The organism is Ruegeria discodermiae (genome assembly GCF_030758345.1).
Classification (GTDB): Bacteria; Pseudomonadota; Alphaproteobacteria; order Rhodobacterales; family Rhodobacteraceae; genus Ruegeria_C.
On record NZ_JAVAMO010000018.1, the window covers coordinates 1 to 92,197 of the forward strand.

Annotated in this window: 96 protein-coding genes and 1 pseudogene; 56 read left to right on the forward strand and 41 right to left on the reverse strand. The window is 59.5% G+C overall.

The window, feature by feature from the left end; translation table 11 throughout:
* Positions 1–68: 68 nt before the first annotated feature.
* A complete protein-coding gene (locus Q5Y75_RS28590) occupies positions 69–236 on the reverse strand; it encodes a hypothetical protein (RefSeq protein ID WP_371933304.1) in 168 nt (55 codons plus the stop codon).
* On the opposite strand from Q5Y75_RS28590, the gene Q5Y75_RS23960 reads away from it, so the two are divergent.
* From Q5Y75_RS23960 to Q5Y75_RS23970, 3 genes are all read left to right on the forward strand, one after another.
* On the forward strand, positions 159–623 hold the full coding sequence (locus Q5Y75_RS23960; RefSeq protein WP_306202283.1) for a hypothetical protein: 465 nt from the start codon (positions 159–161) through the stop codon (positions 621–623). The genes Q5Y75_RS28590 and Q5Y75_RS23960 overlap by 78 nt on opposite strands.
* Before the next feature lie 297 nt (positions 624–920).
* Positions 921–1,457, forward strand: a complete 537-nt coding sequence (locus Q5Y75_RS23965) for a DUF6998 domain-containing protein (protein WP_306202285.1) — start codon at positions 921–923, stop codon at positions 1,455–1,457.
* Positions 1,458–1,630: 173 nt separating this feature from the next.
* Complete coding sequence (locus tag Q5Y75_RS23970; protein WP_306202286.1) at positions 1,631–3,868, forward strand: hypothetical protein; 2,238 nt, start codon at positions 1,631–1,633, stop codon at positions 3,866–3,868.
* 390 nt (positions 3,869–4,258) lie between these two features.
* On the opposite strand, the gene Q5Y75_RS23975 is transcribed toward Q5Y75_RS23970, so the two are convergent.
* The 7 genes from Q5Y75_RS23975 to Q5Y75_RS24005 form a co-directional block, all read right to left on the reverse strand.
* A complete protein-coding gene (locus tag Q5Y75_RS23975) occupies positions 4,259–4,849 on the reverse strand; it encodes a hypothetical protein (protein WP_306202287.1) in 591 nt (196 codons plus the stop codon).
* 335 nt (positions 4,850–5,184) lie between these two features.
* Complete coding sequence (locus Q5Y75_RS23980) at positions 5,185–5,592, reverse strand: hypothetical protein (RefSeq protein ID WP_306202288.1); 408 nt, start codon at positions 5,590–5,592, stop codon at positions 5,185–5,187.
* 74 nt (positions 5,593–5,666) lie between these two features.
* On the reverse strand, positions 5,667–6,854 hold the full coding sequence (locus Q5Y75_RS23985) for a site-specific integrase (RefSeq protein WP_306202290.1): 1,188 nt from the start codon (positions 6,852–6,854) through the stop codon (positions 5,667–5,669).
* Positions 6,855–8,139: 1,285 nt separating this feature from the next.
* Positions 8,140–8,802 carry a hypothetical protein gene (locus tag Q5Y75_RS23990; protein WP_306202293.1) on the reverse strand — a complete coding sequence of 221 codons (663 nt, stop codon included), beginning with the start codon at positions 8,800–8,802 and terminating at the stop codon, positions 8,140–8,142.
* A 386-nt stretch (positions 8,803–9,188) separates the two neighbouring features.
* Positions 9,189–10,445, reverse strand: coding sequence for a hypothetical protein (locus Q5Y75_RS23995; protein WP_306202295.1), 1,257 nt, complete (start codon positions 10,443–10,445; stop codon positions 9,189–9,191).
* Between the two features lie 93 nt (positions 10,446–10,538).
* Positions 10,539–10,862, reverse strand: coding sequence for a hypothetical protein (locus tag Q5Y75_RS24000; protein WP_306202297.1), 324 nt, complete (start codon positions 10,860–10,862; stop codon positions 10,539–10,541).
* Between the two features lie 196 nt (positions 10,863–11,058).
* Positions 11,059–11,379 carry an Arm DNA-binding domain-containing protein gene (locus Q5Y75_RS24005; RefSeq protein WP_306202299.1) on the reverse strand — a complete coding sequence of 107 codons (321 nt, stop codon included), beginning with the start codon at positions 11,377–11,379 and terminating at the stop codon, positions 11,059–11,061.
* Positions 11,380–11,721: 342 nt separating this feature from the next.
* On the opposite strand from Q5Y75_RS24005, the gene Q5Y75_RS24010 reads away from it, so the two are divergent.
* Positions 11,722–12,303, forward strand: a complete 582-nt coding sequence (locus Q5Y75_RS24010) for a uracil-DNA glycosylase family protein (RefSeq protein ID WP_306202301.1) — start codon at positions 11,722–11,724, stop codon at positions 12,301–12,303.
* 54 nt (positions 12,304–12,357) lie between these two features.
* Positions 12,358–13,146, forward strand: coding sequence for an SseB family protein (locus tag Q5Y75_RS24015; RefSeq protein WP_306202303.1), 789 nt, complete (start codon positions 12,358–12,360; stop codon positions 13,144–13,146).
* 53 nt (positions 13,147–13,199) lie between these two features.
* On the opposite strand, the gene yghU is transcribed toward Q5Y75_RS24015, so the two are convergent.
* On the reverse strand, positions 13,200–14,078 hold the full coding sequence (gene yghU, locus Q5Y75_RS24020; protein ID WP_306202454.1) for a glutathione-dependent disulfide-bond oxidoreductase: 879 nt from the start codon (positions 14,076–14,078) through the stop codon (positions 13,200–13,202).
* A 256-nt stretch (positions 14,079–14,334) separates the two neighbouring features.
* Between yghU and Q5Y75_RS24025 the strand changes: the two genes are divergently transcribed.
* A complete protein-coding gene (locus Q5Y75_RS24025) occupies positions 14,335–14,856 on the forward strand; it encodes a YHS domain-containing (seleno)protein (protein ID WP_306202304.1) in 522 nt (173 codons plus the stop codon).
* A gap of 214 nt (positions 14,857–15,070) precedes the next feature.
* Complete coding sequence (locus tag Q5Y75_RS24030; RefSeq protein ID WP_306202307.1) at positions 15,071–16,048, forward strand: Hint domain-containing protein; 978 nt, start codon at positions 15,071–15,073, stop codon at positions 16,046–16,048.
* 85 nt (positions 16,049–16,133) lie between these two features.
* Here the strand turns inward: Q5Y75_RS24030 and Q5Y75_RS24035 are convergent, their stop codons facing one another.
* The gene (locus Q5Y75_RS24035) at positions 16,134–16,706 is read right to left on the reverse strand and encodes a GcrA family cell cycle regulator (protein WP_306202308.1); all 573 of its coding nucleotides are present in this window, start codon (positions 16,704–16,706) and stop codon (positions 16,134–16,136) included.
* A 126-nt stretch (positions 16,707–16,832) separates the two neighbouring features.
* Between Q5Y75_RS24035 and Q5Y75_RS24040 the strand changes: the two genes are divergently transcribed.
* A complete protein-coding gene (locus tag Q5Y75_RS24040) occupies positions 16,833–17,636 on the forward strand; it encodes an ABC transporter permease (RefSeq protein ID WP_306202310.1) in 804 nt (267 codons plus the stop codon).
* 6 nt (positions 17,637–17,642) lie between these two features.
* Here Q5Y75_RS24040 and Q5Y75_RS24045 read toward each other — a convergent pair whose 3' ends face one another.
* Positions 17,643–18,527, reverse strand: a complete 885-nt coding sequence (locus Q5Y75_RS24045) for a DMT family transporter (protein WP_306202312.1) — start codon at positions 18,525–18,527, stop codon at positions 17,643–17,645.
* 48 nt (positions 18,528–18,575) lie between these two features.
* Positions 18,576–18,941, reverse strand: coding sequence for a MerR family transcriptional regulator (locus tag Q5Y75_RS24050; protein ID WP_306202314.1), 366 nt, complete (start codon positions 18,939–18,941; stop codon positions 18,576–18,578).
* Positions 18,942–19,020: 79 nt separating this feature from the next.
* Here Q5Y75_RS24050 and Q5Y75_RS24055 point away from each other — a divergent pair, with 79 nt between their 5' ends.
* The 5 genes from Q5Y75_RS24055 (at position 19,021) to Q5Y75_RS24075 (ending at position 22,679) form a co-directional block, all read left to right on the forward strand.
* Positions 19,021–19,278 (forward strand): zinc ribbon domain-containing protein, encoded by a 258-nt coding sequence (locus Q5Y75_RS24055; protein ID WP_306202316.1) that lies wholly within the window; start codon positions 19,021–19,023, stop codon positions 19,276–19,278.
* Between the two features lie 249 nt (positions 19,279–19,527).
* The gene (locus Q5Y75_RS24060) at positions 19,528–20,715 is read left to right on the forward strand and encodes an aspartate aminotransferase family protein (RefSeq protein WP_306202319.1); all 1,188 of its coding nucleotides are present in this window, start codon (positions 19,528–19,530) and stop codon (positions 20,713–20,715) included.
* A gap of 80 nt (positions 20,716–20,795) precedes the next feature.
* A complete protein-coding gene (argF, locus tag Q5Y75_RS24065) occupies positions 20,796–21,722 on the forward strand; it encodes an ornithine carbamoyltransferase (RefSeq protein WP_306202321.1) in 927 nt (308 codons plus the stop codon).
* Positions 21,723–21,801: 79 nt separating this feature from the next.
* Positions 21,802–22,152 (forward strand): hypothetical protein, encoded by a 351-nt coding sequence (locus Q5Y75_RS24070; protein ID WP_306202323.1) that lies wholly within the window; start codon positions 21,802–21,804, stop codon positions 22,150–22,152.
* Positions 22,153–22,196: 44 nt separating this feature from the next.
* Positions 22,197–22,679, forward strand: a complete 483-nt coding sequence (locus Q5Y75_RS24075; RefSeq protein WP_306202325.1) for a copper chaperone PCu(A)C — start codon at positions 22,197–22,199, stop codon at positions 22,677–22,679.
* Positions 22,680–22,752: 73 nt separating this feature from the next.
* On the opposite strand, the gene Q5Y75_RS24080 is transcribed toward Q5Y75_RS24075, so the two are convergent.
* Positions 22,753–23,451, reverse strand: coding sequence for an NAD-dependent deacylase (locus Q5Y75_RS24080; protein ID WP_306202326.1), 699 nt, complete (start codon positions 23,449–23,451; stop codon positions 22,753–22,755).
* A gap of 45 nt (positions 23,452–23,496) precedes the next feature.
* On the opposite strand from Q5Y75_RS24080, the gene Q5Y75_RS24085 reads away from it, so the two are divergent.
* Complete coding sequence (locus Q5Y75_RS24085) at positions 23,497–23,943, forward strand: low molecular weight protein-tyrosine-phosphatase (protein ID WP_306202327.1); 447 nt, start codon at positions 23,497–23,499, stop codon at positions 23,941–23,943.
* Here the strand turns inward: Q5Y75_RS24085 and Q5Y75_RS24090 are convergent.
* The 6 genes from Q5Y75_RS24090 to Q5Y75_RS24115 all read right to left on the reverse strand — a co-directional run bounded on the left by Q5Y75_RS24090 (position 23,940) and on the right by Q5Y75_RS24115 (position 27,611).
* A complete protein-coding gene (locus tag Q5Y75_RS24090) occupies positions 23,940–24,563 on the reverse strand; it encodes a class I SAM-dependent methyltransferase (RefSeq protein WP_306202329.1) in 624 nt (207 codons plus the stop codon). The genes Q5Y75_RS24085 and Q5Y75_RS24090 overlap by 4 nt on opposite strands.
* Positions 24,560–25,525, reverse strand: a complete 966-nt coding sequence (locus Q5Y75_RS24095; protein ID WP_306202330.1) for a LysR family transcriptional regulator — start codon at positions 25,523–25,525, stop codon at positions 24,560–24,562. The genes Q5Y75_RS24090 and Q5Y75_RS24095 overlap by 4 nt, the downstream gene beginning before the upstream one ends.
* Before the next feature lie 162 nt (positions 25,526–25,687).
* Positions 25,688–25,999: a hypothetical protein gene (locus tag Q5Y75_RS24100; protein WP_306202331.1), complete on the reverse strand. Its 312-nt coding sequence runs from the start codon at positions 25,997–25,999 to the stop codon at positions 25,688–25,690.
* 152 nt (positions 26,000–26,151) lie between these two features.
* A complete protein-coding gene (locus tag Q5Y75_RS24105) occupies positions 26,152–26,430 on the reverse strand; it encodes an acylphosphatase (protein ID WP_306202333.1) in 279 nt (92 codons plus the stop codon).
* A gap of 133 nt (positions 26,431–26,563) precedes the next feature.
* Positions 26,564–27,376, reverse strand: a complete 813-nt coding sequence (locus Q5Y75_RS24110) for a hypothetical protein (protein WP_306202335.1) — start codon at positions 27,374–27,376, stop codon at positions 26,564–26,566.
* Entirely contained in the window at positions 27,351–27,611 is a 261-nt protein-coding gene (locus Q5Y75_RS24115) for a hypothetical protein (protein ID WP_306202337.1), read from the reverse strand. The genes Q5Y75_RS24110 and Q5Y75_RS24115 overlap by 26 nt, the downstream gene beginning before the upstream one ends.
* A gap of 93 nt (positions 27,612–27,704) precedes the next feature.
* Between Q5Y75_RS24115 and lepA the strand changes: the two genes are divergently transcribed.
* The 4 genes and pseudogenes from lepA to Q5Y75_RS24135 all read left to right on the forward strand — a co-directional run bounded on the left by lepA (position 27,705) and on the right by Q5Y75_RS24135 (position 30,783).
* A complete protein-coding gene (gene lepA, locus Q5Y75_RS24120) occupies positions 27,705–29,504 on the forward strand; it encodes a translation elongation factor 4 (protein WP_306202339.1) in 1,800 nt (599 codons plus the stop codon).
* A 6-nt stretch (positions 29,505–29,510) separates the two neighbouring features.
* A complete protein-coding gene (locus Q5Y75_RS24125; RefSeq protein WP_306202341.1) occupies positions 29,511–30,242 on the forward strand; it encodes a sulfotransferase in 732 nt (243 codons plus the stop codon).
* Positions 30,243–30,251: 9 nt separating this feature from the next.
* Positions 30,252–30,377, forward strand: a pseudogene (locus Q5Y75_RS24130) (hypothetical protein); the annotation flags it as partial.
* A gap of 97 nt (positions 30,378–30,474) precedes the next feature.
* Positions 30,475–30,783 carry a hypothetical protein gene (locus tag Q5Y75_RS24135; RefSeq protein ID WP_306202343.1) on the forward strand — a complete coding sequence of 103 codons (309 nt, stop codon included), beginning with the start codon at positions 30,475–30,477 and terminating at the stop codon, positions 30,781–30,783.
* A 10-nt stretch (positions 30,784–30,793) separates the two neighbouring features.
* On the opposite strand, the gene Q5Y75_RS24140 is transcribed toward Q5Y75_RS24135, so the two are convergent.
* On the reverse strand, positions 30,794–31,189 hold the full coding sequence (locus Q5Y75_RS24140; protein ID WP_306202345.1) for a hypothetical protein: 396 nt from the start codon (positions 31,187–31,189) through the stop codon (positions 30,794–30,796).
* Between the two features lie 136 nt (positions 31,190–31,325).
* Here Q5Y75_RS24140 and Q5Y75_RS24145 point away from each other — a divergent pair, with 136 nt between their 5' ends.
* Complete coding sequence (locus Q5Y75_RS24145; protein WP_306202347.1) at positions 31,326–31,775, forward strand: hypothetical protein; 450 nt, start codon at positions 31,326–31,328, stop codon at positions 31,773–31,775.
* A 1,090-nt stretch (positions 31,776–32,865) separates the two neighbouring features.
* On the opposite strand, the gene Q5Y75_RS24150 is transcribed toward Q5Y75_RS24145, so the two are convergent.
* Complete coding sequence (locus Q5Y75_RS24150; RefSeq protein ID WP_249708591.1) at positions 32,866–33,003, reverse strand: entericidin A/B family lipoprotein; 138 nt, start codon at positions 33,001–33,003, stop codon at positions 32,866–32,868.
* A 276-nt stretch (positions 33,004–33,279) separates the two neighbouring features.
* On the opposite strand from Q5Y75_RS24150, the gene Q5Y75_RS24155 reads away from it, so the two are divergent.
* From Q5Y75_RS24155 to Q5Y75_RS24180, 6 genes are all read left to right on the forward strand, one after another.
* Complete coding sequence (locus Q5Y75_RS24155; RefSeq protein ID WP_306202350.1) at positions 33,280–33,912, forward strand: ATP-dependent Clp protease proteolytic subunit; 633 nt, start codon at positions 33,280–33,282, stop codon at positions 33,910–33,912.
* Between the two features lie 117 nt (positions 33,913–34,029).
* Entirely contained in the window at positions 34,030–35,298 is a 1,269-nt protein-coding gene (gene clpX / locus Q5Y75_RS24160) for an ATP-dependent Clp protease ATP-binding subunit ClpX (RefSeq protein WP_306202352.1), read from the forward strand.
* Between the two features lie 65 nt (positions 35,299–35,363).
* On the forward strand, positions 35,364–35,738 hold the full coding sequence (locus Q5Y75_RS24165) for a Rid family hydrolase (RefSeq protein ID WP_306202354.1): 375 nt from the start codon (positions 35,364–35,366) through the stop codon (positions 35,736–35,738).
* A 76-nt stretch (positions 35,739–35,814) separates the two neighbouring features.
* Positions 35,815–36,198, forward strand: coding sequence for an NADH:ubiquinone oxidoreductase subunit NDUFA12 (locus Q5Y75_RS24170; RefSeq protein WP_306202356.1), 384 nt, complete (start codon positions 35,815–35,817; stop codon positions 36,196–36,198).
* A gap of 11 nt (positions 36,199–36,209) precedes the next feature.
* Positions 36,210–36,665, forward strand: a complete 456-nt coding sequence (mlaD, locus tag Q5Y75_RS24175; protein ID WP_306202358.1) for an outer membrane lipid asymmetry maintenance protein MlaD — start codon at positions 36,210–36,212, stop codon at positions 36,663–36,665.
* Positions 36,662–37,021, forward strand: a complete 360-nt coding sequence (locus Q5Y75_RS24180) for a DUF2155 domain-containing protein (protein WP_306202360.1) — start codon at positions 36,662–36,664, stop codon at positions 37,019–37,021. Before mlaD ends, Q5Y75_RS24180 begins: the two co-directional genes overlap by 4 nt.
* Here the strand turns inward: Q5Y75_RS24180 and aat are convergent.
* The 11 genes from aat to Q5Y75_RS24235 all read right to left on the reverse strand — a co-directional run bounded on the left by aat (position 36,985) and on the right by Q5Y75_RS24235 (position 48,422).
* The gene (gene aat, locus Q5Y75_RS24185; RefSeq protein ID WP_306202362.1) at positions 36,985–37,617 is read right to left on the reverse strand and encodes a leucyl/phenylalanyl-tRNA--protein transferase; all 633 of its coding nucleotides are present in this window, start codon (positions 37,615–37,617) and stop codon (positions 36,985–36,987) included. The two genes, Q5Y75_RS24180 and aat, sit on opposite strands and share 37 nt — an antisense overlap.
* A gap of 15 nt (positions 37,618–37,632) precedes the next feature.
* The gene (accC, locus tag Q5Y75_RS24190; protein ID WP_306202364.1) at positions 37,633–38,982 is read right to left on the reverse strand and encodes an acetyl-CoA carboxylase biotin carboxylase subunit; all 1,350 of its coding nucleotides are present in this window, start codon (positions 38,980–38,982) and stop codon (positions 37,633–37,635) included.
* Positions 38,983–38,991: 9 nt separating this feature from the next.
* A complete protein-coding gene (accB, locus tag Q5Y75_RS24195; protein ID WP_306202367.1) occupies positions 38,992–39,486 on the reverse strand; it encodes an acetyl-CoA carboxylase biotin carboxyl carrier protein in 495 nt (164 codons plus the stop codon).
* Between the two features lie 147 nt (positions 39,487–39,633).
* Positions 39,634–40,170: a LuxR C-terminal-related transcriptional regulator gene (locus tag Q5Y75_RS24200; protein WP_306202369.1), complete on the reverse strand. Its 537-nt coding sequence runs from the start codon at positions 40,168–40,170 to the stop codon at positions 39,634–39,636.
* A gap of 118 nt (positions 40,171–40,288) precedes the next feature.
* Complete coding sequence (locus Q5Y75_RS24205) at positions 40,289–41,968, reverse strand: GSCFA domain-containing protein (protein ID WP_306202456.1); 1,680 nt, start codon at positions 41,966–41,968, stop codon at positions 40,289–40,291.
* Positions 41,969–42,267: 299 nt separating this feature from the next.
* A complete protein-coding gene (locus tag Q5Y75_RS24210) occupies positions 42,268–43,134 on the reverse strand; it encodes a glycosyltransferase family protein (protein WP_306202371.1) in 867 nt (288 codons plus the stop codon).
* Between the two features lie 65 nt (positions 43,135–43,199).
* Positions 43,200–43,955: an ABC transporter ATP-binding protein gene (locus Q5Y75_RS24215; protein WP_306202372.1), complete on the reverse strand. Its 756-nt coding sequence runs from the start codon at positions 43,953–43,955 to the stop codon at positions 43,200–43,202.
* 12 nt (positions 43,956–43,967) lie between these two features.
* The gene (locus Q5Y75_RS24220) at positions 43,968–44,723 is read right to left on the reverse strand and encodes an ABC transporter ATP-binding protein (protein ID WP_306202374.1); all 756 of its coding nucleotides are present in this window, start codon (positions 44,721–44,723) and stop codon (positions 43,968–43,970) included.
* Between the two features lie 12 nt (positions 44,724–44,735).
* Entirely contained in the window at positions 44,736–45,935 is a 1,200-nt protein-coding gene (locus Q5Y75_RS24225; protein ID WP_306202376.1) for a branched-chain amino acid ABC transporter permease, read from the reverse strand.
* 4 nt (positions 45,936–45,939) lie between these two features.
* Positions 45,940–46,971 carry a branched-chain amino acid ABC transporter permease gene (locus Q5Y75_RS24230; RefSeq protein WP_306202378.1) on the reverse strand — a complete coding sequence of 344 codons (1,032 nt, stop codon included), beginning with the start codon at positions 46,969–46,971 and terminating at the stop codon, positions 45,940–45,942.
* 104 nt (positions 46,972–47,075) lie between these two features.
* Positions 47,076–48,422: a substrate-binding protein gene (locus tag Q5Y75_RS24235; protein ID WP_306202380.1), complete on the reverse strand. Its 1,347-nt coding sequence runs from the start codon at positions 48,420–48,422 to the stop codon at positions 47,076–47,078.
* A 228-nt stretch (positions 48,423–48,650) separates the two neighbouring features.
* Between Q5Y75_RS24235 and Q5Y75_RS24240 the strand changes: the two genes are divergently transcribed.
* From Q5Y75_RS24240 to Q5Y75_RS24260, 5 genes are all read left to right on the forward strand, one after another.
* Positions 48,651–49,952 carry a helix-turn-helix transcriptional regulator gene (locus Q5Y75_RS24240; protein ID WP_306202458.1) on the forward strand — a complete coding sequence of 434 codons (1,302 nt, stop codon included), beginning with the start codon at positions 48,651–48,653 and terminating at the stop codon, positions 49,950–49,952.
* An 86-nt stretch (positions 49,953–50,038) separates the two neighbouring features.
* The gene (locus Q5Y75_RS24245; RefSeq protein ID WP_306202382.1) at positions 50,039–50,419 is read left to right on the forward strand and encodes a response regulator transcription factor; all 381 of its coding nucleotides are present in this window, start codon (positions 50,039–50,041) and stop codon (positions 50,417–50,419) included.
* Positions 50,416–50,721 (forward strand): hypothetical protein, encoded by a 306-nt coding sequence (locus Q5Y75_RS24250; protein WP_306202384.1) that lies wholly within the window; start codon positions 50,416–50,418, stop codon positions 50,719–50,721. The genes Q5Y75_RS24245 and Q5Y75_RS24250 overlap by 4 nt, the downstream gene beginning before the upstream one ends.
* Positions 50,721–53,396, forward strand: a complete 2,676-nt coding sequence (locus Q5Y75_RS24255) for an ATP-binding protein (protein ID WP_306202385.1) — start codon at positions 50,721–50,723, stop codon at positions 53,394–53,396. Before Q5Y75_RS24250 ends, Q5Y75_RS24255 begins: the two co-directional genes overlap by 1 nt.
* A 74-nt stretch (positions 53,397–53,470) precedes the next feature.
* Entirely contained in the window at positions 53,471–54,538 is a 1,068-nt protein-coding gene (locus tag Q5Y75_RS24260) for a flagellar motor switch protein FliM (RefSeq protein ID WP_306202387.1), read from the forward strand.
* A 23-nt stretch (positions 54,539–54,561) separates the two neighbouring features.
* Here Q5Y75_RS24260 and Q5Y75_RS24265 read toward each other — a convergent pair whose 3' ends face one another.
* On the reverse strand, positions 54,562–55,002 hold the full coding sequence (locus Q5Y75_RS24265) for a protein tyrosine phosphatase family protein (RefSeq protein WP_306202389.1): 441 nt from the start codon (positions 55,000–55,002) through the stop codon (positions 54,562–54,564).
* Positions 55,003–55,346: 344 nt separating this feature from the next.
* On the opposite strand from Q5Y75_RS24265, the gene Q5Y75_RS24270 reads away from it, so the two are divergent.
* Positions 55,347–55,562 carry a hypothetical protein gene (locus Q5Y75_RS24270; protein ID WP_306202391.1) on the forward strand — a complete coding sequence of 72 codons (216 nt, stop codon included), beginning with the start codon at positions 55,347–55,349 and terminating at the stop codon, positions 55,560–55,562.
* A gap of 23 nt (positions 55,563–55,585) precedes the next feature.
* Here Q5Y75_RS24270 and Q5Y75_RS24275 read toward each other — a convergent pair whose 3' ends face one another.
* Entirely contained in the window at positions 55,586–55,804 is a 219-nt protein-coding gene (locus Q5Y75_RS24275) for a hypothetical protein (RefSeq protein ID WP_306202393.1), read from the reverse strand.
* Between the two features lie 156 nt (positions 55,805–55,960).
* Here Q5Y75_RS24275 and Q5Y75_RS24280 point away from each other — a divergent pair, with 156 nt between their 5' ends.
* Together Q5Y75_RS24280 and Q5Y75_RS24285 are read left to right on the forward strand one after the other, a co-directional pair.
* On the forward strand, positions 55,961–56,221 hold the full coding sequence (locus Q5Y75_RS24280) for a DUF2312 domain-containing protein (RefSeq protein WP_306202395.1): 261 nt from the start codon (positions 55,961–55,963) through the stop codon (positions 56,219–56,221).
* Between the two features lie 722 nt (positions 56,222–56,943).
* Positions 56,944–57,279, forward strand: a complete 336-nt coding sequence (locus Q5Y75_RS24285; RefSeq protein ID WP_306202397.1) for a hypothetical protein — start codon at positions 56,944–56,946, stop codon at positions 57,277–57,279.
* Between the two features lie 72 nt (positions 57,280–57,351).
* On the opposite strand, the gene Q5Y75_RS24290 is transcribed toward Q5Y75_RS24285, so the two are convergent.
* The gene (locus tag Q5Y75_RS24290; protein WP_306202399.1) at positions 57,352–58,545 is read right to left on the reverse strand and encodes an adenylate/guanylate cyclase domain-containing protein; all 1,194 of its coding nucleotides are present in this window, start codon (positions 58,543–58,545) and stop codon (positions 57,352–57,354) included.
* A 379-nt stretch (positions 58,546–58,924) separates the two neighbouring features.
* Between Q5Y75_RS24290 and Q5Y75_RS24295 the strand changes: the two genes are divergently transcribed.
* The 4 genes from Q5Y75_RS24295 to modC are packed head-to-tail and all read left to right on the forward strand — an operon-like array spanning position 58,925 to position 62,349.
* Positions 58,925–59,794, forward strand: a complete 870-nt coding sequence (locus tag Q5Y75_RS24295) for a hypothetical protein (RefSeq protein ID WP_306202401.1) — start codon at positions 58,925–58,927, stop codon at positions 59,792–59,794.
* A 16-nt stretch (positions 59,795–59,810) separates the two neighbouring features.
* Positions 59,811–60,569, forward strand: coding sequence for a molybdate ABC transporter substrate-binding protein (modA, locus tag Q5Y75_RS24300; protein WP_306202403.1), 759 nt, complete (start codon positions 59,811–59,813; stop codon positions 60,567–60,569).
* Entirely contained in the window at positions 60,566–61,264 is a 699-nt protein-coding gene (gene modB, locus Q5Y75_RS24305; protein WP_306202405.1) for a molybdate ABC transporter permease subunit, read from the forward strand. Before modA ends, modB begins: the two co-directional genes overlap by 4 nt.
* Complete coding sequence (gene modC, locus Q5Y75_RS24310; protein WP_306202407.1) at positions 61,261–62,349, forward strand: molybdenum ABC transporter ATP-binding protein; 1,089 nt, start codon at positions 61,261–61,263, stop codon at positions 62,347–62,349. Before modB ends, modC begins: the two co-directional genes overlap by 4 nt.
* Before the next feature lie 31 nt (positions 62,350–62,380).
* On the opposite strand, the gene Q5Y75_RS24315 is transcribed toward modC, so the two are convergent.
* Entirely contained in the window at positions 62,381–62,983 is a 603-nt protein-coding gene (locus tag Q5Y75_RS24315; RefSeq protein ID WP_306202409.1) for a helix-turn-helix domain-containing protein, read from the reverse strand.
* A 152-nt stretch (positions 62,984–63,135) separates the two neighbouring features.
* Here Q5Y75_RS24315 and glyA point away from each other — a divergent pair, with 152 nt between their 5' ends.
* From glyA to gcvP, 8 genes are all read left to right on the forward strand, one after another.
* The gene (gene glyA / locus Q5Y75_RS24320) at positions 63,136–64,389 is read left to right on the forward strand and encodes a serine hydroxymethyltransferase (protein WP_306202410.1); all 1,254 of its coding nucleotides are present in this window, start codon (positions 63,136–63,138) and stop codon (positions 64,387–64,389) included.
* 10 nt (positions 64,390–64,399) lie between these two features.
* On the forward strand, positions 64,400–65,782 hold the full coding sequence (lpdA, locus tag Q5Y75_RS24325) for a dihydrolipoyl dehydrogenase (RefSeq protein ID WP_306202411.1): 1,383 nt from the start codon (positions 64,400–64,402) through the stop codon (positions 65,780–65,782).
* A gap of 14 nt (positions 65,783–65,796) precedes the next feature.
* The gene (lipA, locus tag Q5Y75_RS24330; RefSeq protein ID WP_306202413.1) at positions 65,797–66,741 is read left to right on the forward strand and encodes a lipoyl synthase; all 945 of its coding nucleotides are present in this window, start codon (positions 65,797–65,799) and stop codon (positions 66,739–66,741) included.
* Between the two features lie 25 nt (positions 66,742–66,766).
* Entirely contained in the window at positions 66,767–68,140 is a 1,374-nt protein-coding gene (locus Q5Y75_RS24335) for an alanine/glycine:cation symporter family protein (RefSeq protein ID WP_306202415.1), read from the forward strand.
* A gap of 79 nt (positions 68,141–68,219) precedes the next feature.
* The gene (locus Q5Y75_RS24340) at positions 68,220–68,633 is read left to right on the forward strand and encodes a universal stress protein (RefSeq protein ID WP_306202417.1); all 414 of its coding nucleotides are present in this window, start codon (positions 68,220–68,222) and stop codon (positions 68,631–68,633) included.
* A gap of 29 nt (positions 68,634–68,662) precedes the next feature.
* Positions 68,663–69,760, forward strand: a complete 1,098-nt coding sequence (gene gcvT, locus Q5Y75_RS24345; protein ID WP_306202419.1) for a glycine cleavage system aminomethyltransferase GcvT — start codon at positions 68,663–68,665, stop codon at positions 69,758–69,760.
* A 17-nt stretch (positions 69,761–69,777) separates the two neighbouring features.
* On the forward strand, positions 69,778–70,143 hold the full coding sequence (gcvH, locus tag Q5Y75_RS24350) for a glycine cleavage system protein GcvH (RefSeq protein ID WP_306202422.1): 366 nt from the start codon (positions 69,778–69,780) through the stop codon (positions 70,141–70,143).
* 142 nt (positions 70,144–70,285) lie between these two features.
* On the forward strand, positions 70,286–73,141 hold the full coding sequence (gene gcvP, locus Q5Y75_RS24355; RefSeq protein ID WP_306202424.1) for an aminomethyl-transferring glycine dehydrogenase: 2,856 nt from the start codon (positions 70,286–70,288) through the stop codon (positions 73,139–73,141).
* 75 nt (positions 73,142–73,216) lie between these two features.
* Here the strand turns inward: gcvP and Q5Y75_RS24360 are convergent, their stop codons facing one another.
* Together Q5Y75_RS24360 and Q5Y75_RS24365 are read right to left on the reverse strand one after the other, a co-directional pair.
* Positions 73,217–73,510, reverse strand: a complete 294-nt coding sequence (locus Q5Y75_RS24360) for a DUF1330 domain-containing protein (RefSeq protein WP_306202425.1) — start codon at positions 73,508–73,510, stop codon at positions 73,217–73,219.
* Complete coding sequence (locus tag Q5Y75_RS24365; RefSeq protein ID WP_306202427.1) at positions 73,503–74,195, reverse strand: GntR family transcriptional regulator; 693 nt, start codon at positions 74,193–74,195, stop codon at positions 73,503–73,505. Before Q5Y75_RS24365 ends, Q5Y75_RS24360 begins: the two co-directional genes overlap by 8 nt.
* 102 nt (positions 74,196–74,297) lie before the next feature.
* Between Q5Y75_RS24365 and Q5Y75_RS24370 the strand changes: the two genes are divergently transcribed.
* From Q5Y75_RS24370 to Q5Y75_RS24390, 5 genes are read left to right on the forward strand one after another with little or no spacing between them, the layout of a single operon-like run.
* Positions 74,298–74,900: an amino acid synthesis family protein gene (locus Q5Y75_RS24370; RefSeq protein WP_306202429.1), complete on the forward strand. Its 603-nt coding sequence runs from the start codon at positions 74,298–74,300 to the stop codon at positions 74,898–74,900.
* Positions 74,872–75,699, forward strand: a complete 828-nt coding sequence (locus tag Q5Y75_RS24375; RefSeq protein WP_306202431.1) for an alpha/beta fold hydrolase — start codon at positions 74,872–74,874, stop codon at positions 75,697–75,699. The genes Q5Y75_RS24370 and Q5Y75_RS24375 overlap by 29 nt, the downstream gene beginning before the upstream one ends.
* The gene (locus Q5Y75_RS24380) at positions 75,696–76,631 is read left to right on the forward strand and encodes a flavin reductase family protein (RefSeq protein WP_306202432.1); all 936 of its coding nucleotides are present in this window, start codon (positions 75,696–75,698) and stop codon (positions 76,629–76,631) included. The genes Q5Y75_RS24375 and Q5Y75_RS24380 overlap by 4 nt, the downstream gene beginning before the upstream one ends.
* A 6-nt stretch (positions 76,632–76,637) precedes the next feature.
* Positions 76,638–77,675 (forward strand): LLM class flavin-dependent oxidoreductase, encoded by a 1,038-nt coding sequence (locus tag Q5Y75_RS24385; RefSeq protein ID WP_306202433.1) that lies wholly within the window; start codon positions 76,638–76,640, stop codon positions 77,673–77,675.
* A 14-nt stretch (positions 77,676–77,689) separates the two neighbouring features.
* A complete protein-coding gene (locus tag Q5Y75_RS24390) occupies positions 77,690–79,153 on the forward strand; it encodes an aldehyde dehydrogenase (protein ID WP_306202435.1) in 1,464 nt (487 codons plus the stop codon).
* 24 nt (positions 79,154–79,177) lie between these two features.
* Here Q5Y75_RS24390 and Q5Y75_RS24395 read toward each other — a convergent pair whose 3' ends face one another.
* Positions 79,178–81,616, reverse strand: coding sequence for a GcvT family protein (locus Q5Y75_RS24395; RefSeq protein ID WP_306202437.1), 2,439 nt, complete (start codon positions 81,614–81,616; stop codon positions 79,178–79,180).
* Between the two features lie 183 nt (positions 81,617–81,799).
* On the opposite strand from Q5Y75_RS24395, the gene Q5Y75_RS24400 reads away from it, so the two are divergent.
* Positions 81,800–83,311 carry a trimethylamine methyltransferase family protein gene (locus Q5Y75_RS24400; RefSeq protein WP_306202439.1) on the forward strand — a complete coding sequence of 504 codons (1,512 nt, stop codon included), beginning with the start codon at positions 81,800–81,802 and terminating at the stop codon, positions 83,309–83,311.
* An 11-nt stretch (positions 83,312–83,322) separates the two neighbouring features.
* Here Q5Y75_RS24400 and Q5Y75_RS24405 read toward each other — a convergent pair whose 3' ends face one another.
* Entirely contained in the window at positions 83,323–84,297 is a 975-nt protein-coding gene (locus Q5Y75_RS24405) for a LysR family transcriptional regulator (RefSeq protein WP_306202441.1), read from the reverse strand.
* A gap of 49 nt (positions 84,298–84,346) precedes the next feature.
* Positions 84,347–84,991 (reverse strand): response regulator transcription factor, encoded by a 645-nt coding sequence (locus Q5Y75_RS24410; protein ID WP_306202443.1) that lies wholly within the window; start codon positions 84,989–84,991, stop codon positions 84,347–84,349.
* A 218-nt stretch (positions 84,992–85,209) separates the two neighbouring features.
* Between Q5Y75_RS24410 and Q5Y75_RS24415 the strand changes: the two genes are divergently transcribed.
* Genes Q5Y75_RS24415 through Q5Y75_RS24435 form a run of 5 tightly spaced genes read left to right on the forward strand, consistent with a single transcriptional unit; the run spans position 85,210 to position 92,154 of the window.
* Positions 85,210–86,451, forward strand: a complete 1,242-nt coding sequence (locus Q5Y75_RS24415) for a pyridoxal-phosphate-dependent aminotransferase family protein (protein WP_306202444.1) — start codon at positions 85,210–85,212, stop codon at positions 86,449–86,451.
* A gap of 15 nt (positions 86,452–86,466) precedes the next feature.
* Positions 86,467–87,663: a malate--CoA ligase subunit beta gene (locus Q5Y75_RS24420; protein WP_306202446.1), complete on the forward strand. Its 1,197-nt coding sequence runs from the start codon at positions 86,467–86,469 to the stop codon at positions 87,661–87,663.
* Positions 87,663–88,553 carry a succinate--CoA ligase subunit alpha gene (gene sucD / locus Q5Y75_RS24425; protein ID WP_306202448.1) on the forward strand — a complete coding sequence of 297 codons (891 nt, stop codon included), beginning with the start codon at positions 87,663–87,665 and terminating at the stop codon, positions 88,551–88,553. The genes Q5Y75_RS24420 and sucD overlap by 1 nt, the downstream gene beginning before the upstream one ends.
* Positions 88,553–89,524 carry a 2-hydroxyacid dehydrogenase gene (locus Q5Y75_RS24430; protein WP_306202450.1) on the forward strand — a complete coding sequence of 324 codons (972 nt, stop codon included), beginning with the start codon at positions 88,553–88,555 and terminating at the stop codon, positions 89,522–89,524. The genes sucD and Q5Y75_RS24430 overlap by 1 nt, the downstream gene beginning before the upstream one ends.
* Positions 89,521–92,154, forward strand: coding sequence for a phosphoenolpyruvate carboxylase (locus tag Q5Y75_RS24435; RefSeq protein WP_306202452.1), 2,634 nt, complete (start codon positions 89,521–89,523; stop codon positions 92,152–92,154). The genes Q5Y75_RS24430 and Q5Y75_RS24435 overlap by 4 nt, the downstream gene beginning before the upstream one ends.
* Positions 92,155–92,197 lie beyond the last annotated feature (43 nt).

The window sequence follows — 92,197 nt, forward strand, 5'->3', positions numbered from 1 at the left end:
CAAACCTGCCACCGCTTCTAGCTGCAAGGTGTCCTGCACCCAGTAGCCAGACATGACGACCACTTATTCTACCGAAGTCTTTCCAGTCCATCCCAAGCCACCGAGATGGGTTCCCTCAAACGTGGGTCTGAGACTCCCAACTGGCGCAAGGTAAATCCATGCTTGCCGAAATTGCAAAGTGCGCAACTTACTACAACGTTCTCCGCATCACTGAGTCCTCCGTGGCTATGCGGGATAACATGATCGAATTGCAGCCAAAGGCATTGAAGACCTGCATGTTGCTTGGCTGGATCCGAATTGATCCAAGGAACGGCCTCAGGATACAATTTGGTCAGCTTTTTCCTGATGTCGGCAGACACGATTGGAATACCGCAGTAGCGGCAGCGAAATCCATCGCGTTGCAGTACTTCCTTCCTCACTGCTGCGCGAATTCTGCGGTCTGGATCGCGCTCGGATTTTGCCACTGTATGCGTATCGCCACTTGGGTGGGCCTCGACTACGTGTTGGTCAACGTCTTCCCAAGCCGGGTTCAACCAAGACCACACGACTCGACTATCTGCATCTCTCAAGAACCTGTCCGCCAGCTCCCTGTTTTCCGAAAGATGGGCGTCAGCAGCCGATGAGAGGGCTTCCCAAGCTTCGAAAATTTCCGGGATTGGTTCCTTGATCGAAAGTCGCATGACGCAGTCCAACTCATTCCTGTGCAAAATGTAGTTCGATAGTAGAGGCAATTTGGAACTTCACAATCGATCGCGGTACGTTGATCTAGCATTTCGCATGCGGGCGATCATCGGCCCACAGTTGAACCTGACACACCAACTGATACTCAAGTTTCCAAACAGAAAACGGCCATTGGTTGGCTGCGTGGTTGTAACCAAGGCACCAAAGTCAAATTGATTAGGTACTGGAGAGAAATCCAAATGCCCGACGTCGAATGGAGCAGAGTAGCAGAACTCATTGACCAGTTGTATCATTCGACTGATGCGCTCGAACGTATTTTTCCCGGGCGGAAGTTTACGTTGGATGGTCACTTGGTTGGTAGTGTCGGAGAGGTGGTCGCTTCGTATATGTTCAACCTAACTTTAAACTCGGCTTCGACCATGGGCCACGATGCACGTGCTCAGGATGGCCGAAAAGTCGAGATAAAGCTCACTCAAGGCAAAAGCGTTGCAATCCGGTATAAGCCGGAGCACCTTTTGGTTCTTAGCCGTCCCAAAGGAAAACTCATCAGAGTTGTCTACAATGGTGAAGACTTTTCGATGCGGGCCGGGGTGTGCGGGTGCGACTTGTTGCCCGGGCGGCCCGCGTTGGAAAATCTTCACCTTAGTTGCCATTCGTCGATAATACCAGATGCTGCAGCCGCAGCCTGCATTCCTGCCGTTCTTACTTCGAGCAGCAATTTCACCCCGTTACCTCACGAAGTTTTCGGCCTCCTCAAATTCCGTACTCACTTGTGAGGGAGAAAAGTGTTTTCGGTTCATCGAGTTCGCCACATAGTGGCGCCACGTGCCTGGCGCTATCAAAATAATTGAATGACCCATCGAGAGCCATACCATGCTTTGTTATCCGCATTGCCAAGCACATCGCGTGGAAGCAATGCACTTTCAAGAAAATATAGTCTGGGAAACCGATGACCAAGGACAAAGACAGCTTTCAAGCCTACCTACATGGTTACGATTTCAAAGAGTTCGATGACATCGAGGAACACTATGGTCTGACAGAAGAAATCGAGCCAAGTGATTGGACCAAAGAGTTTGAGAAACAGTGCGATTTATTTCATCTCGTCCTGACTTTGCGCGACCCATACAGTGTATTAGCCCGTTCAGCGTCGCAAAGCTTGGTTGAAAATACTGGTTCAAAAACAGGAGTGCCCGTTGTTCAGCTACCCACCGTAGAGTTGTTGCAAGCCTCGTTGCTTATGAACGATCCTACCCGGACTAGAGTTGCACCATCTCCCGGAACTTTCGTGAGGCTTTGGAAGAACGGCGACCGAATGCTCCGTGCATTTGTCAAGAAACAAACTGCTGGCAGCGCCGGGGATGAGGATGTTTTTCGAGAGCTTGCCCATAGGTCCAAAGTGCAAACGCTGCACTACCGGTTCAATTTTGATCGAGCAGCATGTTTGCTTATGGTCAGTAAGATTGCTTCGATATTTGACGAAAAGACAAAAAATGCCCACCGACTAAAGGTGAAGTACGGAGCACTGGTGCAGCTATTGGACCAGTGTGGCGAAAGGTTGTCTGAGCATTACCAACATGTTGACGATATCCAAAAGGCGAAATCTAAGGAGCAAGTTGAAAATTCCATAGCATTCTTCATTGATAAGTGCTCGCTCGCAGACCACCTCTGGGCGAAACTGGATAAGACAAATATCAGTTTCGAAATCTATCAGTACTTAGCTTTTCAACTCGCTGAAATAGCGCACGAGTGGATTTACACCTTTAAGCAAGAAGACCTCAGTGAAGAAGAACGAGAGATGCTTTCTGTGCTCTCTTTGAAGCCCGGGGAGCTTTCAGAGTGTAAATTTGAATACATGTTTATGAACAACCCGACATGGTCAAAGCCCTTCGTTGAGACGCCCTGTGGAAACTATTTCACAGCTATACCGCAAGCGGCTATCGCGTTCCCTTTTAGTATCATCCAATCGCTGCTCCCGGATGACAAAGTAACGCAAGAGTTGTTCTCAGCATCACGCTCAGAAGCGCTGGAAGAGATAGTCTTCGAAACTATCAAAGAGGCTATGCCGTCGGCGGATGTGTACAGTAGCGTCCTTTGGAAGGACCCAGACAGTGGCGTGACTTTCGAGAACGATGTCATCGCAATTCTGGGCAATCAGCTTTTTGTATTTGAAGCGAAGTCAGGAAAGATCGCGGAGGCAGCGAAGAGAGGTGCGAAGAAGAGCCTCAAATTATCACTCGACACGCTGTTCGTAGAACCGGCCCGACAGTCTGAGAGACTACAACGTTATCTTAACAGAAACCCTAAGAATGCGCACTTAGTCGAGAAGAAAACAGGCAAAGAAGTACGAGTTGATTTGAGTAAACCCAAGGCAGTTTATCGTTTTGGAATCACAATGGAGAGTTTGGCTTCCTTGACCGCAGGTCGCCGCTATTTCGAGGGTATCGGACTGATCGACGCGGCGACACCATGGGCACCATCACTATCGATAGGCGAACTTCGGATGCTTTCTAAGTATCTAGATAGCGAGGTTTCTTTTGGGCACTATCTAAGCAGGCGTTACTCGATTGAGGAACTCATTAGTTTCATTGGAGATGAGCAAGACCTTTTATCGATGTACCTCACCAACGGTTTCTGCGTCCTAGGTGATGATACCAAAGAAAAAGCGCTAATGTTCCTTGATTCGGACGCGATGGTACGTACCAACAAGGTTCCCAGACAAGACAGATCGAATGTAGACATTGCGGGAGTTCATCTTCCACCAAGATGGAAGCGTATTGCGGAAGAGGTTTATGCAGGGCACCCTAGCATCGATAGGCACAAGTTCGACATATTGTTCACGCTAATGAACCAGCCGCCGCCTTCGTCAATCTATCTCCAGAAGAGAGTGTCTAGATGGAGATCAGGCGCCGGTGGTAAACAGAAAACGGGAGAGCATTCAAAGTATGTAATCGGCAAGAGGCAGTATATTGTGTTGCTAAACCTGATTTCGGAAAATGAGTTCCACGATCCAGAAAGCCTAACGCACCACTGCCGTGCTATGGCACTCCATGTGTGCGAAGATTTTCATGGAACATCTGATTGCCTAGTACTTACCTTTGCCAAACGATCGAGGTCACAAAACTATGATGGCGTCTCCTTTTTTAGGCTTTTGCCGCCAAGTAGCTCGATCCGTGGCCCCATCATCTAAACCTTGTGCTCAAGCCAGTTTGCTTGCTGTTTTCCCAAGTCTATTCACAGCTTGGCTGATCAGCTTGAGGGGGACGAAAATGCTGTTCCGACAGGATTGTTAGGATTGCCAATCGTTCCCATTCCTGAAGAGGTACATTGAAATCTTGCGAACAGCAGCGGGTACATACAAATGGGCTCGGGGTCACCTTTGCGTCTCTGCAGCGGGAAATTGAGTGAGGTGTTCTAAATGTCGGCACTGCCCCCACCCCCATCGCTAGCTCGCAACTGCAGCGCACGCCTGCTTTCGCCCCCGAGGTGTAGTTGATCAGTGTCTACTTTGGGGTTGCCGACCCGCCGGATGCGCCTGCAGCACCGAATTGGTACGGCAATGAAAGGTCAGGGCTCAACTCTATCTGACTTGCATCCCAGATGCATGAAACAATTGAAGCATTCTGCCGACTTCAGTGGCTGCCAGCGTTGTGGATAGTGAGCCCTGTATATCAAGAATCATATCCTCAAACGTCAGTATACGTATGGGGTTGCCCCCCAGCGCATTCTTGAACGGAAGATAAGACTCCCAAGTCGCCCTGTCCCCGCGAACTTTCGTTACAGCGGTTATATACGTAAAGTTCCTGGTACCAGTTACGTCTTCAATCGCCTGTATGAATGCTTCAGACCACTTGGGAACGGTAAGTTCTCGGAAACTCTGCCACGCCATTCGACCGCTGACTTTTTTACCCTTTTCAATCGCGTCAATCTTAGAGGCGGGGTGAAAACCGCTTTGCCAACTCTTGCAACTCACAGCGAGAACTTTTTCAGCACCTTTAAGCTTTGGGTGGTAGCCAACAACATCAATATCACTGTGATTGGAGTCTTTTTTTGCTATGAAATCCGGATGGTCTTTTCGCGGTAAAAACTTGATATTGTGCTGAACAAAATAACCGCGATGGATTAGGAATTCTTCAACAATCTGTTCAAGAATATCTTCTTTTGTGGCCATGTGATTTGTCCCAAAGCTTTGTCGCGTAGCAAACGCATTGCACGAGCGCATTGAATAGCAGTTCGGGTATAGAGCTTCCACCACGATGTCCGTTCATAACTATTCACCATGCCATTGTGTAAGTCCGGTTAGCAGCGGGGCCCGACGAATGCAGACGCAGCGCCCAAATCATGGTGGAACGGCAGCTCAGGGGCTCATTGGGTCAAATTCTAGCAGTGTTTGAGGCTCCGCTTTTTGGAACAGACTTTGACTTTGTAAAGGTCACTATCTGCGCATCACCGCCATTGACTGTGACAGTCGCGAACGATGGCTCCATCAGGTGATCATTGTTGTTGTCAGAATAGCCTATATCTTGCTCGAACCTTGTTCAGCCGATCTTCAATCGGCGAGGCATGCTCCCTCGCAATCCGCGCCAGCGCTTCAACGTGGCGTTCCATGAAATCATCAAACTGTTCGGCAGACACGTCGGATATCGCCGCTCGCGTAACGAACAGCCCGGCGAGTTGCGCGTCGAGTTCTCGCATCTTGGCGGCGCGGTTGGCTTGGATAACATCGCAGGGCAGAACACCCGCGCAGTTTTGCATTAGATCATTGCCAATCACGGCCTCGAACTGTTGCCAAAGCTCGTGGGTAGGCCAGCGGGCGCGGTTGCTGTCTTTGATTGGCATGCAGTAACGGATACGTCTCAGCGCGTCTGTGAAGGCGTCTCCTATGGTGTCATGCACATCCTGCCAGCTGCGCATCTCGAACTTGTTGCGGAGTTGCTTGGAGCCTAGGGTTCGTGACCTCAACGAAGGTTACAAGATGTGCCGAAATGTCAGGAAACGACACGGAACTTCCGGGTATGGATTTCCGGAACACTCAATGCATTTCCGAGCATTTCCGCGTTTTTCTCTGCTGCCTGCCGAACCGGATCATCGGCGAGGTGTGCGTAACGCATCGTGGTCTGTAACTGCGTGTGTCCGAGTAAGCGGCCAACCATCTGAATGGGCATGCCGAAAGAAACCGCATTGGACGCATAGGTGTGGCGAAGGTCATGAATGCGCACATCTGATAGCCCGGCCTGTTCACGAATGCGCCGCCATGGGTGTTGTAGATCAGTGGCGTGTTTCCCCTCAAGCTTACCTTCGATCACATATGGGTTTCCCGGAGTGCGGGGCAGGGCGTCCAAAACATCACGAGCCGCCTGCGGCAGAGGAATGCGCCGCGCGCCGGTCTTGGTGTCAGGTAATTCCATGCCATGCGCGGTGATGTATTCCCATTTCAGGGTCTGGATTTCTCCCAACCGGCAGCCGGTCAGGATCAACAGGCGGAAGGCGGCAACAACAAAGGGTGTTTCCGTGCCATTGCGTTTCACTTCCGCCAAGACCTGCCCCAAGCGCTGCAATTCATGCTGGCTCAGGAACCGTTCGCGTTTCACCTCGCGGTATTTCGGCACATGGCGGCACGGGTTGGAGCCGTCAGGCCGCAGGCCCCAGATTTCCGCCAGATTGAACATCTTGGATAAGACCCCAAGTGTCCGGTTGGCCTGATAGGGTTTGTCCCGGAACTTATGGTGCAGATCGGCGATGTCTTTCCGTTCCACATCCACGGCTTTGAAGCTGCCCAAAGCCGGGTTGATAAAGAGATCGATGGCGCGGCGATACTCGCCCTGCGTAGAGGGCTTACAGCGTTCCTTGACATGGCTGTCAAAGAACCGCTCACAAAGCGCAGCAACGGTTGGCGCGCGGCGATGCTGGGCCCTCTCTTCGGCGGGGTTTTCACCCTTTGCCACGTCGCCCATGATTTCTTTTGCCAGCTTGCGTGCCTCGTCCACGGTGATCTTGCCATGCCGCCCAATTGACACCCGCCGCGTGCGCCCGCCTTTTCGATACTGCGCCTGATAGGTTCTGGCCCCCGATGGCATTACCCGCACGCCAAAACCCGCGATCTGGCTGTCCCAGACAAAGTAATCTTTTGCATCAATTGGCAGCGCCTCGACGGTGCGTTTGGTCAGTTTTGGCATAGCTCTATCCTTTCCCTTCATACGCCCCGTGGAAGCACTGTGGAAGCAACTGGAAGCAAATCATGGGGTAAGGCGTAGAAGCCAAGCGCAGTCGTCGTCAAGGAAAGATAAGCGATTCCAATAAGATAGGGTAAGTGGGCAAAATCAGGCGTAACCCGTGCGACCCCGCTTAGGCTATCTCATAACCTGAAGGTCGTAGGTTCAAATCCTACTCTCGCAACCAAAATAATCAATACAGAACAACATACTAGCGCCCCAAGGGGCGCTTCTCGCGTTTCCACCTCCAAACCCAGTGCTACAACAGTGCTACGTTTGAGGGGCTATCGCAAACGTTTTGACAAGGGAAAGCGTTAACTAGCCACCGTGTAGCACATCACCCACTCTCTGTTTCAAACCAACGCCTTGCGTCCGGTTCCTTCGGTGGCATCCACAGCCAAGTCGATGCACTTGCTAAATCAACTTTATCTGTGGCGCTAAGCTTGGCGATGTATTGTTCGTACAGGAGGTTCGAAAAATTGAACGCATCTCGATAATTATCGTAGCCACTTGAGCCACTACAAAGAGCGCATGAAGAATCAAACACTTGGTCAAAGTAGTCATGAGCGTTCGCAAAAAGAAACTTGGCGTTCGACGGTGAGGAACCGCTATGGATGATCCTATTCCGAGCTCGATAAATTCTGTTGATCTGCCATCTTACCCGTCTTTCATGTTCCGTAAGTAACCTAGATGCGGAGCTCGCTGATTGAAACTTTCGGTTCAAAGTAAAAATGCGATACCGAAGTAATTCGAAGTTGCCGAGATCCGAAAGAAGCCCAGAAAGGGATTTCTCGTTCTCTGATAGAGTGACAAGACAAAAGCCCTTTTTCACAAGGTCACTCTCTGATGGGAGTGTTGCAGTCCTCAGTGCCTTTGTCAGCAGATGCCTATTCCATCTAAGGATATCCCAAGTAAGTGATTGGAATACCTGTCTAAAATAGTTCAATGATATTATTGGAATTAACGCCGCGGACACACATGATACAATCGAAGAATTCTCACGTGAAGGAGACATGGTTTCGAGCGCGGTCCACAAATTTACAATTTGGGTTTCGACATTCTCTGACTGACTTGCTGATCCGTGAAAAGCAACAACGCGAAAAAACTTGGCTCGATCTGGGCCACCTGGCAACCGCAATACATCTGTCAACCGATCAACTTTTGTGGCGGCGTCAGATACTGTGTTGTCCAGAGTGTATTGCATTAAATTGTCTTGGAGCTTCACTTCCGACAGTTTGTCTGCACAGCATTATTGAAGCGTGAAGGCCTTTTCATCACAATAGTATTCAAGCTTGTGGTGATAGATTCCAAATATGTCATGGACACGTTGAATTTTTTGTTTCGCCTGATCTACTGCGGAAAACTTGTCGGTTGCACTGATGTTTGATGCGATCAGATAGCAATCTGCAGACTTTAGCTTTGGTACTTTCCCGACACCTTTCTTGCCTTTGAAATCCTTCGGAACCGCATTGGCGCTTTCAAGACGAAATAGTCTGAGAACACTCTCTGGCAGTGCTTCAATTGGAGTATCGTAAGTGAAAAGCACACTAAAGTTGTGATGATGTGGAAAGATCTCCCGAAAGAATGGTTTGAGCGCGGAGGTGCCGTCTACTTTCTTGGTTCTAAAAAAGGTGTTGATTACTGTTTGGCTAATTTGGCGCTGGTTAACACCATAGTTTGTTAGAGCTGTTACCATCCCGCGCGCCACAAATTCGATATCAGACTTTTGGTTTTTTCGGCAGAACCTTTCTGCAAGTTCGAAACACTTTAATGCATAGGAACGTCTAGATATCTCTCGTGCGAGCACTCGTACCTTCCGCTCAATATCTGTGAGGGAACTGCGATCGTAGTTAACATGTCTTTCTGGATCTAACCAATTTTCAATACTCCGAAATAACACCTGACACCCCATCCACGTCTTCTAAGCTCAAGTTAAGCTAGAAAGAAGGCGAACACCACTACAGGGCACACGTTGAGAGCTTGTTTGCAGCTTTCACGGTAGTCAGAAAACTCCTGCGGCGCATGACCCTTCCTGCCAGCTTTGATCAAGGACCATTCCCGTCTCGGGCTGATTACCGTTATCTATCAAGATTGAATGCAGGTGTAAGGTGCCCCGAATCGGTGTTCGACTACAGCGCTGCCGTAGGGCTACCCTACGTTCAACTTTCCTGTAATGCCCCGATCTCTCAACGCAAAATATGCGTTTAACGTCGATGTGTTACACTGGCTCAAGCCCCGGAATTTCGGTGAAGGGGGCGGAATCGAACCGCCTCTCTCCCCGGGGGAGTAGATCCCAGATCAGTTCCCTTCTAGATTAACTGTTTGATCTTCCAACGTTAATGTCAAGGTCGTTGGCTTGAGCGAGTCGCCTATATATACTGATCGGAAGTAGCTCCAAGTCTTTTTTGGGGACGAGCCGCTTTTGCCCAACGCATGAAGACGGTCATTTAGCTTCTGGTGATCTCGCGCAATGCGCCGACTAAGCGGGTCGGACCGATCTTCGAGTTTTGTCACACCTGCAGCGATGATCGAACGAAGTCGAGCAATGCCTTCATCGCTGGATTGTGCCAATTGAATGCGATGGAGCAAGTCAATAAGTCGATAGCTGACAGGTAGCTTCGATGGATTGGAGAACATGTGATTTAATGCATCTTCCAGCAGTCGCACGGCCGCACCATTGTCTTCATCAATTCGTTCCAAAGCAGCGATCTCAATCACAGTCGTAAAATCGTGCAAGCGAATTTGGCTGAAGTCTAGCTTTGATTGGTCATCTACTGGAATCAAATGTTCATCGTCCAAAACCATTCGACAGTCAGGATACCCGTCAACGAGAATTTTGGGAAAATAGATTAGCTGAGTTCCACGCTGGCCCTTGTACTGGAAGAACCTTCCACTCTGTGCAGCGATTGTTGCTTCAGAATCGGTTGGGTTGAATTCACTGGACAGTGGCTGATCAGACATCCATCTTTCAAGCAAAGGCGCCCCAAACACGGAACCCGCGAGTGCAGCTGGCACAGAGCCAATAAGACTGCGGCGCAGACGATCATGCGTTTTTGATCCGCCGCTATAGCGGGCGAGCCAAGCTATTGATAGTATGACGCAAAGCAAGAACGCAAAAACAAAGCCGATTTGGGTGAAATCTCGTTGCAGTTGTGTAAATCTGAGTAACTTTTGGGTCCGCTCGTGGTCGCCCATTAATTCCATGCCAACTAGAGTGACGTACCCTGACAGAAGAAGCCAAAATCCACCAAATAGCATTGCAAGAAGCCAGGCGAAGTACTCCGACGAGCGATTCCAACCTAGAGATAATAACAAGCGATCTTCATTGAAGTTCTGGGTCCTACCTGCCCAATTTGGCACCCAGCGAACCGGCGCAAGCCAGAAAGGCGCGCGACCGGCAAAGTCCTCTGGTGGCGGATCCTTTGGGAACTCTCGCTGCCATGCGTCGAACGCATTTGCAAGAAGTGAGAAAGCGACAACGCGTTTATGTTGTACATACAGAAACATCAGCACCAAGGTGACAAACCAGACCAAGCAGCTAAAGCTGTTGGGCACCGGGATTGAAAATCCTAATATGTCAAAACTCGTGATATTTGTGAGCCTTCGTTCGCGCTCGCCTTCGCTTGCTAGCTGTTGGCGAGCAGCGTGCTAGGCGCGTGCCTCACGATCGTCGGCATAGATAAGGATGTTCATTTTGTTTATAACAACTGGCCGACCCTTAGAATCTACCTGTTGTGCTTTTGCGAGCCGATTTTCCACCTGACGAACAACGAGAGTCTCCATTTGGCTGCCGTCAGTCACATTCAATCTTTTTAACTCAGCTACGCTGCCATCTATTGGAATAATGATACTGAGAATCAAAAGCACTAAGAATGCACTCAGTGCTCCGATTATGCTATTCACTGAGGTAATCGTACTTCGGTACAGCTCAAGGTAGTCGTCGCCAGCTTTGGTTGGATGACCAGCCGTCATTCGGTTGTTGTCCTAATTAACGAATGCGTTCAATGAATGGGTTGCTAGTGCCAATATTATCACGAAACCTGTCGCGCTCAAAACGGTTAGATGTCGTAAAGCCGTACCCCATCTTTTGGGGCACTTCCCGCAAGATGCTGCAGATCAAGTAACCGCGTTGTAGCGCCAAACCGGCAATCACCGAAGTCGCTTCTATTCACCTAGAACACCCAATTTGATCGTCAGCATCGTCAGCATCGTCAGCGCGGCGATATTCGCCCTGAGTAGAGGGCTTGCAGCGTTCCTTGGCATGGTTGTCAAAGAACCGCTCACACAGCACGGCAACGGTTGGCGCGCGTCGGTGCTGGGTGATCTCTTCGGCAGGGTTTTCGCCCTTTGCCACGTCGTCCATGATTTCTTTTGCCAGCTTGCGCGCCTCATCAACGGTGATCTTGCCATGCCGCCCAATCGAGACACGCCGCGTGTGCCCGCCTTTGCGATACTGCGCCTGACAGGTCTTGGCCCCCGATGGCTTCACCAGCCCGTCATCGTGACCGATCTGGAAAACTCCAGCTTCCGACGGTCCAAAGTTGGGGAGCAGTGCAAACGCTTACGGACTCTACACAAAATGGAGGAGATTCAGCGGCTCAGCTTACTACTACGACCTCACTTTCTTGGGGCAGAATGGGGCCGTAAGAAAATTGTAAGCAGCGGCGGTATAGGGGTGTGGATGCGACTGCTTGATCCTCTATGATCATGAGATCGGCCTCGAACGCCGGCGCGGAAATTTGCAGCCACATCTTCTTGCGGCAGCTTGGCCCGTTGGGCGAACGTCGGAATGAGGGCTCATCAACCATCGTGAGGATGCACTGCGATTTCAATGAGTGATTTTGAAACCCTGAAAACCAAGATGCGTGCCTGCGCTCTTTGTACGGATCTGCCGCTTGGACCCAACCCGCTATTTCAGTTGAGCGATAAGGCGAGGATCCTGATTGTTGGGCAGGCGCCCGGTCGTATCACACATTCCAAGGGGCGTCCGTTCGATGATCCGTCAGGTGATCGGCTCCGCAATTGGTTGGCGATCGACAAGGACAGGTTTTATTCGGACCCCAAGGTAGGTATATTCCCGATGGGTTTATGTTTCCCCGGCGGAGGGGCAGGCGGTGACAAGCCGCCCCGTAAGATTTGCGCGACGACCTGGCGCGCTCCGGTACTCAGCGCACTGCAGGATGTACGACTCACCTTGATCCTGGGCGCATATGCGATTGCATGGCATGCGCCATCGCTTAGAGGACTGTCCGTAGCAGACGCGGTACGGCGGTCAGGTGAGCGCGATGACGGGAATTTCATCCTCCCGCACCCGAGCCCGCGAAACAACCGTTGGCTCAAAAACAACCCTTGGTTTGAGGCAGACATTGTGCCGCGCATACAGCGAAGTGTGTATTCCTTATTGAGCAGCTAGGTGGAACAGATGGCCAGCTTCTGCGGGTTGGTGATCAAATACGGGGCGTGATGAATGACTGAGCAAACAGTGCTGGATGCCGCCCATGCGGCGATGGAGCAGGAGGGCGCGGATGAGGGCGCCCGATTGCGGTTTTTCGAAAGGCTGGCCGATAGCGAACTGTTCCTGCTGCTGACGCAGGAGGCGCAGGGCGATGAGATTTCGCCAGAGCTGTTTGACGTGGCGGATGGCCGTTTCGTGCTGGTGTTCGACCGCGAAGAGCGGCTGGCCCGTTTTGCCGGGCGGCCTGCGCCTTACGCGGCGCTGTCGGGCCGGGTGCTGGCCGGGATGCTGGCCGGGCAGGGGGTCGGGCTTGGCCTCAATCTGGATGTGGCGCCCTCGGCCCAGCTGATACCGGGCGAAGCGGTGGACTGGCTGCTGGACATGCTGGCTCAGCAGCCCGACCAGGTCGAGGGCCATATAGCCGAGTTGCACCCGCCTGCGGGCCTGCCGGAACGCCTGTTGACGGCGCTCGACGCGAAACTGGTAACGGTCGCAGGTCTGGCGCAGGCGGCCTATCTGGTTGGGGTGACCTACCAGGGCGGGGGGCGCGGTCATCTTCTTGCTTTCTTGGATGCCCCTGAGGGCGCGCGCGATGCGCTGGCCAAAGCGGCCTCGGAGGCGCTGACCTTTTCCGGTATCGAGGCCGGTTCAATGGATGTGGGGTTCTTTGCCGCCAGCGACCCCATGGCGGCAAAGCTGGCGCGACACGGGTTGCGCTTTGATCTGCCGCAGCCTGAGCCGCTGGCAACACCACCCGCAACGCCCGGCATGGACCCGGAAAAACCGCCAGTGCTCAAGTAGGAACTACGACCGTTTTGTAGGCGCGACCCGTTAGGGCCGCGCCGCAGGGCCGGTCACTCTGCCGCCGGTTCCAGCTTGTCCTGGGTGCGATGTTCGAAATCGCTGGCGTCGTGGCGCTCGTGCAACTGGGTATGGGGTTCGCCAAAGGCTCGGTTGACCATGCGGCCGCGCTGGACCGCCGGGCGCGCGTCGATCTTCTTGGCCCAGCGCATCACGTTTTCATAGCTGGTCACGTCCAGAAACTCTGCCGCGTCATAGAGCCGACCGAGGACCAACTGCCCATACCACGGCCAGATCGCCATATCAGCAATGGTGTATTCATCGCCCGCGATATACTCTTTCTCGGCCAATTCACGCTCCAGCACGTCAAGCTGGCGCTTGGTTTCCATTGCGAAGCGGTTGATCGGATATTCCCATTTCTCGGGCGCATAGGCGTAGAAGTGGCCAAAGCCGCCGCCCAGATAGGGTGCGCTGCCCATCTGCCAGAACACCCAGTTCATCACTTCGGTGCGCGCCGGGCCCTCTTTGGGCAGAAACTCACCGAACTTCTCGGCCAGATGAAACAGGATCGAGGCGCTCTCGAATACCCGCAGCTCGCCATCGCCTGAACGGTCCAGAAGGGCGGGGATTTTTGAATTGGGATTGGCTCCGACAAAGCCGCTGCTGAACTGGTCCCCTTCGCCGATATTGATCAGCCAGGCATTATATTCAGCGCCGGAATGTCCAAGGGCCAGCAACTCTTCCAGCATGACCGTGACCTTGACGCCATTGGGGGTTGCCAGCGAGTATAGCTGTATCGGGTGATCTCCGGTCGGCAGGTCCTTGTCATGGGTCGGGCCGGCGATGGGCCGGTTGATAGAGGCAAAGCGCCCGCCGCTTTCGGCGTCCCAGGTCCAGACTGTGGGCGGGGTGTAGGTCGATTGATCGGTCATCAGCAGGTCATCCATATCTTGCAGGGCAGCACAGGCCCGCGACCCGCAGCTAATACCGTCGCGGCCAAAGTCCAACCCCACCATGCGTATTTCGGTCCCAATTTGAAACATTTCGGCAGGCTGGGCTCACGAAATCTCCTGCCATGTCACAGCGCCGCGAGGGGGGCTTCGCAAGTGCTGCAAAGCTCCTATTGTCAGTGTCACGCTGGTAACGCGCCGGCATCTTGTTGCAACAACCCCACAGAGGACCCGATCTATGAAACGTTTTGCCTTTGCTCTTGTGACTGCCGCGACCACGGCGCTGGCGCTTCCCGCCTTTGCGGGGCCGCAATATCTTGATGATACCGGCTTTGCTGTATCGGGCTATGATGTTGTCGCTTACCGCGATCTGCCGCAGGCGGCGGTCGGCCAGTCCCAGCCCGAAGGCGTCAAGGGCAGCACCGAGTTCACCGCCGAGTACAACGGTGCCACCTTTGCCTTTGCCAACGCGGAAAACCGTGACAAATTCCAGTCCAACCCCGCCTATTATGCGCCGCAATATGACGGGCATTGCGCCTATGGCGTGTCGCGCGGTGGCAAGGTGCCGGGCAACCCGAACCTGTGGCGGATCGTCGATGACAAGCTCTATCTGAACATCACGCCAAATGTCGTCACCTTCTGGGAAGAGAACATTCCCGGCAATATCGACCTGGCGCAAGGTAACTGGCCCGGCATTGAGACAGACACAGCCTCGACCAACCCGATCCCGAATTTTGAATCTGCGGCTCCGGTCAAGTAGTCGCAACGTTACCCCCTGGTAACCAGTTTGCGCCCGGTCATTTTACCGGGCGCTTTTTGTATAGATCATCCCTCTGATGGCCCACAAAATTGCTCGCCCTATGCGTGCGCGCACAAAGGGTATAGCCTGACCGGCGAGCGGAGGGGGCTTTACGGATTCGCCATGAAGCCCCTTTACTGTGTTCGTCTATGTGCCAGTCGAAGGGGATCCGGCGATGAAAAGGTTAACGATCTATCAGCTGAATACCGATCCGCTTGGCAGCGCCGATGTCACGGTTCTGGACGCTTTTCAGGTCGATATCGTCGATACGGATGATTTTCTTGAAAACCCGGACGCGGACGGAAACCCACAATTGGACGTAAGCGGGATTCCCGGTTTCATCGGAGATTCAACATCGTTCCAGGTTTTTGAGACCTATAGCGGAACTGTCGGGACAGAGCCTGTAACCTTCACGCTTCTGCAATGGCAGGGTACGCAATACATGGTCCTGACCGCCGGATCGGTAGAGGTCGGGGAAACGATCACGGGCACCAACAACACCATCGTGAATGCGCCGCCAGCGGAATATGACACGCTGCCGGACTTTGTGTGTTTTGTTGCGGGGTCTCTGATCCTGACCCCGGACGGTGCGCGCCGGATCGAAACACTGAAACCCGGGGATGAGGTCATCACGGCAGATGGCTCCGCCAAGCGGGTCCGCTGGGTGGGCAGGCGGCGCTTGTCGGCGCATGAGTTGCGCAACAATGCGCATCTCACGCCCGTGCGAATCAAGGCGGGTGCGTTTGGGCCGGGTCGCCCGGCGCGCGATCTGCAGGTGTCACCGCAACACCGCTTGCTGGTCACCGCCGCCGAGCTTGAGGTCTGTTTCGGAGATGCGGTCATGCTGGCCCCGGCCAAGGCGTTGATAGATGGCGCGCGGATCTGTCAGGAGCCGATTGAGGCCGGTGTGGAATATGTCCACCTGCTTTTTGATCAGCATGAGCTGGTACAGGTTGAAGGGATCTGGTCGGAATCCCTCTATCCCGGAGATTGCACGGTGGAGGCGATGCCGGAACGCTCGTTGCGTGAGCTGGATGCGCTGTTTCCCGATCTCAAAGCAGGCGCCGGATCTGTGGCCTTTCCGGTCCTGAAACCGTTCGAGGCCAATATCTTCAAAGAAAAGCTGCAGCTTTGCGCGCCCCGGCTCCCGTGAGCGCTAAGCCCGATTGCGGAAATCAAAGACCCCGCGTTGGGCTGGCGCGGGGTCTTTGCACTGTTGGTGATCGGCTGAGCGCGCCTTAGCGGCGACGGTCGCGGCGGGCGCTCATCGGCTGGAATGCGACGCCCACATGCGCCTCGCAATAGGGTTTACCCTGCTGCACGGGCAGGCCGCAGAACCAGAAATCCTCGGTCGCGGGATCGCCCACAGGCCATTTGCAGGTACGCTCGGTCAGTTCCATCAGACTGATCTTCTTGGCCTTTTTCTCGACCTCGTTGACCTTGGCCAGCGCCTCGGGGCTGATTTCATTGGCCGAGGGCTGTGGTGGCAGCGGCTGCCCGGCCGGAATGATCTGTTTGCGCGGCGGCAGCGGCTTGACCTCGGTGGCGGCCGCCGGTTCGGGGGCCGGGCGCGCCGGTTCGGTCTTGGGCGCGGGCTTCGGCTTGGCCTCGGCCTTGGGGGCGGGCTTTTCCTTTGGCTCGGCCTTGGCGGGGGCGGCCCCGCCGGTACGGTTCGACAGGCCCAGACGATGCACCTTGCCGATCACGGCATTGCGCGTCACACCACCCAGTTCCTTGGCGATCTGACTGGCCGACTGACCCTCGCCCCACATTTTCTTGAGCAGTTCCACACGCTCGTCTGTCCAGGACATGGCTTGCCTTTCAAAGCGGGAAAGCGGCCCCTGACGGCGCCGCCTTCGAAATATTACCTGACGCCCTATTCTAATCACTGCCGCCTGAGTTACAAGGCAGATCGGCATCAGATTCGGAGCCAGACCATGCACGACCCTTCAGCATTGGGAGAACGCCGCTTCGGGCGGGTAAACTGGCTGGGCCTTTATACCCTGGCGCAGCGCGAAACGCGTCGCTTTCTGTCGGTCTGGACACAGACCATTCTTGCACCGCTGGTAACGGCGGGCCTGTTCATTCTGATCTTTTCGATTGCCATCGGGCCGGGGCGGCCCGACGTGATGGGCGTGCCCTTCCTGACCTTTCTGGCGCCCGGTATTCTGACCATGACGGTGATCCAGAACGCTTTTGCCAACACGTCATCTTCGGTGATGATCGCGAAGGTGCAGGGCAATATCGTCGATACGCTGATGCCGCCGCTTTCTGCGGTCGAGATCTTGCTGGGCTATCTGGCAGGTGGCGTGGCCCGGGGCGTGCTGGTGGCGCTGGCCATCACCTGCGGCATGGCGCTGGTGCTTGGGGTGGTGCCGCATCACCCGGTGCTGGCGCTGGTCTTCATCGCGCTGGGGTCGGTGTTCATGGGGGCGCTGGGGTTGGTGGCCGCGATCTTTGCAACCAAGTTCGACCAGATGGCCGCGATCACCAATTTCATCGTCACACCCTTGGCGTTTCTGTCGGGCACCTTCTATTCGGTGCAGGCGCTGCCGCCGGTGCTGAACGTGATCACCCATATCAACCCGGTCTTCTACCTGATCGATGGCGTGCGGTTCAGCGTGATCGGCGTGTCTGACAGCTCGCCTGTTTTGGGCTTCACGATCTGTTTTCTGGCAACGCTGGCAGTCTGCGCCCTTGTCTGGCGGATGCTGCAAAGCGGGTACCGCCTAAAGGTGTGAGCGCGATCAGGCCCGCGCCAGCCGCGCCTCGCGCAGGGCCAGCAGCAGCGCGCCTGCGATGATGACCGCCGCGCCGGTCAGGCTGATGGTATCGGGGATCACTCCGAATACCGCGAAATCCATCAGCGCGACAAAGACCAGCGTGGCGTAGCTGAAGGGTGCCACAAAAGAGGCATCCGCCCGCGCCATCCCGTTCACGAAGCAGAACTGCGCGCAGGCCATCAACCCGCCCAGGCTGGCAAGGGCTATCCATTGCGCACCGTTGGGCATCTGCCAGACCGGCAGCACGGCAAGTGTCGCGATGGTTAATCCGATGCTGTTATTGACCAGCAGCACCTGAATGGGGCGTTCGCGCCCTGAAAGCTGCTTGATCAGAATCAATTCCAGCCCGATCACCGCCGCTGCCGCGAGGGCAAGCAAGGCGGCGGGGTCGAAACTGGCAGCTGTCGGACGCAGTAGGATCAGCGCGCCCATGAGCGCGATGCCAGCGGCCATCCAGCGGATCGGGCCGACCCGCTCGTGCAGCAGGGGAATGGCCAGCAACATGGCGAAGACCGGGTTCAGAAATGAGATCGCCGTTGCGTCGGTGACCGGAATATAGGCCACCGCCGCAAAAGTCAGCGTGATACCGACCCAGCCGCAGCTTGTCCGGCCCAGATGCAGCCGCCAATGCACCCGGCCCAGCTTTGGTCGGGTGGCCAATACGACGGTGAGGATCAGCAGGAAGGCAAACAGAAACCGCCCATGGCTGACCTGCATCGGATGCAGCGCCGGGCCAAGTGCCTCCGTTCCCAGCGCCTTGGCCAGCAGGGTGGTCCCGGCCAGAAAGACCGAGGCCGCAACAATCAGCATTGCAGCGAGGGTCGGGTTTTGAGAGGGTGCGCGCTCCATGCGCAAGCGGTGCGGCAAGCCGTGCGCCGACGCAAGCGGAAAGTGATCTCAGGGCTCGGTTGGGGGTGTCGCCAGCACCTGTTTGGCGCGGCGCAGGCTGTCGAGAAACCGCTCGGACCGCCTGATCCGGTCTGTCACTTCGTCGATCCGCGCCTGCAGGAACGCCTCGCCATCAAAATCCTCGCTATCGGCGGCTTCAAGCTGTGACAGGAACAGGATCAGGTCGGCAATACTCATGCCAGCGGCCTGCGCATCGGCGATCTGCTCAAGCTGGATCAGTGTATCTTCGGGATAGTCGCGATAGTTGTTCGTGGCTGCCGCACCCGCGTGCGAGTGGATCAGCCCCTGCTTTTCGTAGAAGCGCAACGTATCGCGGCTGAGCCCGCTGCGTTTGGACAGCTCACCGATCCGCATCGCAAAACCATTGACTTAACTCCATGGTTTTGATCCTATGAAAACGGCCCGCCAAGGGCAAGTGAGGATGAGGGACGCCATGTCAGGTCGATGCCAAAGCTGCGGAATGCCATTATCGAAAGATCCGGAAGGTGGCGGCAGTGAGGCCGATGGCAGCCGAAGCAGCACCTATTGCTCAATCTGCTATGCCGGGGGCGCATTCCGCCATCCTGATGCTTCGCTGAGTGAGTTTCAGGCCCATTGCGTCGATGCGCTCGCCGCCAAGGGCATGCCGCGCATCCTGGCCTGGGCTTTCACTCGTGGCATGGGCAAGCTGGACCGCTGGCGCGAGGCCTGAGCCAGTTTGCGCACCCCGACATTGCGAAAGGGGTTTTCAAGATCGGCATCCTCCGTTATGCACCGCTCTCATGTTCAAACGCACACATACCCGCCTGCAGCGACGCCGACGCCTGAGCGCGTAATTCGGCCCGTTTGAACCTGTGCCCTGTTTGGCGCACCCTACCCATCAAATCAGTTGACGAACCCGGCCCCGGTGTATCACTCATGTGTTTCATTTGGGCCCAACCCAGCGAAAGAGGATGATCCGATGATCCCGTCCGTTCTGCCGACCTATAACCGCGCGCCGCTCGAATTCGTGAAGGGCGAAGGCGCCTGGCTGACCGAGGCGGATGGCCGACGTTTCCTCGATCTGGGCGCCGGGATCGCCGTGAACGCGCTGGGCCATGCCCATCCGGCACTGGTGCAGGCGCTCACCGATCAGGCAAAGAACCTGTGGCATGTCTCCAATCTCTACCAGATACCGCAACAGCAGGCGCTGGCGGACAAGCTGGTGGAACATACCTTTGCTGACACAGTGTTTTTCACCAACTCCGGCACGGAAGCCTGTGAACTGGCAGTAAAAATGGCGCGCAAGCATTTCCATGACAAAGGTCAGCCTGAAAAGGTCGAGATCATCACCTTCGACGGGTCCTTCCATGGCCGCTCCTCGGCAGGTATCGCCGCTGCAGGGTCTGAGAAGATGACCAAGGGCTTCGGCCCGCTACTGCCCGGTTTCGTGCATCTGACTTTCGGGGATTTGGACGGTGTAACTAATGCCATCAGCGATGCCACCGCTGCGATCCTGATTGAACCGGTGCAGGGCGAGGGCGGCATTCGCCCGGTGCCTGACGCGGAGCTGAAAGCCCTGCGCCGGATTTGTGACGAGAACGACCTGCTGCTGATCCTGGATGAGGTGCAATGCGGGGTCGGTCGGACCGGCAAGCTGTTCGCCCATGAATGGGCGGGCATCACGCCTGACATCATGATGGTCGCCAAGGGCATCGGCGGCGGCTTCCCGCTGGGGGCGGTGCTGGCCACGGAGGAGGCGGCCAGCGGCATGACCGCAGGCACCCATGGCTCGACCTATGGCGGCAATCCGCTAGGCTGCGCCGTGGGCTGCACCGTGATCGATCATGTGGCCGACCCGAATTTCCTTGCCGAGGTGAACCGCAAAGCGGGGCTGTTGCGCCAGAAACTGGAGGGGTTGGTCGCCGACCACCCCGAAATCTTTGAAGAGGTGCGCGGCGCTGGCCTCATGCTGGGTATCAAATGCAAGGCGACCAATATCGACGTGGTGAACGCGGGCTATGACAATCAGGTCATCACCGTCCCTGCCGCCGACAACGTGATCCGACTGCTGCCGCCGCTGACCCTGACCGAGGACGATATCGCCGAGGCGCTTACCCGTCTCGACAAGGCCGCCAGCCAGGTCGAAACCAGCCTCGCAACCGCCTGATCCATCTTCTTGCTGAAAACGTGCCGGGGTGTGGGGACTGGTCCCCAAAACCTCCGCCGCCAGCCAAAAGCGACAAAGACATGAAGCATTTTCTCGATATCCACAAAACCGACGCCTCGGACTTGCGGGCGATGATTGATCAGGCGGGCGACATGAAACAGGCCCGTCTGGGCCAGCCCAAAGCCGCGCTTGATGCGGATCAGCCGCTCAAGGACCGCATGGTTGCGCTGATCTTCGAAAAACCCTCGACCCGGACGCGGGTGTCCTTTGATGTGGGTGTGCGCCAGATGGGCGGGCAAACCATGGTGCTGTCGGGCAAGGACATGCAGTTGGGCCATGGCGAAACCATCGCCGATACCGCCCGCGTGCTGAGCCGCTACGTGGACATGATCATGATCCGCACCTTTGACGAGACCATCCTGACCGAGATGGCGGAATATGCCGATGTGCCGGTGATCAACGGGCTGACCGACCGCACCCATCCCTGCCAGATCATGGCCGATGTTCTGACATTCGAGGAACATCGCGGACCGATCAAAGGCAAGAAAGTGGTCTGGACCGGTGATGGCAACAATGTTTGCGCCTCGTTCCTGCATGCGGCGGGGCAGTTCGGGTTCGATTTCACCTTCACCGGCCCGGCGCAGTTCGACCCGGAAGAGGAATTCATGGGTTTCGCCCGCCAGAAAGGCTCGACCGTGGTGACCGAGCGTGATGCGTTCAAGGCGGTTGAGGGAGCCGATCTGGTGGTGGCCGACACCTGGGTGTCGATGCATGACGCGCAATCCGCCAAAGAGCGCCGCCACAACCTGCTGCGGCCCTATCAGGTCAATGCCGAGCTGATGGCCCATGCCAAGCCCGATGCATTGTTCATGCATTGCCTGCCCGCCCATCGCGAGGAAGAGGCGACGTCCGAGGTGATGGACGGCCCGCATTCGGTGATCTTCGATGAGGCGGAAAACCGGCTGCATGCGCAAAAGGCGATCATGCGCTGGTGTCTGGGCGTCTGAGTCGCGCGCGCGACGGTTTGATGCAGGCGCGGCTTTCCGCTTGCGCCTGCGCTGCAACGCTTCACTATCCGGGCGCAAGATGACCGCATATCTGCGCATATCCCTGGCCGTATTGGCGTCGGCGCTGCTGGCACTGACCGGTCAGGGGCTTGCCATGTCGCGGGGGGTTTCGGCCTCGGTCGGGCAGATGGTGATCTGCACCGGAACCGGGCCGGTCATGGTCCATGTCGATGAAGACGGCCAGCCCACGCGCCCTCCGCATTATTGCCCCGATTACGTGCTGTCGCTGCTGGGCGCGCTTGACGTGATCGAGATCGCGCCCGATGCGAGGCCTTCCGCTACGACCGATCAGCCGAGGCTTTCTGAAACGCAGGTGGTGCATTTCGGGGCTCGAAACACGTTGGCGCGCGCGCCCCCCATGGCTGTCTGACACCACATTCCCAGATTTCAGATTTCCAACCAAGGAGAGACGGCATGTCTTTCAAATCTCTACTCCTGTCCGTTCCGGCCTTTGTCGCCATGGCGGGTTCAGCGCTTGCAGGCGGCATCAGTGTCGAGGACGCCTATGCCCGGTCATCGGGCAAGAACGCTAAGGCCGGGGCGGCCTTTATGGTGATCGTGAATGAGACCGATCAGGATGATCGCCTGACTGGCGTTGCCGCCGATATCTCGTCGCGGACGGAACTGCATACCCATCGCGAAAGCGGCGATGGTGTGATGCAGATGATCCATGTGAAAGAGGGCTTCGAAATACCGGCAGGCGCGCGCCACGCGCTGGCGCGGGGTGGCGATCATGTCATGTTCATGGGGCTTAACCAATCGCTTGAGCATGGCGATACGGTTCCTGTCACCTTGATCTTCGAGCATGCAGGAGAGGTGCAGGTCGACATCCCTGTCGATCTGGAGCGCAAGCCTGAGCATGGCGGGATGACACACAAGTCCCATAGCGGCGGCTGAACCGGGGACGCGCGGTCTCGGGCCGCGCTGCGGCCGTCGCCCGCGCGTCGGTCCGGGGCTGTGCCCGGACCGGTCAGCGCGCCTTGGTCAGCAGACTTTCGACCCAGGCGGGGACGGTGCTGGTGGCCGGGCCGGTCAGCGCCTGATCGAACATCGAGGCGCCCTCGGAGGGGTCGAGATTGATTTCTACCGTTGCGGCACCCGCGCGCCGTGCCTCCTGCACGAAGCCTGCTGCCGGATAGACTTGGCCCGAGGTGCCGATTGCGGCGAAGAGGTCGGTGTTGTCCAGATGATCGAAAATCTCGTCCATGAAATAGGGCATCTCGCCGAACCAGACCACATCGGGCCTTCCGGCGGCGGCCCCGCAGGCAGGGCAGGGCTGGCCGGTCTGCATCTCAGGCGGAGATTGCCAGCGGTGATCGCACACCGCGCAAAGCGCGCCAGCCAGCGTGCCGTGCATGTGGATCACCCGGGCGGTGTCTGCCGCCTCGTGCAGGCCGTCTACGTTCTGGGTCACGATCACGACCTCGCCGGGCCAGTCCCGTTGTAACCTTGCCAGCGCCTCATGCGCGGCGTTTGGTCTGGCCGCCGCCGCCTGCACTCGGCGCGCGTTGTAAAAAGCATGTACGAGGTCGGGATTGCGCGCGAAGCCTTCGGGGGTCGCCACATCCTCGATCCGGTGCTGCGCCCAGAGCCCGCCTTCGTCGCGGAACGTGCCCAATCCGCTTTCTGCGGAAATGCCAGCCCCGGTGAGGATCACGATCTTTTCCATATCAGTCTTTCTGGTTTATTCCTGCGGGGCAAAGGAGCCTTGCCCATGACCCATCGTATCCTGTTTGTCTGTCTTGGAAACATCTGCCGTTCGCCCGCCGCTGAGGCGGTGTTTCGCGATCTCATGCCGGAGGCCCGGACCGATAGCGCAGGAACATCGGATTGGCATGTGGGCAAACCGCCCTTTGCACCGATGCAAACGGCGGCGCGCATGCGAGGGATCGATATGTCGGACCTGCGGGCGCGGCAGTTTTCGAGCGCGGATTTTGACCGCTTTGACCTGATCATCGGCATGGATGCAAGCAATCTTGCGGATATCGAAGCCCTGCGGCCAGCGGGAAACACACAGCCTGTGCAGTTGCTGACCGACTTCGCCCCTGACAGCGGCATGGATCACGTGCCCGACCCCTATTACACCCGTGACTTCGATCAGGCGCTCGATCTGATCGAGATGGGGGCGCAAGGCCTATATCGGCACTTGCGGGGCGACTAGTCGGCCCCTTTCCGCGCCAGCAGCAAGGTCATCCCGTAGCAATCGGGATCTTCGGGGGTGAAGGCCACCACTTGCATCCGTTCGTTGGCGAGGATGCTGCTATATTCCGATTGCGATAGGCTGGCATGATAAACCGGATCGTCACCCACCCGTCCCGCGACCTCGCCTGCCTCGGGACCGACGGTGAGCAAAAGCGCACCACGGGCGCGCAAATGCCGTGCCATGCGCGGGAGAACATCGCGCTGTTCGGCTTGTGTCAGGTGAAAAAAGCTGTTCCAGGCGATGATCCCGTCGAACCGCTCGGGCAAGGCAAGCGCCCGCATATCACCAAGCCGCCAATCTCCTTCGGGACGCCTTTGCCGCGCGATGCTGATCATGGCGTGTGAGGCATCCATGCCCACAACCCGGTGCCCCAATCCAAGGAAATAGGCCGCAATGGGATCGCCGGACCCGCAGCCGAGATCCAGAATGCGTGCGTGATTCGGAAGCAGTGAGACGAACCGGTCGAGCCAGGGTTTTTCGATCAGTGCCTGCGGGCGGGTCCGCGCGAACCAGTCGGCGTTGCGTTCATAAACCTGCTGTGTCTGGCGCGCGAGCGTGGCAAGGGGCGGGCCTTTCATACCTTGATGACCTGGAACTGATCGTTCAGCCAAGGCATCTTCGCGACTGCTGGGTCGATCACGTGGCTCTGGACCAGGCGCCGCATCATCTGCGCCACATCGCGTGGCACGGTATCGGCCCAATCCGCGCCAGCAAAAAGCGAGATGGTGCGCGCAAAAGGGGCGTTGGGCAGGGGGAAGGCCTCGATCTGATCGTGAAAGCGACCGGCACGCATGAAGCCCAGCGGCGTGGTTACCGCCCAGCCCAGGCGCCGCCCGGCCATGGCCATCAACGCCATGTGCGAGCCGATCTCGAAGCGATGTTCGAAATGCAGGTTCTGACGCGTCAGGTAGCCCTCGATCTGGTGGCAGATCAACTGCTCGTCTGTATAGCGCAGCAAGGGCAAGTCGCGCAGTTGCTCGAACACCGCTGTATTGCCCGAGATCATGCCCTTGGGCGCCACCACCATGAACGGGTCGCATACCAGCGGGTATTCTATGACGCCCTCAAGCGGTTCGCCCGGGCTGGCCGCGACCGCGATATGCAACTCCTGCGCGCGCATTGCCGCGCTGATTTCGCGGCTGGGCGCGGTGATCAGCTTGAACCGGCATTGCGTCAGGTTTTTGGCCAGCATGGTGGCAAGTCGTGGCGTCAGGTCATTGTCGAAATCGTCGATCAGCCCGATCGACAGCGTGGTCAGATGGCTGAGGTCCATCACCGTGAGTTCGCTCTGCGCCAGCCGCAACTCTCCCAGCGCTGCTTCGGCGCGCGCCAGAAATGACCGCCCTGCCGGGGTCAGGCGCATGGGGCGTTTGCCGTGATCGACCAGATCGACACCCAGCGCGGTTTCAAGGTTCCGCAGTTGTTGGCTGACGGCGGGTTGGCTCAACCCGGTGGCTTCGGCGGCCTGCGCAACCGATCCGGTTCCGGCGAGCGCCTCGAACACTTCGAGGCCGCGCAATGTTACACCTTTGGTCAGCATATCGGCCCAGCCGCAGTTTCCGGTTTTCTTAACCTCTGTGGCAGGGAGGTCAAGAAAATCATAGAAAACAGGGCGGCTCCACGCCGAGCGTATAAGTTTTGCGAAATCGGGGATGCGGCCTTAGGCTAAGCTGCGCTACATGTTACCCAGCTCAAAAGCCGCTCAGCCACAGGAATTCTGCGCCCGCGCGCCAAAGGCCTTGTAGCGCCGCCAGAGCCGTTCATCGCTGCTCCGGTCCGACATGCGTATTTCCTGCGCCTCATGCGGGTCCGAGAACCATTTAGCCACCTTGCGCCGCTCTGACGCGCTGAGCGACTGGTTGGCCACCCGCTGGATGCAATTGCACAACCGCGTATTGGCCGCAGGCCGGTCCGACGCCCGGCACGCCTTGCTGATCGCCCCCGCATCAGCAGGCAAGGGCATCATCGCGGCCAGACTGCCCGCACATAGTACAATGGTCAGAATCTTCTTCATCTCGCACCTCAAACTTCACGACGGAGTTTGCCCCCATTCGAATTAACAAAGAGTATGCCGCAAAGTGATTCGCCGATCAACGCCCTTGTCGCCGCAGGGTTTCACGTGACGACTGGTGGTGACGCCGCAACGGGCGCCCGCGCCCGTGCCAATCATCGCAAAACGACAAACCCCTGCGTCTTCGGGGCAGGTGAGGGATGAACCTCAACCAAATCAACCCGCGCCGCAGGTGGCCCCTTGTGCAAGAGCGCCACCATCTCATCGACCCGCGCCACCGTCCCGGACAGACAGGCCGCGACCGATCCATCCGCCTCATTGCGCACCCAGCCCTCCAATCCCAACCGGGTAGCTTCCTGTCGTGTCCAGCCGCGAAACCAGACGCCCTGCACGCGACCGGTGATCTTGACGGTGATGGCAGTGTTGGGGGTCATTGGCTTTGATCCATTTGACTTGGTGACAACAATAGCAGGCTACAGCTGACTGGCACCAGAAGCTCCCCAAAGTTGATGCGCCTAGCAGGCTCAACACCACTGACCGATCGTTTCGCGGTAACGCGGGTTCGTTTTACAGAAGAAACTTCAGCCACCCTTCAGCGGCCCTGATCAAGGCCTCAACCTTTTCTGGCTGGGTCACGAGATAAGCCCCACCGGATGGGATACCCCACTTGATCAATGTATCGACCGTCAGATCGACCTTTCGCCCGCACCATTTCACGATCGCCGCCAACCCGGTTTTTAAGGCCTGCAAACACGCCGCCACCCGGTCCCGGTCGGGTGCGTCACTTGCAACCTCTTCCTCGATCCCGGCGGCGGCATCCCAGATCAGGGTGATCGAAGACCCCAGCACCTGAACATCTTCTATCTCTTTGGGTGGATTGTTCCCTCCGACGCCATGCCGGTTGGTCACCGTGCTGATCAGCGCCCGGGGCAATTCCGTAAGCGCCATCTCGGTTCGGATGCGCGCGATCTCTTGCGCGACCGCTCTAGGGCCGACATCCCATACAACGTTGTCAATCAGCGCTACTCTCGTAAGCAATTCGACAGGTAATGGTTCGCCACTGGCAAGACTATCGAGCCACTCTGTCCAAAAGCTGGTAAGCTGGTACTCAGCGGCGACGGCATCGCGTAAGTGGTCAAAGCTATTGATGAACTCAGTTGACCAGTCAGACCGGATACCCAAGGGAAGAGTTGTCAGCATATAATCGCTGGCGCCGTACAGGTCACTTGCAGCGTGTTGAATTGCCTCACCCCGAGCACTGAGTTCCATGGTTTCATAGGCATCGAATTTCGAAGGTTCTGCTGAGGAAATTGCTGACGTAACCCGCGCACATTCTTCGAAGGTAATAGCTGCTCTAACCAGCTTCTTGCTGATTAACATGGGATTGGCGATTGAGAAGCCTGCGCTGAATACGGCGTGCCGTATGCTTTTTGATTGCTCTCGGCAGCAAGCTTGGGAAGACAGCAGACATCGTAGCAGTGTCAGGATAGCTGAGTTTCCCCTCTGTGCTTCGGGTGAACATTGTCCAGTTGTTTGCTTTTGAAGCACAAGCTCTCAGCACGAACGCCGTTTCAATCCGAGCGGCGCGAAGCGTTTCTGCATCAAAGTCTGACACGCAATTGGCCTCCCGATGCAAGTTCTATACCACTGTTCGAGCGTAGCTGTCGCCCATTGACCATATGCGTTTTCCTCGCCATATCCCCAACCCATGACAGACCTCGCTCATATCCGCAATTTCTCCATCGTCGCGCATATCGACCATGGCAAATCCACCCTTGCCGACCGGCTCATCCAAGAGACCGGGACGGTGCAGGATCGCGACATGAAGGAACAGCTGCTCGACAGCATGGATATCGAGCGCGAGCGGGGCATCACCATCAAGGCCAACACCGTCCGCATCGACTACACGGCGGATGACGGTGAGAAATACGTGCTGAACCTGATCGACACCCCCGGCCACGTGGACTTCGCCTATGAGGTCAGCCGCTCCATGCGCGCAGTTGAGGGCTCCCTGTTGGTCGTCGACTCCACCCAAGGGGTCGAGGCGCAGACGCTGGCCAATGTCTATCAGGCCATCGACGCCGACCATGAGATCGTGCCGGTGCTCAACAAGATCGACCTGCCCGCGTCTGACTGTGACCGCGTGGCCGAACAGATCGAGGATGTGATCGGCATCGATGCGACCGAGGCCATTCAGGTCAGCGCTAAGACCGGGCAGGGCATCCACGAGACGCTGGAAGCCATCGTGAAACAACTGCCCGCGCCACAGGGCAATATCGACGCGCCGCTCAAGGCGATGCTGGTGGACAGCTGGTACGACGCTTATCTCGGCGTCATCGTTCTGGTCCGCATCATGGACGGCACGCTGAAAAAGGGGATGCGGGTCAAGTTCATGTCGAACGGCACCCTGCACCATGTCGACCGCGTCGGCGTCTTCCGCCCCGAGATGGAGATGGTGGACTCGCTGGGCCCCGGCGAGATCGGCTTCCTCACCGCTTCGATCAAACAGGTCCGCGACACCCGCGTCGGCGACACCATCACCAATGACCGCAACGGCACCGAAGAGGCGCTGCCGGGCTTCAAACCCGCGCAGCCGGTGGTGTTCTGCGGCCTCTTCCCGGTGGACAGCTCGGAATTCGAGGACCTGCGCGATGCGATTGACAAGCTGGCGCTCAACGATGCCAGCTTCAGCTATGAGATGGAAACCTCGGCCGCCCTTGGCTTTGGCTTCCGCTGCGGCTTTCTGGGCCTCTTGCATCTTGAGGTCATCCGCGATCGGATCGAGCGCGAATATGATATCGAGCTCATCACCACCGCCCCCTCGGTGGTCTATCACATCTTCATGCGCGACGGTGCGATGACCGAGCTGCACAACCCCGCCGACATGCCCGACATGACGCTGGTGGATCATCTGGAAGAGCCGCGCATCAAGGCCACCATCCTGGTGCCGGATGACTATCTGGGCGACGTGCTGAAACTGTGTCAGGACCGGCGCGGGATTCAGGAGGACCTGACCTATGCCGGCAGCCGCGCCATGGTGGTCTATGACCTGCCGCTGAACGAGGTGGTGTTCGACTTTTACGACCGGCTGAAATCGGTGACCAAGGGCTATGCCAGCTTTGACTATCACATGACGGGGTATCGCGAGGATAATCTGGTCAAGATGTCGATCCTGGTGAATGACGAGCCGGTGGATGCGCTGTCGATGATGGTGCACCGCGACCGGGCCGAGATGCGGGGCCGCGCCATGTGCGAAAAGCTCAAGGACCTGATCCCGCGCCACATGTTCAAGATCCCGATCCAGGCCGCCATCGGCGGCAAGGTCATCGCCCGCGAGACGCTCTCGGCGCTGCGCAAGGACGTGACCGCGAAATGCTACGGAGGCGACGCCACGCGGAAACGCAAACTGCTGGACAAGCAGAAGGCCGGTAAGAAGAAGATGCGCCAGTTCGGGAAGGTCGACATCCCGCAGGAGGCGTTTATTTCGGCACTCAAAATGGACGGGTAAGGGCCCGTGACGAGGTTCCTGATTGTCGGTCAGCCGCGTAGCGGAACAACTTATGTTCAGACCTTGCTGTCGTCGCATCCCGATATTCTGTGTCGGGGCGAGATGTTCGACCCCTATCAGATCGATGACAGCGGTCGAAAAAACAAAAACCTGAAGGCGATATGGGAGCGCGACGCAAACCCGGGCACCTTTCTAGAGCGCATGTTGGCCGGCGAAGGGCTATCCTGCGCTGTCCCACCGGTGATGGGGATCAAGGTACTGCACCATCACAATCCAAGCCTGATGAAAGAGATCATCCCGGCCAATCCTGACTTGCGGCTGATCCATGTGCTCCGCGCCAATAAGCTTGCGCAATTCGCATCGGCCCGGCAAGTGCAGTTGAGCGGTCGTTGGACCGCAAGCTCCGATACCGGGGAGGCACCCCTGGTGAAGGCCGGTCCCTTTTGGGCGGCATCAGAATGCAACCGCCTTGAGAATGAGGATTTTCTGTTCTCCCAGTGGATATCGACCCTGCCCAATCCATCACTGACGCTGGAATATTCCAGAATGCATAGGCGGGATACGCTCGATCAACTGACGCGCTTCCTTGGTGTGGGGCCGTCGGAACAGATGGCCTCTCCACTGCGCAAACAGGGTCAGAACAACATCCTGGACCGCTTCGCCGATCCCGAGCCCATAGCCGCCCATTTCCGGGCGACCGGACGCGGCGCCTGGTTAGGACTCGAGCTGGATCTCTGAACCTAACGCTACGGTGGCCTCTCGCGGAAACGCAAGCTGCTGGACAAGCAGAAAGCGGGGAAGAAGAAGATGCGCCAGTTCGGGAAGGCGGACATCCCGCAGGAGGCATTCATCTCGGCGCTCAAAATGGATACGCCACCTGCTCCTGGTTGTGACCCACATCACAGCCGAACCCCGCCCTCTCTGATATGTTTGACCCAACGTAAACAGTCAGCGAGGTGCCGAGATGTCCATGATCCCTGTCATCGCCCTCGGCTCGGCTGGCCTCTACGCCCTCGCCATGATCGGCATGAAACTGTGGTGGACCGCGCCCGGCCCGGGCGTCGCCCTGCTGATCATCGCGGCGATCATGGTGGGCGCGCTGCTGGAGATGACGGCGCTGCGCAGCGAGAGGCTGGGTCTCATCTATGTCTCCATTCTGGGCGCCGAGGTGATCCTAATCGCCAGCGCCTCGCTGCTCTATTTCGGAGAAAGCTTTTCGGCCCGTGAAGTGGCGGGTATCGGCCTCGTTCTGGTGGGAACGGCGCTGGCCTGGGCCTGAGCGTCGTGCATCACGCCGGGACGTTCACCAACTCCAGGTAGCCTTCCTGATCCACCTCTTTCAATTTACGCAAGGCCTCTGCCGCGTGGTCCCGCAGCACCTCCTTGCATTCTGTCTTCACGCCCTCGACCCCGGCAATCAGCGCGTCGATCTCGGGCAGATCCACACCTGTTTCAGCCGACAACGCCTGCAGCGCCTCCAGCACTTTGCCCAGCTGCGTGCCATAACTCGCCACCTCGCGCTGCACCCGAGCCTCGATGGCGGGTATGCCACGTGTACCGATGGTGGGCTCAATCTCCTGCTGCACATTTCCGCTGAGTGGAAAGCGAAATTCCGGGGACCAGACTGAAAACGGACCAAACATCTCAAAATCTCCTGTGTCAAATGACAGCAGTTTCTGCTGCATCGCAGCATTCTGTCAAGCGGCCCGGTACGATTAAGAAAGGATGAATATACCTTCATAATGTCATGCGAAGATTGTAAACACCTGCTCCCCTCCCAACCTTGAATACCGACAGACGCCCAAAGAAGAGGAGGACACCATGACACGGATGAAAGCCATAGGCGCGGCAGCCCTTGCCGGAACGCTCGCTCTGGCCACCAGCGCCTTTGCCAGCGACACGCCCGATCTGCGCGGCACATGGAGCGGCAGCCACACGGTTGCGGCCCTGCCCAACGAGCGCAGCGACGGGGCCCCGCGATTCAACGAATCCGAATGGGTGATGGAGATTAAGGAGCAGCAGGACAACGTGTTCTGGGGCAAAAGCAAGTGGAGCCGCAAGAGCTCGGACCGATGGAATGAAGGTCAGATGACCGGCACGATCAGTCTGGATGGCTCGGGCAACATCGCCATGGTCGAGAGCAGGCCCGGCTTTGATCGCGAGGTGAACGGGTTGATCGACGCAACCTATCAGGACGGCAAGATCTATGCCGACTTCCGCAGCCTCCACAGTGGCATCACCTATAGTACGGTTCTCGAAAGAGTGAATTGATGCGTAAGACCCTGGCGGGGATGTCCCACCCGGATCTTTACCGGGGCCTCCGCCAGGGCAGCACCCAAGGGTCCCGGTTCAAACCGGGGCAGGGGCGGAGACGGCAGGCGGACCTTTTAGCGAGTATGGGGGTTAGCGTCGTGACATCCGTTTCCTTATTGTTCGGTCCGGATGTTCGACAGGTTCTCCGCAATTGACCGGCTCCGCCTCACTTTATTCCCAGCCAGAAAGTCCAGCAATGATGTGTTGCGCGGCCAAGGCAGGCGAATCCCTTTCGCTGCAAAACCAGTCTGATCACAACAGAACCGGGTGAGTCGGGTCTGAATGCCCTTTGCAGGTGCAGAAAACCGGGGAAATCGCCGGTTTTTCGCGGGTTTTGCGTTTTCCCTGCGCAAGGTGATTAGTGGTGGGCGGATTTTCGAGTTTTCCACACCTCCATCCCGGCAGATACCAACAGGTTATCCCCGTCTAATTGTCATGCTGCGGTGCTATTTTCTTGCCCGGTCAGGCGGCTTTTGTAACACTCTTATTACTGCAGCGGACCTTCGGGACCACAGCAGGGCGCAGCGGCCAGGGGGTCATGGCGGATCAGGATAGAGCTTAGGTTTTACTCTGATAGGTCATTGGCTTACCGGGAGCGAGTCAGTCGCGGAGGGTCTTAGGATCCGAGGCGGAGGGCCTGTTTTTCAAACGGTTGGTGTGCGTCGGGCAATGCCTTCGGGCGGGGTCCGGCAGCGGCGGCCTTTCGAGGCGGTCGTGACTGGTTCGGATGCGGCCCTCGGGTTGTGATGGATCAGCAAGGCGTCAGGGGCGTCCGCAAGGGCGCATGCAAGGACCGCGTCTGAGCACCTGGCGCCTTTTCCTATTTTCCGCATTTCCAAAACGAAACGAGGCTCGCCTGAAAGGTCCAGACAAGCCCCGTTGTCAGTTGATGCGTACCGCGTCTATGCACCTGTATCTGTCAGATATCGGCATGGTGCGAAAAAATCAACAATATCTTGTGTGCCAACCACCAGATTGGCGCGGATATCATTGGGCATGCCTATATGTTGCGTTCTGGTCACGGTTTCCTGAGCGCAACGGCGTCAGCTCAGAGGTTTTCCTGAACGTCAGTTGCGGTGTTCGTGATCGCGTCACCGGCCTTTTCGATATCGCGTCCGGCACCTTTGGCGGTTTCGCAGGCGGCCAGGGTCAAGGTCATCAGTCCAATCACCAATACTCGGGTCATCATCGTCTCCATATCTGCTCGATTACTATATCTTTAAGCGCTTCCGAGGTCGTGATGCAAGGCGCTCAGCGCGGGTCTTTGGCGTGGCCGTTTATGGCGGTCGTCGCGGGCAGGGTTGTGGTGGGGCATGCGATGCAAGACCCGGTCGATCTATCGAAGCGATAGACGAAGCAGATGCCCGCCACCCCTTGCAGCCCCCCCGCACCGATACTAAGACTCGGGTAACCCGGCCCCGGTATCCTTCCGGCGCACCCTTAAAGAGCAGGCAGGTCCTCCATGTTCGATCCCGTTGATACTTACGCTAATACTCTCGTGCCCATGGTGGTCGAACAGACCAGCCGGGGCGAGCGGGCCTATGACATCTTTTCGCGCCTGCTCAAGGAGCGGATCATTTTCATCAACGGCCCGATCCATGACGGGATGAGCCATCTGGTGGTGGCGCAGCTGCTGCATCTTGAGGCTGAAAACCCGACCAAGGAAATCTCGATCTATATCAATTCACCTGGTGGCGTGGTGACCAGCGGATTGTCGATCTATGACACGATGCAATATATCCGGCCGAAATGTTCGACGCTGGTGATCGGTCAGGCCGCCTCGATGGGCTCGCTGCTGCTGGTGGGTGGTGAAAAAGGGATGCGGTTCTCGCTGCCCAACAGCCGGATCATGGTACATCAGCCCTCGGGCGGGTATCAGGGTCAGGCCAGCGACATCATGATCCATGCCGCCGAAACCCAGAAGCTGAAGGATCGGCTGCACGAGATTTACGTCAAGCACACCGGCCAGACCAAGAAAGTGGTTGAAAAGGCGCTGGACCGCGACAATTTCATGAGCCCGGAAGAAGCCAAGGATTGGGGCCATATCGACGAAATCGTCGACAGCCGGGCCAAGGATAGCGACGACGAGGCATAAGGCTGCGCACGGCATGAGAAGGCCGTGAGCAGGTGCAAATTGCGATTGTGAAGGCCGGTGCGCTGGCCTAAGCTGCTGCGGAGAGTGGCGGCGATGACGGAGCCCGAAAGGTAAAGCATGGCGACGAATTCAGGCGGTGACAGCAAGAACACGCTCTATTGCAGCTTCTGCGGCAAGAGCCAGCACGAGGTGCGCAAGCTGATCGCGGGGCCGACCGTGTTCATTTGTGATGAATGTGTCGAGCTGTGCATGGACATCATCCGCGAGGAAACCAAGGCCAGCGGGCTGAAATCCAGCGACGGGGTACCGACGCCGAAAGACATCTGTGGCGTGCTTGACGATTATGTGATCGGCCAGGCTACAGCCAAGCGGGTCCTGTCGGTGGCGGTGCACAACCACTACAAGCGTCTGAACCACGCTCAGAAGGCAGGCGGCGATATCGAACTGGCCAAGTCGAACATCCTGCTGATCGGTCCGACCGGCTGCGGCAAGACTTTACTGGCGCAGACGCTGGCGCGGATTCTGGACGTACCCTTCACCATGGCCGACGCCACCACCCTGACCGAGGCCGGGTATGTGGGCGAGGACGTGGAAAACATCATCCTCAAGCTGTTGCAGGCCAGCGAATACAATGTTGAACGCGCGCAGCGCGGCATCGTCTATATCGACGAGGTCGACAAGATCACCCGCAAGTCGGAGAACCCGTCCATCACCCGCGACGTGTCGGGCGAGGGCGTGCAGCAGGCGCTGCTCAAGCTGATGGAAGGCACCGTGGCCAGCGTGCCGCCACAGGGCGGGCGCAAGCATCCACAGCAGGAATTCCTGCAAGTGGACACCACCAACATTCTGTTCATCTGCGGCGGGGCCTTTGCCGGTCTCGACAAGATCATCGCGCAGCGCGGCAAGGGCTCTGCCATGGGCTTTGGTGCCGATGTGCGTGACAATGATGATCGCGGTGTGGGCGAGATATTCCAGGACCTTGAGCCGGAAGACCTGCTGAAATTCGGGTTGATCCCGGAATTTGTCGGGCGTCTGCCGGTGCTGGCAACGCTGGAGGATCTGGATCAGGACGCGTTGGTGACCATCCTCACCCAGCCAAAGAACGCATTGGTCAAGCAGTATCAGCGCCTGTTCGAGTTGGAAGATACCGAGTTGGACTTCACCGACGACGCGCTCAAGTCGATCGCGCAGCGGGCCATCGAACGCAAGACCGGCGCGCGCGGGTTGCGGTCGATCCTCGAAGACATCCTTCTGGACACCATGTTCGATCTGCCGGGGATGGAGCATGTGACAAAAGTGGTCGTCAACGAAGAAGCGGTGACCTCGGATGCTCAACCACTGATGATCTATGCCGATGCCGACAAGGAACCGGCGACAGCGGGCTGAGCCTTCTACGATTTCAGGCAGACGGCGCGGCAGGGACCGCGCCGTTTCCAATTTTGGGAGGTATGATGAAGATCAGACGCATTTCATCAGGTGGAGAGTTTGAGGCCAAGGTTGGCTACTGTCGCGCTGTGGTGGCAAACGGTTTCGTTTTTGTCGCGGGAACCTGTGCTCAGGGTGATGACGTGCCCAAAGATATCGTTGGTCAATGCAGATCGTCCCTGGAGGCTATTGGAAAGGCTCTGGCTGAGGCGGGGTCAAGCTTCGCCAATGTGGTTCGTGTGAATTACTATTTGCCGGATATGCAGGAATTCGAGCTTTGCTGGCCCTTGCTGGTGGAAACCTTTGGTCCCAACCCGCCCGCAGCGACGGTTATCGAATGCAACCTGATAACACCCGAAGACCGCATTGAGATCGAAGTCACCGCAGTTTTGCCGGAATAGCGCGCATCACCTGCCTGACACTGGACCTTCGCGGCCCATTGGTCCATATCAGGGACAACGCAGTCCGGAGGCACGTATGGGAATCCTGAACACTCTGCTGAGCGCGGTCACCTGGTGGAACGGGTCGACGTTGAACACGCGTATCTACACGTCGCGCAAGGGCATCAAGGTGGGCGAGGATGACGAAGGCAATGTGTTCTACAAGAATGCCGATGACAGTCAGCGCTGGGTGATCTTCAATGGTGAGGCGGAGGCCAGCCGGATCGATCCGAACTGGCATGGCTGGCTGCATCGCACCTGGGATGAGCCGCCGACTGACAAACCTCTCAGCCACAAGGCCTGGGAAAAGCCGCATCAGGAGAACCTGACCGGCACGCCGCTGGCATATGCGCCAGCGGGATCGCTGCGCCGGGCGGACCCGGTCGAGCGGCGCGACTACGAGGCCTGGACCCCCGAATAGGCGGATTTTTCATGAGTACCCATACCACCACCGAGATCGTGGTCGGCGGCGCAGTATTGGCCGCAGCCATCGCATTTGGCGTCTATGCCACGCAGACCACGGGCCTGTCGAATTCCAGCGCGGGCTATGAACTGGGCGCGTCGTTTCGGTCGCTTGAAGGCGTGACTGTTGGCACCGATGTGCGTTTGGCGGGTGTCAAGATCGGCACCGTGACCGGCGTGGAGCTGAACCCCGAAAGCTATCGCGCCGACACCACATTTTCGGTCGCCAACAGCATTCAGGTGCCCGATGACAGCGCCGCTGTGATCTCCTCCGAAGGATTGCTGGGCGGCAATTTCGTCGAGATCATGCCGGGCGGTTCTCCCTTCTACTTCGAGGCAGGCGATCAGATCGAGGATACGCAGGGCGCGGTCAGCCTGATCTCGCTGCTGGTCAAATTCGTTGCCGGCGACGGGAGCGGCGGGTGATCCGCGCGGCGATCTTTGCGCTTGTCCTGATGACGCAGGGCGCGATGGCACAGGATGCCGTGACCTCGGGCACCGGTGGGGTGGTGCGCGGGCTGGACAAGGTGAATGGCCAGACCGTGGATGTGGACATTCGCAACGGCGAAACCGGCCAGATCTTCGGCCTTGATGTGGCGCTGGGGGATTGCCGGTTTCCGGTCGACAACCCCACCGGCGACGCGTTTGCCTATCTGACCATCTGGGAAACCGGCAAGGCTGAGGCGCTGTTTGATGGCTGGATGATTGCCAGTTCCCCGGCGCTGAACGCGCTTGACCATGCGCGCTACGATGTCTGGGTGATCCGCTGTATGACGCCCTGAGGGCTCTGTTCGAGTGCGGTGGTGAAATCCGCCTCGGACGCGACGGCCGGGTCCAGCAATTTGTGATAAGCCGTACGCGGGATTTCGATGGCCCCCAAAGAGGCCAGATGCGGTGTCAGGAACTGCGTGTCAAACAGTTGAAAGCCGGTCTGCACCAGTCGGTCGACCAGATAGGCCAATGCGATCTTTGAGGCGTCAGTGCAGCGCGAAAACATGCTTTCGCCAAAAAACGCCGCGCCCAGCACCACTCCGTATACGCCACCGATCAGTTGATTTTCCGTCCAGACCTCAAGCGAATGGGCGTTGCCGCGTTGATGCAGGGTCAGGTAGTGGGCGCGAAGCTCGTCGTTGATCCAGGTTTCGTTGCGATCGGCGCAGCCATCCACCACATCATCAAAGGCGCGGTTGATTGTTATCTTGTAGTCTTGCCGCCGCAGACGGCGCGCCAGCGAGCGTGAGATGTGGAACCCGTCGAGCGGGAAGACGCCGCGCAGTTTGGGGTCGACCCAGAAAATCTCCGGGTCTTCCCTGTGTTCGGCCATCGGGAATATCCCGATGGAATAGCCATGCAGCAGCAGCTCAGGCGACAGCGTCATGGCCGGTCATCCAGGTCACTCGCCCAGATTGGTCTCAAGCCAATGTTCCAGCCAGTGGATGTTGTAGTCACCGCTATGGATGTCGGGTTCCTGCAGCAGCGCGTCAAAAAGCGGCACCGTCGTATCGACACCGTCAACGATCAGCTCACCCAAAGCACGGTGCAGACGGGCCAGCGCCTCGGGCCGGTCGCGGCCCTGCACGATCAGTTTGCCGATCAGCGAATCGTAATAGGGCGGGATCGAGTATCCATTATAAAGCGCCGAATCCATCCGCACCCCCAGACCGCCCGGCGCGTGATAGGCCGTGATCTTGCCGGGGCAAGGAGCGAAATTGGGCAGCCGTTCGGCGTTGATGCGCACCTCGATGGCATGGCCGTTGATCCGCAGGTCTTCCTGCCCGAAGGACATCGGCTCGCCTGCGGCAATGCGGATCTGTTCGCGCACCAGATCGACGCCGAAAATGCCTTCGGTGACGGGGTGTTCAACCTGCAGGCGGGTGTTCATTTCGATGAAATAGAACTCGCCATTCTCGTAGAGGAACTCGATCGTGCCCGCACCGATATAGTTGATCTTGGCAACCGCGTCGGCGCAGACCTTGCCGATCTTGGCGCGTTCTTCGGGGGTGATGCAGGGGCCGGGGGCCTCTTCGAACACTTTCTGGTGGCGGCGCTGCAGCGAGCAGTCGCGCTCGCCCAGATGCACCGCTTTACCCTTGCCATCGCCAAAAACCTGAATCTCGATATGGCGCGGCGTAGTCAGGTATTTCTCGATATAGACTTCGTCATTGCCGAAAGCCGCCTTGCCCTCGGCCCGCGCGGTGCGAAACGCGGTTTCCATCTCTGCGGCGTTATGGGCGACCTTCATGCCGCGTCCGCCGCCACCGGCAGTGGCCTTGATGATGACGGGATAGCCGAATTCCTCGCCGATCTTCTTTGCCGCCTCAAGGTCCGGCACGCCGCCATCCGATCCGGGCACGCAAGGCACGCCCAGTTCCTTCATCGTGTCCTTGGCGGTGATTTTGTCGCCCATGATGCGGATATGTTCGGCGGTGGGGCCGATGAAGGTGATGTCGTGATCCTCGACGATCTGCACGAAGGCCGCGTTTTCCGACAGAAAGCCATAGCCGGGGTGGATCGCCTGCGCGCCGGTGATCTCGCAGGCCGAGATAATGGCGGGCACGGACAGGTAGCTTTGCGGGCTGGGCGCAGGGCCGATGCAGACCGACTCATCGGCCATGCGCACATGCATGGCGTCACTGTCGGCGGTGGAATGCACGGCGACCGTGGCGATCCCCATCTCTTGTGCCGCGCGGATCACGCGCAGGGCGATCTCGCCGCGATTGGCAATCAGGATCTTGTCGAACATGGGACCGCCTTACTCGATGATGACCAGAGGGGTTCCGAACTCCACCGCGGCGCCGTCCTCGACCAGGATTCGCTTGACGGTTCCGGCCTTGGGCGCGCTGATCTGGTTCATGGTCTTCATCGCTTCGACGATCAGCAACGTGTCGCCTTCGCTGACAGTGGCGCCAACGGTGATGAAGGCGGGAGCACCCGGTTCGGCCTGCATATAGACCGTGCCCACCATTGGCGAGGTCACAGCACCGGGATGGCTGGCGGGATCTTCGGCGGCGGCCGGAGCTTCGGGCGCGGCGGCGGCTGCCACTGGGGTGGCCGGTGCGGCGGTCGGAACAGCAACCTGTACAGGTGCGGCGGCAGTGGCCGGACCCATGCGGCTGACGCGGACATTCAGGCTGTCCTCTTCGCCATAGTCGCGTTTGACCTGTAATTCGGTCAGATCGTTTTCGCGCAGCAACTCGGCCAGTGCCTTGATGAATGCCACGTCCGCTTCGTGTTTATTTTCTGTCATGCGAGTCCTCGACGTTCCCCTTGGCCCTTGTTTTGCTTCGGACCTCAACTTTACGCGGCGTTATAGGCTAAGCTTTCAGCCATGAAAAGCGCCGTGTCCGCGCGCAAGGTGGGTGCTTGTACACCGAATTGTTAGGGCTAAAGGGGATCAAAGTGGCATTCCTGACAATTTTGCCACCAACTCCGGCAGCTTGCGGGCGCCGAATTTCTCCAGCAGCCGCGCGCGATGCGCCTCGATCGTGCGATAGCTCAGGCCCAGTTCCGCGCCAACCTCTTTTGCGGACAATCCGCGACAGGACAGGATCGCCACATCCCGCTCGCGCGGGGTTAGTTCAACCAGCGGGCGATCCTCGGAAATGTCGGAGAAGCTCCAGATCCCGTGGCGGAACGGGTCATCAGGGGTCAGCGATTTGCCCCGCGCCCGACACCAGAACAGGTCGCCGTCGCGGCGGCGCATAATGCGCTCGTCAGAGTAATAGCCGGTCTCGCGCATTACTGTCAGGCTGCGCGCGCCGATGCGTTCGAAATCCGCCTGGCTGGGATACAGATGCAAGAGCGGCATGTCGCGATACTCTTCCTCCTCGCCGCCAAACATCTTGGCAAAGTAGAGGTTGCAGCGCCGAATGACGCGGTTCTCCAACTCCACAAGGCCGATGGGGGCATATTCAAAGGCAGGATCGCTCATGCCCCCATGGTGACCGGTATTGCCGCCAAATTGAAGGGAAATGCGCGCCGGAGCAGGCCCGCGCGCTAGTTTAGCCTGTTTGTACTTGCGCCAGCATCCGCATGGCATCGCTGCAGGCTCAGATTTCCGGGTGATTTTGCGCGAGGAAATCCTGAATCTGCTTATACATCAGCGTGCCGTAATCTGCGTTTGCATGATGCGGGTCCCGTTTGCCGGTGAAGGTCTTTTCCAAGGAATACTCTTTCAACAAAAATCCCTGGTCATCCATTGTCCCTTCGGGTGGCGCAATAAACGGGATGCCCTGTTCGCTCAGCCAGTTGGTGAAACACTGCCGCGCGCGGCTGTCGATCGCCGAAATGATATCGAGCGGAATGCCGCTTCCGGCGATCACGCTATTGCGTCGCACCGGCGGGCAGGAAATGACAAAGAACTTGGCCTTGATCTGCTTGAGTTGCGCAAGGAAAGCTTTGATATATCTCTGATCGTCATCGATGATTGCGTCGACGACAGCCCTGGACACCGGTCGCAGATCGGGATGATCAAGGCAGGCCGGGGTCGCTTCCTTCCAGAACTCTCCTCGCAATATTCGGTTGTTGTGGGTCCCGGTGACCAAGCCCCAAACATGGGTGTCGTCGATCGACACCTCAGAGGTCGCGGTTTCAAGCCGTTCGGAATATAGGGGTTCAGTGAAGAAGATCCGGCTGTCACGTATTTCGCTGAACGGGTTCGTTTCATAAGCGCCGCTACCCAGGGCAAAGACATGCACGTCGGTCTTTTTTTCCAGACCCGATTCATACCCTGCTTGATTGCAGCAGTATGAGAGTTTCCGCAGATAAAGAGGCTCATTGGCCGAAAGTCTACAAAATGGCTTCTTTACAGAGAAGGTCGTCATTGTCGGCCTCGACGGGTGTCGCCTGACTGGGTTCTTTGATGTCACCGCTCGACTGATCGCCAATGGCGGAAAAGAACACATCCATGGCCTGCGCGACGCCCTCGGCTGCAACTTTCGCAAGTTTGGTATGTAGTACATCGCGCGCATGGGATGAGAGGCGATGAGTTCGTAAGAGGGAAAGTAATCAACAAAATCGTGCTTCTGCGAGAGCGCGCCTGCAACCGCACGCAGTACCGATTTGGAATAAAGCGTAGCAGGCAGAACATGCTGATCGGTCGCCGTCGCGGTGAGCGGCACGGGCGAGACAGTCAGCAGGAATTTCATCTGTGGGTTCTTTTCGCGCGCCAGTGCGATGAAGGCGTTCATGTCCTGCAGCGTTTCTTCGTAGTCGAAATTCTTGAAGCGATATTTGTCAGTATCGAAAGTACCACCCACTGTCCCCGGGCAGGTCGGCAATGCCACGCCGTCCTCGATACTTTCCCAGGCCTCGGTCAGGCCCAGTGTAAAGACGAACAGGTCGGTCTGATCCAGCATCGAGGCAACCTGAGACAGGAGATAGCGCCGATCTGCCTCAAGCTCGTCGATATCAGCAAAGCCGTCAGGTTCGATGGCGGGGCGGAACGGATCGCGCGCGCGCCCGTTCTCATCGACATAAGCGGTTTCAACCGGCTGCAAGCTGCCATTGGCGCGGGCCAGCATCTGGATGAGTTGCCGTGGTGTGTAGATATTGCCGTAGCGTGCCGAATAGAGGTCGTAGACAAATTCATGCCACCGTTCGCGAGACAGCGCTGGGGGCGGTGTTTCCAGATCGACATAGTTGAAGCCGCGCTTCTTGAACTGAGCCCCGATATGCTGCGCAAAGCAGCTTCCCGCGCAGGAAATGCGGCGCTTCGGCCGATTTCGAATTTGGGCTCATAAATATCGGAAACACCTAGCAGGTTTTGTTCCGAGACGCCGGATCGCCAGAACGTTTTGGGGGGCCGTGATTCATATAGATTCGAAGGCATTGGCAGGAACCTTAATGGCCAAGAAACCTGAGCCACTAAATCTCTTGGATAGGGGAAGCACAATCGCCGGTTTCAAACCATTTTTTGTCATCTGGCGGATTTGGGCCCAATGCCTTGGCGGCAATTGTTGCCGGAATGAAGGCTGACTGGTCAAGCAGGGGAAGGCACCATTAGCCGGGTATCCGAGATTTGACCGGATCACGCGGAACGGAACCAGCCGGGCAGGTCGGTGGCAAGGTTAAGCGGGACGTCGCGCACCCGGATCACGCCGATGCGGCGGTCCCGTTCCGGTTCGCCGCTGATTTGCGCATAAGCTTGCGGTTCCGCCTCGTCCCAGTTGGTCAGGGGCAGGCTGCGGACGCGCTCGGCGAACTTTCGATTGCGAAGGTCGGGTTTGAGCCAGGATTGTCCGGGCGTGCCATGCCCCGGTTCCGAGGCGACCTGCATCCTGTGTGCATCGCTTTCGGCAAGCGCGTTTGCGTTGGCATATTTGAGATGCACCAGATAGACGCCACGCGGCACCGAGAATGGGTAAGCCTCGGTATGGCGTGGCCGAATTTCTATGCCATGCCGACGCAGCCCGACGCGCTGACGCACAGCCCAGGCCTTGCTGTAATGGGCCGAAAACAACGCCCGTTGCCGGTGTTGCAACGCCAGCATGCCGGGTTTGAGTTCCGGGTCGCCCGGTAGCTCAGCCAAGTTCAGCCCCAGCGAAAACTGCGCCCTTCCCGGATGCTGTTCAAAAAGCTCAGCATAGCTCTGATAGCGGGCCGGATCGAGGCAGATCAACTCATCCACATCGGTACGGATCACCCAGTCATAACCTTCGTTCAGCCCGGCCTGGAACCCGTTTAGCAGGCGGCCTCGGAACAGGTCGAATTCCGTGAACTTATCGCGCGGGACGGTGATGATGCTTGCGCCGGGGCAAAGTTCGTGGATTTTGGGATCGGCCCCATGCGCCACCACAAACAGGTTTTGGGGCCCCAGATGTCGGCTGTAATGCGCGTACCACTGGGACAGAGCCCAGTAATCGCGATACACCATCGTCAACGCGCAGATCTTCATGGGGCCATTTACGATGGGTTTTGCGCAAGCGGCAACCGGGTGATCCGAAAAATCGCCCGGTTGTGTCAGATCGCCAGGTACTCCGCGCGCAACTCCTCGTTTTCCAGAACTTCCGTTGCGGTGCCGTCAAAGACGATGCTGCCCGTGTCCAGAATGACCGCGCGGTCCGCCAGTTCCAGTGCGCGCACCGCATTCTGTTCAACGATGATCGTGGTCATGCCCTGTTGCTTGATATGCATGAGCGTCTTTTCAATCTCGTCCACGATCACCGGGGCCAGCCCTTCGTAAGGTTCATCCAGCAGCAGGACCTTGAGATCCCGCGCCAGGGCCCGCGCGATCGCCAGCATCTGCTGCTCGCCACCTGAAAGCGTCACGCCCTCTTGCTTGCGCCGCTCTCCCAGGCGCGGGAACAACTCATAGAGTCGCTCCAGCGACCAGCCGACCGGAGGCGCGATCTGCGCTAGTTGCAGGTTTTCCTCGACCGTCAGGCCGGGGATGATCCGGCGGTCCTCGGGCACAAGGCCCAGCCCGGATGCGGCGGCCTCGTGACTGGCCATCTTGTGCAGCGGTTTGTGATCAAGCCAGATCTCGCCATGCTTGACCTCGGGGTCGCCCAACCGCGCGATAGATCTGAGCGTCGAGGTCTTGCCCGCCCCATTGCGGCCCAGCAGTGCGAGGATCTCGCCTTCGTGCACGTTGAAGGATACGCCCTGCACGATGTAGCTCTCGCCGTAATAGGAATGCATGTCCCAGACCGACAGGAAGGCGGGGGCTGTGCTGGCCTGATTGGCGTGTTTTGAGAAATCGGGTTTGGTGTTCATGGTGATTTCTCCTTACGCGCTTTCGCCCAGATAGGCTTCGCGCACCTTGGGGTTGCCGCGAATGTTTTCGGGGCTGTCTTCGACCAACGGGGTCCCTTGCGCCAGCACGGTGATCCGGTCGGCGAGGCTGAACACCACATGCATGTCATGCTCGATAATGGCGATGGTGATGTCGCGTTCGTCGCGGATCTGTTTCAGCAGGTCGATCGTGTTATTGGTATCGGCCCGCGCCATGCCCGCTGTCGGCTCGTCCAGCAGCAACAGGCGCGGCTGCTGGCTCAGGCACATGCCGATCTCAAGCCGCCTCTTGTCGCCCCGTGACAGCGACGCGGAATTCATGTCGCGTTTGTCGGCCATGTTCATTTCTTCCAGCATTTCCTCGGCCGCTTCAACGATCTGCTTTTCGTTCTGCACGGTCTCATAGGCATGCATGCGAAACGCCCCGTCGCGCTTGGCGAAGATCGGGATCATCATGTTTTCCATCACCGTGAGTTCGCCGAAAATCTCGGGCGTCTGAAACACGCGGCTGATGCCCATCTGGTTGATCTCGAACGGCGCGCGGCCCAGCACCGACTGGCCATCAAACATCACGCTGCCGGTATCGGGGATCAGCTTACCTACCAGACAGTTCAGCAGCGTGGATTTACCCGCGCCATTCGGCCCGATAATGGCATGCACCGAGTTTTCCTTGACGCTGAGGTTCACATCCCCCAGCGCCTGCAGCCCGCCGAAGCGTTTGTTGACGCCTTTGACTTCCAGAATACCCATCGCTGCGCCCCCTTATTCCGCTGGCTCGGTCTTGCCGCTGGTTTTCTTGTCCTTGCGTTTGCCGCGTACCCAGTTCAGCAGCTTCTGACCCCCTTCGACCAGACCGCCGGGCAGGAAGATCACGACCAGCATGAACAGAAGACCCAGTGTCAGGTGCCAGCCCTTGCCGATGAAGGGATGGATGATGAAGACCATGAAATCCTCCATCCCGTCAGGCAGGAAGGCGAACCAGCTATGCAGCACGTTGTCGTTGATCTTGGAGAAGATGTTCTCGAAATACTTGATGAAGCCCGCGCCAAGAACCGGCCCGATCAGGGTGCCGGTGCCGCCAAGGATGGTCATCAGCACCACTTCCCCGCTCGCCGTCCATTGCATCCGCTCGGCGCCCGCAAGCGGGTCCATGGCTGCCATCAGCCCGCCAGCCAATCCGGCATACATGCCCGAGATCACAAAGGCCGCCAGCGTATAGGGGCGTGAGTTCAGCCCGGTATAGTTCATCCGCTGCTGGTTTGATTTCACCGCCCGCAGCATCATGCCAAAGGGCGAACGGAAGATGCGGATTGCCAGGTAAAACACCACCATCATGATCACAGCGCATAGGTAGTAACCTGCGTTGAAATCAAAGCTCCAGCCGCCGACATCCATTGTATAGGTCGACCGCATCGACACACCAAAGAGATGCGGCAGGTCAGGCGCGTTGGCCCTGTGGAACCATTGCGGGTCATCAGCATAAACCTGCAGGCCGGTTTCGCCATTGGTCAGGTTGAACTTGGGGTTCGACAGCACAGAATAGGCCAGCGCAAAGCTCATCTGCGCAAAGGCCAGCGTGAGGATCGAGAAATAGATGCCCGAGCGGCGCAGACTGATGAACCCGATCAGCAGCGAAAACAGTCCCGCGACGACCACGCTGAGCAGGATAGCCGGGATCACGTTGTAGCTGATCAGCTTGAACATCCAAACGGCGGCATAAGACCCCACGCCGAGAAAGGCGGCGTGACCGAAGCTGAGATAGCCGGTCAGGCCGAAGAGGATGTTGAACCCGATGGCAAAAATCCCGAAAATCACGAAACGCTGCATCAGGTCCGGATAGCCCGCGTTGAACTGCGCCATGGCGCTGCCTTCGGGGAACGGGTTCAGGATGAAGGGCGCCAGCAGCGTCAGCACAGCCACGATCAGCAGCAGAGACGTGTCTTTTTTGTTCAGTCCCAGCATGAGCTCAGTCCTCCATCACGCCTTTGCGGCCCATCAGCCCGCGGGGGCGGGTGAGCAGCACGATGATTGCGACCAGATAGATGATGATCTGGTTGATCCCCGGGATCGTGGTGGTGGCCCAGGTGGTTGAGGCGAAGCTCTCCAGAATACCCAGCAGGAACCCGGCCAGCACCGCGCCAGGCAGCGAGCCCATGCCACCAACAACGACAACCACGAAGCTGAGCACCAGAAAATCCATGCCCATATGGTAATTGGGTGGGTTGAGCGGGCCGTACATCACGCCCGCCAATCCGGCGACTGCGGCCGCGATGCCGAACATGATGGTAAAGCGGCGGTCGATATTGATGCCCAGAAGGCCCACGGTTTCACGATCTGCCATACCGGCGCGCACGACCATGCCGAAGGTGGTGAATTGCAGGAAGGCAAAGATGCCCCCGATAATCAGCGTGGCGAAGGCGAAATATATCAGCCGCCAGATCGGGTAGATGATCGCGTTGGGGTCAAACCCAACCATCACGCCCAGGTCGATCGATCCGCTCAGCGCCTCGGGTGGTGGTGTCTGGATCGGGTTGGCGCCAAAGAAGTATTTCACGATCTCCTGCAAGACGATGGCAAGCCCGAAGGTGACGAGGATCTGATCCGCATGCGGTCGCTTGTAGAAATGCTTGATCAGCCCGCGTTCCATCACGTAGCCGACCAGCAACATGATCGGGATCGCAACCAGGATTGCCAGCGGCACGGACCAGTCTATGATCGCAGCCCCGGTTTCCGGCCCGAACCAGGCCTCGACATAAGGCGTCTTTACCTTGAGCGGATTGCCCAGAAAATCCTTCTGAGTCTCGTCCACGGTCTCGAAGCTCAGATTCAGAAGCCTTTGCAGCGTTACCGCGCAGAAGGCGCCGATCATGAACAGCGCGCCATGGGCGAAATTGACGACACCCAGCGTGCCGAAGATCAGTGTCAGTCCCAGCGCGATCAGCGCATAGGCCGAACCTTTGTCGAGCCCGTTCAGGATTTGCAGAAGAATGGCGTCCATCTGTCCCCACCTCTGGATTGGCCGGTGCGGCTTTGGCTCTTGCGCCCGCCGCTCTTATTGACCGGCCGCGATTGCCCGCGACCGGTCCCGGTTTGCGTGAGTGGTTAGGAACCGGGGTTACACTCGCCCAGGCTGCCGCCCGCGAACATCGGATGCTCGGGATCGTACTCGACCTGCGCCCGCGGCGTGATCTCGACGATTTCCAGCGTGTCATAGGCGTTGGTCGGGTTCTCGTTGCCCCGTACCACCAGCACGTCCTTGAAGCACTGATGATCTGCGCCGCGATACCAGGTCGGGCCATTGCCAAGCCCGTCGAACTCGAAATCTTCCAGCGCTTCGACAACCCCGCACGGGTTGAAGGTGCCCGCGCGTTCGACCGCATCCGCATAAAGAAGAACCTGCGCATAACAGGTCTGGGCCGAGTTGGATGGCGGCTTCTCGTACTTTTCGCCGAAGGATTTCACGAAGGCTTTGGTGCCTTCATCCTGCAGCTGCCAGTTCCAGTTCATCGACCCCAACACGCCCTTGATGTTCTCGCCCGCACCAGCGGCCATCAATTCGGAATAGAGCGGCACAACGATCTTGAAGTCTTTGCCGTTGGCCACCTTGTCGAGCAGACCGAACTGGATCGCGTTGGTCAGCGAGTTGACCATGTTGCCGCCATAATGGTTCAGAACCAGCACATCCGCGCCAGAGTTCAGAACCGGCGCGATGTAGGACGAGAAATCGGTTGAGGCGAGCGGCGTCTTGACGGTGTTGACCGTCTCCCAACCCAGCGCCTCGGTCGAGGCCACGATCGACTCTTCCTGGGTCCAGCCCCAGTTATAGTCTGCGGTCAGGTGATAAGCGCGGCGTTCCTTGCCCATTTCGGCGGCCAGCACCGGCGCCAGCGCTGCCCCCGACATATAGGCGTTGAAGAAGTGGCGGAAACCGTTGGCTTTCTTGTCCTTACCTGTGGTGTCGTTGGCATGGGTCAGACCGGCCATGAAGATCACGCCTGCTTCCTGACACAGGCCCTGAACCGCAACCGCCACGCCCGAGGACGAGCCGCCATTGATCATGACCGCGCCGTCTTTTTCGATCATCGACTTGGCTGATGCGCGGGCCGCGTCCGACTTGGTCTGGGTGTCGCCGGTGACGAACTCGACCTTCTTGCCCAGGATGCCGTTCCCCTTCAGTGCCTTTGAGGTGAAGGTGTTCAGGCAGCCGCCATCGCCTTCACCATTGAGGTGCTCGACGGCCAGTTGCTGCGCCAGCAATTCGTCATTGCCTTCTTCAGCATAGGGCCCGGTCTGTGGCACATTGAAGCCGAGGATGACATTGCTGCCGGTTGGCTCATTGGTAAACGCGCTCGCGGATTGCGCGGTGAACACCGTTGGCATTGCCAGACCAGCCCCCGCCACGGCACCCGTTTTCAGCACCCTGCGACGGGTGACATCGTTCTTGGACATTCATTCCTCCCATTTCACTTTGCGCTTGGCGGCTCCTCTTCCGCGCGGCGCGGCACTTATCTGTGCAAAGCAAGTATGGAAGGCGTAAAGAAAATTGCGCAATAAACCCTTTGAATCGAATATTTATTCTGTAAATTATTCGACAGATGTGAGGGGTATCGTGTAAATTTCCTTATGTCGCGGCGCAGAAAGCTGTTGATATGGGACGAAAAACCGGGGGGTCGGGCCATCGCACGGGACACGTTGACAGGCAGCCGCATCCGCGAACGACGGATGATCAGCGGGTTTCGGCAGGCGGACCTTGCGCGCAAAGTGGGTATTTCCGCCTCGTATCTCAACCTGATCGAGCATAACCGTCGCAGAATCGGCGGCAAGTTGCTGGTCGATATCGCGAGCGAGCTGCAGGTCGAACCCTCGATGTTGACTGAAGGGGCCGAAGCCGCGCTGATCGCGGCGCTGGGCGAGGCGGCGGCCCAGATTGGCCCGATTGCGGCGGAACTGGATCGGGTTGATGAATTTGCCGGGCGCTTTCCCGGCTGGGCCGACGTCGTCGCGCGCCAGCACCGTCGGATCACGACGCTGGAACGGACCGTTGTGACCCTATCGGACCGGCTGACGCATGACCCGCTTCTGGCCGCTTCGCTGCATGAATTGCTCTCCACTGCCGCCGCGATCCGGTCGACCGCCTCGATCTTGGCCGAGCCCGGCGATCTGGAACCGGAATGGCGCGACCGATTCCACCGCAACCTCAATCAGGATGCCGAACGGCTGGCGGAAAGTTCCAAGGCGCTGGTTGGCTATCTGGATGAAACCGACAGCAGCAGCGCCGACCGCCGCGGGATGCCGCTGGAGCAGGTTGAGGCCTTTGTCGCAGCGCGCGGCCATCACTTCCCGGAAATCGAGAGCACTGGCGAAGTACCTAGCGATGTACTGGAAGGGCTGGAGAGCGGCGCGGCACGTGCGGTTGGGGCCGGTATCCTGACGCTCTATGCCACGGACGTCCGAGCCATGCCGCTGCGCGATGTGCTGGATGCGCTGGATGAGCTGGGGCTGGATCCGCTTGGCCTCGCGCGGCGTTTCGACGTCGATCTGCCCTCGGTGTTCCGCCGCATAGCGACCTTGCCCGAGGACGCGTTGGCCCATGAGGTGGGGCTGGTGCAATGCGACGCGTCTGGCAGTATCGTCTTCCGCAAGGCAATCTCGGGCTTTGCATTGCCACGGCATGGGGAATCCTGCCCGCTCTGGCCGCTGTTCACTGCGCTCAACCGACCGCTCGTGCCGATCCGCCGCCGGGTGTCGCAACTGGGGCGTACGGCGGCAGAGTTTGATTGCCTTGCTGTCGCCTGGCCGCAGGAAGTGCCCGGTTTCGATGTGGACCCCGTTTATCATTCGATCATGCTGATCCTGCCGGTGCCGAGCGATGACGGTGGCCAAGCCGATGCGTTGCCGGTGGGCAGCAGCTGCCGGGTCTGCCCGCGCCGGGCCTGTGCGGCGCGACGTGAACCATCAATCCTGTCGGAAGAGTTTTGACAGGTCCGTTAAAGCAAGTCTAATCTGGAGCACGCATAACAGACGGGCACGGGCCCGATTGCCTTTTTTGGGGAGGAAGGGCCGGAATGAACCGACGTGTTCTTCTGATTGAAGATGAACCGAATATCACTGAGGCGATCCGCTTCCTGCTCAGCCGCGAAGGCTGGCAGGTGGATACCCACGCCGATGGCTCTGACGCGGTGGAGGTGATCACCTCTGCCGCGCCCGATCTGCTGATCCTGGATGTCATGCTGCCGGGCAAGAGCGGCATGGACATCCTCAAGGAGGTGCGCGCGTTGGATGGAATGCAGGACCTGCCAGTTCTGATGCTGACCGCGCGCGGCCAGGCCCGCGACCGGGACATGGCCGAAAAGGCCGGTGTCAGCCGCTTCATGACCAAGCCGTTTTCCAATGCCGAGGTTCTGACAGCGGTACGCGATCTGCATGCGCAGGCCAGCCGCCCATGAGCGTCGGGCCGGAGAATGAGACCGGCCCGGTCCAGGCGCCTCCGGTGTTTCTGGAAAAACAGAGCTACCGTCGCCGCCGCCTGAGCGATGCCGCGCGCCTGCTGCCGATCTTCGGCGCACTGCTCTTTGCCATTCCATTGCTCTGGCCTGATGGATCGGGAGAGGGCGGGCAGGTGCCGATGTCAGCGGCCATCACCTATATCTTCGGGGTCTGGGCGCTGCTGATCGTGGTCGGGGGACTCTTTGGCATTGCGGCGCGGAGGTGGAGCGGATCTGATCCCGGCAGTTCGGAGCGCGGCTGATGGCGTCCCTGAACGTGCTCATTCTGGTTTGTCTGGGCTACGTTGTGTTCCTGTTCGGCGTGGCCTTTGCTTCGGATCGGTTGGCTGCGACTCGGCGCATTCGCTGGCTGCGCTCGCCGCTGATCTACACCTTATCGCTTTCGATCTACTGTACCGCCTGGACGTTTTATGGGGCGGTTGGCTACGCCGCGCGCAGTGGGCTGGAATTTGTGACCATCTATTTGGGGCCAACCCTGGTGATGATCGGCTGGTGGTGGGGTCTACGCAAACTGGTGCGAGTGGGGCGCAGCCAGCGGGTAACCTCGATCGCTGACCTGATCTCCTCGCGCTTTGGCAAATCGAACCTGCTGGCGATCTGCGTAACGGTATTGGCGGTTATCGCCGTGACGCCCTATATCGCACTGCAATTGCAATCGATCACGCTGTCCTTCTCGATCTTTGCCGAGGGCGACCCTGAAAGCTTCTATCGCGAAGGCTCCAGTGCCTTCTGGGTGGCGGCGGGGCTTGCAGTCTTTGCGATCCTCTTTGGCACGCGCAATCTGGACGCCAACGAGCGCCACCACGGGGTTGTGACCGCCATCGCGATTGAGGCGGTTGTCAAACTGCTGGCCCTGCTGGCCGTCGGCGTTTTTGTCGTCTGGGGGATTGGCGGCGGGATTGATCCGATATTGCAGCGTATCGACCAATCGGAGATCGGGACTTGGACCATCGACAAAGGGCGCTGGGCGACGATCACTTTTCTTGCGGCGGCGGCCTTTGTCTGCCTGCCGCGCATGTTTCAGGTCATGGTGGTCGAAAACGATGACGAGCGCCATCTGCGCATGGCGGCCTGGGCCTTTCCGCTTTACCTGCTGCTGATGAGCCTGTTTGTCGTGCCCATCGCGGTAGTGGGGCTGGACCTGATGCCCGAGGGATCGAACCCCGATCTGTTCGTGCTGACCATTCCGCTGGCGCAGGGCGAGGGCGGGCTGGCCATGCTGGCGTTTTTGGGTGGCTTTTCTTCCGCCACCTCGATGGTGATCGTGGCGGCGATGGCGCTATCGACCATGGTATCGAACCACATCGTGATGCCGATCTGGCTCTATTCACAGGGCCGTGGGGCCTCGGTCTCGGGGGATGTGCGCAACATTGTCCTGTTTTCGCGCCGAGTGTCGATCGCTGTGATCATGGCGCTGGGCTATTTCTATTTCGTCTTCACCGGTGGCGGCGCGCTGGCCTCGATCGGGCTGATTGCTTTTGCCGGGATCGCGCAGATCCTGCCGGCGCTGGTCGGCGGTTTGTTTTGGCGCGGTGCAACCCGGACAGGGGCGCTGGTGGGACTCACCATTGGGTTCCTGCTCTGGCTCTATACGCTGCTCTTGCCCGGCATCGGCAGCGGGCTGCTGTCCGAAAGCGTAATGACAAACGGTCTCTTTGGCTGGCACTGGCTGCGGCCTGATGCGCTTTTTGGCATCACCGGGTTGGACCCGACCGTACATTCGGTGATGTGGTCGCTGTCGCTCAACACTGTGGCGTTCTGTTTGGTATCACTGTTGAGCTTTCCCAGCCCGCTCGAACGGCTGCAGGGCGCGCAATTTGTCAACGTGTTCGACCATTCCGCCGGTCCGCGCGGCTGGACCGGATCGGTGGCGCAGAGCGAAGACCTGATGATCATGTCCCAGCGTATTCTGGGTGCGCGCGAGGCGCAGGAGTTCTTTCATGCCGAAGCCCTGCAGCAAGGCGGGCGCGGCGTCCTGCCCGACCCTACACCGGCCTTTCTGGAACGGCTGGAACGCGAGCTTGGCGGCTCGGTCGGGGCGGCTGCGGCTCATGCGATGATCGGGCAGATTGTCGGTGGGTCATCGGTTTCGGTGCAGGACCTGCTGGCGGTTGCAGATGAATCGGCGCAACTGATGGAGTATTCCAGTCAGCTAGAGGCCAAATCCTCGGAACTCAGCCGCACGGCGCACAAACTGCGCGAAGCCAACGAAAAGCTGACCCAGATCTCGCTGCAAAAGGACGCGTTTCTCAGTCAGGTCAGTCATGAATTGCGCACGCCCATGACCTCGATCCGCGCCTTTTCCGAGATATTGCGCGACACGGACGGGCTGCTGCCAGAGGACAAGACCCGCTATGCCACGATCATCCATGACGAGGCGCTGCGCCTGACACGGCTGCTGGACGATCTGCTGGATCTGAGTGTTCTTGAAAGCGGTCAGGTCAGCCTGAACCTACGCGATGGGCGGCTGGATGCGGTGCTGGACCGCGCCCTTGATTCGGCGCTGGCAGGCTCCACGGGCAAGCTGGTGGTGAAGCGCCAGAAATCCACCGAGCGCATTGCGCTGCGCTCCGATCTGGATCGGCTGGGGCAGGTCTTTATCAATCTGATCTCGAATGCGCAGAAATATTGCGACGCGCGCGATCCGGTGCTGACGATCTCGGTTCACGACGTGGGAGGTCAGGTGGTTGTCGATTTCATTGATAATGGCAGCGGCATCCCGACACAGGCACAATCGATGGTGTTCGAGAAATTTGCCAGGGTAAGTTCCGAGAAAGCTGGCGGCGCGGGGCTGGGTCTGGCGATCTGCCGCGAGATCATGCAGCGGCTTGGTGGCAACGTGACCTATCTGACCGGGCAAAGCGGCGCCGCGTTTCGGGTGAGCCTGGCGACCAATCAGGAAATGGCCGCCGAATAGGGCGGGCGTAAGGGTTTGGTAAGGCGTTCTGCCTAAACCGGTGTCATGGCGCAGTCGGACAGGCAGACGATCCCGTGAACTCAGAGGCCCGCAATGTGGATTCCGCGATGGCGCGCAAGATCGCGCAGTCGGGGCAGGGTGCGGTGCAATCCACCCGCCCGCTGCTGCGGGCCCTGCGGCGCGGGCTGGCGCAGGCTTCGGCGCATGTTGCAGGCCCGGCGATGGCGGTGATCGGTGCTACCGAGAACAGGTTTCCCCGCGATCTGCTTTCCACCCATCTGGAAGAGCAGCGGTTGATGCTTGTGCTGGGGGAACCCGGTGGTCTGACAGCGGCGATTTGTGTCGACCGCCAGGCAACCGCCGCGATGATCCGCTATCAGACCATCGGCGAAGTTGGATCACAGCCGCCCGATGAGCGGCCCTTCACCGAAACGGATGCCGCGCTTCTTGCGCCGCTGGCTGAGCAGGTTCTGGTAGAAGCGGGGGCGCTGCTGGGGGAGGCCGAGGAGTGGTTGTGTTTGCAGAGATACAGGTTCGAAAGCCGACAGAAAAAGATTTCGGATCTGGTGCTGGCCATGGGGCAGGAACATTATCGGCTATGTGATCTGGTCGTTGATATCGGACATGGGGCTTGCCAGGGCCAGATCACGGTGGTTTTGCCGGACGAGGTGGAAGAGCAGGACGCCCAGCCAAGCGAGGCCGCATCACAGCCTGCGGGACTGGAGCGTAATTTCGGGCTGATGCGGACCGAGTTGCGGGCGGTGCTGACCCGGTTGCACGTGCCGCTTTCTGTTTTGTCTGGGTTGAAGCCGGGCGACACGCTGCCACTGGAGTCCTGCCCGTTGGATGAGGCGGAACTGCTGACGATCGACGGGCGGGCCCTTGCGCGGGCGCGTTTGGGCCAGTGCCGGGGCATGCGCGCGCTACGGCTGAACGAGACATCACCCGAGCCCTATAGCAACCCCACGGATGTTGAGGTTTTCGATGATTTGTCGCAGCCCGCGCAGGATGCGCCCGTGCCGACTGCCATCACGCCACCATCGACAGAACCGGTTCTACAAGAAGCAATCGGACCCGCCCGGCAGGAGGGGGTACGCCCTGGCACCGACATCGCCTCGATGCCTCAATCACCGCAAGGATGACAAGTCCGCGCCTAGCTCCGAGCTTAGCTGGTTTCAGACGCCGCTTGGCTCAGCGCCTCAAGCGTCGGTCGCAGCCCGTCAAGCTGATAGCCCGCGCTTTGGATCTGCGACAGAATCTCGTCAGGGCTGCGCGACGGGCACTGCCCCAGGGCCCAGACCACCGAACAGCGCGTGCCCGAGGCGCAATAGGCCAGAACCGGGCCGGTACTTGCCTCGGCCAGCGCCATTTGCTGCGCGACATTCTCTGGCGTCATGGTCTGGTGGGTCAGTTCCAACACCTCGAATTCCAGACCGGCGGCGTGTACGGCTTCGGCAATTGCGTCGGCTTGATGGCTGGGCGGAACCTCGATATCAGGGCGGTTGCAGATGACGCGGGTAAAGCCCGCTTCGGCGATGGCTGGCACGTCCTCGACCGAGATCTGTGGCGAGACGGCGTAGCGCGGTGTGATAGGTCGAATATCCATGGCCCGTTCCTATGCCGCAGCGACCCGTCTGTCCAGCCGATGGACATTGTGGCCCCACTCCGCGAGGAACTAGACGATCACGTCGCATCCGTTCTGCGCTCGCCTGAATTTACCTGTGCTTCATGTTTTTTAATCAGCAGGAAAACGCGGCGATTCACCTTTTTTGATCACAATCAAGGTGCGCTCCGACCAGAAATGCCAGAATACGAGGCGTGAGCACAAAAAGCTGCCGATTTCTTTGGCCATAGGGTGTGTTTTGCATAAAATGCGGCCAAAAAGCCTTCGGTTTTTCTTCACGTTGTTACAATTCTGGGTAGAATGTTGCTCATAAGGGAGGACCAAAAATGACTGCTCAAGACTTGATGTTGGAAGCGGAACGTCTCGAAAAGAAGATCGCAGGGGAATCCTTTGATGGCCGCCTGCGCCTGCAGCCCGCGCTTCATGCGGTGATCCGTCGGCTTGCCGAGGAGGGTGCCAGTGTGCCGAAGCGCCTGCGCCGCCTCGACGCGCATCTGTGCGATGAACTGATCGAATCCCGTTTCGACAATATGCCCATCTGACCAGATCGGCCCCAGCCAGGCAATCAGCCCAGCGAGATGCCGACGATAACCGCCATCAGACCAAAGACCGACAGAAACAGCGCGCCAAGGTTCCAGGGCAATACCGCCTGAACTGCGGCGCGTAATTCGTCGTCGCTCAGCCCCGACCGGCGGGCCTTATGCACGCGCAGGATACACCAGACGAGGCCAGCCAACCCGGCCAGCGAAAGAGCTGTTCCTGCCCAAACGATGATATCGAACATGGATGCCTCGCGCCTGTCGTTTCTGGCCGCAGGGGTTAGCGGATCAATGCGCCGGGTGCAACCGTCCGCGCAGGCACCAAAGGGTGCTTGCGGCAGATGCGGTGGCGCGCTATCCCGCCCCTCGCACCTCAATTGCATCCCGATGGAGAGATACTGATGGACGAGTCCCAGGCCGAAGCCAACTACCGCGTAACCGCAGGCGAACTGCGCCAGTTCATCGAACGGTTCGAGCGGCTGGAGGCCGAGAAAAAGGACATCGCCGAGCAGCAGAAAGAGGTCATGGCCGAAGCCAAGGCGCGGGGCTATGACACCAAGGTGATGCGTAAGGTAATCGCGCTGCGCAAGCGCGACAAGGATGACATCGCCGAAGAAGAAGCGGTGTTGGAGATGTACAAAGAAGCGCTGGGCATGACCTGAAGCCCCTTCATAGACGAGGTGCCATCGAAATGGCGCGATAGTCTGTTAAATGGTGGAGTGCAGTAACGTGAGCCAAGAATTGAGACGCAGAGCGGCCAGCTTGAGCTAGGTTTTCACATATCGCAGCCCTGGCTGGTCGAGCGGGTGTTTTGGGCCCGATCCTTGATGGGGTGCACATGTATTGGCATCAATCGATCTCGACGGCCTCCCAGCGACTCGCCCCGCTTGGCTCGGATACTTCTGCAATTTAGCTAAAGTCGTAGCCGAAGGCGCTCAAGATTTGCGCAATCCAGCACTATGAGCCGTCGTTAGCGCGCTAAATCATGAGTTTTACCAACATTAGGGTAGAAACAGCGTCAAGCTCTCGACACCTTTCCAACAAGGCCGCACGCTTTTTGGTTTTTCTTGCTGCCCCTCCCCGGTGGGCCCTTTTTTGATTTCCGTGCGGCCTTACGACGCCCAAAAACCAAGACGCTCTTCAAACTCTCGCTGCGTTTGTTTCCCACCTTTGCGCGCCTGCAGTCGTCACCCGACAAATCCAATCTAGTTCAAACTGATATCGCGCGGGACCCCGCAAAGGAGAGCGGGCACCAAATGCCCTGTGGCGAAGGTTAACGAAAGTTACTCCAACGGACATCGCCACAACAACTCTCATGTCCATTTTGAAGGGCATCGATAGCCACTAGCACCAGCTAGTCGCGCAGAGCAGGAGAACGAGCGAAATGTCGAAGGGCCTCGAACAGATTGATCGATTGGAAGACCTCTATGCACGGGCATGGAATGATGCCGAATTTGCGGAGCGTCTAAAGTCCGATCCCAATAGCGCGCTTTCAGAATACCTCGGAGCTGTTCCAGAAAACGTTAGCATTCGTGTGCTTCAGGATACTGAAGACACAAGGTATATTTGCATCCCCAGCGCGCCGACCGAGTGCGAGGTCTCAGAAGGCGACTTGCTTGATGTGCAGGGCGGAACGAGCCCAATCTGTTTTGGGGCCGCAGTCTCGGTATTTATGACCGTGGTTATCTCGGTCGGAGCAACGACCGAAGACCGTTCCTAAACGTCGCGTGCCTCGCGTGGCAGACGAAAGCGAATAGTCGACCGCCACATTTGGTCTATTGCGGCTAGCGGCCTACCCAAAGCCCAGATCGCGCGCGACCTCTCGCTCGACGAGAGAAAACAGCTCGATTGGACGCGCAAGGCCACGTACGTCATGAAACCCGCAGGGAGAGAACAGATCAGGCGCGGCACTTGCGACGGCCGATGTCGCCAACACTCTTTGGCCAATGGATTTGGTCAAACCCTCAATCCGGCTTGCGACATTCACCGCGCCACCCAGAACAGTGAAATCAAGTCGCCCGGGGCTGCCGATGTTACCATAACTGACTTGCCCAAGGTTGATCCCTATTCCAACGTCCAACGGCGGCTTTTGAGCCTCACCGCGGCTGTGATTGAGGGCGGTTAAACCGGTTAACACAGTTTGTGCGGCCTGAGCAGCCTCGCGACATCGCGCGGGGCGATCTGCCTCAGTCGCGATGGCGAAGATCGACAGAATACCGTCGCCCATGAATTTGAGGATATCGCCTCCATTCTCTTCCACAGACTGAACAACCAGATCGAAGTATCCGCTCAGCGCGTCAAAAACGTCTTCTTCGGGTGCGCTCTCTGAAAGAGCCGTGAAACCTCGCAGATCGGAAATCATAACGACCGCATCAAGGGTCGCGCGTTCCCCGCGCTTGATCCGCCCGTTCCAAACAGCATCGGAAGGCCCATCACCAAGATATGTTCGCAAAAGGCCTTTGGACGATTTGCGCATCGTGACAGGTTCCAGAGCGGATGAAAGCGCAGGTAGCGCATTCTCGATCAACTCCAGATGCCGCTGCGAGAAACCTTCTGGTGCCTGCGTGGCAAATGTGCAGCCGTGCAGCGATCCATCGCCGTAGTAAAGCAGAGTGGCATAATAATCGGTGCCACCTGCCTCAGCGAATTCAATATACGATGAATGCTCAGTTTTTGGGTCCAGTTGCCGGAGGCTTTTGTGAAGTGGCTTTCTGTGCTCCAGAATATATTCAAATGAGCTGCCAACATACCCGTCCGTCAACATCGTCTCATGCGTTACGTCGTAGCTCTCGGTCCCATCAGGTGTCCAAATGACCCCCCATGCTATGAGCAACGGATTGGCGAAGCGCTGACCGATATTGACCCGCCAGAGCGGGACACCGGCCTCGATCAAAGATGCGCAGAAATATGACACCACTTTCACGGGATCGCCTGAGCGGCGCCCTTCGGTAATCATCCAGTTGGTGAGCTGGGCTGTCGAGTCCATTGCCTTAAACTAGTCTCTTGCACAGGATCAGCAAAGGACCTTGGATTTTGCCGGGCCTTGTCGGGCAAGCCCGTCGCTCAACTCGTTCGCGTCGGTGTATTAGGGCTAGGGTTATGAACTGCCTGTCCCGGTCAATTACCAAGTACAAGTTGACTAAAGAGTGCTCTGACGAGCTGGGAACGGGCGGCAAGACGACATTTGCAGTGCGGTCACGATCGGGGGATTGGGGCCGTGGACTTCGGTTAACCAGATCGCAAGCGCTCTGCAACATGCTCTATAGGGCTCGGAACCAGGCACTGGTGATTTGACGCCTTCGGCGCCAGGTTGTAACTCGAAAACAAGCGCAAGGCAGCGAGGGGTATGGTTCGTCGGAATGCAAATGATCTTTCAAACCGGGGCGCATTCGACTGAACATGAACGCTTGTTGAAATGCCTGCAAGGCAACGCTGACGGCTTCGCACAGCGGGGAGTTGTTATTCCGCCGCCGCGACGATACCGCCCGCACCTCAAGACTGCGCTTGAAATGATGGAAAACGCCGAACCGGCCCCTGATATCCGCAGCAGACTGGTCGAGACGCTGCTGAGCGGTGGTGAAAAGGACCGTGTGTTGCTGTCGAATACGCATTTTTTCGGAACGCAGCGTGAGGCTTTTGGCGACGATTGTTTCTACCCTCTGGCCCCGCAACGCGCCGCCAATCTGCGGCGGATGTTCGCGGAAGATCAGATGGAGATCTTCATGGCGATCCGGAACCCGGCAAGTTTTCTGCCGGCTGCTATGGTGAACTCGAGCAAGTCCCGCATCTCGGGGCTGATGAAGAAGCTGGATCTGGCGGAACTGCGCTGGTCGGAACTGTTTGAGCGTATGCATGCGGCTGTTCCCGATGTGACGATCACCGTCTGGTGCAATGAGGATTCACCGCTGATCTGGTCGCAAATCCTACGCGAGATGGCGGGCCTGACCCCGGATGCCGAAGTGGTGGGCGGGTTGGCGCTGTTGACCGACATCCTGTCACCCGAGGGGATGTCCCGCCTGTGCGACTACCTGGCGCAGCACCCCAACATGTCCGAATTGCACCGCCGCAGGGTGATTGCCGCCTTCATGGACAAATACGCGCTGGAGGAGGCCGTAGAAGAGGAGATCGATCTGCCGGGATTGACCGAGGATTTGGTAGAGGAAATGACGGAGATCTACGACGAGGATGTCTTTGCGATCCAGCGCATTCCGGGCGTGCGGTTCATTGCCCCCTGAGGTTCGGCGCCGTTTCTTGGGGCCGATCTGGCTCAGTCTGAGTGCGGTGCTGGTTCTGGCTGGTCTTTGGGGCGGTTCGGCGCGCGCGGCGGACACTGTTCTTGTCTTTGCTGCGGCCAGCCTGAAAACCGCGCTGGACGAAGTGGCCATGCAATACGAGGCCGAAACCGGTCACGACGTGACCCTTTCCTATGCGGGCAGCTCGGCGTTGGCGCGCCAGATTGAGGCGGGCGCACCGGTGGATGTCTTTCTGTCGGCCAATCCCGATTGGGTGGACAGGCTGGTGGATCAGGGCCTGGTGCGACCCGGCGATGTTGTCCCGCTGCTGACCAACCGGCTGGCGCTGGTCGCGCCTGCGCAAGACGCGCGCGTCACCGGGATCGAGGCGCTGCCCGAAGCCCTGGTCGGCGGGCGCTTGGCGATGGCGCTGGTTGAGGCCGTGCCCGCCGGAATCTATGGCAAGCAGGCGCTCAACACCTTGGGGCTTTGGCCCGCGCTGATGGATCATGTCGCGCAAACCGACAATGTCAGCGCGGCGTTGCGGCTGGTGGCCCTGGGTGAGGCCCCGTTGGGCATTGTGTATCAAACGGATGCGCAGGCCGAGCCTCGGGTGCGGCTGGTGGGCCTGTTTCCCGAGGACAGTCATGATCCAATCATCTATCCGGCGGTGCGGCTTGGAGATGCGGATCATGACTTTTTTGACTATCTGCATGGCCCCGCCGCGGCGGAGGTCTTTTCTCGCAACGGCTTCGGCCTGGTGTCGCAAGCGCCATGAGTGATTGGCTGCGCGCAGAAGAGTGGATGGCGCTGACTCTGTCGCTCAAAGTGTCGTTCTGGGCGGTGCTCATCAGCCTGCCGTTTGGCTTGCTTGTCGCCTATGCGCTGGAGCGGAAAGAGTTTCGCGGGCGGCAGGCGCTGAATGGTCTGGTGCATCTGCCGTTGATCCTGCCGCCTGTGGTCACCGGATATCTGCTGCTTTTGGCCTTCGGTCGCCGCGCCCCGCTGGGCCTTTGGCTCGAAGAGACATTCGGGCTGGTGCTGGCCTTTCGCTGGACCGGCGCGGTGCTGGCGGCGGCGATCATGGCTTTTCCGCTGATGGTGCGGGCGATCCGGCTGGGGCTGGAGGGTATCGACCCGAAACTTGAAGAGGCTGCCGCCACGCTGGGGGCCTCACGTTTCTGGGTGTTTGCCACAGTGACCCTGCCGCTCTTGCTGCCGGGGCTGATCACCGGCGCGATCCTGGCTTTTGCCAAGGCGATGGGCGAGTTCGGGGCAACGATCACCTTTGTGTCGAATATTCCAGGACAGACCCAGACCCTGCCATCGGCGATCTACACCTTCCTGCAGGTGCCCGGCGCCGAGGCCTCGGCCTTGCGGTTGGTGGTGGTCTCGATCTTTGTCGCCATGGGCGCGCTGGTCGCCTCCGAGGTGTTGGCCCGGCGAGCCGCAAAGCGGATATCGGGCCGATGAGCCTGTCGGTCGATATCCTCCATCCGCTGGGTGCGATGGACTTGGAGGTCTGTTTTGAGGCCCCGCGCGGGGTGACCGCGCTGTTCGGCGCCTCAGGCACCGGCAAGACCAGCGTCATCAACGCGGTTGCCGGTCTGCTGCGGCCCCGGACTGGGAGGATCATTCTGGACGGCGAACCGATCTTTGACACGGCGATGAAGATCGACCTGCCCGTGCACAAGCGGTGTTTGGGCTGCGTGTTTCAGGACGGGCGCTTGTTTCCGCATCTGAACGTGCAGCAGAACCTTGTTTACGGTCAGAAGTTTGCGGCAGTGGATAGCACAGGTCCCGATCTGCCTGAAGTGGCGGGCATGCTGGGCATCTCGGAGTTGTTGTCCCGCAGGCCAGCAGCACTGTCGGGCGGAGAAAAGCAGCGGGTTGCCATCGGGCGGGCGCTGCTTTCGCGCCCCAAGATGCTGGTGATGGACGAACCGCTCGCCGCGCTGGATGAGCCGCGCAAGCAGGACATTCTGCCCTATCTGGAACGTCTGCGGGACGAGACCGACATTCCGATTCTCTATGTCAGCCATTCCGTGTCCGAGGTGGCGCGGCTCGCTACCACGGTGGTGATGATGGACAAGGGCAAGGTGACGCGCTTCGGACCCGCCGAAGAGATCTTGTCAGACCCGGCCAATGTGCGGCAGTTGGGCCTGCGCGAGGCGGGGTCGGTCCTGCAGGGCGTGGTGGCCGCCCATCACGACGACGGTCTGACAGAGGTGACCGTTTCTGGCGGTACGCTGCTGTTGCCACATGTGAATGTTGATCCGGGTCACCAGATCAGAGTGCGGGTACTCGCAAAAGATATCATCCTTGCGACCAAAGCGCCCAAGGGTCTTTCGGCGCTCAACATCCTGCCTGCGGACATCGTTTCGATACGCGACGGCAGCGGTCCGGGAACGATCGTTCAGCTGAAAGCGGGCGAAGACCTGCTGCTTGCCCGCATCACCCGCCGCTCTGCCGAGGCGATGGCGCTGAAATCGGGCGATCGGGTTCATGCGGTGATCAAGGCCGTTTCGGTGGCGCGCACCGATGTTGGCGGAGGCTGATCGGTTCAGCGGGTAGCTGGCCCGTTAGGCATCATTCAATCGAGACCCAGAGCACCTTGGCGTCGTCTTCGCCCGATGACACGCAGCAATGGCCCATCGAACTGTCGTAATAGATCGAGTCCCCCGCAGACATGGGCAGCGGTTTGTAATGCTCGGTGTGAAACACCAGATCACCGCTGATCACATACATGAATTCTTCGCCATCGTGTCGAATCCAGGTCTCGAATTCCGACACGTCCCGCGCTGTGATGGTGCTGATGTAAGGCAGCATGCGCTTGCTGGTCAGTTCGGTGCACAGCAATTCGTGCCGGTAGGTGTCGGTCACCCGGGTCTCTCCCGTACCGCTGGGCGTGTGGTCGCGCCGACCGCTGACCCCGCTCTGGCCCGCGGGCAGGAAGAGATGCGGTGTTTTCAGCTCAAGCGCCGTGGTCAGACGGCGCACGATGTCGAAGCTGGGTTTGGTCTGATCGTTTTCAATCTTTGACAGGGTCGAGCGGCCAATCCCCGCCGCGCGGCTTGTTTCCTCCAGCGTCCAGCCCTTTTCGCGCCGAGCCTCTCGAATCATGCGCCCGAGTTCACCGGTGGAGGGTGCCTCTTTCAGGTCGGTTTCGGCTGTTTGCGCTATCGGATCCATCGGCCGTTTCCTCTTGTTTTCCTGAGTTTACCGGCTTTTGCGCAGGGCGCAATCGCGCCGGATAAGAGCATTGTTGACTTAAGGGAATAAATTCCCCTATAGGAAACTTATTCCGCAAAGCGGCACTTTGAGGCCATAAGGAGACCCCGGATATGTTCACCACTGATCTGAGCGTGGCCGACCACGCGATTGCCAGCTGGATTGAAGAAGAAGGCACGCGTCAGGCCGACCAAATCGAACTGATCGCGTCTGAAAATATCGTCTCCAAGGCGGTTCTGGATGCGCAGGGCTCGGTCCTGACCAACAAATATGCCGAGGGCTATCCCGGTCGGCGCTATTATGGCGGCTGCGAGGTGGTCGATAAGATCGAGGCCGAAGCGATCGCGCGCCTCAAGACGCTGTTCAACGCGGGTTTTGCTAATGTGCAGCCCCATTCCGGTGCGCAGGCCAATGGGGCGGTCAAGCTGGCATTGCTCAGCCCCGGTGACACGATCCTTGGCATGTCGCTGGACGCGGGTGGGCATCTGACCCATGGTGCAAAACCCGCGCAATCCGGCAAGTGGTTCCGGCCTGTCCAATACGGGCTCACCGACACCGGGCTGATCGACTACGATCAGGTGGCGGCGCTGGCCCGCGCGGAGAAGCCGAAGATGATCATCGCCGGCGCATCGGCCTATTCCCGCGTCATCGACTTTGCGAAATTCCGCGAGATCGCGGATGAGGTTGGCGCCTGGCTGCTGGTCGACATGGCGCATATCGCGGGTCTGGTTGCCACTGGCGCGCATCCCTCGCCGATGGAGCATGCGCATGTCGTGACTTCGACAACCCACAAGACCCTGCGCGGTCCGCGCGGCGGCATCATCCTGACCAATGACGAAGCATTGGCGAAAAAGATCAACTCGGCGGTGTTTCCCGGTTTACAGGGCGGTCCGCTCATGCATGTGATCGCCGCCAAGGCGGTGGCCTTTGGTGAGGCGCTGCGACCTGAATTCAAGGAATATATCTCGCGCGTGGTCGAGAGTGCCGACGCGCTGGCCAATGTCATGATCGCGCGCGGCTGCGACATCGTCTCGGGCGGGACGGACAATCATCTGATGCTGGTTGATCTGCGGCCCAAGGGGGTCAAGGGCAACGCCGCCGAGGCCGCTTTGGAGCGCGCCGGTTTCACCTGCAACAAGAACGGCGTGCCGGGTGACCCGGAAAAGCCCACCGTCACGAGCGGCATTCGTTTGGGAACATCCGCAGGCTGCAGCCGTGGCTTTGGGCCGGAAGAGTTCAAGCAGATCGGCCACCTGATCAGCGATGTCCTCGACGGGCTGGCGCAGTCTCCGGACGGTGATGCCGCGCTTGAGGGCGAGATCCGAGAAAAAGTGCGGGCGATCTGCGCCGACTATCCGCTCTACTGAGGGGCCAGACATGAGCAAGTTCGATCTGATCGTCATCGGTGGTGGGCCGGGCGGCTATGTCGCTGCGATCCGCGCGGCGCAATTGGGGCTGAAGGTCGCCTGCGTAGAAGGGCGCGTGGCCCTTGGCGGCACCTGTCTGAATGTGGGCTGCATCCCGTCCAAGGCGCTGCTGGCCTCCTCGGCGAAATACGCCGAGCTGTCTCATCTTGCCGCGCATGGCATCGGCGTCGAAGGCGCCAGCCTCGACATCGGCGCGATGATGGGCCGCAAGAACAAGATCGTCGGTGATCTGATCAAGGGGATTGCCTTTCTGTTCAAGAAGAACGAGGTCGCATTGATCGAAGGCTGGGCACGGATCCCAGCCGCCGGGCAGGTGCAGGTCGGTGAGGATCTCTACGAGGCCGACAATATCCTGATCGCCACCGGCTCCGAGGCGACGCCGCTGCCCGGTATCGAGTTTGATGAGGCAGACATCCTGAGTTCGACCGGTGCCTTGGCACTGGAGGAGGTGCCTGCGCATCTGGTCGTGATCGGCGCAGGCGTGATCGGGCTGGAACTTGGACAGGTCTGGGCGCGGTTGGGGGCCAAGGTCACGGTGATCGAATATCTTGATCGCATCCTGCCGGGTATTGACGGAGAAGTGGCCAAGCTGGCGCAGCGTGCCCTGTCCAAGCGTGGGCTGAAATTCCAGCTGGGCCGGGCACTGAAATCCGTCGACAAGACCGAGACCGGCCTGACCCTGAGCGTGGACCGCGTCGGCAAGGACAAGGAAGAGGTGATCGAGGCCGACAAGGTTCTGATCGCAGTGGGACGCCGCCCGGTGACACGCGGTCTCGGGCTGGAGGAACTGGGCGTCGCGGTAAATGGGCGCGGGTTCATCGAAGTTGATGATACCTTCCAGACCTCGATACCCGGCATCTATGCCATTGGCGATTGTGTGCCCGGCCCGATGCTGGCGCATAAGGCCGAAGAAGACGGTGTGGCCTGTGTCGAGATGTTGGCAGGGCAGGCGAGCCATGTGGATTACAATACGGTTCCCGGCGTCGTTTACACCGACCCCGAAGTCGCCTCGGTCGGCGCGACGGAAGAGGCGCTGAAAGACGCGGGCACTGACTACACGGTTGGCAAGTTCGCCTTCATGGCCAACTCGCGCGCGCGTGCGACAGGGGATACCGACGGGGCGGTCAAGGTTCTGGCGGGTCCCGACGGCGCGCTGCTGGGCGCGCATATCTGTGGCGCCCATGGTGGCGATCTGATTGCCGAACTGGCTCTGGCCATGACCAAGGGTGCGACTGTGTCTGAGATTGCCGCCACATGCCACGCACACCCCGCGATGGGTGAGGCGGTCAAGGAAGCCTGCCTTGATGCGCTGGGCCGAGCGATCCACGCCTGAAGGAGATCAGCCAGATGACCATCCAGCTCCGCCCGCGCCACCCGGAAAAGGCCAGGAAAGCCGATAGCGCCATCCCGCGCAAACCGCATTGGATTCGGCGCAAAAAGGTCGAGAGCGCCGAATATTACGAAACCCGCCGCCTGATGCGCGACCACAATCTGGCAACCGTCTGCGAAGAGGCTGCCTGCCCGAATATCGGTGAATGCTGGTCCAAACGCCACGCCACCATGATGATCATGGGCGAGGTTTGCACCCGTGGCTGTTCTTTCTGCAATGTCGCCACCGGTCGTCCCGACGCGCTGGACGCGTTCGAGCCGGGTCGCGTGGCGGTGGCGGTCAAGAAGCTGGGCTTGCGCCATGTGGTCATCACTTCGGTGGATCGCGACGACCTCGCGGATGGCGGGGCGGCGCATATCGCCCAGACGATCCGCGCGGTGCGTCACCAGAACCAAGGCACAACGGTCGAGGTGCTCACGCCCGACTTTCTGGGCAAGGGCAACGCTGCGGATATCGTATTCGAGGCCGCTCCGGATGTGTTCAATCACAACCTTGAAACTGTCCCGCATCTTTACCCGACGGTGCGACCCGGCGCGCGCTATTACACCTCTCTGCGCCTGCTGCACGATGCCAAGCGTGCCAATCCTGAAATTTTTACCAAATCCGGCCTGATGGTCGGCCTTGGCGAGACCCTGAATGACGTAAAGCAGGTGATGGATGATCTGCGGGCCGCACAGGTCGATTTTCTGACCGTGGGCCAATACCTGCAGCCCACCGCAAAGCATCACCCGATCGATCGGTTCTGGTCACCCGAAGAGTTTGCCCAGCTGGAGCGCATCGCGCGCTCCAAGGGTTTCCTGCACGTGTCGGCAACCCCGCTGACCCGTTCGTCGTTCCACGCGGACGAAGACTTTGCCGCCCTCAAACAGGCTCGCCAGCAGGCGCTGGCCAACAGGGCATAACCCCAACGCATATGGGAGGGACTCCATGGAAGCGTTAAGTTCAATCGTAGGGGCCATCAATGGCGTCGTGTGGGGGCCGCTGATGCTGGTCCTCATTCTTGGCGTCGGCTTCTTCTTGCAGGTGGGGCTGAAATTCATGCCGATCCTGCGCATCGGAACCGGTTTCAGCCTGCTGTTCAAAGGCCGCGAAGGGCAGGGCGCAGGGCAGATCAGCCCGTTCAACGCGCTGATGACCTCGCTCTCGGCGACCATCGGGACCGGCAATATCGCTGGTGTGGCCACTGCTGTCTTCCTGGGCGGTCCGGGCGCATTGTTCTGGATGTGGATGACCGCCCTGGTGGGCATGGCCACCAAATATGCCGAAGCGGTCTGCGCGGTGAAGTACCGCGAGCAGGATGAGCTGGGCAACTTCGTTGGTGGCCCGATGTATTACATCAAGAACGGGTTGGGTGCGAAATGGGCCTGGCTGGGCGTGGCCTTTGCGCTGTTCGGCGCGGTTGCAGCCTTCGGCATCGGCAATGGCGTGCAGGCCAACGGTGTGGCGCAGGTTCTGGACTCGAATTTCGGCATCAACACCTCGGTCACCGGCGTGGTGCTGATGGTTATGACCGCTGGCGTTATCCTCGGTGGCATTACCCGCATCGGTGCGGTTGCGGGTAAACTGGTTCCGTTCATGGCGGTTGCCTATATCATCGCTGGCCTGCTGGTTCTGCTGATCAATATCGGCGCCATTGGCGAGGCGCTGGGTCTGGTCTTTACCTATGCCTTCACCCCGTCCGCCGCCGAAGGTGGGTTTGCGGGTGCCGCCGTCTGGGCGGCCATCCGCTTCGGTGTGGCACGCGGCGTGTTCTCGAACGAAGCCGGTCTGGGATCGGCTCCGATCGCGCATGCGGCAGCTGAAACCAAGGGGCCCGTGAATCAGGGCCTGATCGCGATGCTCGGTACATTCATTGACACGATCATCGTCTGCACCATCACCGGTCTGGCAATCATCTCGTCGGGCGCATGGACCAGCGGTGAATCCGGTGCAGCTCTGACCCGCCTGGCGTTTGAGACCACCCTGCCGGGCTTTGGCGGCCACCTGATCGCCATCGCATTGTCGATCTTTGCCTTCACCACCATCCTCGGCTGGTCGTTTTATGGCGAGAAATGCGTTGAGTTCCTGCTGGGCGTCAAATCCCTGATCCCCTACCGGGTGCTGTGGATCGTTGCGATCTATTTCGGGGCCACCGCCGATCTGGGCTTCATCTGGCTGCTGGCGGATACGCTGAACGCAATGATGGCCATTCCGAACCTGATAGCACTGGCATTGTTGAGCCCGATCGTCTTCAAATTGACAAAAGAGTTCTTTGCAAGCGGCGGCCAGTCTGAGGAACCGGGCGGCGCGCCGGCTGAGTAAGTCGCGCCACGAAGATCAGAGGGGGCCGATACCGGCCCTCTCATCCGCAAAGCAACACTTTGTCCTGAGGAGAGGGCCGATGGCCACGAAAATCCTGCTGCCGATTGATCACACAGACGACCGCTCGTGGAAGAAGGCGCTGCCGCTGGCACTGGAGCAGGCCGGGTTCTACGCCGCAGAGCTGCATGCGGTGTCAGTTATTCCCGAGATCATCCAACTGCCCAATCTGCCACCCAATTACGGCGCAGGTGCCAAGGACCATGTGCGCAACGCGGTGCAGACGATCCTGGAGGGCAATGGCGCCGCGGGAACACCCGTGCATATCGAAGAAGGCAGCGTTTACCGCGAGATCCTCAAACTTGCCCACAAGGACGGGTTTGACCTGATCGTCATGGCCTCGGCCAAGGGCGACTTCCCGAATTATGAAATTGGTCCGAACCTCGCTCGGGTGGTGCGTAATGCGCATTGCTCGGTCATTGTGGTCCGTGACTGACCCGAACACTCAACAGAAAGGCACCTGTCATGACTGATGCGCCCAAACGCACGCCGCTTTATGATCTGCATGTGGAACTTGGCGGCAAGATGGTCGATTTCGCCGGTTGGGAGATGCCGGTTCAATATCCCATGGGGATCATGGGAGAGCACAAGCAGTGCCGCGAAAAGGCCGCGCTGTTTGATGTCTCGCATATGGGGCAGGTGATCCTGCGTGGCGAGAATGTGGGTGAAAAGCTCGAAAGCCTCTGCCCGCAGGCCTATGCGACCCTGAAAGAAGGCAAGGCGCGCTACGGCTTCTTCACCAATGCAGAGGGCGGCATCATGGACGATCTGATCGTGTCCAATGCGGGCGATCACTATTTTGTAGTGGTCAACGCGGCGCTGCGCCATCAGGATATCCCGCATATGAGGGACAATCTGGACGGCGTAGAGGTGACCGAGATTTTCGACCGCGCGCTGGTGGCGGTGCAGGGACCGGCTGCCGAGAACGTCGTGGGAGAACTCTGCCCGGCAGCGCGGGATTTGAAATTCATGGAAACCACCGTGGCCGACATCAACGGCACCTCCTGCCGCATCTCGCGCCTGGGCTATACGGGCGAGGATGGCTACGAGATTTCGATCCCCGAGGACAAGGCGGTCGAGGTCTCGCGCGCTTTTCTGGCACATGAGGATTGCGAACCGGCAGGTCTGGGCGCGCGCGACAGCCTGCGGTTAGAGGCGGGGCTGTGCCTTTATGGCAATGACATCGACCAGTCGACCTCGCCCATTGAGGCCAGCCTGTCCTGGGCGATCCAGAAACGCCGCAAGGAGGAGGGCGGCTTTCCCGGCGCCGCGCGTATCCAAAAGGAACTGGCCGAAGGGGCCGCGAAAAAGCTGGTCGGGATCAAGCCCGAAGGCCGCGCGCCCGCGCGTCAGGGTATTGAAATCCAATCTACCGAGGGCAACACCATCGGCGCGATCACCTCGGGCGGCTTCGGTCCCACGGTCGGCGGCCCGGTTGCGATGGGATATGTCGCTGCAGGTCACGGGGCGCCCGGCGAAAAAGTGAACCTCATCATTCGGGGCAAGGCGCAACCGGCAGAGATCGTGTCGCTGCCCTTTGTCACCCAGAACTACAAGCGTTGAAGTCAGGAGAGAGAGACATGGCAACCTATTACTCGGAAGAGCATGAATGGGTCACCGTTGACGGGGATACCGCCACGATCGGGATCACCCAGCATGCGGCGGACCAGTTGGGCGATATCGTCTTCGTCGAACAGAAAGAAGCGGGCGACGATTTCGAAAAAGGCGACGAGATCGGCGTGATCGAGTCGGTCAAAGCCGCCTCCGAGATCTATGCGCCGGTGGATGGCGAGGTGATCGAGGCCAACGAGGTGCTGGCCGACAATCCCGGGGCGCTGAACGAAAGCCCCGAAGGGGATGCCTGGATTTACAAGATCAAGCTCAGCGATGCGTCACAGCTGGATGATCTGATGGATCTGGACGGCTACAAGGCCCTGATCGGCTGACCAAATGGCGGGCCCCCGGACCATGGGGTTCCGCCTGTTCGGGCCTGAAACTGTCCGCCGGACAGTTTCCGGGACGGCCCTCACTCCCCGCCGGAGGCGCGTGCAGCCTCCACCGGACCTGACATTCCATAGGAGCGCTGCAATGGCCTTCAAACTGACCGACTACGAAGCCTATGACTTCGCCAATCGCCGCCACATTGGCCCGTCGCCCACCGAAATGCGCGACATGCTCAAGGTGATCGGCTTCAAGACGCTGGACCAGCTGATCGATGCCACTGTTCCCCCGGCGATCCGCCAGAAAGAGGCGCTGGATTGGGGCCCCGCGATGACCGAACGCGACGCGCTCTTTCATATGAAAGAGGTGGCGAGCAAGAACAAGGTTCTGACTTCGCTGATCGGGCAGGGCTATTACGGCACCACGACGCCCGCGCCGATCCTACGCAACATTCTGGAAAACCCGGCCTGGTACACGGCATATACCCCCTATCAGCCAGAGATCAGCCAGGGCCGTCTTGAGGCGCTCTTGAACTTCCAGACCATGGTCAGCGACTTGACCGGGCTGGACGTGGCCAACGCGTCCCTGCTGGACGAGGCCACCGCCGCCGCCGAAGCCATGGCCATGGCCAAGCGTGGCGGCCGGTCGAAGGGCAATAACGCGGCCTTCTTTGTCGACAAGAATTGCCATCCGCAGACCATCGCTGTGATCAAAACACGCGCGGAGCCTCTGGGCATCGACGTGCAGGTCGCCGATCCCGATACGCTTGACGCGGGCGCGGTGTTTGGCGCGATCTTCCAGTATCCCGGCACCCACGGCCATGTGCGCGACTTCACCGCTGAAATCGCTGCGCTGCATGAACACAAAGCCATCGCCGTTGTCGCCGCCGACATCCTATCGCTGGCTCTGTTGAAGTCACCCGGCGAGATGGGCGCGGATATTGCCATTGGCTCGACCCAGCGTTTTGGCGTGCCGATGGGTTATGGCGGTCCGCACGCGGCCTATATGGCGACCACCGACAAGCTGAAGCGGGCGATGCCGGGCCGGATCATCGGCGTCAGCATCGATAGCCGCGGCAACAAAGCCTATCGCCTAGCGCTGCAAACCCGCGAGCAACATATTCGCCGCGAGAAAGCCAACTCGAATGTTTGTACTGCGCAGGCCCTGCTGGCGGTCATTGCCTCAATGTATGCCGTGTACCATGGCCCCGACGGCATCAAGGCCATCGCGCAATCGGTGCACCGCAAGACCTCGCGCCTGGCCGCCGGTCTGGAGGAGGCAGGCTTCGCCGTTGAACCGGAAGTTTTCTTCGACACGATCACGGTCGAGGTCGGCCATCTGCAAAAGACGGTGATGGAGGCCGCCGTGTCGCGCGGCGTCAACCTGCGCAAGGTAGGTGATTCGAAAGTGGGTATCAGCCTCGACGAACAGACCCGGCCCGAGACCATCGAGGCTGCCTGGGGGGCTTTCGGCATCGATAAGACAGACGACAGCTCGAACAAGGTCTATCGCCTGCCCGACTATGCGCTGCGCGAAAGCGCGTACCTGACGCATCCGATCTTCCACCAGAACAGGGCCGAGGCCGAAATCACCCGCTATATGCGCCGTCTGGCCGACCGTGACCTGGCGCTGGACCGGGCGATGATCCCGCTGGGCTCCTGCACCATGAAGCTGAACGCGACGATCGAGATGATCCCGGTCACCTGGCCCGAGTTCGGCAACCTGCACCCGTTTTGCCCCGAAGATCAGGCGCAAGGCTATCACGAGATGATTGCCGATCTGAACGACAAGCTGTGCCAGATCACTGGCTATGACGCGATCTCCCAGCAGCCCAATTCAGGCGCGCAGGGCGAATATGCGGGCCTGCTGACCATCCGCAACTATCACTTCGCACGCGGAGAGGGGCACCGCAATGTCTGCCTGATCCCCACCTCCGCGCACGGGACCAACCCCGCCTCGGCGCATATGGTGGGCTGGCAGGTTGTGCCGGTGCAATCGGATGAGAAGGGCAATATCGATCTGGTTGATTTCCGCGCCAAGGCTGAAAAGCACTCGGATAACCTGGCGGGGTGCATGATCACCTACCCCTCGACCCATGGCGTGTTCGAGACCACCGTTCAGGAGGTCTGCCAGATCACCCATGATCATGGCGGTCAGGTCTATATCGATGGTGCCAACATGAACGCCATGGTTGGGCTTTCGCGTCCCGGTGACATTGGCGGCGATGTCAGCCACCTGAACCTGCACAAGACCTTCTGCATCCCGCATGGCGGCGGCGGCCCCGGCATGGGTCCGATCGGCGTCAAGGCGCATCTGGAGGAGCACCTGCCCGGCCATCCGGAATACGGCACCGCCGTGGGTCCGGTCTCGGCGGCACCGTTTGGGTCTCCGTCCATTCTACCTGTCAGCTGGGCCTATGTGCTGCTGATGGGTGGCGCGGGGCTGACTCAGGCCACCAAAGTGGCGATCCTGAACGCCAACTACATCGCGGCGCGACTCAAGGACGCCTATCCGATACTCTACACCTCGGAAACCGGTCGGGTCGCGCATGAGTGTATCCTCGACACCCGCCCGTTGGACGCTGAGGCGCATGTCACCGTCGATGATATTGCCAAGCGCCTGGTCGATAGCGGCTTCCATGCGCCGACCATGTCCTGGCCGGTGGCTGGCACCCTGATGGTCGAACCGACCGAGTCGGAGCCCATGGCCGAACTGGATCGGTTCTGCGACGCGATGCTGTCGATCCGGGCCGAGGCGCAGCAGATCATCGATGGCGAGATCGACGCCGAGAACAACCCGCTCAAGAACGCACCACATACGGTGCGTGATCTGGTGGGCGACTGGGACCGGCCCTATACCCGCGAGCAGGCCTGTTTCCCGGCGGGCTCGCTTGGGGTCGACAAATACTGGTCTCCGGTCAACCGCGTCGACAACGCCTATGGCGATCGCAATCTGGTCTGCACTTGTCCACCGATGTCGGACTATGAGGACGACGCGGCCTGAACCCTGCCGTTTCCTATCTCGCCAGCTTAGGCTGGCGAGATACTCCCCCAGAAGTGAGGAGGTCGCAACGCGGGTTCAGAGTCCCTCGATCAGCGCGATATCTGCCTGACAGGCCCCTGCACGTTTCTCTCGGGCAGCTTGGTATTCTGTTGAGTTGTAGCAGTTTCGGGCTTGCTGGATTGTATCGAACTCGATGATGACGCGGCGTTGCCAGTTTTGGCCTTCGAGGGTTTCTGCGTCTCCGCGCGCGAGAAAGCGGGCGCCGTATTTGCGGAAAGCTTCGGGGGCGATGGACTGGTAGCCCTGATAGGCGTCGGGGTCTGTCACGGTGACGTTAGCGATCCAGTAAGCCTTTGGCGTGTCAGTCATTTTCACTCTTTTCCTCTGCCGCGAGCAGCCTGTCGGCGATGGCGCTGGTGTCATCCAGATGGTGTTCAACGGCCCGGCGCGCGGCGTCTGGATTGCCCGAAGTAATCGCCTCGCAAATCCGTTCCATATGGGCGATGCCGGGACGTTCGCGGTTGGAGGTGGACAATGTTATCATCCGCAACCGGCTGATCCGCCCGTTCAGGCGCTGCACGATGTCCCAGGCGATATACTGCCCGGCGCCGTCGAAAATCTCGGAGTAGAAATCCGCCGTGGCGCGGAACAGCGCGCCGGGCGCCTTGTCCGAGAAGCCGAGTTTCAGCCGCTCAAGCGCATCTATGAGGGTGTGCGCGCGCTCAGGCGTGATATTGCGGGCGCAGCCTTCGGCGGCTGCGGTTTCGAGCATGCGGCGGATGGCGTAGATCTGACGGGCATCCTCGCGGTTCATGATGGCGACGATCGGGCCGCGCCCGGGCAGGATCTCCACTAGGCCTTCGGCTTCGAGATAGCGTATTGTTTCCCGGATGACGGTTCTGCTGACGCCCAGCTGGTCGCAGAGCGGGCGTTCGACAAGCCGTTCGCCGGGCAGGAAAACCCCCTCGATAATCGCGTCGCGCATCCGATCCTGCACCATGTCTCGCAGGGTTGCGGGGGGGTGGTCGATCTTCGTCAGCTTGGCGGTGCTCATGGCTTTCTTGCTATCAGTTCAGGGTCGAGTGAACAAGGTATGATTGACAGCTTGTAATATGGTATACCATAATCTTGCCACCGAATCGCAAGGACCAAAATCATGCCTGCCGAAATCCGCAAAACCCTGCTGCATGTGGAAAACACCCTGATCGAAGGGGGCAAGGTTGCTGAACAGCCGCTGAAGATGATCGCCGCTATTGCAGTGATCACAAACCCATGGGCGGGGCGCGGTTTTGTCGAAGATCTGAAGCCCCAGATTCACGATTGCGCCCCGGGACTGGGCCAGCTGCTGACGGATATGGTGCTGGAGGCCGCCAGCGGTGGCGACAAGGTCGAAGGGTATGGCAAGGCGGCTATCGTGGGTGTGAATGGGGAGGTGGAGCATGGCTCGGCCCTGATCCACACGCTGCGCTTTGGCAATGTCTACCGCGAGGCGGTGGGGGCCAAATCTTATCTGGCCTTTACCAACACGCGTGGCCCGGCAAATGCAGCGATGCAGATTCCGCTGATGGACAAGAATGACGGCGGGCGGCGCAGCCACTACCTGACGATCCAGTTGCAGGTTGCGGATGCGCCCGCGCCGGACGAGATCATGATCGCGCTTGGCGCCTCGATTGGCGGGCGTCCGCATCACCGGATCGGGGACCGCTATCAGGACCTCAAGGAACTGGGCCATGACGTTGACAACCCTGCAGCTGTCTGAGCCGTTTGGCCCAGTTGCCTGTCGCGAGGCGGGGCTTTCCCATGCCGGGAACGCACCTCCGCTGGTGCTGATACATGGTGTGGGGATGCAGTCGGCGGCCTGGGGGCCGCAGATCGAGGCGCTTGCTGATGCGCATCATATCATTGCTTTGGACATGCCCGGACATGGCGGCAGCGACCAGATCGCGGCCGGGTCCGAATTGCCCATCTTTCTGGACTGGTTACTGGCGGTTCTGGATGGCCTTCAGCTGACACAGGTCAATCTGGCGGGGCATTCCATGGGCGCGCTGATTGCCGGCGGATTTGCGGTGCGCCACCCGGACCGGGTGGCCCGAGTCGCCCTGCTGAACGGCGTCTATTGCCGCGACGCGGCGGCCAGCAAATCGGTGATCGCGCGGGCCGAACTGATTGGCACGGGGGCGTTTGATCTGGAAACGCCGCTGCAGCGCTGGTTTGGAGATACCGCAACGGATCGGGCGGCGCGCGACCATGTGGCGTCGTGGCTGTCGGAGGTCGATATTGACGGCTATGCCACCGCATACGGGGCGTTTGCGCGCGGCGACAGGCTCTATGCGGACGGGTTCGGGCAGATCGCCTGCCCATTGCTGGCGCTGACAGGCGACGGCGACCCCAACTCGACCCCGGCCATGTCGCGGGCCATGGCGCAGGCGGCCCCGCGCGGGCAGGCTGTTGTCATCGAAAACCACCGGCATATGGTCAACCTGACGGCTCCGGATGCGGTCAACGCAGCGCTGGAGGCCTGGCTGGCAACTCCACTGGAAGAGGGTGATCCCACATGATCGAATTTGACCCCGACACATTGAACGACCCGCGCGCTCTGCGAAACGCCTTTGGCACGTTCATGACCGGCGTGACCGTTGTGACCACGCTGGAGGACACGGGGCAGCCACTGGGGTTTACCGCGAATTCCTTTGCCTCGGTCTCGCTTGATCCGCCTCTGGTTCTGGTCTGCCTGGCCAATAGCTCACGCAACTACGACACGTTCGCGAACACGTCGCGCTTTGCCATCAACATTCTGGCCGAGTCCCAGATCGAGGTCTCCAACACCTTTGCCCGCCCGGTCGAGGACCGCTTCGCCAAGGTGGGCTGGCAGCCGGGGCCGCACGGGTCCCCCATTCTGGACGATGTGTCGGCCTGGTTCGATTGCAGCATGTTCAACACGGTTGATGCAGGCGATCACCTGATCTTGATCGGCGAGGTCAAAGCCTTTGATCAGGAAATCGCACCGGGGCTGGGATATGCCCGCGGCGCCTATGTCACCCCCGCTGCCGAGGCGAAGGCGATGAGCAAGCGCACCGGCATGATCGTGTCTGCCCTGATCGAGCGGAACGGGAAGATCCTGTTGCAGGATGATGGCAATGGCGGTCTGACGATCCCGGCCACCGATGATGTGGCAGATGGGGCCAACGTTGCGCTGGCACGGCTGATCAGCGACAGCGGGATACAGGCGGAACCGGGATTTGTCTTTTCCGTCTATCAGGATGAAGCGCGCAAACATCAACACATCTCATTCCTGTGTCAGGCTGCTGATGGCGCGCCGCAGAACGGTGCCTATACCGAGCTCAACGCCTCCACATTGATGGATGTCGCTGATCCGGCCATCTGCACCATGCTGGAGCGGTTCGCCAGGGAAAGCCGCATAGGGAATTTTGGGGTGTATTACGGCAACGAGGTGAGTGGCGAGGTCAAGCCGCTCACCCCTGGGAGTTAAGTCAGTATGAAGTTCTCACTCTTTGCGCATATGGAGCGGATCTCACCGGATCAGGACCAGAAACAGCTTTATAACGAGTTCATCCAGCTGTGCAAAATCGCCGATGCGGGCGGGATGCACGCGGTCTGGACCGGCGAGCACCATGGCATGAACTTCACCATCGCGCCGAACCCGTTCCTGAACCTGGTCGATGTTGCGCGCCTTACCAAAAACGTGCGGTTGGGCACCGGCACGGTTATTGCGCCGTTCTGGCATCCGATCCGTCTGGCGGGCGAGGCGGCGATGGCCGATATCATCACCGACGGGCGCCTTGATCTGGGGATCGCGCGCGGGGCCTATACTTTCGAATATGAGCGGCTGATGCCGGGGATGGACGCCTGGGAGGCCGGTCAGAGAATGCGCGAGCTGATCCCCGCCGTGCAAAACCTGTGGCAGGGCGATTATGTGCATGAGGGCGCGTTCTATCAGTTCCCCAAAACCACCTCCGCCCCGCAGCCCGTCCAGCAGGATGGCCCGCCGATCTGGGTGGCCGCACGCGACCCCAACAGCCATGAATTTGCGGTTCAGAACAATTGCAACGTGCAGGTGACGCCGCTCTGGAACGGGGATGAAGAGGTCCGCAGCCTCATGTCCAAGTTCAACGATGCCTGCACCAAGTTCCCTGATGTGGCGCGGCCGAAAATCATGTTGCTGATGCACACTTATGTGGCCGGGGATGATGCGGATGTGAAACAGGCGGCGATCGAGCTGAACCGGTTCTATTGCTACTTCGGTGCATGGTTCATGAACAAGCGCGACATCAATCAGGGCCTGATCGACCCGCTCAGCGATGACGAGATCACGGCCCATCCCTTCTACACGCCTGAGAATATGGAACGCGATCTGGTGATCGGCACCGCCGGCACAGTCATCGACCGGCTGCGCCAGTACCAAGAGCTTGGTTATGACGAGTATTCCTTCTGGATCGATTCCAGCATGCCGTTTGAGCGCAAGAAAGCCTCGCTGGAGCGGTTCATCAAAGACGTCATGCCGGCCTTTCAATAAGGGATCGTCGTAAAATGCAGCAGTTTCAACAGTATATCGATGGCACCTTCTCGAACGGGTCCGGGTGGTTTGACAGTCTGGACCCGGCGACCGGCACGGTCTGGGCGCAAATGCCCGAGGCTGCGGTCGAGGATGTCAACAGGGCTGTTGAGGCTGCTGAGCGTGCGTTTTTCTCACCCGAATGGGCCGGGATGACCGCCACCGCACGCGGCAAGCTGCTCTACCGACTGGCGAATCTGGTCGCGGAAAACGCCCCGCGTCTGGCCGAGCTTGAGACCCGCGATACCGGCAAGATCATCCGCGAAACATCGGCGCAGATCGCTTATGTGGCGGAATATTACCGCTATTATGCCGGGCTGGCAGACAAGATCGAGGGGGCGCATCTGCCGATCGACAAGCCGGATATGGAGGTCTGGCTACGCCGCGAGCCGATCGGCGTCGTGGCGGCGGTGGTGCCGTGGAACTCGCAGCTGTTCCTGTCGGCGGTCAAGATCGGACCGGCGCTGGCGGCGGGCTGCAGCGTGGTTCTGAAAGCCTCCGAGGACGGCCCGGCGCCGATGCTGGAATTTGCGCGCATTTTTGATCAGGCGGGCTTTCCCAACGGCGTGCTGAACGTCATCACAGGCGGCCCCATGGCCGGGGCCACCCTGACCAGCCATCCCAAAGTGGCCCATGTCGCCTTTACCGGCGGGCCGGAGACGGCGCGCCATATCGTGCGCAACTCGGCCGAGAATCTTGCCTCCACCTCGCTGGAGCTGGGCGGCAAATCCCCGTTCATCGTGTTCGAGGATGCCGATATCGCCAGCGCGGTGAACGCGCAGATCTCGGGCATTTTTGCCGCCACGGGTCAAAGCTGCGTGGCCGGGTCGCGCCTTGTGGTGCAGGCCTCGATCAAGGATGCCTTTCTGGCCCGCCTCAAGGAAAAGGCCGAGGCCGTCGTCATTGGGGCACCTGATGACATGGATACCGAAATTGGCCCGCTCTGCACAAAGCGCCAGCGTGACATCGCGGTTGATCTGATCGCGCGCTCCGTCGCGCAGGGGGCCAGGCTGGTGACCGGCGGCAGGCCCAGCGACCGCGACGGGTTCTACTTCCCCCCCACCATCCTGGATTGTTCCGAGGCCCGCGACGCGGACAGCCTGACCAACGAATTCTTTGGCCCGGTGCTGTCAGTTGTGTCTTTCGAGACCGAAGAGGATGCCATCGACATCGCCAATGACACGCAGTTCGGCCTGGCCTCGGGCCTGTTCACCCAGAACCTGACCCGCGCCCACCGCATGATCCGCGCCATCCGCGCCGGCATCGTCTGGGTCAACACCTACCGCGCCGTCAGCCCGATCGCTCCCTTCGGCGGCCACGGCCTCTCCGGCCACGGACGCGAAGGCGGCCTCCAAGCCGCGCTCGACTACACAAAGGTAAAATCCGTCTGGCTACGCACCAGCGACGACCCAATCCCGGATCCGTTCGTCATGCGCTGACGCCCCCGAGGCGCTGAGTCTTGCTTAGCTACGCATCCGGATGAAATCGGGATCATAGGGGGCGGATGCGATGACCTCGGTCGCGACCCGTTCACCACAAAGGTCCAGCTCCATCCGCGCGCCCTGATCGGCGAGCTCGGGATCAACAAAGGCATAAGCCAGGTTCATCCCGACCCGGTGACCCCAATCGCCAGAGGTTACCGTGCCTACAACCCGGTCACCCTGCATCAGAGAGGCACCCCCATGGGCCGGGGCATGACTGGCGTCAACGCGCAGGGTGACGAGCCGTTTGCGCGGCCCGTCGATCCGGCGCTGCAGCAACGCGGTTTTGCCGACAAAGTCGATTTCCTTGTCTGGTCGGACGAACCGATCAAGCGCTGTTTCAAACGGATCGAACTCTGTCAGCAGCTCGGCCTTCCAGTGCAGGAACCCTTTTTCCATCCGCATCGAGTCCACCGCGCGCGCGCCGAAGAGTTTTAGCCCATACGCTTCGCCCGCCCGCCGCAGCGCCAGATAGGCGGCATAGAGCGAGGCGTTCGGGACATGGATCTCATAGGCCAGTTCCCCCGAAAAGCTGACGCCCATCACAACAGCCGGGGCAATTCCGACAAAGCACTCGCGCGCGCTGAGCCAGGGAAAGGTCGCCGCCGACCAGTCACCGCGTGCGCAGCAGGATAGCACCGCGCGCGCGTTGGGACCGGCAAGCACCAGAATGGTGTGCTCATTGGTCAGGCTGCGCAGATGAACATCTTCGCCACCCGCGATATGGGCGCTGAGCCAATCCATGTCGTGATACTCCGCCGCCGCCGCCGAGCCCAACCAGACGCGGTCCGGGCCACGGTCGCTGGCGGGCAGGTTGGCGATGGTGGCCTCGCTTTTGATCGTGCCATGATGGTTCAGCAGATAGCCCAGCCCGACCCGGCCCGCGCGTTTGGTCACCGCTCCGCAGATCATCCGGTCAAGGAAGCGGTGGCGATCCGCGCCGGTGATCTCGATGCGGTTGAAACCATTGACCTCGCAAAGGCCGACATTGTCCTGAACGTTCCTGACCTCAGCCGCGACAAGATCGAAGGTCTCGTCGAAATTGAAGCTGAGCGTGGGGTGAAACTCGGCACTTGGCTTGATGTAATCGACCCGCTCCCAGCCGTTCACGACGGTGAACTCCGCGCCTTCCGCTGCCAGCACAGGGGTCAGGGGTGTGGTCTTGGCAGGTCTGCCTGCGGGGCGGTGTTCGTGGGGGAAGTGAAAGCGGAACTCGTTCTGATAATCCTCGATTGCTTTCAATGCTGTCAGTTCCACATTGGCGTGGCCTGTAAAGCGGCGCGGGTCCAGAACCCAGGTGTCATAACACGCCTCACCATGCACGATCTGTTGGGCCAGCAACCAGCCATGGCCGCCACCCTCGCCAAGCCCGGCGCGCAACCCGATGATGCAGAAAGCGTTGCGCTTGCCCGGGATCGGGCCAACCAGCGGCGCGCCATCTATCGTATAGGTGATCGGGCCGTTCACGACAGTGTGGATGCCCACCTCGGTCAGGGCCGGCATGCGCGCAAACGCGCCTTCCAGCACGTCGGTGATGCGGTCCAGATCATCCGGGCAGAGCGCATTGACGAAATTCGGGTCGATCCCGTCCATGCCCCAGGTCTTGCAATCCTGTTCGTAGAACCCGACCAGCAGCCCGTTCTTTTCCTGACGGCAATAGTAATCCGAGATCGGGCAGCGGATCAGCGGCATGCGGTGACCGGCCTGCTTAATGGCGGGGATTTCTTCGGTCAGGAAATACTGATGCTCCATCGAGGCAACGGGATGATGCACCCCCATCATCGCCCCGACCTCGTTGACCCGGTAGCCGCAGGCATTGACGATAATGTCGCAATCGATGTCGCCCTTTTGGGTATGTACGGTCCAGGTGTCATCCTTGTGCTGCGTCAGCGCGGTCACCGGCGTGTTGCGATAGACCTCTGCCCCGGCCTTGCGGGCGCGTCGGGCCAGCGCCTGACACAGCTGCGCCGGGTCGATATCGCCATCGAGCGGGTCCCAGAGCCCGCCCAGCAGGTTGTCAGTCGAGATCAGCGGATGCCGCCGGGCACATTCTGCGGCATCGATCACCTCAAACTCCACGCCCATGCCGCGCGCCATCGAGGCGAAATGGCGATAGCCCTGCATCTGCGCCTCGGTATTGGCCAGTCGCATGCCGCCATCGCCATGGTGGTAGTTGATCGGATAGTCGGGGTCGTCGGCCAATTCCTTGTAAAGGTTGATCGAATGGGTCTTCAGGCCAACCATCGTCTGGGTCATGCCGAAATTCGTGACCTGAGCGGCGGAATGCCAGGTCGTGCCGCTGGTCAACTCGTTACGCTCGACCAGTACCACATCGCTCCAGCCTTCTTGTGTCAGATGGTAGAGCGTCGAACAGCCCGCGATGCCACCACCGATAACCACAACTCTTGTCCGGGATTTCATATATCCGCCTCCGAGGTTTGCCCGGACTCCGAAGGAGAAATATGGCAATGGGCAACAAGACTTTTATAATTACGATAAATTAGAAAATATGTTCTGAAATTTTAAAATTAGGTCCCAAAGCATTGCCATGGCCCCGGGCCTGCGGTTCCTAGGGGCAGCACAGACAAAGGATGCGGGAGATCAGTGGAACCTGGCAAGCGAAGCGGACGGAAGGCGAGGCTGGTGCAGCGCGCTGCCAAGCCGAGGTTTGATCCCTGTCCGCCGGGGCAGATCGGTGGTGCCTATCAGCCGATGACGATCGATGAGCTTCAGCGCATCTTGGACACCGCTTTGGACCTGCTCGACCGGCTGGGCATGGGTGAGGTACCGCGTCGTCTACGCGATGATCTGCTGGCAGTTGGTGCACGAGAGCACGGCAATGGGCGGGTGGTATTTTCCCCTGATCTGGTCGGCAAGGCCATAGACAATGCCGCAAAGACCTTCGTGCTGCATGGGCGCGACGACAGCCGGTCGATCGAGGTTGGCGGTAACCGCGTGTATTTTGGCACTGGTGGGGCTGCCGTGCAGACGCTGGACATGGAAAGCGGCCTCTACCGTCCCTCCACGCTCAGGGATCTGCATGATTTTACGCGGTTGCAGGACACGCTGGCCAATGTCAGCTGGTTCACCCGCTGTTGTGTCGCCACCGATGTGCCCGACCCCTTAGATCTGGACGTCAACACCGCCTATGCGCTGATCAGGGGAACGACCAAGCCGACGGCAACCGCCTTTACCCTGGCCGACCACGTGGCGCCTATTGTCGAGATGCTGGACATTGCCGCAGGTGGCCCCGGTGCGTTTTCCAGGCGGCCCTTCATGAAAGCCCATATCAGCCCGGTGATTTCCCCGATGCGCTTTGGCGAGGATGCGGTGGATGTGGTCTATGAATGTATTCGGCACAACATTCCCATCTCCTGCATCACCGCCGCGCAGGCCGGGGCCACCGCCCCGGCAACGCTGGCGGGGTTTCTGGCGCAATCCCTCGCCGAAACGCTGGCCAGCCTTGTGATGGTGCATGCCATACAGACGGGCTTTCCGATGGTGTTCTCGAACTGGCCCCTGGTCGTCGACCTGCGGACTGGCGCGTTTTCTGGCGGTAGCGGAGAAACCGCCGTTTTGAACGCGGCATCCGCCCAGATTTCCAACTGGCTGGGGCTGCCCTCGGGCGTGGCCTGCTCGATGACCGATGCCAAGGCGATCGATGCGCAATACGGGATGGAAAAAGGCCTTACCTCGCTTGCGGCGGGGCTGGCGGGGGGGAATCTGATCTATGAAAGCTCTGGCATGACGGCCTCGCTGCTGGGTGCAAGTTTCGAAGCGTTTGTTCTGGATGACGAGATGCATTCCCACACCTATCGCGCGCTACGTGGGATCGAAGTGAGCGAGGAAAATCTGGGCTTTGAGGCCATCTGCGATGCTGTGCTGGGGGACGGGCATTTCCTAGGCAGTCAGCACACCTTTCAGGCGATGGAGCAGGATTATTTCTATCCCACACTCGCCGACCGCGCCGCGCCGCGCAGTTGGAGTGAGGGCGGCGCGCGCGACGCCTGGTCCCGGGCACGTGCGCGGGCAAAGGACATCCTGCAAAACCACTATCCGGCCTATCTGAGCGATAAGCAGGAAGCAGCTATTCGGGCGCAGTTCAGCATCTTGTAAAGGTTTGGCCGTCAGCTTCGCAGGACAAAGTCATCCTTGAGCCAGGGCGCGATCCCGATAAGCGGACGGATTGCGTCTTCCTCGATCAGTGACCGGGCTTTTGCGTCAATCAGGTCGACAACCGAGCGGGCACAATCCGGTGTCGTGACGAGGGCGAGTTCTCGGGCGAAGCTTTTGCCGGGGAAGGCGTGCATGCTCAGGCGGGATTGAAACCGTTTGGCGCGGGCGAACAACAGCGGCGTCGTAATGGTCCAACCCGCCTCTGCCGCGACCATGGCCATCAAGGTCTGGTTGTTGCTGCATTCAAAGGAATGCGATGCGGTGATGCCGATCCGGCGCAGTTGCGCCTCGATCTGGCGCGCAATGATCAAGGTGCTGGAAAATCTCAGACACGGCAGTTTGGCGCGCCCTTCGACGATATCTTTTAGCGACCCGTCTGCCGCGCGCGGCAGCACAACAACAAACGGATCCCGCAGCAGCGGGCGCTCCTGCAGATCGGCATAGCGCTCGGAGGGGCTGGCGGTGATCCCGAGGTCGAGCTGCCGATTGCGGAGCATCTCGATCAGGGTGTGGCTGGTGTCGGTGTGATAGCAGAAATTGCAACGTGGCATTGCCCGTGAAAGATACACGGCGAGTTCGGGCACAATGTCGCTGTCCAGATCTTCGATGGTGCCGATCCGCAGAGAGCTTGCCTCGGTCACACCGCCTGCCGAGGCCTCGGCCTTTGCCCGGCGAATGACCCGAAGCGCGTCATCGATATTGCGCAGAAACACCTTGCCCTTTGGCGTCAACACCATCGGCTTTCGATTGTGGTTGAACAGTTCGACGCCAAGATGTTCTTCGAGGCTGCGCAGGTGATGCGAAATGGTGCTGACGGCCAATCCGCTCTCATCCGCCGCATCCTGCAGCGATCCTTTCCGGGCGCAGATCTGAAACAGTTCCAGCCCTTTGAGGCTCAGATCCTTTCGGGTCGAATTTGGACGCATCAGAATGCTCCGGTCAGTTGGGCGTGAGGGGGGCGGTTCATCCGGATCTTCAGCGATCGGTATCTTTTCTGCCCGGGATTTGTGACGAGTAGTAATAGGCGATGGCCTGGGCGCGGTTCTTCACCGACAGTTTTTCATAGATGTTGGACAGGTGGAATTTTACCGTATTGGTCGAGATTTGCAGCGCTTTTGACAGGTCACGATTGGACATGCCCTTGGACAGGAAATCCAGTATGGCGCGCTCTTTGCGAGACAGGCTGTAGATCGGGTCCTGCTGCATCTGGCGCACATCGACAAAGGGAAAGACCATCTTTCCGGCAGCAACATCGGCGCAGGTATTCAGCAGCCCCTCGACGGGTCCCGAGCGGGCTGCAAACCCTGCCGCCCCTGCCTGCATGGCCAGCCTTGGCGTGTCACCGGTCGCCTCGCCATAGACGACCAGACGGGGTGCTGTTTCATGCTCGCGCAGCACCTCGATCAGTTTTGCTGCTCCCAGCACCGGCAGATTCCAGTCAACCACACCAAGCTGAACCGGCACCCGCATGACGGTCCCCAAAAACCCCTCAGCGGTGGAAGATGTCGCCACGAGAGAGAATCGCGGGTCCTTTTCGAAGATCTCGGACATGGCTGACAGGACGAGCGTATTGTTGTCTGCCAGCATGATGTCGATGGGGGTATCGGGTGTGTCAAGCATTTGGAATCTCTCTGTTTATCGACATAAACTACCCATATGGATAGGGTGTTTGATAGTATACTTCGGGATACTTACCATTTTGGGTAGGTTTTTGCCCATTCATTTAGATGTCCGAAAGCAGTAGTAACTGACGTTGCGTCACGGGGCAAGTCTGGGCTTTTCTGGGGCTCAGAACGTGAACCGGGGCCGATGCCCCTGCCCAAACCGAGAGGCATCCGATGACAGTTCAGATTTTTCCCAGCCTCGACATCCCCGAGACGCTTGCGGCTGGGCCAGGGCCCGGCAATACCGATCCGCGGGTGCTGCAGGCCTTCAGCGGTGCCGGTGTGGCGGATCACATGCAGCCCGATGTGCTGCGCGGGATGATCGAGTGCAAGCATATGCTGCGCGCGGTCTGGGGCACCGACAACACCTATACTTTCGCGGTGGCGGGCACCGGCTGGAGCGGGTTGGATGCGATGTTCTCGGCAGTGATGCCGGGAGACAAGGTCGTGGCGTTTTCCAACGGGACGTTCTCGGGCATCGACGCTCTGACGCTGCGGATCAAGGCGGCGACCCCGGCAGAACATGCGGCGGACCCGCTGGATCCGCAGGCCGCCAGCGTGACCGTGGTCGAGCTGCCGCATGGCCAGTCGGTGACCGGAGCCGTGGTCGAGGCGGCGCTTGCCGAGCACAAACCGAAATGGGCCTTCATGGCGCATTGGGAGACCGGCTCGGGCCGGGTCAACGACCTGCGGGGCTTTTCGGATGCCTGCGCGCGTCACGAGGTGATGGGGCTGGTGGATGCGGTGTCGTCGCTGGGTGTCGATGATTTCTCGATCGATGAGTATCCGGGCGTTGCGGGCTGGGCCTCCTGCCCACAAAAAGGCCTGTGCTGCCTGCCGCTGACCTATGCGCCGGTCAGTTTCAGTGATGCCTATATCGCGTCGCTGCAGGTCAGTGGGGCTTATAGCTATGTGCACAACCCGATCTTCGAGGCGCGCCATTGGGGCATTCTCGAAGGCCGGGATGTGGAAAAGGGCACTTATCATCGCACCCATTCGGGCTATGCCGTCGCCGCTTTTCACGAAGCGCTGCGCCTGACGCTGCAGGAGGGGTTGGCCAAGCGAGCCGCCGCCTATCGCACCCATGAGACGGTTCTGCGTGATGCCGTCACGGCGATGGGCTGCACGGTCACCTCGGACATGCCCAGCCTTGTGGTGCTGACGCTGCCGCCAGAGCTGGCGGGCCGCGAGATGGAGCTGGTGCAGGCCTGTCGGGCCGAGGGCTTTGGCATCTGGCCGACGCTCAGTGCGCCGGTGCAGGTGCGGATCGGCATCCTCAACCAACTCAACCGTCAGGCCATCAGCCAGATCGTGCGCCTATTTGCCGATGCGCTGGTTGCGTTGGGCGGCAAGGTGGATCGCGACGCAATCGAAGCGCTGCTCGAAAGCCGCTATGGCACGTCGATCGCAGCGTGAACGGGAGGGAGACAGATGGACATTCATGAATATCAGGCCAAGGAAATCCTGTCGAATTTTGGTGTCGCCGTGCCGACCGGCGCGCTGGCCTACAGCCCCGAGCAGGCGGCCTATCGCGCCCGCGAACTGGGTGGCGACAAGTGGATCGTCAAGGCGCAGATCCATGCCGGGGGCCGCGGCAAGGCGGGCGGCGTCAAGCTCTGCAGTTCCGAAGGCGAGATCTATGAGGCCTGCAATGCGCTGTTCGGGCGCAAGCTGGTCACCCACCAGACAGGCGCCGAGGGCAAAGGCATCTACCGGGTCTATGTGGAATCCGCCGTGCCGATTGACCGCGAGATCTATTTGGGCTTCGTGTTGGACCGCACCAGCCAGCGGGTGATGATCGTGGCCTCCTCCGAAGGCGGGATGGAGATCGAGGATATCTCGGCAGAGAAGCCAGACAGCATCGTGCGCTCGACGGTGGAACCCGCCGTGGGCCTGCAGGAATTCCAGGCCCGCGAGATCGCCTTCCAATTGGGGCTTGAGCCGGGGCTGATCCAGCAGATGGTGCGCACGCTGCAGGGCTGCTATGCCGCCTTCAGCGAGCTTGACGCCACCATGGTTGAGATCAATCCACTGGTGATCACCGGCGACAAGAGGGTGCTGGCGCTGGACGCCAAAATGAGCTTTGACGACAACGCGTTGTTCCGTCATCCCCAGATCAGTGAGCTGCGCGATAAGTCCCAGGAAGACCCGCGTGAGAGCCGCGCCGCCGATCGTGGCCTGTCTTACGTCGGGCTCGACGGCAATATCGGCTGCATTGTGAACGGCGCCGGCCTGGCGATGGCGACGATGGACACGATCAAGCTGGCGGGCGGCGAGCCCGCGAACTTCCTCGACATCGGCGGCGGTGCCTCGCCCGAGCGAGTGACCAAGGCGTTCCGGCTGGTTCTGTCGGATGACAATGTGCAGGCGATCCTCGTCAATATCTTCGCTGGCATCAACCGCTGCGACTGGGTCGCCGAAGGGGTGGTTCAGGCGCTGCGCGAGTTACAGATCGACATCCCTGTCGTGGTGCGCCTCGCAGGCACCAATGTCGAGGAGGGCCAGAAGATCCTGGCCAAATCCGGCCTGCCCATTATCCGCGCCACCTCGCTGATGGAGGCCGCCGAGCGCGCCGTGCGCGCCTGGCAGAACGATCTGACCCAGAATACCAAGATGAGGGCCGTCTGATGAGCATTCTTCTCGACCGCGACACCAAGGTCATCGTGCAGGGCATCACCGGGCGGATGGCCCGGTTCCACACCAAGGACATGCTGAATTACGGCACCAATGTCGTGGGCGGCGTGGTCCCCGGCAAGGGCGGCGAGACCGTCGAGGGCCTGCCGGTCTTTGACACCGTCAAACAGGCGGTGGAGGCCACCGGTGCCGAGGCCAGCCTCGTCTTTGTCCCGCCTCCCTTTGCCGCAGATTCGATCATGGAGGCGGCAGATAGCGGCATCCGCTACTGCGTCTGCATCACCGATGGCATCCCGGCGCAGGACATGATCCGGGTCAAACGCTACATGTACCGCTACCCGCGCGACCGCCGCATGGTGCTGACCGGCCCGAACTGCGCTGGCACGATCAGCCCCGGCAAGGCACTCTTGGGAATCATGCCCGGCCATATCTACCTGCAAGGGCCTGTCGGCATCATCGGCCGCTCTGGCACGCTGGGCTATGAGGCCGCCGCCCAGCTCAAGGCGCGCGGCATCGGGGTCTCGACCAGTGTTGGGATTGGCGGCGACCCGATCAACGGCTCGTCCTTCCGCGATATCCTAGAACGGTTCGAACAGGATGACGAGACCAGCGTGATCGCCATGATCGGCGAGATCGGTGGCCCGCAAGAGGCCGAGGCAGCGGCGTTTATCCGCGATCACGTCACGAAGCCAGTAGTGGCATATGTGGCAGGTCTGACCGCCCCCAAGGGCCGCACCATGGGCCATGCGGGCGCGATCATCTCGGCCTTTGGCGAAAGCGCTTCGGAAAAAGTCGAAATCCTCTCGGCTGCCGGGGTCACCGTGGCAGAAAACCCCGCCGTCATCGGCGAGACGATCGCCCATGTCATGGAAAGGGCTGCGTGATGGTCAAACCTTCCGTTCTTGTCACCCGCCGCTGGCCCGCTGCCGTCGAAGCACAGTTGATGGACCGCTATGACGCGGTCCTGAACTGGGGCGACACACCGATGACCCCCGCCGAAATCCGCGAAGCGCTGAAAACTTATGACGCGGTGCTGCCAACCGTGACCGACCAGCTCAGCGCCGAGGCGCTGGACGTGCCCGCCGCAAAGACCAGGATCATCGCCAATTACGGCGTCGGCTATAGCCATATCTGCGAACCCGCCGCGCGCAGCCTGGGCGTCACGGTCACCAACACGCCCGACGTGCTGTCAGAATGCACCGCCGATCTTGCGATGACGCTGCTGCTGATGGTTGCACGACGTGCCGGGGAGGGCGAACGCGAAGTCCGCTCTGGTGCCTGGACCGGCTGGCGCCCGACCCATCTGGTCGGCACCAAGGTCAGCGGCAAGACGCTGGGCATCGTGGGCTTTGGTCGGATCGGTCAGGAGATGGCGCGTCGCGCCCATCACGGTTTTGGCATGAAGATCCTAGTGCAGAACCGCAGCAGGCTGGACCCGGCGCTGCTGGCCCGGTTCGGCGCAGAGCAGGTGGATGATCTTGACGCGCTGCTGCCGCGCTGCGACTTCGTCTCGCTACACTGTCCCGGCGGTGCGGCGAACCGGCACCTGATCAATGGTCGCAGGCTGGAGTTGATGAAGCCCGGCGCCTACCTGATCAACACCGCCCGTGGTGAGGTGGTCGACGAGTTCGCTCTGATCCAGGCGCTGAGCTATGACCTGATCGGCGGCGCTGCACTGGATGTCTTCGACGGTGAACCCAGGATCAGCCCCGACCTCATGCAGTGCGACAACCTCGTCATGCTCCCCCACCTCGGAAGCGCCACAAAAGAAGCCCGGGAAGCAATGGGAGAAAGGGTCCTCAACAACCTCAACGACTTCTTCAACGGGCGCGATCCAATCGACAGAGTCATATGATGCAAGCGCTGGCCAGAAGTATCGACCCCGAACAGGGGCCTATGGGTTACGCGGAGGGGTTGCGATCCGAGTTGCGTATGCTTTGGCGCAACATCCTACTGAAGCGCGCGCCACATGTGGCCACATGGGCCGAGGCTTGCCCGCTCGCTTCGATTCCCTCGGGTCCTGCCGCGACCCCGTATCTGCAGGCCTTGTCGATCTGGTTCCAGCTCTTGCGCATCATCGAAGAAAACGCAGAGGTGCGGACCCGTCGGCAGATCGAAACCAAGGACGGGGTCGACGCTGTGGAAGGCGGATTCGCCGAAGCGCTATCCGATCTGAACTTGAACCCGGATCAGGCGGCGCAGCTGACCGATGAGCTTATGGCAGGCCCGACCCTGACGGCGCATCCAACCGAAGCAAAGCGCGTCACCGTACTGGAAATTCACCGGCGGATTTACCGCAATCTGGTCAGCCTGGAAACCCAACGCTGGACTCCGACCGAACGGTCCGAACTGTTGAGCGCCCTGGAAAGTGAGATTGACCTTTTGTGGCTGACAGGGGAGTTGCGCCTGTCCCGCCCCAGCCTGCATGATGAGATCGAATGGGGCCTGCAGTTCTTCCGCGATGCGATCTTTGACGCCGTACCCCAGGTGATGGACCGGTTCGATCAGGCCTGTCTGCACGTTCTGCGCCAGACCCTAGACGTGACCCCCAACATTCGTTTCCATAGCTGGATTGGTGGTGACCGGGATGGCAACCCCAACGTCACCACCGAGATGACCTCGCTCGCCCTGAAGCGCGGGCGCGAGACGGCACTTGATCTTTACCTCCAAGCGATCGAACAGGCCGCCAGCAGGTTGAGCATCAATGCCTTGATCCTGCCACTGCCCGAGCCCCATGCCACGCGGTTGAAAACGATCATCGACCGCGCGCCAACGAGCGCGCGCAACCCCAATGAACCCTTCCGTCAGGCACTCAGCGCCATTGCTCATCGGTTGAGCGAGGATGACTACGCGCAAATCTCGCAATTCGTGAAGGATCTTGATGCGCTCGACGCGGCGCTCTGTTCGGTCAGTGCAGAAGTGCTGGCACGGCAGCATGTCCGGTCCCTGCGCCGGGCTGCATCCGTGTTCGGGTTCCGCACAACGACGCTGGACATTCGACAGAACTCAACCGTGACGACCAGCGTGTTGGCAGAACTCTGGGCATTGTCCGGACCGGTCCCCGATTTCGGCTCGCCCGAATGGTCAAGCCGCCTGCGCACAGAGCTGGCAGATCAGACCCTGCAATGCCCTGCCAAGGATCAGTTGAGCGATCAGGCACGGGAATTACTGGCGCTGCTCGCGCTGGTCCATTCGGTGCGCAACGGGTCCGATCCCAAGGCAATGGGTCCTCTCATCCTGTCCATGACACGATCGGCGGATGACATTCTGGGGGTTTACCTGCTTGCGCGTTATGCGGGCTTTGGTGCCGAGACACTGGATATCTCGGTTGTGCCGCTGTTCGAGACCATCGCCGACCTGCGCAATGCGCCTGCGATTTTGCAGGAGGTGCTGAAGGTTCCCCTTGCCCGGCGCAGCCTCAAGACCGGGGGCAACCTGATCGAGATCATGCTGGGCTATTCCGACAGCGGCAAGGATGGCGGGTTTTTCTGCTCGACCTGGGAGCTGGATCGCGCGCAGCGCCGAATTGTCTCAGCATTGGCATCACAAGGTTTTCGCGCTGCATTTTTTCACGGCCGCGGCGGGTCGGTCAGCCGGGGCGGCGCCCCCACCGGTCGCGCCATCGCCGCACAGCCCAATGGAACGATCTCGGGGCAGTTGCGCCTGACCGAACAGGGCGAGGTCGTCTCGGCCAAATATGCCAACCGGGGCACGGCTGCGGCGCATCTTGAGCTGCTGTTGTCCTGCACCCTGCGCCACACAGCCAACCAGACTAAAACCAAGGTCCGGCCAGAGTTTGATGACGCGTTGGACGCCTTATCCGAGTTGTCGCAAACAACCTATGTGTGCCTGCTCGAAATGCCCGGGTTTCTGGACTACTTCCAAGACGCAAGCCCGGTCGAGGAACTGGCCCGCCTGAAAATCGGCTCCCGCCCGGCCCGTCGATTTGGTGCCGCCAGCCTGGACGATCTGCGCGCCATTCCATGGGTGTTCGCCTGGTCTCAGAACCGCCATCTAATCACCGGCTGGTACGGGTTCGGCGCGGCGATGCGCAGTTTCCGCCGCTTTCGGGGCGCGCGCGGCGATGAGGTGCTGCAAGATCTCTTCCGGCAGTCCCGGCTGTTCCGGCTTGCCGTCGATGAGATAGAGAAATCCCTGTATCAAACCGACATGGCGGTGGCCGCGCAATATGCCCAGCTGGTCCGCGACCCCGAGACCCGCCAGCGCATCTTCGGGGCGATCAGGGCCGAGTATGCCAATGCCTGCGACGCGGTGAAGTTTCTGACCGGCGGGCAGGCGATCGGAGATCGGTTTCCGCGATTGCGCGAGCGCTTTGAACGCAAACGGGCCGAATTGGGCCGCATTCACACGCTTCAGGTCGATCTGTTGCGCCAATCCCGTGACAAAACCCGAACCGGCGCTGATGCAGTGCCGCTCCTTCAATCCATGAATGCCATCTCTGCCGGGCTGGGCTGGACTGGCTGACCCTCGTGAGGATTATTGACATGAACGCCCCCCATCGTAGCAA

Bases quoted from the DNA above. Each gene is read 5' to 3' on its own strand.
- Q5Y75_RS23960 (WP_306202283.1), top strand. From the start codon at position 159: ATGCTTGCCGAAATTGCAAAGTGCGCAACTTACTACAACGTTCTCCGC.
- Q5Y75_RS23965 (WP_306202285.1), top strand. From the start codon at position 921: ATGCCCGACGTCGAATGGAGCAGAGTAGCAGAACTCATTGACCAGTTG.
- Q5Y75_RS23970 (WP_306202286.1), top strand. From the start codon at position 1,631: ATGACCAAGGACAAAGACAGCTTTCAAGCCTACCTACATGGTTACGAT.
- Q5Y75_RS23975 (WP_306202287.1), bottom strand. From the start codon at position 4,849: ATGGCCACAAAAGAAGATATTCTTGAACAGATTGTTGAAGAATTCCTA.
- Q5Y75_RS23980 (WP_306202288.1), bottom strand. From the start codon at position 5,592: ATGCGCAGCTGGCAGGATGTGCATGACACCATAGGAGACGCCTTCACA.
- Q5Y75_RS23985 (WP_306202290.1), bottom strand. From the start codon at position 6,854: ATGCCAAAACTGACCAAACGCACCGTCGAGGCGCTGCCAATTGATGCA.
- Q5Y75_RS23990 (WP_306202293.1), bottom strand. From the start codon at position 8,802: ATGGGGTGTCAGGTGTTATTTCGGAGTATTGAAAATTGGTTAGATCCA.
- Q5Y75_RS24000 (WP_306202297.1), bottom strand. From the start codon at position 10,862: ATGACGGCTGGTCATCCAACCAAAGCTGGCGACGACTACCTTGAGCTG.
- Q5Y75_RS24010 (WP_306202301.1), top strand. From the start codon at position 11,722: ATGAGTGATTTTGAAACCCTGAAAACCAAGATGCGTGCCTGCGCTCTT.
- Q5Y75_RS24015 (WP_306202303.1), top strand. From the start codon at position 12,358: ATGACTGAGCAAACAGTGCTGGATGCCGCCCATGCGGCGATGGAGCAG.
- yghU (WP_306202454.1), bottom strand. From the start codon at position 14,078: ATGACCGATCAATCGACCTACACCCCGCCCACAGTCTGGACCTGGGAC.
- Q5Y75_RS24025 (WP_306202304.1), top strand. From the start codon at position 14,335: ATGAAACGTTTTGCCTTTGCTCTTGTGACTGCCGCGACCACGGCGCTG.
- Q5Y75_RS24030 (WP_306202307.1), top strand. From the start codon at position 15,071: ATGAAAAGGTTAACGATCTATCAGCTGAATACCGATCCGCTTGGCAGC.
- Q5Y75_RS24035 (WP_306202308.1), bottom strand. From the start codon at position 16,706: ATGTCCTGGACAGACGAGCGTGTGGAACTGCTCAAGAAAATGTGGGGC.
- Q5Y75_RS24040 (WP_306202310.1), top strand. From the start codon at position 16,833: ATGCACGACCCTTCAGCATTGGGAGAACGCCGCTTCGGGCGGGTAAAC.
- Q5Y75_RS24045 (WP_306202312.1), bottom strand. From the start codon at position 18,527: ATGGAGCGCGCACCCTCTCAAAACCCGACCCTCGCTGCAATGCTGATT.
- Q5Y75_RS24050 (WP_306202314.1), bottom strand. From the start codon at position 18,941: ATGCGGATCGGTGAGCTGTCCAAACGCAGCGGGCTCAGCCGCGATACG.
- Q5Y75_RS24055 (WP_306202316.1), top strand. From the start codon at position 19,021: ATGTCAGGTCGATGCCAAAGCTGCGGAATGCCATTATCGAAAGATCCG.
- Q5Y75_RS24060 (WP_306202319.1), top strand. From the start codon at position 19,528: ATGATCCCGTCCGTTCTGCCGACCTATAACCGCGCGCCGCTCGAATTC.
- argF (WP_306202321.1), top strand. From the start codon at position 20,796: ATGAAGCATTTTCTCGATATCCACAAAACCGACGCCTCGGACTTGCGG.
- Q5Y75_RS24070 (WP_306202323.1), top strand. From the start codon at position 21,802: ATGACCGCATATCTGCGCATATCCCTGGCCGTATTGGCGTCGGCGCTG.
- Q5Y75_RS24075 (WP_306202325.1), top strand. From the start codon at position 22,197: ATGTCTTTCAAATCTCTACTCCTGTCCGTTCCGGCCTTTGTCGCCATG.
- Q5Y75_RS24080 (WP_306202326.1), bottom strand. From the start codon at position 23,451: ATGGAAAAGATCGTGATCCTCACCGGGGCTGGCATTTCCGCAGAAAGC.
- Q5Y75_RS24085 (WP_306202327.1), top strand. From the start codon at position 23,497: ATGACCCATCGTATCCTGTTTGTCTGTCTTGGAAACATCTGCCGTTCG.
- Q5Y75_RS24090 (WP_306202329.1), bottom strand. From the start codon at position 24,563: ATGAAAGGCCCGCCCCTTGCCACGCTCGCGCGCCAGACACAGCAGGTT.
- Q5Y75_RS24095 (WP_306202330.1), bottom strand. From the start codon at position 25,525: ATGCTGACCAAAGGTGTAACATTGCGCGGCCTCGAAGTGTTCGAGGCG.
- Q5Y75_RS24100 (WP_306202331.1), bottom strand. From the start codon at position 25,999: ATGAAGAAGATTCTGACCATTGTACTATGTGCGGGCAGTCTGGCCGCG.
- Q5Y75_RS24105 (WP_306202333.1), bottom strand. From the start codon at position 26,430: ATGACCCCCAACACTGCCATCACCGTCAAGATCACCGGTCGCGTGCAG.
- Q5Y75_RS24110 (WP_306202335.1), bottom strand. From the start codon at position 27,376: ATGTTAATCAGCAAGAAGCTGGTTAGAGCAGCTATTACCTTCGAAGAA.
- lepA (WP_306202339.1), top strand. From the start codon at position 27,705: ATGACAGACCTCGCTCATATCCGCAATTTCTCCATCGTCGCGCATATC.
- Q5Y75_RS24135 (WP_306202343.1), top strand. From the start codon at position 30,475: ATGATCCCTGTCATCGCCCTCGGCTCGGCTGGCCTCTACGCCCTCGCC.
- Q5Y75_RS24140 (WP_306202345.1), bottom strand. From the start codon at position 31,189: ATGCAGCAGAAACTGCTGTCATTTGACACAGGAGATTTTGAGATGTTT.
- Q5Y75_RS24145 (WP_306202347.1), top strand. From the start codon at position 31,326: ATGACACGGATGAAAGCCATAGGCGCGGCAGCCCTTGCCGGAACGCTC.
- Q5Y75_RS24150 (WP_249708591.1), bottom strand. From the start codon at position 33,003: ATGACCCGAGTATTGGTGATTGGACTGATGACCTTGACCCTGGCCGCC.
- Q5Y75_RS24155 (WP_306202350.1), top strand. From the start codon at position 33,280: ATGTTCGATCCCGTTGATACTTACGCTAATACTCTCGTGCCCATGGTG.
- clpX (WP_306202352.1), top strand. From the start codon at position 34,030: ATGGCGACGAATTCAGGCGGTGACAGCAAGAACACGCTCTATTGCAGC.
- Q5Y75_RS24165 (WP_306202354.1), top strand. From the start codon at position 35,364: ATGAAGATCAGACGCATTTCATCAGGTGGAGAGTTTGAGGCCAAGGTT.
- Q5Y75_RS24170 (WP_306202356.1), top strand. From the start codon at position 35,815: ATGGGAATCCTGAACACTCTGCTGAGCGCGGTCACCTGGTGGAACGGG.
- mlaD (WP_306202358.1), top strand. From the start codon at position 36,210: ATGAGTACCCATACCACCACCGAGATCGTGGTCGGCGGCGCAGTATTG.
- aat (WP_306202362.1), bottom strand. From the start codon at position 37,617: ATGACGCTGTCGCCTGAGCTGCTGCTGCATGGCTATTCCATCGGGATA.
- accC (WP_306202364.1), bottom strand. From the start codon at position 38,982: ATGTTCGACAAGATCCTGATTGCCAATCGCGGCGAGATCGCCCTGCGC.
- accB (WP_306202367.1), bottom strand. From the start codon at position 39,486: ATGACAGAAAATAAACACGAAGCGGACGTGGCATTCATCAAGGCACTG.
- Q5Y75_RS24200 (WP_306202369.1), bottom strand. From the start codon at position 40,170: ATGAGCGATCCTGCCTTTGAATATGCCCCCATCGGCCTTGTGGAGTTG.
- Q5Y75_RS24210 (WP_306202371.1), bottom strand. From the start codon at position 43,134: ATGAAGATCTGCGCGTTGACGATGGTGTATCGCGATTACTGGGCTCTG.
- Q5Y75_RS24215 (WP_306202372.1), bottom strand. From the start codon at position 43,955: ATGAACACCAAACCCGATTTCTCAAAACACGCCAATCAGGCCAGCACA.
- Q5Y75_RS24220 (WP_306202374.1), bottom strand. From the start codon at position 44,723: ATGGGTATTCTGGAAGTCAAAGGCGTCAACAAACGCTTCGGCGGGCTG.
- Q5Y75_RS24225 (WP_306202376.1), bottom strand. From the start codon at position 45,935: ATGCTGGGACTGAACAAAAAAGACACGTCTCTGCTGCTGATCGTGGCT.
- Q5Y75_RS24230 (WP_306202378.1), bottom strand. From the start codon at position 46,971: ATGGACGCCATTCTTCTGCAAATCCTGAACGGGCTCGACAAAGGTTCG.
- Q5Y75_RS24235 (WP_306202380.1), bottom strand. From the start codon at position 48,422: ATGTCCAAGAACGATGTCACCCGTCGCAGGGTGCTGAAAACGGGTGCC.
- Q5Y75_RS24245 (WP_306202382.1), top strand. From the start codon at position 50,039: ATGAACCGACGTGTTCTTCTGATTGAAGATGAACCGAATATCACTGAG.
- Q5Y75_RS24250 (WP_306202384.1), top strand. From the start codon at position 50,416: ATGAGCGTCGGGCCGGAGAATGAGACCGGCCCGGTCCAGGCGCCTCCG.
- Q5Y75_RS24255 (WP_306202385.1), top strand. From the start codon at position 50,721: ATGGCGTCCCTGAACGTGCTCATTCTGGTTTGTCTGGGCTACGTTGTG.
- Q5Y75_RS24265 (WP_306202389.1), bottom strand. From the start codon at position 55,002: ATGGATATTCGACCTATCACACCGCGCTACGCCGTCTCGCCACAGATC.
- Q5Y75_RS24270 (WP_306202391.1), top strand. From the start codon at position 55,347: ATGACTGCTCAAGACTTGATGTTGGAAGCGGAACGTCTCGAAAAGAAG.
- Q5Y75_RS24275 (WP_306202393.1), bottom strand. From the start codon at position 55,804: ATGTTCGATATCATCGTTTGGGCAGGAACAGCTCTTTCGCTGGCCGGG.
- Q5Y75_RS24280 (WP_306202395.1), top strand. From the start codon at position 55,961: ATGGACGAGTCCCAGGCCGAAGCCAACTACCGCGTAACCGCAGGCGAA.
- Q5Y75_RS24285 (WP_306202397.1), top strand. From the start codon at position 56,944: ATGTCGAAGGGCCTCGAACAGATTGATCGATTGGAAGACCTCTATGCA.
- Q5Y75_RS24290 (WP_306202399.1), bottom strand. From the start codon at position 58,545: ATGGACTCGACAGCCCAGCTCACCAACTGGATGATTACCGAAGGGCGC.
- Q5Y75_RS24295 (WP_306202401.1), top strand. From the start codon at position 58,925: ATGATCTTTCAAACCGGGGCGCATTCGACTGAACATGAACGCTTGTTG.
- modB (WP_306202405.1), top strand. From the start codon at position 60,566: ATGAGTGATTGGCTGCGCGCAGAAGAGTGGATGGCGCTGACTCTGTCG.
- modC (WP_306202407.1), top strand. From the start codon at position 61,261: ATGAGCCTGTCGGTCGATATCCTCCATCCGCTGGGTGCGATGGACTTG.
- Q5Y75_RS24315 (WP_306202409.1), bottom strand. From the start codon at position 62,983: ATGGATCCGATAGCGCAAACAGCCGAAACCGACCTGAAAGAGGCACCC.
- glyA (WP_306202410.1), top strand. From the start codon at position 63,136: ATGTTCACCACTGATCTGAGCGTGGCCGACCACGCGATTGCCAGCTGG.
- lpdA (WP_306202411.1), top strand. From the start codon at position 64,400: ATGAGCAAGTTCGATCTGATCGTCATCGGTGGTGGGCCGGGCGGCTAT.
- lipA (WP_306202413.1), top strand. From the start codon at position 65,797: ATGACCATCCAGCTCCGCCCGCGCCACCCGGAAAAGGCCAGGAAAGCC.
- Q5Y75_RS24335 (WP_306202415.1), top strand. From the start codon at position 66,767: ATGGAAGCGTTAAGTTCAATCGTAGGGGCCATCAATGGCGTCGTGTGG.
- Q5Y75_RS24340 (WP_306202417.1), top strand. From the start codon at position 68,220: ATGGCCACGAAAATCCTGCTGCCGATTGATCACACAGACGACCGCTCG.
- gcvT (WP_306202419.1), top strand. From the start codon at position 68,663: ATGACTGATGCGCCCAAACGCACGCCGCTTTATGATCTGCATGTGGAA.
- gcvH (WP_306202422.1), top strand. From the start codon at position 69,778: ATGGCAACCTATTACTCGGAAGAGCATGAATGGGTCACCGTTGACGGG.
- gcvP (WP_306202424.1), top strand. From the start codon at position 70,286: ATGGCCTTCAAACTGACCGACTACGAAGCCTATGACTTCGCCAATCGC.
- Q5Y75_RS24360 (WP_306202425.1), bottom strand. From the start codon at position 73,510: ATGACTGACACGCCAAAGGCTTACTGGATCGCTAACGTCACCGTGACA.
- Q5Y75_RS24365 (WP_306202427.1), bottom strand. From the start codon at position 74,195: ATGAGCACCGCCAAGCTGACGAAGATCGACCACCCCCCCGCAACCCTG.
- Q5Y75_RS24370 (WP_306202429.1), top strand. From the start codon at position 74,298: ATGCCTGCCGAAATCCGCAAAACCCTGCTGCATGTGGAAAACACCCTG.
- Q5Y75_RS24375 (WP_306202431.1), top strand. From the start codon at position 74,872: ATGACGTTGACAACCCTGCAGCTGTCTGAGCCGTTTGGCCCAGTTGCC.
- Q5Y75_RS24380 (WP_306202432.1), top strand. From the start codon at position 75,696: ATGATCGAATTTGACCCCGACACATTGAACGACCCGCGCGCTCTGCGA.
- Q5Y75_RS24385 (WP_306202433.1), top strand. From the start codon at position 76,638: ATGAAGTTCTCACTCTTTGCGCATATGGAGCGGATCTCACCGGATCAG.
- Q5Y75_RS24390 (WP_306202435.1), top strand. From the start codon at position 77,690: ATGCAGCAGTTTCAACAGTATATCGATGGCACCTTCTCGAACGGGTCC.
- Q5Y75_RS24395 (WP_306202437.1), bottom strand. From the start codon at position 81,616: ATGAAATCCCGGACAAGAGTTGTGGTTATCGGTGGTGGCATCGCGGGC.
- Q5Y75_RS24405 (WP_306202441.1), bottom strand. From the start codon at position 84,297: ATGCGTCCAAATTCGACCCGAAAGGATCTGAGCCTCAAAGGGCTGGAA.
- Q5Y75_RS24410 (WP_306202443.1), bottom strand. From the start codon at position 84,991: ATGCTTGACACACCCGATACCCCCATCGACATCATGCTGGCAGACAAC.
- Q5Y75_RS24415 (WP_306202444.1), top strand. From the start codon at position 85,210: ATGACAGTTCAGATTTTTCCCAGCCTCGACATCCCCGAGACGCTTGCG.
- Q5Y75_RS24420 (WP_306202446.1), top strand. From the start codon at position 86,467: ATGGACATTCATGAATATCAGGCCAAGGAAATCCTGTCGAATTTTGGT.
- sucD (WP_306202448.1), top strand. From the start codon at position 87,663: ATGAGCATTCTTCTCGACCGCGACACCAAGGTCATCGTGCAGGGCATC.
- Q5Y75_RS24430 (WP_306202450.1), top strand. From the start codon at position 88,553: ATGGTCAAACCTTCCGTTCTTGTCACCCGCCGCTGGCCCGCTGCCGTC.
- Q5Y75_RS24435 (WP_306202452.1), top strand. From the start codon at position 89,521: ATGATGCAAGCGCTGGCCAGAAGTATCGACCCCGAACAGGGGCCTATG.